Source organism: Chloroflexus sp., from assembly GCF_049970315.1.
GTDB lineage: Bacteria > Chloroflexota > Chloroflexia > Chloroflexales > Chloroflexaceae > Chloroflexus.
This window is the reverse complement of the sequence record NZ_JBMFNE010000005.1, coordinates 65,596-160,725: the sequence shown is the minus strand read 5'-3', so window position 1 is coordinate 160,725 and position 95,130 is coordinate 65,596. Positions and strand designations below refer to the sequence as shown.

Below are 95,130 nucleotides of genomic sequence, written 5' to 3'. Positions count from 1 at the left end.
TAACGCAAAGACGCGAAGAACGCAGAGGGCGCAAAGGGTTTTAACGCAAAGACGCGAAGAACGCAGAGGGCGCAAAGGGTTTTAACGCAAAGACGCGAAGAACGCAGAGGGCGCAAAGAGTTTGGGCATGTTGATCATCCTCCGCGCACCCTGCGGTAAAAACGCCCTCTCTCTCGCCGTCATTGAGGGAGGTGAGACCGGGGGTGAGGGCAACTCCCCACCCACCAGCGGCGTTAAGGGACGGACAGAACATTTGGTTGAGTGCAACTATTGATCGCTGTGCAATGCCTCAAAGTGCAGCTCTACACTCCCCTCTCCCGCGCCAGTGGAAGAGGGGTTGGGGGTGAGGGCGAAACAGTGCCTCTCAAAGCCGTCAACTGTATCTATGCTTATGCGTTCTGTCCGCCCTTAAACCCAGCGGGGAAGATCGTATGGGAAGACATCGGCAAAAGTGTTAATTAACATGCGTTCTGTCCGTCATTGAACCCAGTGGAGAAGAGGTCGGGGATGGGGTCGACGAAAAGCTACAACACGTATTTTTGCGTCGTTTGGGTATCTTTGAGGCTATTCTGCGGTGAGAAGTGGATTCCGCCCTCGTGGGAGATTGCTTCGGGGGTTACGCCCCCTCGCAATGACAACGAAAGTAGTGATACTTTCCCCAAAACCTCTCCGCGCCCTCTACGTCCTTTGCGTTAAGAGTCTCTACGCCTTTGCCCACTTTGCGCCTGTCCTTTCTGTACAGCATACGCTGCCGCAATCAACGCTGCTGCCGCCACTCCCCACGCAACCACAGCCAGCGGCGCAATCGCAGCTTGCTTCAGCGCAATCCCGCTGGCGGCCCATGCCACTACCAACGGCAATACGCCATCACGCCAGCGTCGGGCAAACCACCAACTTAGCCCACCGGCTAGCACCAGTAAGACGATAGTGCTGACAATGCCACCAACCCCCGTATCTTGCCAGCCAAGTTCGTACAGCAACACACCGCCATTGACCAGCGTAGCGACGCAGATCCAGCCAAGATAGAGACTAAACGCCGGTCGTACCAGCCAGCGTTCGCCCTTGGTAATCGTGTCTGAACTACGCAGGTTGAGATAGACTCCGATCAGACCGATCAGGACGGTCGCCATAGCGGGGAAGGAGAGGATGGGGAAGTTGTAGTGCCAAAGGAGCAGCCACGTACTATTACTGGCACAGCTTAGCCAAAACCAGGGCGCAGCTGCGTGCAGGCGCGGGTTACCGGCTTGTCCCGGCAGGGCCTGATAGATGGCGTAGCCGATGAGGCTGATGTAAATCAGACCCCAAATCGCAAACACATACCCTGGCGGTGTAATCAAGAGAGGGTAACGATCTGAGATGGCGGCGGTCGTTTGACCGTTAAGCGGTAAGCTGTTGGCCAGGATGTTGAGGATGACGGTAATGACCAGCGCAAGGATGACGCCGATCTGTTGCAATTGAAATATTGGACGCGCAAGCGATGTAGTCATAAAATCTCCATTATAATGGTGGTACCGGGGCGAAAGCTGTACGTCCGCCTACTGTATTATAGAGGAGCGTTGTCTACTATGCCAGACTGGAACAGCTACCTGAACGAACATCAAGATCGATTTCTCGCTGAATTGGTCGAGTTTCTGCGCATTCCCAGCGTTTCGGCTATCTCGGAGCACGCCGGCGATGTGTTGCGTGCCGCCGAGTGGGTCGCCAATCGTCTCACCGCCGCCGGGATGGAGCACGTTGCCATCCTGCCCACTGGCGGTCACCCGGTGGTCTACGCCGATTGGCTCCATGCTCCCGGCAAGCCGACCGTCTTGATCTACGGCCACTTCGACGTGCAGCCGGTTGATCCGCTCCACTTGTGGACGCACCCACCCTTTGAGCCGCATATCGAGAACGACCGAATTTATGCTCGAGGGGCGAGTGATGATAAGGGGAATATGCTGATCCCGATTCTGGCGGTTGAGGCATTGTTGCGCAGTAACGGTGCGTTGCCGGTTAATGTGAGGTTTTTTCTCGAAGGGCAAGAAGAGATCGGTAGCCCCCAGATTCCAGCCTTTCTCCAACAGGAACGCGAACGCTTCACCTGCGATCTCGTGCTCAGCGCCGATGGCGGTCAGTGGAGCGAAGATCAGCCGCTGATTTTGGTCGGGTTGCGCGGTGGCTGTGGTATCCAGATCGATGTCCGTGCGGCGAAGATGGATCTGCATTCGGGGATGTACGGCGGCGTGGTGCAGAACCCGATCCACGCGCTAGTGCAAATCCTCGACTCGATGCGCTCGGACGACGGTATGATTACGATCCCCGGCTTCTACGATCAGGTACGCCCATTGACGCCAGAAGACCGGGCGCGGATTGCTGCTATTCCATTTGATGAGGAGAAGTTGAAGGAGACGCTTGGTGTGCCGGCACTGTTCGGCGAGGCCGGTTTTACACCACGCGAACGCGAGTGGGTGCGTCCGACGCTAGAAGTGAACGGGATCTGGGGCGGCTTCCAGCAGGAAGGGATTAAGACGGTGTTGCCCGCCGAGGCACATGCCAAGATTACCTGCCGTCTGGTGCCCGATCAGGATCCGCAGGTGATCCTCGAACTGCTGCAAGCGCACATCAAGCGCCATACCCCTCCTGGAGTGACGGTGACGGTCACGCCGCTCGCGTTCCAAGCCTATCCCTACCTCATTCCCGAAGACGATCCGGGCAATATGGCCGTGCGTGAAGTGCTGGTTGAGATGTATGGGCGTGAACCGTATTATGTGCGTAGCGGTGGTTCGATCCCGGTCTGTACGCTCTTTCAGCGCCAATTAGGTGCCTATACCAGCAACTTCGCCTTTGGCCTCGACGACGAGCGGGTGCATTCACCTGACGAATTCTTCCGCCTGAGCAGTTTCCGTAAAGGGCAGATCGCCTACTGTAAGCTTCTCGAACGCTTGGGGCGGTAAGGCGGCGCGCTTGGCTCTTTTCCAGCGGCGGAGGGCAGATGAGGTGGTAGAGTTTACCGCAGCGCTCACTGAGGGTATTGCTTTCCCAAAGGCACATAATGATTGTTGTGTCTTTTGTGTCTCTTTACGGCTATCCCCTATCTCCCTCCACCGGCGGGTGAGGGCAGGGGTGGGGGCGTCCGGCTTTACAAAGTCCGCTGCGTGGGCTGATGGCCCTCATTCCCGGCTCCTCTCCCCCGTGAGGTGAGAGAGGGGGTTGGGGGGTGAGGGTGAACCGGCGTCTCCCAAAGCCATCAATACACATTCGTGTTCATGGGTTCTGTCCGTCCTTGAAGGTAAAGAGTATAACCGCAGCGGTCGCAGAGGATACAATTAAAACTCCCAAAGGCACAATATTATTGTGTGTCTTTTGCGTCTTTTCGTGGCTATTCTAAAATCTCACCTGCGAAGGAGACACCGATGCTCGACTATGCCGCACTCTACCGTCGTGAACGCACGATGCAAGAGATCGTCGGCGATATGACGGTTGCCGACCTACATGCTGAAACTGACGAGATGTACGACTTTTCGTGGCTATTCTAAAATCTCACCTGCGAAGGAGACACCGATGCTCGACTATGCCGCACTCTACCGTCGTGAACGCACGATGCAAGAGATCGTCGGCGATATGACGGTTGCCGACCTACATGCTGAAACTGACGAGATGTACGACACAATTGAACGGCTCATTGCCGATTGTGTTGATGCTGACGTTACCTTCCAGCCGGTCGATCCCAACGCGAATGATCCGTTCGCCAGTGATCCCAGTGCCGTAAACCAGGCATGGACGCTCGGTCACGTGATCGTCCATCTTACCGCCTCGTGCGAGGAATCGGCGTTTCTCGCCGCCGAGATGGCGCGTGGAGTACCGTTCCACGGTCGTTCACGCTACGAAGTTCCGTGGGAGACGGTGACGACGATGGCCCAAGTACGCCAGCGTTTGGCCGAGAGCCGGCGTATGCTGCACGCTTCGTTGCAGATGTGGCCTGATCAACCCCATCTCGACTATCAGGTTGAGCCATGGCCCGGTGCGCCGCCGGTTGATGCGCGTGGTCGTTATGCGTTAGGCCTGGCCCACGCCTATGACCATCTCGGTCAGATTGAAGAGATTGTGCGGCAGGCGCGGGCTGCGCGTGTAGGGTAGCGTGCTGGAGCTAGCGGAGCAGGTGTACGGAATGGCGCACACCTGCTCTGGCTGTGTTACGTGGTCATGGGTCGGGTAGACGCCAAGGTAACGTGCTCAAACACTATTGATTGCCCGCCACACTACCTCATCGCGCATTGGCAACTCGTAGATGCGAGCACCGGTCGCGTCACGGATGGCGTTCGCGAGCGCAGCCGCTCCCGCGGTAATCGGTGGTTCGCCAACACCGCGCGCGCCGAAGGGGCCGTTGGGCGCCGGGTTCTGCACCAGCACCGCCTCGAAGGTAGGGAGATCGGCGGCACGGGGCAAGGTGTAGTCCATAAAGCTGGCAGTCAGAAGTTCACCCCGCTCGTCGTAGCGCAGTGCTTCGTAAAGCCCCCATCCCACGCCTTGCGCCGCGCCACCGTGAATTTGCCCTTCGACCATCAGTGGGTTGAGCGGGAAGCCGACATCTTGAATGGCTACGTACCGGAGCGGCTTCACGCGACCGGTCTCGCGATCAACTTCAACCTGCACAATATGGGCGACGAAACCGGGCGCATTCTCTGCCGGTGCAGTACGTCCCTCACCCACGATCGGCCCCGGCCCGCCGGCGTGTTCTTCAGCCCGCCGTGCTACCTCACCGATGGACAGGGTGCGACCCGGCACCCCACGAATATGCACCAGACCATCGCGTAATTCAAGGTCGTCAATCCGCGCTTCCAACATATCGGCAGCCAATTCCAGAATCTGCCGACGTACCTCACGGGCAGCGACGGCTACTGCTCCGGCCACACTATAAGTAATTTGGCTGCCACCACTCGGCCCGGCAAACGGCCCGCTCCGGGTGTCTCCGGCTACAATCTCGACCTGCTCTGGGGGTACGCCGAGAATCTCAGCGGCCACCAGCACAAAGCTGCTGTTGACGCCGGAAATATCGACCGCGCCGACATGCACCCGTACCGTACCGTCGGTGTCTACTCGACAAACGGCGGCTGCCGGCGACATACCACACGGCCAACCACCAATCGCCAACCCAATCCCACTTCCTGGGGTGCGCTCGCGCCACAACGGATGATTGGCAGCCGCTGCGAGCACCTTTGTCAGCCCCATCGACGGCCAAGGGTCGTTGTTCCCCATCGGATCGCCGGTGGTGGCGGCATTGCGCATCCGCAACTCCAGCGGGTCGAGATCGAGTTTGCGGGCCAGTTCGTCCATTGCCGACTCGATAGCGAACGTGATCTGTGGTGCGCCGGGGGCACGGTACGCGCCGGCTTGTGGCTTGTGGGTCAGTACTTCGATCACATCGATCTGCACGTTCGGACAACGGTAGTAGCCGCCGAGCAGCGTACTCATAATCCCACCCAGTGTAAACGGGTAGACACCGTTGTCGTTCACAATCTCTGCCACAAGTGCGGTTAGCGTACCGTCACGGGTTGCACCGAGCTGAAGCGTGATCGTGCTGGCCGGCGATGGGGTGGTCGTGAGAAAATCCTCGCTGCGGTCAAGCACAATCCGCACTGGACGACCAACAGCCAGTGCAGCGGCGGCGGCCAACGGGTCGAGAATGCCGTACTTGGCTCCAAATCCACCACCAACCGTCATTGGCACGACGGTGACTTGAGCAGGTCGGAGATCCAGCAACCGAGCGACTTCATCGCGTACTCCGAATTGACCTTGGGTACTGGTGTAGATGGTGAGATGCTTACGCACCGGATCAACATCAGCCACAACCGCGTGTGGCTCAAGATAGCCTTGATGTACAATCGATGTGCGGTAGGTTCCGGTCACAACTACTTCAGCTACGGCCAAGGCATGCAGGGCATCACCACGGCTAAACTGCTTGCGCTCGTGAACGTTTGACGCCTTATGATCGGCGTGATCATCACCACGGGACACAGCGGCGTGGGCAGCCGTAAGATCGGTGTCACCCTTGGGAGCGCCCTGCGGCCAGATCACCGGTGCGTCCGGAGCAAGCGCTTCTTCGGGTGTTACCGGGCCGGGCAACGGCTCATAATCGATCTGCAACGCCGCAACACCATCTTCCGCAGCAGCCAAACTGGTTGCCAATACAAGCGCCACCGGTTCACCGCGGTAGCGTACTACACCGTCGGCCAACGTCGTCGTCTGGCGCGACGAAGGCTGGCGGCCACGGGTAGGTAGGTCGGCAGCGGTCAACACGGCTACCACACCGGGGATAGCACGGGCCGCTGCGGTATCGATCTGGGTAATCCGGGCGTGGGCATACGGACTGAGCGCCAGTTTACCGTGCAACATGCCGGGTAAATTTACGTCGCCGGCATAACGTGCGCATCCGGTTATTTTCTCTATGCCGTCAACCGATTTGCGGGCTTTGCCGAGGTAGCGATGCTGGTTCACCTGGGTCATCATCGAACTCCATATATGTTTCCTTCTGCTCTATCGTACCATATGTGCAGATCGGTGATGGAATGGTTTATCTCTACCTGCGCATGCTGGTGGGTGTGGCGAGTTTGCTGCTTGACAGGGGAGGAGTTATCTGGTATTTTTAGGTTAGGCTAAAATAAGTTTTTGGGGTTTAAATATGCCGACACGGTATCTCTCCATCATCGTCTTGCTCCTCACCCTCACCGGTTGTAGCACACCGGTAACAGACGGCCATCTACGCGTCGTCGCGACCACCGGTCCGATCGGTGATATTGTGCAAGCTATTGCCGGTGAGCGAGTGGTCTTACGCACACTCCTCGGTCCCGGCATCGATCCGCATACTTACGTTGCCACTGAGAGTGATCTATTTGCCCTCCAAGAAGCCCAGATCGTGTTTTACAACGGTTTACACCTTGAAGCCGGGTTAGGCCGCATATTCGAGGCGATGAACCGAAGTGGACGCATTCCGACGGTTGCCGTGGCTGAAGCAATTCCTCCTCACCTCCTGCTGTATGCCGACGAGGGGAGAAACGCTTACGATCCACATGTCTGGCACGATCCGCAACGTTGGAGCTACGCTGTTCGGGCGGTGCGTGATGCCTTGATTGCCGTTGATCCGGGGGGTAGTGTCATCTACCACCGGCGAACTGAGCGCTATTTGGCCGATATACAGTCACTCGACGCTGAGTTACGGGCAATGGCAGCGCGGATTCCACCGGAGCGACGTATTCTGGTCACGGCGCACGATGCGTTTCAATATTTTGGGCAAGCTTACGGGTTCCGCGTTGAAGCCGTCCAAGGGATCAGCACGGCTAGTGAAGCAAGTGCTACAGCGATCAGGTCATTAACCGAGCTGGTCGTGACGAACCGTATTCCGGCGATTTTTGTCGAGACGAGTGTTTCACCGCGCACAATTGAGGCAGTGCAGAGTGCGGCACGTGCAGTTGGGCATGAAGTGCGTCTCGGTGGTGCGCTGTTCTCCGATTCGCTCGGCGATCCTGACGGGCCGGCGGGGACGTATGTTGGAATGATGCGCCAGAATATGCAAACGATCGTCTCGGCGCTAGCCGATATGTAGCAGATACACCGCATCGAAGTTATGGAGGGAGTGGTGACGCCCTTAGCAGTTGAGATAGAGGATTTAACCGTTGCCTACGGTGATAAGCCGGTGTTGTGGGATATCGATCTTGCGGTGCCGCGTGGTGTGTTAATGGCGATTGTCGGCCCAAATGGGGCCGGTAAGACAACGCTGCTCAAAGCGACTCTCGGACTAATTAAATCGGCCGCGGGTAGTGTCCGCATTTTTGGCCAACCGTACCAGCGCCAACGTCGTCTCGTTGCCTATGTTCCACAGCGAAGCAGTGTTGATTGGGATTTTCCGACCACTGTGCTTGATGTTGTACTGATGGGGCGGTATGGTCAGCTTGGGTGGCTACGCCGACCTGGTCGCGCCGACCGCGAGATGGCGATGGCCGCGCTCGCGCAGGTTCAGATGGCCGATTTTGCCGGTCGTCAGATCGGCCAGCTCTCCGGTGGACAGCAGCAACGAGTGTTTTTAGCCCGCGCCTTGGCCCAGAATGCCGACATCTATTTCATGGATGAACCGTTTCAAGGGGTTGATGCCGTCACCGAACGGTCGATTATCACCGTGTTACGCCATTTGCGTAGCGCTGGGAAGACGGTGATCGTCGTTCATCATGATCTGCAAACCGTTCCCGAGTATTTTGACTATGTAGCGCTGATCAATGTGCGTAACATCGCCACCGGGCCGGTACGTGAAGTCTTTACCGAAGCGAATCTTCGGGCGACGTATGGTGGGCGGGTAGCGGTTCTTGCGAAGAGTGCGGTGTCGGGTGGTGGGCCTGCGCCAACTCCAATACAGGGAGATTGAAGGTTTGGTATAGCGATGATCGAAATGTTGACCGACTATACGCTCCGCAATGTTACCCTGGGTGCAACCCTCCTCGGCGCGATAAGCGGGTTTCTTGGCTGTTTTGCCGTGCTACGCCGGCAGGCGTTGCTCGGTGATGCGATGTCGCACGCGGCATTGCCCGGTATTGCGCTGGCATTTTTGTTGACGGGACAGCGTGATCCGTTCATCTTGCTGATCGGAGCAGCCATTGCAGCAGCGGTGGCGGCGCTGTGGCTATTGGCGATTGTACGAACGACACCGATCAAGGATGACGCAGCGTTAGCATTTGTGTTAGCGGTCTTTTTCGGCTTTGGCCTGGTGTTGCTGTCATACTTACAGCGTCAGCCGACTACTGCGCAGGCCGGTCTCAAGAGTTTCTTATTCGGCCAAGCGGCTGCCCTCGTTGAACGTGATCTCTGGGCAATGCTGGCGCTCGGTGGGCCGGCATTGGCGTTCATCATCATCTTTTGGCCGCACGTGAAGCTGATCAGCTTTGACCCAGATTTTGCCCGCAGCCTTGGGCTACCGGTGCGTCGGTTTGAGATACTGTTAACCATCGTGATGGTAGCTGCTATTGTTATTGGTTTACAGACGGTCGGAGTAGTGTTGATGAGCGCGATGTTGGTCGCGCCGGCAGTCGCTGCCCGCCAATGGACGAATCGGTTGGAGATAATGGTTGTGTTAGCCGCCGGTTTTGGTGGTTTGGCCGCATTTGTTGGGACGTGGCTCAGTGGATTGGGCGATGGGACGGCAACCGGGCCGGTGATCGTGTTGACAATGAGTGTGATCGCTATCGGTTCGCTTCTGGTTGCGCCGGAGCGTGGAATTGTGTGGCGACGTTGGCGGATGGTGCAGTACCGGCAATCAGGTAGTTCGGCAGGTGAATGATAGTAGAAGATGATGACACCACAACTTGAAGTGCAATTGATTGCCGTAGTGATTGCGGCAACCTGTGCCTTACCCGGCGTGTTTCTGGTTTTACGCCGCATGGCAATGCTAAGTGATGCGATAAGTCATACCGTGCTGCTCGGGATTGTCCTGGGTTATTTGATCAGTAACAACCTCGCCTCACCGTTGCTCTTCGCAGGTGCCGTTGTAATAGGCGTGATCACGGTCTGGCTGGTCGAACTGGTCAGTGGCAGTCAGTTGGTACGAGAAGACGCAGCCATTGGGTTGGTCTTTCCGATGCTCTTTAGCTTGGCGGTACTCCTAATTTCACGTTACGCCGGTACAATCCATCTCGATACCGACAGTGTGTTACTGGGTGAACTAGCATTTGCGCCGTTCGACCGGATCGATCTGCTGGGAATCGATCTGCCACGTGCCCTCGTGATCGGAAGTGGTACGTTGCTGTTGAATGCAGTGCTGCTTATCCTCTTCTATAAAGAGTTGAAATTGGCAACCTTCGATCCGGCGTTTGCGGCAACCCTCGGTTTTGCGCCTCACATTATCCACTATGGTTTGATGACGAGTGTCTCACTGACGGCAGTGGCTGCGTTTGACGCGGTTGGGTCGATTCTGGTGATTGCGTTGATGGTAGCACCGCCGGCGACGGCCTATCTCCTGACCAACCGATTACCGCGGATGATCGGGTTGAGTGTGATACTCGGCGTTGTGGCCGCGATAAGTGGTTATTGGCTGGCACGTTGGCTCGATGTTTCGATTGCCGGGGCGATGGCAACAATGACCGGAATCATCTTTGGCCTCGCATGGTTGTTTGCACCGCAACGGGGGCTGGTGGCGCAGGTCTGGCAACAACGCCGACGCCGTGAGCAATTCGCTTTGCAACTATTGACCCTCCACCTGTTCAACCACGAGGGGTCGGGTAATGAACGGATCGAATGCCATCCCGATCACCTGATCATCGAGCTACGCTGGTCACCGACCTTTGTAAGCACAGTTGTCCGTCGGGCTGAGCAGATTGGATTGATCCGGCGTCAAGGGAGTGTGCTGTTCCTTACCGAACAAGGTCGGCGGTTTGCGCAGAGTGTTGAGGTGTAATGGTTCTGCTATCGCAGAGCGAGCAGCCGTATGCGTCTGACAATAATCTACCCAATCATGCATCTTAGCATACCCTCAACATTCCCTGGCTACCAGGGCTATCTATCACTTTACCGTTCCGTTTCAACTACGCTACAATAGGGCAAAGCATATACTACGCTCGCCAAGGAGGGAGTCGCATGGCGCGCAAGCCAAGTCGGCTCGAATTTGCGGTAATCGGTCTTGGTCGGTTTGGTCGCAGCGTTGCAACCAACTTAATCGACCGCGGCCATACTGTTTTAGGCATTGATCGCGATCCGAACATCGTCCAACAACTTGCCGACCACCTGACGCAGGTCGTGGCGCTTGATTCGACAAACGAAGACGCACTGCGAGCAATCGAAATCACCGCGTTTGATACGGTGGTCGTGGCGATTGGTTCACAATTTGAAGCTAATCTCCTGACGACCGTTGCGCTCAAGACATTAGGTGTCAAGCGGGTTGTTTGCAAAGCGCTGAATGAGCGACAGAAATATATTCTTGAGCGCGTCGGCGCCGACATGGTAGTACTGCCAGAACATGAAGCCGGCGCCCGCTTAGCTTGGCAACTATCGGAACCGCATGTACTTGAGCATCTCAACCTTGGTTCTGGGTTTAGCGTCGCCGAAGTGCGCGTCCCACCTCCACTGATCGGCCAAACCTTAATGCAGAGTGGTTTGCGTCGGCGGTACGGTATCAACGTGTTGGCCGTTAAGCACAACGGTAAGATGATTGTCACCCCGCCCCCCGAATACACCTTCAGTCGGGATGATCGCATATTGATTATCGGAGCCGACTCCAGTATCAGCACATTCTGCGATTTATCATCATGATAGCTCAGCTCGAACGTCGCAACCTGAAACGGTTGCGGCATAAACCGGTCCCACCGCCTTTGCGCTTGGTCGGTGGGTTAGCATTCTTGATCGCCATTGGAACCGGATTGCTGTTGCTCCCCATCAGTGGTACACGTCAACTCACCTTGATGGAGGCACTGTTCACGGCGACATCGGCGTTGAGCGTTACCGGTTTATCGGTCATTACGCCGGTACGCGATCTATCGCTCTGGGGGCAGATTCTGCTCATGCTGCTGATCCAGATCGGTGGTGTCGGTTTTATGGTCGTCGCCGTGATCGTTTTCAGGCTTTTGGGTCGGCGGATCAGTTTTACCGATCGGATCGCGTTAAGCGACTCGTTAGGCTTACTCTCGCCGGCGGCAATCGTGTCCTTGACTCGGCGCGTTCTTATTACGGTCATCACGATTGAGCTGATCGGTGCCTTCTTGCTCTACATACACTGGCGTACCGATCCTCGCCTTTCTGAGGGTCAAGCCTTCTTCTTTGCCCTCTTTCATGCGGTCTCGGCATTCTGCAATGCCGGATTTGACCTGTTCACTGGTACTCCCGGTTTTAACGATGGTATACCGCGGGATAGTGTGACGCTGTTTGTGATGGGGGTCTTGATTTTTCTCGGCGGCTTAGGTATTCCGGTCGTTGCCGATCTGATCGCGTACCCGAATGAGCGGCGGTTGTCGTTGCACACGCGGATCACGCTGCTCGTCGTGAGCATACTGGTGGTCGGTGGTGCTGTTGGCTTATGGCTCAGTGAAGCGTTCGATAAAGATGGAGTGCTTGTTGGGCAGCCGTTGGATCGTCAGATCATAGTGACCGTCTTCCAATCGGTTTCGGCTCGTACCGCCGGATTTGCCGGCATTACTAACTTCGAGCAGTTGACACCGGCCAGCCAACTGCTACTCATTGCGTTGATGTTTATCGGCTGTGCGCCGGCCTCGATGGGTGGTGGGATTACCACCGGTACGTTTGCCGTCCTCTCGATTTCGCTATGGAGTTATGCGCGCGGCCTGCCAACCGCTCAGTTTGGTGGACGCAGTCTGGCGACTGGTATGGTACGGCGGGCGGCAGCCGTGCTCACGATTTCGCTCTTTGTGGTCTTGGCTGCTTCATGGTTACTGGTGACAACGCACGACACAACCCTTGACCGTACCGTGTTTGAGGTTGTATCGGCATTTGCCACATGCGGGCTGACGCTTGGTTTTACCGATGAATTGAACACGTTTGGGCAGTTGGTGATCATCGCTGTTATGTTTTGGGGACGATTAGGCGCCCTCACCATTATCATTGCGTTAGCGCGACAAAGTGCTGCACCGCAAGTCGTGATGTACCCGGAGGAGCAGATTTTGATCGGGTAGAACGTGATCTGGAAGTTGCTATGCGCCACTTATATATCCATATCCCCTTTTGCCATCGGCGCTGTTCGTATTGCGATTTCAACACCTACGCCAACATGGAGCATCGCATTGCGGCGTATGTTGATGCACTCTGTACCGAGTTAGCTATGTTGCGCGAGTCGCTCCCACCGTTACCGAAATCACCGGCAGCAGCGGCATTGCGGCCAAGTATCTTCTTTGGCGGTGGGACGCCGAGTATGCTGACGCCGGCACAGATTGAACGCATTCTGACCGCGGCTACGGCGCTCGTTCCTCTCGAAACGGCCGAGATCTCGCTTGAGGCAAATCCCGGAACGGTGCTAGGCCGCGAGTATCTGCGTGCCATCCGCTCGCTTGGTGTGAATCGGTTGAGTATGGGGGTACAAAGCTTGCACGATCCAACCTTACGGGTGCTAGGACGTATTCACACCGCTGCCGAAGCCAAGGCAAGCTATCTTGATGCCCGTGCAGTCGGTTTTGAGTCGATCAACCTGGATTTCATCTTTGGCTTGCCCGGGCAAGACCTTGCCGATTGGCAAGCCACACTCACCGAAGTCATCTCGTGGGACGTGGATCATCTGGCCCTGTACTCGCTCATTCTCGAAGAGAATACGCCACTCTATGCGCAGGTCACGGCGGGGCGCGTACAGGTGCCCGACGATGATCTCACCGCAGCGATGTACGAATTGGCGATGGACCTTCTTGACAAAGCCGGTTATCGGCACTACGAAATCTCGAACTGGGTACGTCCCCAGCCGGGTGATCGGCCTGATGCACCGCCGCGATTGGCGTGTCATCACAACCTGGCCTACTGGTTCAATAGTGACTATTTGGCCGCCGGCGCCGGCGCTCATGGCCATCTCTTCCCGCAGCGCTACGCCAATATTCGATCCATCGATGGGTACATCGCTGCCGTTCAAGCCGGTCATCGCCCGATTGCCGAGACTATCCCACTGACCCCTGCCGATCTGGCTGCTGAAACGATGATGATGGGCTTGCGGCTCGATATTGGGGTAAGTTTTGAGCACTTTGCCGCCCGTGTCGGCGATGATCTCACCGAGTACTACGGAACCGCCTTGCACGAGCTGATGCAGCACGGGTTGATCGCGATAGATGACCGACGGGTGTGGTTGACGGAGCGAGGACGGATGGTGGGTAATCACGTTTTTGCACACTTTTTGTAGCGGTTGCCTCTTGCCGTCAGTCGTGTTATAATCGCTCACAACGTTCGCGTGCGGCGCCGTAGTGCGTCAGCGAACTTCAGATGCTCATCGAGATGGGCTGAGGGACTGGCCCGATGACGCCCGGCAACCCCCGAAAGGGAAGGTGCCAAATCCAGCGGCAATGAAGAGCATTAGCCGAAAGATGAGAGGAACGAAGTGATGATCGGAGCCTCTCGCTATGCGAGTGGCTCAATTTATTGCGACGCCTATGGAATTCCGCACAGTTTGGTGGGAAAATGAGACGGTTCGCCTGATCGATCAGCGCAAGCTGCCACACATCGTCGAGGTGGTGAATTGCACCGATCTGAGCCTGGTCGCCTATGCTATTCGCAGTATGCAGGTACGGGGCGCACCGGCAATCGGTTGCACGGCTGCGTATGGCATGGCGTTGGCTGCTCGGCAGAGTGCTGCTCATTCGGTTGAGGAGCTACTTGAAGAGCTACGCCAAGCCAAAGCGATCTTCGATGCTCAGCGTCCAACAGCGGTCAATTTGGCCTGGGCGACAAGCCGCATGCTACGGCGGGCTGAAACGGTTGCTCCCGAAGGCATCGCAGCGATCAAAACTGCATTGTTGACTGAGGCCGAGGCGATTTTCGCCGAGGATCTCGCTATGTGCCATGCGATAGGAGAACACGGCGCACCACTCATTCCCCCGCGTGGTCACGTGCTGACCCACTGCAACGCCGGTGGCCTGGCAACTGCCGGGTACGGAACGGCACTTGCCCCCATTCGCACCGCCTTTGCCCAAGGTCGGCCCATTCATGTCTTTGTTGATGAAACGCGCCCCTTCTTGCAAGGCGCCCGGTTGACGGCGTGGGAATTGTTACAGGCCGGTATTCCCCAGACCTTAATCACCGATAATATGGCCGCTTTTATGATGCAACGCGGCCATATCGATTGTATTATCGTTGGTGCTGATCGGATTGCTGCCAACGGTGATGTGGCTAACAAGATCGGTACCTATGGCTTGGCAGTACTCGCCCGTTATCATCAGATACCTTTCTACGTCGCTGCCCCTTATTCCACCATCGATCTTGCCACGGCGAGTGGCGCCGATATTCCTATCGAAGAGCGCGATCCGGCAGAGGTGACTCACATCGCCGGGATTGCCATTGCTCCGCACGGTGTGCCGGCTGCTCATCCGGCGTTTGACGTTACGCCAAACGAATTGGTAACGGCGATCATCACCGAGCGAGGCGTGCTGCATCCTCCGTTCACGGTAGCCTTGTGTCAACTGGCGAGTCAACCATGAATGTGCTGGGGTCGTTTCAGCCGGCCTGCCGGCCACTTCTGCGCGGTGGGTTGCCTCATACGAATCCGATGATCGTGGCGCAGTTAATCTGCCGGTATTTTCCGCAGACACCAGCATGGCCATTACCCTTGCCACGTACCCTTGCCGATACACCATTTGCCTTGGCAGCACAAGGTTTGCCCGGTGTGCAGATCGATCTCGAACGTGACCGATTGGCCGTTGACCACGAGACGCTTGAGCGCGAAGCGGTTCGGGTTGGGTTGGCGTATCTGCGTGGTGATGCGCAATTTGCTGCGTTGTCGGGTCCGGCCGTTGTTGTCCTTGAAGAGCTACTCCGTCAGCTCAATACCGAAGATCGCCATCCATTTTTGCTCAAATACGAGACAATTGGCCCGGTGAGCCTCAGTTTGGCGTTGACCGACAATCATGACCGACCTTTAGCTTACGCGCCAGAGTGGCGTGAACTGTTACTCAATTTGTGTAGCTTGCGGGTGGCATGGCAACACGAGCAAGTGCAAGGGTACGCGGCGTATCGACTGGTCATGATCGATGAGCCGTTTCTCGATGCCATCTTGCACCCGCTGAGCCCGTTAGAGTGGGACGATGGGATCGATTTGCTCAACCGGCTACTCGTCGATCTGCCGGCGCGACGCGGCTTGTTTATCAGTAGTGCCGTGCTCTGGGAGGCAATTTTGCCGCTCCCACTCGATGTTATTGGCTTTCACCCGGCCGATCATTTGCAATCATTGTTGCAGGTTGCCACGCCACTAACGCAATTTTTGGCGGGTGGTGGTTGTTTGGCATGGGGTGTCACGCCGGTTGAAGCTCGCTTACTGGCTAATGTTCATGCGAGCGATTTGTGTGATCGTGTGGTGAGAGCGATGCACGAGGTGGCGACGGCAACTGGACTTGATGTAGCGGTTGTGCAGCAACAATCGTTTCTCTCGTTTACCGGGAGTCTGGCATATGTGAGTCCGGCACAAGCTGAACAAGCGTTACAGCTCTGCGCCGAAACGTCTCGGTTGGTACGACAGACGTTGGGTGTCGGCGAAGAAGAGTAGCTGGTTGTAATATGTTGGTACGCTTTTCCCGCATCTATGTGGGTTAGTCAGAGGAGTGCGCGCTGTGAAGATCGTGGTCACCGGTTCGCTAGCATTTGATTATATTATGGATTTTCCCGGCTATTTCAAAGATTTTATGCTTAGCGACAAAGCACATATTATTTCAGTTAGTTTTTTGGTTGACTCAATGCGTAAAATGCGTGGGGGGGTGGCCGGGAATATTGCGTATAATTTGAGTTTACTTGGTGAACGTTCGCTCATTGTCGGGTCAGCCGGTCATGATTTCGATGCTTACCGCGAGTGGCTCGAGGAGCAAGGGATTGATACAAGCGGAATTACGATTATCGAACACGAGTTTACCTCCTCTTGCTTTATCAATACCGACAAGGCGAATAATCAGATTGTTGCGTTTTATGCCGGTGCAATGGCTCACGATCATCACAATTCGCTCCTCAACCGTGGCCTGACCGTAGATGATCTCGTTCTGATTTCGCCTACCAACCCCGATGCAATGCGTCGGTTTGCCCTTGAATGTCAGCAGATGGGCGTGCCGTATATCTTCGATCCGGGGAAGCAGACGCCGCGGCTTGATGCCGATCTGCTGGAAGTGGGCTTGCGCGGGGCGCAGGTGTTGATCAGCAATGACTACGAATTTGGGATGATGGCGAAGTGCTTGGGGTTGAGCGAAGATGAGCTGATCGGCCGCGCACCGATTACGGTCGTTACACGCGGGGTCGACGGTTCACACATCTTTGTTGATGGTCAATTGGCGGCAGCCATTCCTATTGCACCGGTCGAAGAAGTGCGCGATCCAACCGGTGCCGGTGATGCGTATCTGGCCGGGATCGCCTTTGGTCTGGTGCATCGATTATCGTGGGAGATGACCGGGCGCATTGCCGCGCTGTGTGCTGCATACGCGATTGAAGAGCGTGGGTGCCAAGAGCATCGCTTTACCTTACCCCAATTTGTTGCGCGGTACCGTGCTGCGTTTGGTTGCGATTTGCCGCTCGACATCTTTTCGTTGCGGGAGGCCGCATGAAATGGGGGATTCTGAGCGCCGGACGTATTGCGCGCCGGTTCGCGAGTGCCGTCGCTCGCTCGGCGACCGAACAGGTTGTTGCGATTGCCGCCCGTGATGTCAATCGTGCGGCGGCATGTGCCGCCGAATTCGGGATTCCACGTGCGTATGGTGATTACGTCGCACTGCTCAACGATCCTGAAGTTGAGGCGGTTTACAATGCACTGCCCAATAGTCTCCACGCTCAATGGTCAATTGCGGCTTTGCAGGCCGGTAAACACGTGTTGTGTGAAAAACCACTGGCGACAACGCTGGCCGATGGTTTGGCTATGGTTGCCGCCGCGCAAACGCAGCGCCGATTGTTGATGGAGGCATTTATGTACCGCTTCCATCCGCAAACGCTCACCGTGCAGCGTCTGCTTGCCGAGGGGGTGATCGGTGAGGTCCGACAAGTTCGTGGTCACTTTGCCTTTCTCCTCGATGATGCCACCAATATTCGCCTTGATCCGGTGCTCGGCGGGGGGGCACTCTACGACATCGGTTGCTATCCGCTCAGTTATGCGCGGATGGTCTTCGGTATACGTCCGCAAACGGCGAGTGCGTTGATGGACGGTGCACCGGTTGATATGAGCCTGTGCGGGATGTTGTGGTTTGCAGCCGAGCGTTGTGCGATGGTGTCCTGTAGTTTTCGTACAGCATGGAACCAGCGAGTAGAGATTATCGGCAGTGAGGGTTGGATCCATCTCGAGCGACCGTTCAACCCCACACCTGATTTGGCAACGACGATCATGGTTGCACACGGTGGCCGTCACGTGACGGTTGAGACGATCACCATTCCGCCCGCCGATCATTTTCGGCTCGAGGCAGAAGGTTTTGCCGCTTTAGCTACTGCGGGTGCGCCGGTGCCTTCTATCGGTGCAATGCCACTTACCGAGTCGCTCGATAATTTAGCCGTGATGGAGGCGCTTTTTACCAGTGCGGCAACAGCAACTCCCTCTGAGATTCGTATGCCAGCGTTTGCACCGGAATGGCCGATGCAAACGCTATCTTGACCTGAGCAAAGGAGCATAAGCCTGTATGACGATGAGTTATGACGTGAAAGATTTGAGTCTTGCCGAGCAAGGACGTAAGCGGATTGAATGGGCCGAAAAAGAGATGCCGGTGCTGCGATTGATCCGCGAGCGCTTTGCGCGTGAGCGTCCGCTGGCCGGTTTGCGGATTAGTGCTTGTCTGCACGTGACCACCGAGACGGCCAACCTGATGCGTACACTAGTAGCGGGTGGGGCCGATGTGGTGTTAGTCGCCTCGAATCCGCTGAGCACCCAAGATGATGTAGCCGCAGCGCTGGTGGCTTACGAAGAGATTCCGGTGTTTGCGATCAAGGGTGAGAGCAATGAAGTCTATTACAGCCATATTCGGGCCGCGCTCGATCACAATCCGCAATTGACCATGGACGATGGCGCCGATTTGGTGACCGGCGTGCTCAAGGAGCGGCCCGACTTGATCCCGTATATGGTTGGGAGCACCGAAGAAACCACCACCGGCGTGATCCGCCTCAAGGCCATGGCGAAGCAGGGCGTCTTGCCCTTCCCGGTAATTGCCGTCAATGATAGCGATACCAAGCACATGTTCGACAACCGGTATGGTACCGGTCAGAGCACTCTCGACGGTATCATCAGGGCTACGAATATTCTGCTTGCCGGGAAGACTTTCGTCGTTGCCGGCTATGGCTGGTGTTCGCGTGGCATCGCCGAGCGTGCCCGTGGCTTAGGGGCCAACGTCATTGTGACCGAGATCGATCCGGTGAAGGCGTTGGAAGCGGTTATGGACGGTTTTCGGGTGATGCCGATGGTAGAGGCAGCACGACAGGCCGACTTTATCGTGACTGCGACCGGTAATAAGCACGTGATCGACCAGAATGTGTTCGAGGTGATGAAAGACGGTTGTGTGATCGCCAACAGCGGTCACTTCAACGTCGAGATTAACATTCCAGCCCTCGAAGCACTCAGTGTCGAGAAGCGCCAGCCGCGGGCTTTTGTCGACCAGTATATCTTGCGTGACGGACGGGCGATCAATCTCTTGGGTGAGGGTCGTCTGATCAACTTAGCCAGCGCCGAGGGTCATCCGAGCGCGGTGATGGATATGAGCTTTGCCAATCAGGCTTTGGCGAGCGAGTTTTTACTGCGCAATCATGGGAAGCTGCCGGTTGGCGTACATGCACTCCCTAAGGAGCTGGATCGGGAGATTGCCGCGTTGAAGTTGGCAGCGATGGGGATTACCATCGATACCCTCACCCCTGAGCAAGAAGCGTATCTCAATTCGTGGCAAGAAGGAACGTAAGCAAGCGGAGCGTTGGGGAGACGGAGAAGTGCGCTCTGTTCCCCTATCTTAGAGGAAGAATAGGGGTTACGTATGGCAAACACCTTCATGAATTCGCCGCGTTTCTATTTCACCAGTGAAAGTGTGAGCGAGGGGCATCCCGACAAGATGTGCGATCAGATCAGCGACGCTATTCTCGATGCCTTCCTCAGCCACGATCCCAAAGCGCGGGTCGCCGTCGAAACGGCTACAACCACCGGTTTGATTGTTGTTTTGGGTGAAGTGACCTACGAGCGAGGGTATATCCCGATTGAGGAAATTGTGCGCCGCACGGTCAAAGAGATCGGCTATACCAATGCCGAGTACGGCTTTGATGCCGATACGTGCGGTGTTATGGTCGCCATTCACGGTCAGTCGCCGGATATTGCGATGGGTGTCGATAAGGCGCTCGAGGCAAAGATCGGTGCGATGCAGGATGATGTCGAAGCGGTTGGGGCCGGTGATCAAGGGATGATGTTCGGCTTTGCATGTGATGAGACGCCAGAACTGATGCCGGCGAGTATTGCGCTGGCGCACCGCCTCATCCGCCGGCTCGAGCGGGTACGCAAAGATGGTACATTGCCGTATCTGCGCCCCGATGCTAAATCGCAGGTCACGGTCGAGTATAGCTTTGGCAAGCCGGTGCGCGTCGATACAGTATTGATCAGTAGTCAGCATGCACCTGATGTCACCCAAGAGCAGATCCGGGCCGATCTGATCGAGCATGTGATTAAGACCGAGATTCCGGAGGCGTGGCTCGATACGCAGACCAAAATCTTCATCAATCCGACCGGCCGTTTTGTGATCGGTGGTCCGATGGGCGATAGCGGGTTGACCGGACGCAAGATTATTGTTGATACCTACGGTGGGGTGGCTCGTCACGGCGGCGGGGCATTTAGTGGCAAAGATCCCTCGAAGGTTGATCGCAGCGCTGCGTATGCATGCCGCTGGGTAGCCAAGAACATCGTGGCTGCCGGTCTTGCTCGTCGCGTTGAGCTGCAAGTGAGCTATGCGATCGGCGTCGCTCGGCCACTTTCGCTCAGCGTCGAGACATTCGGAACCGGTACGGTGCCCGATGAAGTCATCCTCAAGGCGATTAACGAGGTGTTCGATCTGCGACCGGGTGCTATCATCCGTGATCTCGATCTGCGTCGCCCGATCTACCGTAAAACTGCGGCGGGTGGGCATTTTGGTCGTACCGACATTGATTTGCCGTGGGAGCGCACGAATCGAGTGGAAGAGCTGCGCCGCGCCGCCGGGTTGTAAAGTCTATCGGTAGGAGTTTGGGCGCGAAGACGCAACGGTGTTACGAACAAGACGCCATTGCGCCTTCGCATTTTTTGTTGATCGGGTTTTCTATGCAAACACAGTCGCGCTGGCAACGATTTGCTCGGACAATCTACGACTATGTGCTGCTGACCGTTGGTGCGTTGCTGAGTGCAACTGCTGTGCGCTTTTTTTTGGTACCGAATCAGGTTGTCACTGGTGGTATCACCGGCGTAGCACAATTGCTCAATACCTTTCTCGGCACACCGGTCGGTGCTGTGGTGTTAATCCTCAACGTACCCCTCTTGATCGCGGGCTGGCGGTATCTCGGAGGGGCTGTGTTCGGTATCCGTACTTTGTATACCGTTGTCGTGATGTCGTTGGCGATTGATGGTCTAGCTCCTTTTGCTCGTCCTATCACCAACGATCCACTTCTGTACAGCCTCTACGGAGGGCTGATCGATGGTCTAGGGATTGGGTTGGTGTTGCGCGCCCGTGGTACGACCGGTGGTAGTGATATTTTGGCTCGTCTCATCGAGCGCCGGTTCGGGATTCAGCCGGGCCGTAGCTTGCTCAGTTTCGACGCACTGGTCTTTACTGCGGCCCTCTTTAGCTATGGGCCGGAGAAGATCCTTTATGCACTGTTGGTAGCGTTTACTGCCAGTCGCGCCATCGATACCGTGCTTGCCGCCGGTAAAGGCGCACGCCAGGCATTGATCATCACCGCCAATCCTGACCCGATCCGGCAGGCGATACTCCATCGCCTCGGTCGAGGGATTACCGAGCTTGAAGGGATCGGTGGTTACTCCGGTGCGAAGCGTGCTGTCCTTCTGTGTGTTGTGGCCCGCACTGAAATCGGTTTTCTCAAGAATGTTGTGACCACCGTTGATCCTGCGGCGTTTGTCATTATCGGCGATGTTGACGAAGTCATCGGTGAAGGATTCCAACGACCGACATGACGTAACAAGGTGCAATCACGCCTTCATCGGTATTTCAAACTGCGGCGCCGGCAGCTCGATGACTTCACCGGGCTGGCCGTCGCTCGGCAGTGGTGCGTGGGCCGGTTCGGCAACTGTGGATACGCTCACCTGCGGCGCCGGCAGCGCGACGACTTCGCCCGGCTGACCGTCACTCGGCAGTTGGGTGTGAGCCGGTGTAGTGGCTAATGGACTCGTGATTTGTTTCTTCAATGGCAATGATCGTGAATTGTACAACGAACAGGGTCGTGCCGCTCGCGTGATAAACGATGGTGAACCTAATCCGCGTAACGACAGAGATTGCATCGTCCGGCCCATAGTTGTCTCCCCATAACAAAAAGTCATGCTGTAATGTTGCGGCAGAAATACCCTACCTGTCCGTACATGCCTGCCACTGCACGGTCTGGATCGCACATCAGGGAGCATCATTGCTAGTTGTCGTCGCCGGACATTGGGGCGCAGCATTGCGCCGAGCAGAGGGAACTTTAGATGAACCCAGCCTATCAAAGTTACCAACCGACACCGCACTACGTGCGGGGGCCATTGCTCTGGCTATCTGTGCAGGGTATCCGAATCGGCGTTATTATAGCAGAAGCAGTTATCGCAGTGTTAGGTCGGCAGCGTTAGGCTCGACTTGCTCGCTCTACCATTGCTGCCAGGGCTGCTGATAGTACTTCCGGTTGACCACCACCGCCTTGAGCGAGATGCACCTGACCGCCACCGCGTCCGCCGAGCACGGTCATACCGGCAGCGAGAATCTCACGGGCGTCGGCGCCGGTATCGGCGGCACAAGCGACGACGATCTGTACACGTTCTGTACCGCCGGCCACAATGGCAATTCCACCTGGTAATTCGGCGATGAAGCTGGCAATGGTGCGCAAGCGCTCAATACCGGCAGTGGGAAGGGTCACTGTAACGATCCGTCGCCCATCGACCGGTGGCGTCTGGGCGTACCATTGTGTTGCCCGCATTGCATCGAGTTCGCGTTGCGTTTGGGTGAGTTCACGCTGCAAAGCCTGTTGCGTCTCTTGTAAGCGAGCAATAGCTTGCGGTAGTTCGGTCCAGCCCACGCTCAACGCTGCCGCTGCCCCGCGCGCTGCCCGATCGCGTTCGTGGAGGGCAGCAATCACCCGCCCACCGCAAACAAACTCCACTCGGATCATCCCGCGCTGGCGCGACCATCCCAAGATTGCAATTGCGCCCACTTCACCGCTGCGTGCCGGATGGGTGCCACCGCAGGCAGAATGGTCGATGTCACCAATGCTGACGACGCGCACCTGTTCGTTCACCGTCGGTGGTTTACGAAGCGGGATGTGGGCCAGTTCGGTCGGTGTCACAAAGCGGGCCTGGATTGGAAGATTTTGCCATATCGCGGTATTAGCCCATGCTTCTGCCGCCCAAACCTGTTCGTCGGTGAGGGTAGAGATTGCCAGATCAATGGTGACAGTGCGCTCGCTCAGATGAAACGAGGTGGTCGGTGCGTTGCACGTAGCAATGAACGCAGCAGTCAAGATATGCTGACCACAGTGCTGTTGCATGTGATCAAACCGACGTGCCCAGTCGATCTGGCCGATAACGCTATTCCCCACCGCCGGTAGTGGCGCATCGCCGCTCAGAATGTGCCACACGACACCATTGTCACTCTGCACATCATGCACCGCCCAGCGTCGGTGGGTGTCGGCATTGGTCAACCAACCGCGGTCGGCAGGTTGCCCACCACCTTCAGGGTAGAACGCACTGCGGTCGAGCGCTAATGCAGGCCGGCCACGATAATCGCCGACGGCGACAACACGGGCCGTAAATTGGGTGAGATAGGAATCATCGTAGTAAAGGCGATTGGTAGGTTCCATAGACGTGTTCTACCTGCACATCTATCAACGATGACGAAAAACTTTCACCGGTTGCCACCGCTCGCCGTCACGCCGCAGCAGGGCAATGAGCTTTCCATCGGAATCGTGAGCGCGAGCACGAGGAGCCGTTGACTCGCCGGCGGGAATTGACATACCGTGCAGAATACGGTGTGTGTTGGCTTCATCGAGTTGCACAAGCGGCCAATCGAGCAGGGCCGTCTCCGGTGGTAGCAGATGCCGCATAACCACTTCCCGATCGGTCAACGCTGCTAGTGGTATTGCGTGTTCAAGTCGAAACGGGCCGGTGAAGGTGCGTTGTAGCGAGGCGAGATGTCCACCACAGCCAAGCGCCGCGCCAATATCACGTGCCAAGGCACGGATATAGGTGCCCTTACTACACTCGACAGCAATCGTCAGATCGGGCAATGCTACGGTAAGCAGATCAAGCCGTTCGATCCGTACCGGTCTGGGCGTTAATGTTACCTCGTTGCCGGCGCGCGCTAACGCATACGCGCGTTGACCATCAATGTGGAGCGCCGAGAAAGCCGGTGGTTGTTGCAGAATATCACCGCGAAAGCGGGTTAACACCACCTCGATAGTCTCCGGCGTGAGGTCGGGAACCGGCTGCGTCACCAGCGGTTCACCATCGGCATCGTCAGTCGTCGTCTGTATACCTAACCGTACCACACCAAGATAACCTTTTCGGGTATCAACCAACTGATCGAGTAGCCGAGTCGCGCTCCCCAAAGCTATCGGCAACACCCCCGTCGCCATTGGGTCGAGCGTACCGGCGTGGCCTACCTTCACTGCCCGTCCGACCAATCGTCGCACGCGGGCCACAACGTCGTGTGAAGTCAGTCCGGCCGGCTTATCGATAATCACAAACCCCGCTAAATCGGTCATCATCTTACCGCAATCTTACCGCAGTACCGACTTGCGCAACACCGGCAGCACAGCATCAACCGCTTCGGCTAAGCTCATCTTGAGCGTTGCCCCGGCTGCTTGTCGATGCCCACCGCCACCCCACTGCTGGGCTACTGCTGCTACATCAATGCCCGGTATCGAACGCAAACTGATCTTCACCGTACCATCGGGTCGTTCACGAAACAACACACAAGCACGCATCCCGGCTACACGCTGGAGACGGCTGACCGTATCATCGGTTGCCGCTTCGTCTGCCTGGGTTACCCGGAGCATCTCTTGCGTAACGACTGTCCAGAAAATGCCATCTTCTTGCTGCAAATTGGCCATCGCCATACCGGTCAGCCGCAGTGTTGCCGGAGGAATAGAGAAGAAGACGGCATTCACCACGAGTTCTTTATCGGCGCCGGCCTCCAATAACGCAGCAGCACGTCGTAACGTTTCCGGTGTCACCGTCGGCGTCTGAAAGCTCTGCGTATCGGTCATCATCCCAAGAAACAGACAGGTGGCAGCATCGGGCGACAGCGGCCATTCCAGCACCGTAAAGAGATCGAACAACACCTCTGCGCATGAAGAGTCGTTGGCTTGAATTAGACTGACCGTGCCACCACCATCGTTTGTCGCATGATGATCGACAATCACCAACGGGCGTGATTGCAACGTTGCGGCGTGTTCATCGTAGATCGCACCGGCGCGCGACAAATGCGCCACATCGACCATCCAGATGAGGTCGCAGTCGGGCAACGGATCACCGGAGCGATAGACGTGTAACTCTGTGAAGCCGGGCAAGGCCGCACAATAATCAATTGGCGCCGAAGAAGCGAGTGCTACCGTCTCTTTACCCAATGCGCGTAACACATGCATCGTGCCGAGCAACGAACCGATCGCATCACCATCAGGGTTAATGTGGCTCAGCAGTAAAATCCGCTGCGCATTTGTCAATACTGCCCGGATGGGTTCGGCAGCCTGGTGGGAGCTTGTGAACATCATCATCCTGCTCTCAAGAACGTGCGCAAAAGCGCACACGGTTTCTTTCCCACGAACGCGATTCTATCTGACGGGTGTAACGTTTCCGTCTGCATCCGAAACTGCTCTGGATGCAAGGTTGAGTGTTGTGGTGTGATCGTCAGGTATGTAACGCAAAGACGCAGAGGCCGCAAAGAGCCCATCAAGGCTTGACGAGAAGCCACGCGCAATGGTCATTAGTCCTTACACCATCTCCTGCTCAGGAAAGCAACGCTCCTGATTCAGAACTCAACCTTTCGCAACTGTTGGTGGTGACCTGCTAAAACCGAACCGTGCGAGCCGGTCACAACAATGCGCGCTCATGAACATCGTGACTACGCACCAATCGATGGTATTCATGAATTCAAGCAAGCGGTTGTGCGTGGCGCTTCAGCCACCACCAATTTCTGCAACGAACGCATATATGCACGACCGTTGGCAACAACCAACGCTTCGCGTCTCCGTTGTTGATTGGCGAGGATTGGCTTCTGTGCAGTGCGAGTAATGCGCAACAAGATACAATTAGCCGTATCGGTTCAGATACCGGAGTGCGCATGTCGATGAATGCGCGTAATTCGGCGGACAAGCGACGATTGCTGTCCGTTCGTGCAACGGGAATCGGTCACTCTGCACGCTCCATCGCGGCAAGGGTTGTGAGCGAAATCCCTAGCAGCTTCACTACATTGCCAGTGCTCATGGGTGTTTTCCATAGGTACAATTATACGTTATCCCACACCATTGTAAATGCCGGATGTCGTCCTCCTTCCTTTTTCTCTTGTTGCGTTCTATACACATCATACACTACTGTTGACAGATGATGACGCGATTGGTACGCTCTCCTGATTTGCACCGACACCGAGGACGTAGTACAATCAAACAAATGTTCGCTACAAAGGAAGTGGATGATGACGAGCCAAGTAGTTGCTTCCGTGCCGATCGTCTACCCAGAAAGTGACGGCATGCTGATAGCGGACAACACTAAGTAGTTTCATGCAATCGTCACCATTCAGGGGAATCTCGATGCGATCTTTCGTGAACGGGCTGATGTCTTCGTTGCCGGCGATCTGCTATGGTATCCGGTTGAAGGTCGCCCTGATATTCGCCGCGCACCTGATGTGATGGTCGTTTTCGGGCGACCAAAGGGTGACCGTGGCTCATACCGTCAGTGGGAAGAAGATAACATTGCGCCGCAGGTGGTGTTTGAGGTGTTGTCACCGAACAACACATTGACCGAAATGGCGGCGAAGTTGGAATTTTACGATATGTACAGTGTCGAAGAGTATTATCTGTACGACCCCGATACCGGTGATATGAGCGGCTGGCAAGCGACGTGAGGGTCGCTTGAGGGTCATTCCTGAACTTGATGGCTGGAATAGCCCGCGTTTAGGTATCACGTTTCGTCGCACTCCCGAAGGTTTTCGCATGTACTGGCCGGATGGTCAGCCGTTTCTGAGTTTCGTTGAACTACAAGCGCGGGCCGAGCAAGAGCGGCAACGGGCCGAACGCTTGGCTGCTAGTTTGCGGTAAGCTGGGCATAAACCCTGACGAGGTTTGAAGCAACAACATCATTGTAGCGTATCGTTGTGGGAGATATGCTACATCGGAGTTGTAACCGTCGCGCAGTGTAACCGAAAAACGGGTAGAATAAGGGTAAGCTAACATTGCGCGAGGAACGTTATGCCGGAATACATTGCAACAATTGGTCTTGAAATCCATGCTCACATTCTAACCGCTTCCAAAATGTTTGACGGTTGTAGTACCGATTACGCCGGTGCGCCGCCGAATACACGGGTCTCGGTGGTAAGTCTTGGTCTACCCGGTGCGCTGCCGGTGCTCAACGCCCGTGCCGTCGAGCTGGCAGCACTCTGCGGTCTGGCGCTGGGTTGTCGGGTAAACGAACACTCGGTCTTTGCCCGCAAGTCATACCCGTATCCCGATTTACCCAAAGGTTTTCAGATAACACAGTACGATGAGCCATTGTGTAGCGATGGCGCGATCGAGATTCGCACTGCTGCCGGCGAAATACGTCGTATCGGGATCGAACGTCTGCATATCGAAGAGGATACCGGTCGCTTGATCCACAGTCCTGACGGTTCATCGTTGATCGACTACAACCGGAGCGGGATGCCACTGATGGAGATCGTGACGCGGCCCGATATTCGCACGCCGGAAGAAGCTCGTCTGACCTTCGAGAAGATTCGCCAGATTTTGGTCTGGATTGGCGCGAACAGCGGTAATCTCGAAGAAGGTGCGTTGCGTTGCGATGCCAATGTGAGTGTACGCCGCGCCGATTCGGATCGGTTTGGCGCTAAAGTAGAGATCAAAAATATCAACTCATTCCGTTTTGTCGAGCGAGCCCTGGCGTATGAGATCGAGCGTCAGATCCGTATCTTGGAAGCCGGTGGCGTTGTCGAGCAGGAAACGCGCGGCTGGCGTGAGGATTTGGGCCGTACCGAGGGTCAGCGTTCGAAAGAATATGCGCACGATTATCGCTACTTTCCCGAACCCGATATTCCGCCGCTGGTGTTGTCACCGGAGTGGATTGCTACCCGTCAAGCCGAATTGCCGGAATTGCCCGATGCACGCCGCACGCGGCTGATGGAATCGTATGGTTTATCTTGGCAAGATGCCGACCTGCTGACCCAAGAACGTGCCATTGCCGATTATTATGAAACGGCTGTCGCCGCTGTGAATCGACCCGATGGGGCAAAAGAAGTCGCAAATTGGGTCCTGAATGAGGGTTTTCGCTTGCTGAACGATCGTGGCGAACCGGCAACGGCATTGATCGAGTGTATGCCGGTTCATCGATTAGCAACCCTGATTGAGTTGGTGCAGCAAGGCACAATTACCCGTGCCGTCGCCAAGCAGCTCTTTGAAGAGGTCTTCACGACCGGCGCCGATCCGGCGGCTTTGGTGACCGAGCGTGGACTGACGCAGATCAGCGATGATGAGGCACTGCTAGAAGCGGTACGCGCAGTGTTGGTCGATGAGAAGGCGGAAAAGGCAATTGCCGAATATCGAAAAGGAAAAAAGACGGCTATTCAGTTTTTGGTCGGTTTGGTGATGCGGGCGACGAAAGGAAAAGCGAACGCCCAACGGGTGCGTGAGCTGTTAGAAGCAGAACTCGGATGACACTGACGGGTGATGAGTCAACGACAATTAACCCGCTGACGCTGATGGAGTCGGCGCGCGAGAAGTATACGCTGGCGCGTGCGCGCCGTGAGATACCCGAGTTGGCATTGCTCAGCATCCACGGCGCGATTGAGGATACGCTACGTGCCCATCTGCTTCGGATCAATTCACCGGCAGCACTAGGCGCGTTCTCCGGTGTGCTGGCCGCGATGCAAGCACTTGACCGCCAGCCACTGAGCGCCGAAGAGGTCGATGCAGTGCAGCGGTTACACCGATTACGCGGCCGAATTGCGCGTGGTGAGCATTTGGCTGTGACCGGCGAAACATTGGCTGCCTATCAGCGTTTGGCGACGATGATCTTGCCGCGTTATGGCGTACAAGCCTTACCCGTGACCGAACCGGATCGGCCACGGTCACGGCCTACCCAGCCCATACGGTTGCAAACGGCGCTTCCCAATGATGAACCGGTGCATGTACGGTTGCGTGATCGCCACGCTGCGTATGACGAAGCACGCCGTGTGCGTGCGCTCGGTGATCAAGCATTTGATGCTGAAGTACGTAAGCCGCTGGTACCGGGTTGGGTTGCACCAACGTTGATCATTGTCAGTATTTTTATCATCGGTTTGGCAATGGCGCTCAGCCTACAAAACCCAACCGCACCGGTTCCACCGCCGTCTGTGCCAATTGCGAATCCTTCATTGGCATCGACTGCGTCGCTGAGTGATATGCCGACGGTAGCGGCAACGGCTGGGCCAGAGGCAACGGTGGTTGGAGAGCCACCTGCAACGGTTGAGCCGTCGCCGGCGGCTGACACATTGGCAGTCGGGCGGATAGCAGTGGTCAGTGATGGCATTCCGGCGCTTAATTTGCGTGCCCAGCCCGGTCTCAGCCCCGATATTCCGGTATTGCTGGTGTTAGAACCCGGCACACAGGTTGAGATCTTGAGTGGGCCGGTCGAACGCGATGGGTGGGTGTGGTGGCAAGTGCGTAGTGCCGGGATCGAGGGTTGGTGTGCAGGTGCTTATCTACAGGTACGACCGTAGCGTGATCTTGTATGCGGTGTGCAAAGAATTTGCTATAATAGAGGCGTGATCGCCGGAGTGGCGAAAAGGCAAACGCTGCGGTCTTAAAAACCGCTGGGGGAAACCCCTTACGGGTTCGAGTCCCGTCTCCGGCACCACGGTAGGGGCACAGCAGCGCTGTGCCTCTATCGGTATCCTTGGGTTGTGTGCTCGCTCTCCAGGTCGGTGGCGAAAAGGCAAACGCTGCGGTCTTAAAAATCGCTAGGGGAAACCCCTTACGGGTTCAAGCACCGTCTCCGGCACCAGTATCAGAAAGCCTTAAAACACCTTTGGGTCGATCCGAACGATTGGCCCGAAGGTGTTTTATGGAATCGCCATCGAACGCGCTGCGTCGAGGTCTAGCGCAGCTTAGTGGCTCCTAAGCGTCGTGATGACTGTGGCACGGAGTGCCAGCTCATTGAGTGCGCCAAAACCTGCGCAATCGCTGGAAAACAATGCCGCACTCACCTAGTCCACCCTACCGAAGCCGGTTTCTCCGATATACTGGGTGATGCCGTTAGCGTGGTGGTTGCATAGGGCTATGCTTAAGTCGCTGCTGGGAAGTACGGCCTACGCATCATCAGCGCCAACTCGGCTAACTCTATCGAGGTCGCTTCTTTTGATCCAGAGATACGCTTATGAAGTGGAGAAGAGTAAGGGTGGGGTACAGTTTACCGCGAAGGGGCGCTGAAGCGCAGAGGATGAACCTGTTCCAAACCCTTTGCGACCCTCTGCGTCCTCAGCGTCTTTGCGTTCCATCCTCTGCGCCCTTTATGGATCCCGGCGTTACCGTCCCTGTCGCTTCTGATCAATCCGTTGCTCGGCGGCAAGCCGTTCGAGGTCGTAGTCGCTGTGGTCGACAAACCGCATCCCGGCAGCCAAGGTCGGATGCACTGCACTAATAGCCTGAAACATCAGTTGCGCAATCCGGCGGTACGACGGATGGCCCTGTCGCGCACTGCGCAGTTCAATCAGATGGTAGGCTTCACGGAGATTCAGCTTGATGCGCCAGCGCACCCGGAAGGCAAACGGAACTGCGTATTGCGCCTCGTGCGGAAACTCGCGTTCGAGGTCGGAGACTAGGTCGGCTGCTTGTTCTAGCGCAGCACGGTAGCGATCGGCAACCCCGATCAACTCTAGCTCCGGTGGGGTCACATAGCCATGGGCCACGGTGAACCGCTGTCGTTCTTGGGTCAGGATCCGATGACGTTGGAGATCGCGGTACGCACCGATGTCGGCGAGGATATCAAACGTGTAGTGCGGCTCCTCAAAGGCGCGACCCGGTCGGTAAAAACGGCTGGCCCGGTCGCCGAGAGCGGCCATGATCAAGGCATGCCGTTCGTCTGCCGATAGTTCCGCCACTCGTTCGCGAATAGTGTCCAGCGGAAGGTCAAGATGCGGATAGAGGATAGACGCGACGAGCTTTGTTTCAGCGTGCGGGTCATACTCGACCAAGCGCACCGTCATCTCTTCATCTTCCGTCGGTGCAAGATTGAGCTGTGCAGCCAACGTTGCCACCTGGTCGCGTGTCGCCGCGAGATATGCGGCATACGCTTTACCACGCTCACTCCTGGCCCGCTTCACAAATGCCGGAATCACATAATCCAGCTCGGTCTGGATCGCCTCGCTCAGCGCACGCGCTTCGGCGAACGGCGCGGCAGCCAGTTTGATGATCACGTACTCAAACGCGCGCCCATTGCCAAACAACCCAACGTTGGTTTGGGTCGCCATCGGCAACAACCCGCGCAACAGATCGAGCGCCTTCGCCTGAATCGCATTGCGGTACGCACGTGGGGTGGTCGCTTCGTCACGGGGGAATGTGGCTTGCAGCCAGGCTTGCACCGGGTCGAGCAATGCGCTATACGTCGCGAAGAGGTTGTCCATCGTCGTCGTATAGCGTTCCGCGAACGGCGATGCCATCAGCACCGGCTCACGCAGATAGGGGTAGCCCGTCGGTCCTGGCAGGTCGAAGCGGACATAGCGCGTCGACTTTTCCAGTGGTGAGATGCCGATCCGACTATCTTCAAGTAGCTTCGCCGCGATATTACTGATTCCTTCGCAGGCGAGATGTGCGCCACCCAACTCGGCTACCGAATCATCACCGTACCCGATCAGGACTCGTTCGTAGAATGCCTCAGCCTGGCGTGTAGCCACGAGTTGGGCAGCCGGACTATCACCAACTGCCGACACAATCGCGGCGAAGCCCGATTCCGGCTCGGTAATGAACTCGTCAAGGAGTAAGCGGCGAAGGCTCTTCGTGCTGCGGCTATAGCGCGCAAAGAGCGCCCCCTTGACCACTTCCGGCAAATTGCGCAAACAGAAGATAGGCCGGTCGACATTGGTGACGAACGGCTGCAGCAGAGCTATCTCTTGCGGTGTAAAGTGTTCGTTGATGTGAGTGAACATAATTGCCTATGCTGTTCGTTTAATTCACGAATATATCATACCGCATCTTGGACAGTACTCTCGACAAGCGGATGGAGGGATTGCTTGCACCGGTGACATGCGGGTAAGGTACGGAGTAAAGGGGGTGGAGAGAATTCTAAACGGAAGACGTAGCAGGCTGTCTGTCGTCACTTTCCCCCGTTTAACATGCCGGTCATAACTCTGTGTTACCATAGAACCAAAGATTAATCGTTACTTTGCGGAGAATGATATGACGACCGTCTATTTGATCCGCCACGGTGAAACTGACTGGAATATGCAGGGGCGGTGGCAGGGGCATATCGATGTACCACTGAACGAAATTGGTTACCGGCAAGCACGGTTGCTGGCCAACCGACTGGCTCGCGATGGGGTGAAGTTTGAGGCTATTTATAGTAGTGATCTTTCACGCGCCTACCAAACTGCGTGGGAGATTGGCGCCGTTTTGAAAGTACCTGTTCAACTCTTGCCGGCATTACGCGAGATCGATACCGGACGTTGGAGTGGGTTGACCACCGATGAGGTGCGGACGCAGTTCCCTGATGAATGGGCACAGATTATGCAGGGTCACGACCTGCCGCGCGGCGGTGGTGAAACGATAGCTGCTTTGCAACGGCGGGTGGTAACGGCAGTCGAGGCGATGGTCGCACAGCATCGTGGTCACACCCTGGCTTTTGTGACCCACGGTGGTTGTATTCGGGCCTTGTTGGCGCACGCTGAGAATCTGACAGGGTCGGTGTTCGGCAATTATCCCCATATCGGCAATACCTCGGTTTCGATCCTCGAAATCGGCTATAAACACTGGCGGGTGAAAATGTTGAATGATATGCGTCATCTCGAAGCAGAGCACGAGCCGAGTCTCGTCTCCACGCCACCTGATGACGCTGAATTGCCTACCGCAGAGCGATGAGCGTGACCACCAACCCGTTTGAATTGTATCGCGTTGAGACGCCAGAGGGCATTACGATTACCTACACGCCCGCCGGGCTGGTTAGTTGCAGTTTGGCAGCCATGGTCGATTATGTCGTGATGCTGGCGTTATTCGTAACCGGTTTGGTAACGATCATTATCGTCGGCCGTGTCGGCCATGAAGATGTTATCGGGGCGTTGTTGGCGTTGTTGGCGTTTGCCATCAATTGGGGGTACTACGTTATCTTCGAGCTGATTTGGAATGGTCAAACGCCGGGTAAGCGGCTGTTGCGACTCCGGGTGATACGCGAGGGGGGGACGTCCGGTTGATGGTACTGCCGTGGTGGTGCGGAATCTTATGCGTGCCATCGATTTCTTACCGTTCGGGTACGGTGTTGGTATGCTGACGATCTTTGTGGATCGTTATCATCGGCGACTCGGTGATCTGACGGCGGGAACGGTGGTGGTGCACGAAGGTCAGCGTATCACGCTGTCTCAGATGCTCCAGCCGATGCACGCATATGTGTCGCCACGTGCCCCTGGTGTGACACCAACCCCTCTGCTGCCCAATGTTGAGCGGTTAACGCCTGCCGATGTCGCGCTGGTCGTTGAGTTCTTGCAGTGCCGCGATGCGCTGTTTGGCGATGCATGTGTGTCACTGGCCCACCAATTCGCGGCTGTGATTCGCCGGCATCTTTCGTTGCCTCCCTCAGAAAGTCATCCTGAACAGTTTCTTAAGCACGTGGTACGTGAATACGAGGTCGCTCAGGCCATGATAGCGCGCCAATCGGGGTGATCAGGCGTCCAAATTTCCAGATTGGGTAAGCGCCGGAACCACATCTCTTGCCGACGAATGAAGGCATGGGTATCGAAACGTAGACGCTCAATGCAACTGGCTAGATCGGTTTGTCCAGCAAAATAGGGGCGAAACTGGATGTAGCCAAGGCTCGACATGGCCGGTAACGACCAATCGTACCCGCCAGCAAGCAACTCGGCAACTTCGTCAACGAGTCCGGCGGCGATCATGCGCTCAATCCGCGCGTCGGCACGGGCATAGAGTTCGGTGCGTGGCCGATGAAGCCAGATCACGCGCGGGCGAAACGGTGGTGGTTGTCGCTCTTGTAAGCGTGAGATCGGTTCACCGCTCACCAAATAGACTTCGAGTGCCCGGATAACCCGTCGCACGTTGGTCGGTGGAATCCGCGCCGCGGCCACCGGGTCAACGGCGGCGAGGCGTGCGTGGAGGGTGGCCGGACCTTCGTGCAGTGCCACCTGTTCAAGCTCGGCGCGTAGCTCAGATTGGGGCGGAACACGCGGTATCTGCCATCCCTCCAACACGGCCGCTAGATATTGACCGGTACCGCCGACGAGCAACGGTACTCGTCCGCGCGCCTGAATATCGGCAATGGCTGCGAGCGCTAAATCTTGAAACTCGGCCAGCGAAAAGGACTGATCGGGATCGCGAATGTCGATTAAATGGTGCGGTGCGAGCGCTTGTTCGGTGGCGCTTGGTTTGGCAGTGCCGATATTCATTTTGCGGTAAATTTGGCGCGAATCGGCAGAGACAATCTCGCCATTGATGCGCTGGGCCCACGCGACCGCTAGTTCAGTTTTGCCGACGGCGGTTGGACCGACAATGGCAATGAGTTTATTCACCTCGTATCCTCACTCTTGCTCGATGATGTTATCATTTCTCTATAACGCATTGCGTTATACAAGATCGACCGGTGTATCATTCTCATGCTACAATACTTCTAGAGCCGTAGCAGCAAGACTACGACTACATATCGGCTCAGGTGTTGATTGAAGACACATATGAGCGAGGCGGGAGGTGTGAATGAACGATCAACGTGGCCACCAATTGAGACTCTCTACTATTACGACCCGTGATGGCCGCACGTTGCGTGTGCGCAGCCTCACCGCTACCGATGCCGATGTACTTGAGCGGATGTTTTACCGCTTATCGCCCGAATCGATCTATCGCCGCTTTTTTATCGCTGCTGAGCATGCCTCACCGGAGCTGGTACGTAAATCGGCGCAGCGTCTTGCTGCGATCAAACCTCATCGTGAAGCGGCGTTGGTTGCATTGGCCGATGAGAACGGGCGTGAGGAGGCCATCGCCGTTGCGCGGTTTGCTCGCTTACCCCATAACCCTAAGGTAGCTGAAGCATCAATATTGGTGCGCGACGATTATCATGGTCTCGGTGTGGGTCGGGCATTGCTCGAATTGTTGCTGGATGAAGCGCGCGCAGCTAATCTCGAACGCTTGATCTTTTTGACCCATGCCGATAATACTGCTATGATCCGCTTGGCGACCGGGCTTGGGCTGCCGTTCCATGGTCGTCATGCCGACGGTTTGTACGAGATTCATCTGTTATTGCAGCCGCAGGCTGTGCCAGAATATAAGTTTATCGGCACTGCACGAGGATAATCGTATGACGATCAGAGTAGGTCGAAGTATTGTCCCGATGGCGCTCACCGGCGCCATCGGTCTGTTAGGTGGGATGGTTGGTCTTGCTTACGCAGTGAGTTGGCGCGTAAGCCCCCCTCCGCGTCGGAGTTATCTCGATAGCTATACGTTTACGCCGTGGGAGCTGGGCCTCCCCTACGAGACGGTCGAGTTTCGCAGTAGCGATGGCTTGCGTTTGGTTGGTTGGTGGCTACCGCGACCGGAAACAAATGCGGTGATTGTGTGTAGCCACGGTCATTCTGGTAGCAAAGACGAGTTGCTCGGTATCGGGAGCTATTGTTGGCGCGCCGGCTACAACGTGCTACTCTTCGATTATCGTGGCCGTGGTGAGTCGGATCCGTGGCCGAAGACTTTGGTCAGTCGTGAAGTTGATGATCTGCTAGTCGCGTTGTCGTATGCTCGTCAGCGTGTGCCTGATGCGTCGATCGGCGTGATCGGTTACTCGATGGGAGCGTCGGTAGCAATTCTGGCCGCCGCTCGTGATCAGTCGGTCAAGGCGCTGGTGGCCGATAGTGCGTTTACCGCCGGCGATGATATTGTCTCTGATAGCATTGCCAAAGTCCTACCTATTCCGGCGGCCTTGCTCGTGCGGTTGGCCGATGCGATTGTTGACCGTCGCCACGGCTACCGCTTTAGCCAGGTCCGTCCAATCGATGTTATTGGTCAGATTGCGCCCCGACCGGTGTTTCTGATCCACGGGACGGACGATTCGGTCGTGCCGGTCAACCATAGCCGCCGGTTGTACGCTGCGGCTCGCGAGCCGCGCATCATATGGGAAGTTTCTGGCGCCGAGCATTGCGGCAGCTATTTCGCAGATCGAGTCGGTTATTGCCGGAGGGTGGTCGAGTTTCTTGATCAGTACCTGCGCAGTGTTGAGGCATAACGGGGATGCGATTTGATATTCTCACCCTCTTTCCGGCGATGTTTCAGGGGCCGCTGACTGAGAGTATTCTCAAGCGAGCGCAGCAGGCCGGTAAGATTACGATCCATCTGCATGATATTCGTGATTGGGCTACCGATCGCCATCGTACCGTTGATGATGCACCCTACGGTGGTGGCGCCGGGATGGTGATGAAGGCCGAGCCGCTGGCCGCGGCGATTCAGGCGGTGCAAGCTGCCGATGAGCCGGGTGGACCGGTCGTCTTGTTGACACCCGATGGCGAACTGTTCAACCAGAGCATTGCTCGTGAGTTAGCTACGTTGCCGCGTTTGATCTTAGTCTGTGGTCATTATGAGGGGATTGACGAGCGTGTGCGTGAGCGGCTGATCGACCGTGAGATCAGTATTGGCGATTATGTATTGACCGGTGGTGAGCTGGCGGCAATGGTGGTCGTCGATGCGGTGGCTCGCTTGGTGCCAGGGGTGATCGATAGCGAGTCGATTGTGGAAGAGAGCCACAGTGATTTCTTGCTCGAATATCCCCACTATACCCGACCGGCAGTCTGGGAGGGTTTGGCAGTGCCATCGATCTTGCTGTCGGGGCATCACGGTGAGATCGCGCGTTGGCGGCGATCCGAGCGGTTACGCCGTACATTGGCCCGCCGGCCCGATCTGCTTGCGCGGGCTGCCGCAGCCGGTGTGTTGACGAAGGCCGACCTGGCGCTGTTGGCCGAGTGGGGATGGCAGCCGCCTGGATCAGGATGGAACACAGATGGGCACGAATAAGATAGGGGCAGGTCTTGTGCCTGCCCCCGATCACGAATAAGATAGGGGCAGGTCTTGTGCCTGCCCCCGATCCCCGGCAGGTCTTGTGCTCACCCAAACCGTAACCGTAAGGGTAGGCCTTGTACCTGCCCAAGTGCCTGCTCAAGTACCCAAGATGGGGCAACCACAAGAGTTGCCCCCGCGGAGGATATGGTCGGGGCAGACCTTGTGCCCACCCAGTGATTATCCGTGTCCAGACCTAGAACAGGTGGGGGATTATACCATCTCGGCGCGGTATTCTTGCCAGAGACGACGTAGTTCATAAGCCGGATCGCGCCAGAATCGGTCAGGTTCAGTGGGTAAAGTTGGTAAAGAGTGCTTGACCGGCAGGTTACCGATTACCTCACGCAACGCTTCCCAACCGGCTTTCGGGCGACCGTCTGCGGTCCACAGGCCCCACGTGCGCGCTACCCAACTACGGTCAAATGGCGGTATCTTCCATTGCTCTTCGGTAGGATCAACCATTCCCGTCAGCCAGACTGCTGCCGCGCCGGCCCGCGCTAATGCCGGTAAAGTGTGCTGGATCGCAGTTGCGACGGCTTCTTCATCGGCCAAAAAGGTTCGTGCCGGTTGGGCAAAGATCTCATCGGTCTGCCAGCCACGGAGCTGAGGACGTGGTGCAGTTGGCCAGCCGAGATCGGCAACCACGACTTGGGCAGCAGCGGTATCGTTGACCTCTTCGGCCAACAGGCCAGCGACAATGGCGTGGAGAAAGCAAGCTACCTCACCGTGGGCCGGTGGACCATCGCCAAGTGGTGGCCACGGTCCAACACTAACTACTACCTCACCACCGGCCATTGCGATGTCATAAGGACGCAAACTGTCTCGACTGCTGAGAGCTGCGGCATCGATTTGACCAAACAAGCGGTTTGCCCCGTGCGCGCGAGCGCGCTCAGCAAGATCGGCCCACCAGGCCGCCATATCTCGGTGATGGATTGGTGGGCGTACCCGCTCCCAGCCGGCAGCGAGCAGCCAGCCGTGAATGGCAGGATGTGTCGCAAAATTGCCGATTACTTCACGCAATAGGTAGCGCTGGGCAGACCGCATTTCCGGCTCGGTATAGAGATCACGAACCGGTTCGCGACGGTAAGAGGCGTTGTCAAGGATGGTTAAAGCCGGCTTGCTTAGCAGCTCGGTTACCGCTTGGGTTGTTAGGGCCTGTGTCGGTATACCGAGTGACCAATCTGGGAGATGGAGTAATGGTCCCAATGTCGCACTAAGCAATGAGACAATGACCTGTAGACCGTTCGCCTGCGCAAGATCAAGACCGCGGTGAAAGCCATCGAGTGCACTAACCGATATCCGTTGTTCACCTGGCTGTACTTCGGCCCAGCGCAGATCAAACCGTACCTGTCGTAGCCCGACTTCACGGGCACGTTGCAGATAGTCGCGTAATGCTCCGTGGTCGTAGCTCGACCAACTTGCGGCCAGTGCTTGGGGACGCGCCGGCATTGGTGGCCATACTGTGGTTCCGATGTCCATAGGCGGTTTGCGTGTATACTACGGTATGGTGCTAATAGGTTTGTCCATTGTCTCGTTGACCAATCAATAACGGCATCTTACCGCTGATAGGTGTTTGATCAGTATAGTATAGCGCAATGTCGTATCGGATTGAAATCGTTGTTCCGTCCGGCTTAGAAACTCTCGCGCGCGCGGAAGCTCAGCGTATTGCCGGTCTCCGGCTCGATCCGCCAACTGCGAGCGGTGTGATCCAAGCGACAATGCGAGGATCGTTATCGGCGTTGTTTGACCTCCGCTGCGTCACATCGGTTTTCGTCGTTCGCACATTTGCGATTCCGCGCCCACGGGCGTTGCTTGGTGATGAACACCTCCGCGCTGTGCTGGCAATGATTACGATGGTCCAACGTCTCCATCCGGCCGGTACGTTCCAAACGCTATTCCTTAGTGCTGCCGGTGCCGATAGCAGCGTGTTACAGCGGTTCAAGCACACGCTTAGCGAACGACTAGGGCTGGCCGTTGGAGCCGAAGATGGCGATCTTCTGCTACGGTTACGCCCAAATGATCGGTCGGGTTGGGATCTGTTGGTACGCCTAACGCCTCGCCCACTCGCGACCCGACCGTGGCGTGTGTGTAATCGTGAAGGTGCGTTGAATGGTCCGGTCGCCCATGCGATGGCACTCCTCAGCCGTCCGCATCCAACCGATCGAGTGCTCAATATTGGCTGTGGTTCAGGCACGTTGCTTATCGAACGGCTGTTGATTGGCCCGGCGGCACAGGCACTCGGTTGCGATACCGATCCGGCTGCGCTGGCGTGCGCGTACCGGAATGTGGCTGCTGCCGGACTTGGGCGTAACGTGTCGTTGTATGACTGGGATGCGCAAGCGCTGCCATTGCCAACCGCGAGTATGGATGTCATTCTGGCCGATTTACCGTTTGGGCATCTGGTTGGCTCCCATGAGACGAATCTAACCCTCTACCCGGCCTTGTTACGTGAGGCAGCGCGGGTTACACGCGCATCCGGCAGAGCCGTGCTGATTAGTCACGAAGTGCGCTTGATGGAACGTACCCTTGCCGAACTACCGGTCTGGTATTGTGAGCAACAACTGCGTGTTGATTTGGGTGGTCTCTACCCGCGCATCTTTGTACTCCGCCGGCGTGATGATTGAGGCAGCAACACGTCTACTTATTGTGGATTACCGGTCTCCGCCACCCAATTCGATGTGGGCTGCCCGTACCTGCTCCAGTCGTTGGCGTAAAGTTGCCAATTGCGCATTGAGGGTATCAACCTCGCGCCGTTCTAACTCCATAATCCGCAATAGTTGTGCCTTTTGCTCCAGTTCGATCCGGTCGGTCGAGCGTTCCAAGCGTTGTTCGATTTCACGGAGCCAACTATCAATTCGTTCGAGCCAAGATGTCAATTGGCGGATATACTGCTCGTCGGTTTCCTGAAGCGCACTCATCCGCTCATCGGCCATCTGACGCAGCTCTTCCAATCGCTCTTGATTCATGAGAAAACGTTCGGTTGAGATACGTTCAATGCGCTTGATCTCGGCGATAATGTCGGGTAGTTTCGCACCGATTTCTTGAATCTGGGTCGGTAACACCTCGGTAAACAAGTCGATTTGTTGACGAATCTCTTCGAGCCGATCGATGCGCGATTTTTGTTCGTCAATCGATGGTTGGAGATCGGCGATGAGTTGTTGAGCTTCGACCGCCATTCGGCGCAGCGATTGTTTTTCGACTTGCAGCTCATCGTTGATCCGCCGCACCTCTTGCAACACGGCGGCATCTGCTTCGCGAAGCCGTTCGAGTTGGAGGGTAAGTTGACGCTGGCGCTCATCAAGTTCTTTGATCTGGGAAGCTAAGCCACCGATTTGACGCTCAAGCTGTTCGATCCGATTAAGCCATCCGGCTAAAAAGTCACGATCCTGCTTCCGCGCCTCGGCGATCTGTTGGATTTGGGATTGCATATCGCGCAGTGGTCGGACGCCCTCTTCAATCTTCACCAACGCCGCCGCTACTTCTCGCCGTAATGCGACCACGTCACGCCGAACGAGTTCGTTCGCCCGCGTCACCTCGTTCGTGTGGCGGTCGAAGAGGCTTTGCACTTGCGCAATCGCCCCTTCATTTTTCCGCACCTGCTCCATTGCCCATTGGTATTTGTTGGTTTGGTCTTTGAGTTGGCGCCGTAATTCATCGATCTGGCTTTGCAAGTAGATTAATTGCGATTGCTCTTGCGCCCGCAATCGCTCTTCTTCATATCGTGCTGTTAGGTCTGAATTTGACATAAATACTCCTTCGTTTGTGTGACTCGGTATGCCTGGTGCTATCCGGTAGTAGTTTGGGCAATCGCGATAGCCTCCGACAAGTAGATTGCACCGGTGTAGAGCGCTTTGCCGATAATAACGCCTTCTATACCGATCTGAGCTAGTTGACGGATATGATCAAGGTTGGCAATGCCACCGCTGGCAATAATGGCTGGACCATCAGGTTTGACTAACTCGGCCAGCGCAGTAAAATTTGGTCCACTCAGTGCCCCATCGCGGCTGATGTCAGTATAGATGAACCGGCGTGCGCCGAGTGCGGCCATCTGCCCGGCGAGATCGGTGGCAGCGATGGTTGAAGTGACCGTCCAGCCGTCGGTTGCGACCATCCCGTTGCGCGCATCGATCCCGATAATGATCCGTTCACCAAAACGTTCGAGCAAGCGGGCGACAAGTTCGGTTTCGACAATGGCTGCCGTACCGATAATCACACGCTCTACACCGAGCGCCAATGCGGCAGCAACATCCTCTTCCCGCCGGAGACCACCGCCGAGTTGGACGGGGATCTGTACTGCTTGGGTAATCGCCAGGACCGCATCAACGTTTTGGGGCCGTCCGGTACGCGCACCATCGAGATCGACCACGTGAATGCGATTGGCGCCCTGTGCTTGCCACTGACGTGCTACGGCTACCGGATCGTCGGCGTATACCGTCATCTGGGCAAAGTCGCCTTGATACAGCCGCACGCAGCGTCCATCTTTTATATCAATGGCCGGAATAATCTCCATACGTTATCCTCTTGCCGGACTAGCATTACTCCATGCGACAAAATTGGCCAGCAAACGCAGGCCGTAGTCACCACTCTTTTCAGGGTGAAACTGGACGGCAGCCAGCCGATCGCGAATGATAACACTCGGGAAGGCTATGCCATACTCGGTACGTGCGGCTACGATTGTTTCTTCGGTAACATCGCAATAGTAAGAATGGACAAAATAGACATCGGCGCCATTAGGAATACCGACAAAGAGCGGGTGATCGCTAAAGTTCGGCATAATACGGAGCTGATTCCAACCGATTTGCGGTATCTTGCCGGCGCTATCGGGTAAACGCCGTACTATGCCACGCACAATATCAAGACAGGGATGTGGCCCGAATTCTTCACTCGCGCTTAAGAGCACTTGCATACCGACACAAATCCCGAGAAACGGCGTGCCTGCCGCTATCACCTCCGGCAACACATCGGCAATCCCCAACTGGTGTAGACTAGCTATGGTATCGGCAGTGGCTCCTACGCCGGGCAAAACAACGGCATGTGCCGAGCGAATGACGTGTGGGTCATCGGTAATAGTCAGTTTGGCACCGACACGTTGCAAAGCACGTACCACATTGGGTAGGTTGCCGGCGCCATAATTAATCACAGCAATCATGCGACTCCTTGATAGCCTGCTTATAAGAATAATGGATGTTGCGTGTGTAACGTGGTAATTATCCGATCAATATTCGGTTCGGGTGCATTCATCTTCCCGAGTGGATCTGGTCCCGGATCCATCCCAAGCATGAGGCGTAGCGTGGCGATGACACTTGCAGCAAGGGCCGGTATGTTATAACCACCCTCAAGCACGAACCCGATCCGTCCGTTGCATAGGGTTTGTGCCCACGTTAGGAGATGCTGAACGAGACGGGCAAATCCGTGGACTGACAGTGCCATCGGTCCAATCGGATCGCTCCAGTGCGCGTCAAATCCGGCCGAAACCAACAATATTTCGGGTTGGAACTGATGGAGGGCCGGGCCGATCACGTGTCGAAAAACGCGATCGTAGCCCTCATCCCCTGTCCCATAAGGGAGAGGAACATTCAGCGTGGTACCGTTTGCTGTATTCGGATCGCCGGTCTCATACAATGCACCGGTGCCGGGATAGAGTGGCGAAGCATGGGTAGAGCAAAAGAGCACCTGTCCATCGCGATAAAAGATGTCTTGGGTGCCATTGCCATGGTGAACGTCGAAGTCAACGATGGCGAGCCGCCGAATGTCGTAGCGGTTGAGCAAGACACGTGCGGCGATGGCGATATTGTTGAAGAGACAGAACCCCATCGAGCGCACATCAGTCGCGTGGTGGCCGGGTGGTCGTACCAGTGCAAACCCATTATGGCAACGGCCTTCGGCAATGGCTTCGACCATAGTAATAGTTGCACCGGCAGCTAACAGCCCTACGTCCCATGAATCGGCAGTTACGTAGGTATCACTATCGATTTGACCGCCGCCGTAGCTAGCCAATTGGCGGACCCGGTGCAGCATATGTGAACTATGCACGGCGAGCAGTTCGGCTTCGGTTGCGGCGCGAATCGGGAGTTGCATAAGGCTGGGTAGTAGTCCAGATGTTTGCAATGCCTGCTGAATCGCTTGCAATCGTCCGGCATGTTCGACATGACCGTGCCATGTATGTAAATCAAACCGCTGATCGGTCACGATAGCTGTCGTCATAGGTATTGTGTGCTAATCGTGCTTGCAGAGCACATTCGTGCGCCATCGGATGAGCCGCAGCACGAGCCGATAAACGTGTTCTCATTGTACCACGTAGGCTGACATTGGCTGATGCCTGGCTCGTCGCCGGGCTTGCTCGGTAAGGCCGTGGTATAATCCTTGAGCACATGTTGGTGCTGCGAACTAATGGTTACGCTGGTTCGACTTGACCGGATGGTAATGTGGAGAGTTCTATGGCGCGTCCGCTCTTGATTTTGGTTGATGGTCACGCACTGGCGTATCGCGCATTCTTTGCGTTGCGCGAGAGCGGCTTGCGCTCGTCGCGAGGTGAACCGACGTATGCCGTCTTTGGGTTTGCTCAAATCTTGTTAACGGCCCTGGCCGAGTACCGGCCCGATTATGTTGCTGTGGCGTTTGATGTTGGGCGAACGTTTCGTGATAACCTATACGCTGCATACAAAGCTGGTCGCGCCGAGACGCCGGAAGAGTTTTATCCGCAATTCGAGCGCATTAAACAGTTGGTGCAGGCGTTGTCAATCCCTATCTATACTGCTGAGGGGTTTGAGGCCGATGATGTAATCGGTACCTTAGCCCGTCAAGCTACCGAGCAGGGTGTTGATACAATTATTCTTACCGGCGATACCGATACGTTGCAACTGGTGAATGAGCATGTCCGGGTGGCACTCGCCAATCCTTATGGCGGCAAGACGAGTACCACACTGTACGATGTCGAACAGGTGCGTAAACGTTACGATGGCCTCGAGCCGACACAGTTGGCTGATCTGCGCGGTCTGAAGGGCGATTCATCCGACAACATCCCCGGTGTGCGCGGGATTGGTGAGAAGGGAGCGATTAACCTCCTCAAGCAGTTCGGTTCTCTCAATAAGCTCCTGGATAACATTGAGGCCGCGCCCAAGCGGTATCAACCTCTCTTGCGTGAACAAGCCGACCAAGCGCGCTCGTCACGGCATTTGGCGACGATTGTCACCGATGCACCGGTGCAGCTCGATCTGGCAAAGTGTCGGCTCGGTGTGTACGATCGGGCGGCAGTAATGGCCTTGCTCCAAGAGCTGGAGTTTGGGGTTAGCTCGAACTTGATCAAAAAGCTGCCGCCGGTCGTGCATGAGGCGACGGTCGCAGCGTTACCTACCGATCTGCCGACTGCACCACAAAGCGCGGCTCAGTTAGCGTTGTTTGCCAACGAGTCGGTATCGCCGACAGCGGTTCCCTTGGTTACGTCGGCACAGATTGTCCGCGATCCGCAAGCCCTGGCCGGGTTGGTGCAGCGGTTGCGGGCTGCGCCGGCATTTGCGTTCGATACCGAATGTACAAGTTTGCACGCTATCGGTAGTCATCTGGTAGGGATTGCGCTGGCCGTCGCCCCTCACGATGCCTACTACATACCGGTTGGTCACGAAGAGGGTGAGCAGTTGCCGCTGGCCGAGGTGGCGGCGGCGCTTGGCCCGCTGTTTGCCGACCCCAACATACCTAAATTTGCCCACAATGCGAAGTTCGATGCCGAGGTATTGGCCGGTGTCGGCATACAGGTGGCCGGTCTGGCGTTTGATACCATGATCGCGGCGGCCATGTTAGGGAAACGACAAGGGTTGAAGGATCTGGCATTCTACGAATTGAAACTGCCCGAACCACCGACCACGATTGAAGATCTGATCGGGCGGGGAAGCAAACAGATCAGCTTCGCTGCGGTACCAATCGAGCAAGCCGCTCCCTACGCCGCCGCCGATGCGCTACACACCTTACTGCTGACCGAAACATTGCGCGAGCAACTGACAACTGACGCCGCTCTACGCGATCTGTACTATCGGGTCGAGCTACCGCTGATCAACGTGCTCACCGATATGGAGTTGACCGGTATCTTGCTCGATCACGAGTATTTGCGCGAGCTAGGTAAACGCTTTGCCCAACGTATCGCCGAGCTTACCGAACAGATTTATACCAAGGCCGGTGGGTCGTTTAATATCAATTCCGGCCAACAACTCAATGAAGTCTTGTTTGAGCGACTGGGGATCAATCCGCGTGACCATGGGCTGAGTAAGCTCAAGAGTGGTGGTTATTCGATCACTGCCGAGGTATTAGAAGAATTAAGCCAACTCTACCCGATTGCCGCCGATATTCTGGCTTACCGTCAGCTTACCAAGCTGAAGAGTACATACATTGACGCTCTACCCCAACTGGTGAATCCACGCACCGGACGCATCCATACCTCGTATAACCAGATCGGCGCCGCAACGGGTCGGTTGTCGTCGAATAATCCTAACCTGCAAAATATTCCGGTGCGCACCGAAGAGGGACGGGAAATCCGGCGCGCATTCGTCGCTGCTCCGGGCCACCGTTTCGTCGCCGCCGATTACTCGCAGATTGAGTTACGAGTGTTGGCCCACATCAGTGGCGATGAAAACCTGATTGCCGCCTTTCAGCAAGGTCTTGATATTCATGCCGCTACGGCCAGCCGGCTGTTTGGCGTAGCACCTGATCAGGTCGATAAAAACCAGCGTCGGGTGGCCAAGACGGTGGTGTTTGGCGTGATCTACGGCATCAGCGCCTTTGGCCTTGCCCAGCGCCTTGGCATCGAGCGCGATCTGGCGCGTCAACTGATTGACAACTTGTTCGAGCAGTTCCCCGGCATTCGCCGCTATATCGATCAAACCCTCGCATTTGGCCGCCAACACGGGTATGTGCAAACGCTGTTTGGCCGGCGGCGAGTGATGGAAGATTTGCGGGCGAGTGGAGTACGACGGGCGGCAGCCGAACGCGAGGCGGTTAACGCACCGATACAGGGCACTGCCGCCGATATTATGAAAATGGCGATGGTCTATGTTCATCGCGCTTTGCGCGAACGCGGTCTACGCACGCGTTTGCTTTTGCAGGTGCATGATGAATTGATCGCCGAAGTGCCGGAGGAAGAGGTACCAGCGGCGGCGCATCTGTTGCGCGAGGTTATGAGTAATACCTACCAATTGGTCGTGCCGCTTGGCGTTAATCTCGAAACCGGGCCTAATTGGGGCGAAATGACCGCATTGTGATCGGGAACAGGGTTTATATTCCGTCTGAATTCAGACGGGGAGGTCGCATGTCTTACGTACAACCAACCTTCTCGGTCGTAGCGCCGGTGTACAACGAAGAGCAGTTGATCGCCGAGTTTTGTCGGCGGGTTATTGCGGTGCTTGAACCACTCGGCGAACCGTTTGAACTGGTGTTAGTGAATGACGGCTGTCGCGATCGCTCACCGGAGATTATGCGCAAGCTGCACGAGCGTGATTCACGGATTAAGGTGATTAATTTTTCGCGCAATTTTGGTCATCAGATCGCGATTACTGCCGGCACCGACTATGCGACCGGTAAAGCGGTGATTGTGATCGATTCGGATTTGCAAGACCCACCTGAAGTGATCCCCGCGCTGATTGCGCGTTGGCGTGAAGGGTATCAGGTCGTCTATGGCGTGCGCGAAGAGCGTGAAGGTGAGACGTGGTTTAAAAAGACAACGGCGGCTATCTTCTATCGCTTGATTGTGCGGATCACCAATGTCAACATCCCGGTCGATACCGGTGATTTTCGCCTGATGGATCGCAAAGTTGTCGACGCTCTCAAGCGCATGCGCGAACATCACCGCTTTATGCGTGGATTGTCAGCGTGGGTCGGTTTTCGCCAGACCGGGGTGCCATATCGTCGCCATGCCCGTGCTGCCGGTACCACCAAATACCCCTTGCGCAAGATGTTGCGTTTTGCCCTCGATGGCATTACCAGCTTCTCGTATTTGCCGCTGCAATTGGCAACCTATCTCGGTTTTGTGGTCGCCGCCATCAGTATGATCTTCCTGCTGGTGGTGTTTATTATGCGGCTAGCAAATCCTGCTGCTGCCGAACCGGCGTTTTATGGGCAAGCGAGCACGCTGGCCAGCGTGCTCTTCCTCGGTGCGGTGCAACTGATTTCGCTCGGCATCATCGGCGAGTATGTCGGTCGTATTTACGATGAAGTGAAAGGTCGTCCACTCTATATTGTTGCTGAAACCCTGGGTATCGCTGAGGGGGATGCAACTTCTGCCACGATAGTACGTACTTCATCTCGAGAACATGAGGTGTCAACACCATCAGGAGCAAACCTGTGAGTCCTTTTTGCAATAGAGAGGAGGAACTATGCGTTTGTCATTGGTTGGTGTTGTCATTGTGCTTATCATCGCCGGCATCGGTTTGAGCACGATGAAATACGTGCAGGTTGATGAAGGACAAGCGGCCATTGAGCTGGTGCAAGGGCGGATTGTTGCTGTGCATGGGCCGGGGCCGATCTTTCGACCTTTTGCGCCGTTTACCGAAATCAGACTAGTCAATATACGACGCCAATCGCGCCAGATTTCGCAAAATGTAGCCAGTAGTGACAAGCAATTGTATGACATTGACATTCAGGTCGATTTTCGGCGCTTACCGACCGAGCAGGCCTTACGTGCGGCCTATTCCGAGATTGGCGTTGATGATACCCAGCTTAACGCCTTTCTCGATGGTTTCATTAACGATGCGCTAAAAAGCGCTAGCACACAATTTACCCTCGATGAGGCACTCTCGGATCGCGGTGCTTTTGCCGAACGTATCCGCCGCTTTCTCACCACGCCACCCGGTGATGGTCAGCGTGCTCCGGTCGATCAGCTTTATATCACGATTGAAGCGGTGAAGGTGCTCGATATTAAAGTTGGTGAGACCTACGCGCAATTGCTGGCCGAAAAGGCGAATCTGGAAGTGCAGATTGAAACAGAGCAGAAGCGCCGGCAGCAGATCGAAGCGCAACAGGCCAACAACCTCTTCCAAGCCGAGCAAGAGGCATTGGTTGCGCTGACCCGCGAGAAGGGTATCACAGCGGCAGCGCTTGAGGCTGCCAACCGCGAAGCGCAAGTGCGGGCAATTGAAGGGCGTTACTGGCGCGAGAATCCTGAACTGTTCGAGTTGCGCAAACGTGAGTTGCTCGTGCAGATGCTGTCGCAAGGTAATATCTGGTTTGTCGACCCTAATACTAACCTGACGATCTTGCTGAACAACCAAGCGCTCGATGGTCAAGCGTTGGTGATCCCGCAGCCCGGCCAGCAGTCGGTGCCGACGCAGCCGCAACAAGCACCGGAGAATCCCTAATCCTGATGACCAGCGCGTGATAGTTTGAATGAAATGCGAAGACGCAATCCGTTGAATCTCGGATTGCGTCTTCATTATGCATGCGTCAGGGCTATCGCGACTCCAGACGAAGCTTCTGACTACCATTATTACACCATCGGTTTCCAGTAAGCTGATCACCGGCAGTCGGTGTCCCTGCACCGATTGTGGTGTTGGAGGATCGTACCCCACGTCGATTTGATCACTTACTGGCGGTTTCAGTGCGTGATACGATACCGACAACGATGCCTTGCAGCAGGATCATGGTCGCCATTCGGCGTTCGAGATCGACGTGAATATCCCAACCGATGAGGAGAAAGAAGGGGCTTCAACGATAGTGATGAATGAATAACGAACTTCTAGGTGTATACTGCCCTCGCTATGTAAGGTGAAAGTTGAGCATTTCGCGGTCTAGCTGATGATATGCCAAACGCATCTGAAAAATAGTCCCGTCAGGTTGAAGAATGACTCGGTCCGACGGGACTATGCGGAATTCCGCTACCATCACGCCACGTGTCGGGCCAGCGCTTGCCGCAAGACTTGATACGGTTGGGCACCGACGAGGCGTTCCACCACCCGACCGCCTTTGAAGATGTAGAGCGCCGGGATGCCGGTAATGCCAAACCGTTGCGCCGTGTACGGATTTTCGTCCACGTTAAGTTTGGCTACCACAGCTTTACCGGCAAACTCGTGGGCCAATCGCTCAACCGCCGGGGCCACCGCACGGCACGGCCCACACCACGGTGCCCAGAAGTCAACTAGTACCGGTTGTTGGCTCTGCCCGATAACCTGATCGAAGGTGGCATCACGGAGGACAACCGGCCCGGTAGCGGTTTGGGCTTGACCGGTGGGTTGCTGATGCGAGCCATTGCTCGGTGTACGACCATTGCTCGTCGCTGCCTTAGCTAACGGTACGCTCGGCCCGCTCGGTAACGGCGGCTGTGGACCCTCGCCACAGAGGAAGTGCAGCCACGCCTGCAATGCTGTCGCTGAAGCAGCGCCGGCGGTACGCGCTAGGATCGCTCCATTCCTAATAAATACCAGCCCCGGCAGATCGGAAATGCTATATTTCTGTACCAGAGCCGGATTATCGTCAACATCGATACGGGCAATGAGTGCCTTGCCGGCGAATTGCTGGGCCAACCGGTCGAGCGTTGTATCGAGCTGGCGACATGTTGCACAATCGCGTCGCTCGAAGACCAGCAGTACCGGCAATCCCGCCTGCAACACGCGGTCGATGCTCTGTTCACCGGTGCGGATGGGAGTTGAGAAGACCATAGATGACCTCGCTTCAACGGTTCGTATTGGCCTATGTTGCTACGATTACTCTACTCCGACCGTGTTAGTTGGACGGTAACGCTGTGTTAGCGCAGCGTTATAGCAACGGTCGTTTCGTGCAACTGTGCAGCACGGATTTTTATCGGACTATGATGACGGTTACCAATGAGCGATGTACGACTACAGATAGTGCATTGGCCTCGCCTCAGGGGGTTATCGTATGGCTATCCCTTCGTCGCAACTCGTTGCTGCTCACCATAGTTGCCGTACTAGAGTCTGGCATGCACACGCTCTTGGCGCTTTGCTCTGGTGGTAAGCGATGGACTCGTTGGCGGCGGTTCGTCTACCGAGATGTGGAGGGAAGCTCCTCTTGCTGCGCATGTTATTTGCAAAAAATGTGCAAATGCGCTATACTAAATTCGGTTCGCGGCGACGGTGCCGCTTGGGTCATTGTCGCCGCGGCGTCGAGCGTGCGCCCGGCGAATCTCTGTGGAGGGAAATATGCACGATCACTTTCGTCGGCGCATCGAAGTACTTACAGCACGGCTTAACAATCTACGTCCCGGTCTTGAGCGGGCACGTCAATCGATTACCCGCCTTGAAAATGATACCGTTCCGGCCGGTGCGACGGCGTTAGCCCGAGCCGCTCAGTTGTCGGCAGCACGGGCGATGGCAGCGACGCTAGCAGAACGCGAACGCCATTTACTCGTTGCGATCCGATCCTTACACGCTGAATTGACCGATCAGCAGTTGACCGAACACGAATAGGGGCTGGCAAACCGCCAGCCCCATCGCATCAGCAGATGCGCAATGCTCTAGCCATCTTCTCCGCTACGGATGCAAACCTATAAACGTTAGTCCCGTCGTTTCGGCAAAACCACACATCAAGTTCATACACTGCACCGCACTTCCTGCAGCGCCCTTCATGAGGTTGTCAATCGCACAAATACTGACAATGCGCCCCGTGGTTGGCTCGTAGGCAAAACCAACATCGGCATAGTTGGTCCCAGCAAGGATTTTCGGTTCAGGGTAACGGTAGATGCCTTGTCGCTCCTTCACAATGCGCACAAACGGCTGTTCACGGGCAAAACTGCGGTACGCCAGCCACAAATCCTTCTCGGTCAAATCACGAGCCGCAAACGCATGCACCGTCGCCAATGCGCCGCGCACCAGCTCAATCGCCGTGATCGACATGTGAACATTACGGAGGCCGGTAACTTGCTCGACTTCAGCGAGGTGGCGATGACCGACCGGCGCGAACGAACGGACTGCGCCGGAACGTTCGGGGTGGTGGCTGGCTTCGCTCACGGTTGCCCCGCCCTCCGATGAGCCAACTTTGATATCGGCAATGATCGGACGATGCGGGTCAATTAGTCCAGCCTGTACGAGTGGGAGCAGCGCGAGGTTGGTCGCGGTCGCATTGCAACCAACGCCGCTGGCATAGCGTGCATTGGTCAGTGCCACCCGATTAACTTCAGGCAGACCGTAGACGAAGCGTTCGAGCCACACCGGAGCCGGATGCGGCTGGCCGTACCATTGCTGATAAACTGCCGGGTCGCGTAAACGGAAGTCAGCCGAGCAATCAATGATACGCTCGGCCAAGCCGGCGTAGCGTTCGATGACTTGCGCCGCTTCACCGTGCGGCAGAGCTAAGAAGAGGAGATCGCACGGTTGTAACGTGTCGGGATGGACGAATTGCAGATTGGTGCGTCCGCGTAAGTTGGGATGCACCTGATAGAGGTATCGTCCGGCGTTGCGGGCGCTGGTCGCCTGGATAATCGTTACGTGTGGGTGATCGAGCAGCAGGCGTAATAATTCGCCACCGACATAACCGCTCGCACCGACAATACTAACCCGTAAAGTCATAGATGCCTCGTCCATAAGGTTGGGTGTCGGTAAGGTCGAAAGGTAGCCGGCAAGCGTCGTAGGGTCTGCCCGACGCTCGCCGTCCGTTGATCGTTACACCGACCTTACGACCGGCGACCCCGACCTACCTCCACCACGTAATCGATAATCCGCGCCGGAATGTCTACCCCGGTTGTATCAATGCTGTTGCGAAACTCCATCGTATAATTAACTTCGTTGACCAACAACTCACCCTCTGGTGTTTCGAGAATATCGATGGCAACCACGCCACCACCGACCGCGTGGGCAGCGCGCACACTCAGATCGGCCAGTTCTGGCGTGACCGGGCAGTTGGTAGCAACACCACCACGAGCCGTGTTGGTGATCCAGTGTGGACTGGTGCGATAAATCGCTGCGATACATTCGTCGCCGATCACGAAGCTGCGGATGTCGCGGCCCGGCTTGTTGATGTATTGCTGAATGTAGAAGATGGAGTGCTGGTAGTTCCCCAATACATCCCGATGTTCGAGTATCGCCTCGGCGGCGTCGCGATCGTTGATCTTGCTTACCATCCGTCCCCACGACCCGATCACCGGCTTGAGCACTACCGGATAACCGAGCTGCTCAATCGCTTCGAGGGCGCTTTCCGGCGTGAAAGCGAGCAGACAGCGCGGCGTAGGTACACCGGCGTGAATCAGGGCTTGCGTGGTCAAGAACTTGTCGCCGCAGGTGAGGGCCACGTGGTAGGTATTAACCGTTGGCACGCCGGCGTCGTTGAGAATCTTGAGCATATACAGCGCTCGACTGTGTTGAATTGCACGTTCGAGCACCACATCAAATGGATAGCTGGTTTGGTGCAGGTCGAAGATCTGCTCGCGGTCATCGATTTTGACATAATCAAGACCACGACGTTCTAATTCTTGAAACAGCAGCTTTTCTTCGGCGCGGATGCGCGAACAGAGGACGGCAATGCGCATAATCGGCTCTCCTATTCTCCCCAATCCTCTTCAACCTCAGGCGCGAGGGCGAGGGTGGGTGGGTTGAGACTCACAACTTCCAATTCAGCACCGCAATCCGGGCAGGCAATAATTTCGTTTTCCAGCGTGCCTTCTGGTAGAGTAATCTCAGCGGCGCATTCGGGGCATTCGGCGCGCATAACAGGTACTCCTCAGGTATTGGCAATACAGCTCTTGCAGATGCCTCATGCGGCAGGGATCGTCCCTGCCGCGTAGACATTTCCTATTCTCCCCAATCCTCTTCAACCTCAGGCGCGAGGGCGAGGGTGGGTGGGTTGAGGCTAACGACCTCCAATTCAGCGCCACAATCGGGGCAGGCGATGATCTCGCTCTCTAGGGTGTTGGCTGGCAGCATAATCGGCGCGACGCATTCAGGACATTCGGCATGCATAGGTAGTTTCTCCTTTCAGGCTTGTGTTGCTATCTGTTCAAGAATGGCTTCAGTGACTTCACGTGTTGTCGCATCACCGCCAACATCCGGTGTGCGAATTCCTTCGCTAGCGACGGCGTCCATCGCGCGGCGTAACCGTTCGGCGGCGCGAGGCCGCCCAATCCACTCGAGCAGCATCACCACACAGTTGAGGGCTGCGGTTGGGTTGGCAATCCCCCGCCCAGCAATATCAGGCGCTGCACCATGCACCGGTTCAAATAGTGCATGGCCATGACCGAGATTACTACTGGCCGCCACGCCTAAACCGCCGCCGTGAATGCAGGCAATATCCGACAGAATATCACCGAACATGTTAGTGGTAACGATCACGTCAAACCGTTGCGGTTGGGCGGCGAGTTGCATTGCCGCCACATCAACCAACCGTTCCTCGAAGGTTAACTCTGGGAAGTCGGCAGCGGCCTCTAGTGCTGCGGTGCGGAAGAGGCCGTCACTAACCCGCAGCACATTAGCTTTATGAACAATCGTGATCTTGCCGGGATGGCCGGCGGCTTGGCGGGTGCGCGCCAGTTCGCAGGCGGTACGGACAATCCGGGCCGAAGCGGCGCGCGTAATCACTCGCTCGGCAATTGCAGTGTTACCGTCGTCTTCGAGCCGTTCACGCCCACTGTACAAATCTTCGGTATTCTCGCGTACCACAACCAGATCAACGCCGGGGCCAATGGTTGGCCTAATGTTGGCGTAGAGATCGAGGGTGCGGCGCAATTCGACAATCGGACTACGGTATCCGGGTACCGGGTAGCTTGGTGAGGCAACTGCGCCGAAGAGAATAGCAGTCGCCTCACGGGCTGCTGCGAGTGTTTCGGCGGGAAGGGCGACGCCGGTGCGCTGGAAGACGCCCCACCCCGCCTCGACTTCACAGAGGGTGAGGTCTGGTGCCAACACGCGTAACACCGCCGTTGCCGCAGCCATTACTTCAGGACCGATCCCATCACCGGGAATGACACAGATCCGCATTACGCCACCTCACCGGGAAAGCGACCGTATTGGCGATAGAAGGGAACAATCCCGCCGGCGGCCCATACTTCACGCAAAAACAGTGGTGGTGGTGGTAGATTGATCACCCGCCCATCGGCTGTAGTAATCCGTCCCTGTTCGAGATCGAGTTCGACTTCGTCACCATCGGCCAGTTCAGCGGTCAGATCGGCGGTAAAGCAGGGAATACCGAGATTGAGCGCATTGCGGAAGAAGATCCGCGCAAAGAGTGGCGCAATAATCGCACCAATGCCAACCATACGGAGTGCCAACGGCGCATACTCACGTGAACTACCACAGCCAAAGTTCTTCCCGGCGACGATGATGTCACCCGGGCGCACGTTCGGTGCGAAATCAGGTCGGTGTTCAACAAACGGGTAGCGGCGTAGTTCACTTTCATCTTTCAACATATACGGCGCATACCGGCCGGGCACAATCTGATCGGTATTGATGTCGGGGCCAAAGAGCCAGACGCGAGCCATAGCAATGCCTCTCTTTCTGCACTGAGCGTTACTGCGATACGACCGGCTGGTCATCCATCACCGCGCGCGGATCGGTCAGATAGCCGGTAAGCGCCGTCGCGGCGGCGACTGCCGGCGAAGCTAAATAGATCTGCGCTTCGGGACTGCCCATACGGCCACGGAAATTGCGATTACCGGTGAACAGACAGACCTCACCGGGGGCAAGTACGCCCATATGACGGCCAATGCATGCGCCACAACCCGGTGTGCCGATGGTCGCACCGGCGGCGAGGAGAGTGGCAAGGGTACCATCAGCGGCGGCGCGATGCAGCGCCTGGGCGCTGGCCGGCACAACGATCATCCGCACGCCGGGAGCGATACGTCGGCCGGCCAGAATCTGGGCTGCCACTGCCATATCTTCGTAATGGCCGTTGGTGCAAGTGCCGAGGTAGACCACATCAACGGCGACGCGCCCCAGATCACTGAGGTTCGCAACATTGTCAACATAGTGCGGTGCCGAGACTTGTGGCTCTAGTTGCTCAAGATCGATCTCAACCACCTCTTGGTACTGAGCGTCAGCATCGACGGTTGGCACGAGTGGCCCGTGCAGTTCAAGCCCGGTCGGTGGGATAATACCGGCCTTAGCGCCCATCTCAATTGAGAGCGTCGCCAGCGTCATCCGCTCCATCACGCTCAGGTTCTCAACCCCGTGCCACTCGATGGCAGCATATGTTGCTCCATCGGCGCGGAGCAGACGGGCAGCGCGGAGCGCCAAATCTTTCGGCCCCACCCCAAACCCAAACTCACCGCGTGCTCGCACCACGATGGTCTCCGGCACACGCAACCACGTCTTTCCGGTAGCCAATGCAAGCGCGATGTCGGTGCTGCCCATACCGGTACCAAACGCTCCGACACAGCCATACGCCGTACTGTGGCTATCGCTCCCCAAAATTAACATGCCCGGCTGGGCCAACCCCTCTTCCACCAACACCGGGTGCGAAATACCGCGCCCGACATCAAACAGATTGGGAATACCCTGTGCGCGCACCCAGCGCCGCACTTCTTGCTGTTTTTCTGCGGTCTGTACACTGGCAGCCGGGGCGACGTGATCGATCACAACTGCAATGCGCTGAGGGTCCCACACCCGCTCAGCGCCCAGTTCGTTGTGGAGAATGCGGATAATGCCGGGTGCCAAGCTATCGTGGACCATCACTAGATCAACATTCGCCGTCACCACATCGCCGGCGCGCACCGCTCGCCCGGCAACACGGCTTAAGATTTGTTCGCTCATTGTTGGCATCGTTGTATCCTCGTGTTATATTGATGGCCGCAGTCTGTGCGGCCTTACCAGGATTACTCGGCGTAGCTATAGAGAATCTCGTCGATCATTGCGCCATCAAGGTCGTGTTCGTCGCCGAGGGCCTTGATGCGGGCGGCGGCGGCGCGGGCTTGCGCTTCGCTAAGGGTGATACCCAATTCGCGGGCGCGTTCGGCGACGGCGTGCCAACCGACCAGCCGGTGGGCAATCGCGATGGTGCGCTGGCGACCGAACAGGTTCGGATCGAGCACTTCGTAGCTGCGTGGATCGGCCAGCACGGCTTTTGTGTGCATTCCAGCCTTGTGGTGAAAAGCGGTCGGGCTGGTAATACACTGGTTGAACGGGATTTCGATGCCGAGCATAGTTGCCACCGTCTCGTCGATCTTCGGCAACAGATCGAGACGATACCGTCGAACACGATTCGGATCGACGCTCGCAATTCGTGCAATCATCCCGCTCAGACTGGCAATACCGTTGCGTTCACCAATCCCAAGTACCGTCACATCGAGGTGGGTTGCACCGGCTTCGTAAGCGCAAAAGGTATTGGCGACCGCGCAGCCACTATCGTTGTGGCCGTGAAATTCGATGTCGCATGTGACTTCAGCACGCACAGCGCTAACCACTTCGTAGACTTGACGCGGCGTAGCGATGCCAACGGTATCGGCAAGACCGATTCGTTGGACGCCCATCGTCTCGACCGCGCGGTAAATGCGGATCAAGTCGGCAAGGTCGGTGCGGAAACTATCTTCACACGAAAAGCGCACCTCAACGTCGTGGTCGCGCAGGTACGTGATCACCTGTTGCGCTTCAGCCAAAATCTCATTCAGGCTGCGTCCATGACTTACTGTGCGTAGTGGTTCGGACGTAGCGAAGAGCAGATTCGCCCCTTGTGCACCGTGTTCGACGGCGAGGCGTGCATCGGTCATGTGACAGCGGATATGGGTGAGGATACGGGCGCGGAGACCGTGACGGGCAATGGTGGCGAGATCACGCGCACTTTGCGGCGAAGCTGCCGGAGAGGTGAGTTCGATATACTCAACGCCGAATGCGTCGAGCATTTCTGCGATAGCAAGCCGTTGGGCGGACGTAAAGCGGGCGCTGGCGAACTGTTCGCCTTCGCGCAGGGTGGTATCGACGAAAAACAGACGCTCAGGCAGTGACATACGGTGACACCTCTCTCACTTGACATGAGCCAAAAAGTTCAGGCCGGCAATAGCGTGGCGTATAGGCAACTGGGCTGGTTGTGGCTATCCGTTTCATATATACCTCCGTTGCACAAACAACTGACCCGGCGCACCGTATGGTCTGGTGAGCCGGGTCTTGTCTCTTCCACGCAGCAGACAAGCAGAGCTAACCAGACCTTTCGTCCGGCTTCTTCGCGCGCTTGATCTGCTTGGTGGATGCGTGTTCGTTTCTCATAGTGTGACGAATATACCAGAAGTCGAGTTTTGTGTCAAATGGGGATTCGGTATGTGAAGTCTATGCTGCTCCTCCGCAGATACACAGACGCAAAGCGGGCAAAGGCGCAGAGGATGGTAAACGCAAAGACGCAAAGGACGCAAAGACGCAAAGGACGCAAAGACGCAAAGACGCAGAGGGCACAAAGGGGTTTGGGGGAAGAGTTACTAGAAGCCACAAGAGAGTACTATTGTACGTTTGTGCCTTTTGCGATTTTTTGTGGCTATTTCTATGTGTTCTCTGCGTTCTCGGTGGCACAGGTTTTGCCCCCACCCCTTACCCCTCCTCCAGCGGGGGAGAAGCATCTTACACCTCCCTCCAGCGGGGGAGGCTAGGAGGGGGGGTATTTCTCCAAAACGCCATGCTCGTAACACACTTACGGATTCGGCGTTGTTTCCGTCCCTGCCGGCGCGATGTTTTGCGGTATGGTAGTGATAGAATTGCTGACCAAAAGGCTAGCAACCATGATGATAAAGACGAGCGAGATAAGAGCTGACAATGACCAGCCCTGTATCGGCGGCGTTGGAAATGCTTGACGACCCTGATTCATAGCGTTCTCTTTCTCTAGGTTAATCGCGGAAGGCGCAAACAGCAGCGTCAGGTCGATCTGATAGACCTATGAGCAGTATATCCCATTCTATCTCGATAACAAGGGATATATTCCGAATGCCAATGGTGCAGTTTTTCGTAAGCGGCTTTAATCTGTGTGAGACATTCCTCTCTCGTAAGTAGGTACGAAACGTGGTATAACGGTGATACACACATGCATCGTCCGCCGTTTGTTGCGCTGATCCTGCGCGTAAAGGAACAACAGCGATGAGCCTTGCCACGGTCTACCATCTGATCGACCAGCTCAACATCCCAGTGGATGGAATTATCAGTCGCACGATTTACCAAGATGCAACGATCAAAGCGGTTCTCTTCGGCTTTGCTGCCGGACAAGAGTTATCAGAGCATACCGCTGCGATACCGGCCATTATGCATATCCTGCAAGGTGAAGCGCGTATCACACTCGGCGAAGAGGTTGTTGAGGCAGTGCCTAACACGTGGGTGCATATGCCGGCGCGGTTGCCACATAGCCTACAAGCGCGAACGCCGGTCGTGATGTTATTGCTGCTCCTTAAAGGTTCACGCGAATAAGCGACGATTGCCTAGTGTTGGACGGAGAAAGGCCGCATGCACCAAAACAAACATCTGATCCGTACACCGCAACCGGTGCGGATACGGCCAATTGCATTGCCGGTTGAACACGGTGGTTGGGGGTTTTTAGCAGCACCGATTGTGCTTGGATTGTGGTTGGCGCCCTCGATGGCAGGGTTCTGGTTGAGTCTGGCCGGCTTCGGTGCCTTCCTGACGCGCCAGCCGCTCAAGATCGCATTCGGCGATTACCGACGCAGAAAACGCTATCCACGCACCGTTATTGCCGAGCGGTTCGTGGTGGGCTATAGTACGATTGCGTTCATCGGTCTTGGTTTGGCAATCGTCAATGCAGCGGCACCCTTTTGGTTGCCGATTGCACTCGCTGCTCCATTTGCGATAAGCCAATTATTCTTCGATCTACGAAAGGAGAGTCGGGCGCTTGCGGCCGAATTGTGCGGTGCTGTGGCGATTAGTGCGTTGGTGGCAGCGATTATGATGGCAGATGGTTGGTCATTCCCACCGGCGATGCTGGCGTGGTTACTCCTTGCAATGCAAGCCGCAACCGCGATCATCTATGTCCGTGTTCGCCTACGCTTAGCGCGTAACGAACCGGTGGGTCGTGCGCCGGTATTGCTCTGGCACGGAATAGCAGTGCTCATAGCCGGTGGTCTCGTGGTATTGGATTGGGTTGGTTGGCCGGTGCTTCTCATCTTTATCCTTCTTACCCTACGCTGCTGGATCGGTCTCTTACCACGCAGCCTGACCACACCGACACCATTGGTGGGGATGCAAGAATTAGGTGCAAGTCTTCTCACCGTCATCGGAATCGGTTTCAGTATCGGTTTCTAACACATTATTAGCACCCCGTTGACCGCTGGCTAATATCGTTCCATCATAATACCAAAGTAGAAGACAACGGAGCAGTGTGTCTGCTCACATTGAGGTGTGGTATGAACGAGTTAGGACGGTGGTTAATCGGTACCGGTGTGGTCTTGATTGTCATCGGTCTCGTTGTACTGGCCGCCGGTCGGTTGCCATGGCTAGGTCGCCTACCCGGCGATATCCTGATCGAGCGGGATAATCTAACCATCTTTATTCCGTTGGGCACCATGCTGGTGGTGAGTTTGGTCTTGACCGTCATCGCCAACGTGATCGCACGCTGGTGGCGTTGATCGTCGGAAAGGATGGGACGTATGATCGATCGCGAGATGGTGCAACAGATTCGGTCCGAATTGGGTGAATTGCAGCCGCCGGTTCTCTCGTTATACGTAGCGGTCAATCCGGCCAACCCTGAGAATGCCGGACGAGCGTGGGCGTTGCGGGCGCGTAACGCGGTAAAGGCGTTGGCGGCTCCGGCCGATATTGAACAGGCAGTACTGGCAGCGCTCGATGCGGAGATGGTGCCCGAAGCACGCACGTTAGCGCTCTTCGCGGCGGCGCCGGTGGCCGAAGCCAGGAGTTCGACGGTGACGATTACCCGTTTGCCGTTGCATATCGACCTACCGTTGCTTGATTTGACCAACGGTCGGGTCGAGGCACGCTGGGGTGAGCCATATATTGCACCAATTGTATATGCGCTCGACCAGTATGAGCGCACCGCCATTGTCTGGTTGCGTGGCGAGGGTTGGCGCTTCTTTGAGGTGTTCCTTGGCGAAATCGTTGAGTATACCGATGTGTTCCGCAATGTCGAGAGCGAGCTGTGGCGTGAAGTTAGCGAGTTCGATCCACACCGTTTGCGTGAACGGTTGCGTACACAGGCGATGGGGAATCGCGACCGCTTTGCGCGTCGGATGGAAAATATCGCCACTCGCTATCTGCAACGGCTCGCTGAACTGACCGAACGGGCTATGACTCATTTCGGTCTGCGCCGTTTGGTATTGCTCGGTCGTGAAGAGGCGACCAAGCAGTTTGCCGATCTCTTGCCGCGCACCATCCGTCAGATGGTGATTGCTCATGTGGCAGATTTACCCCATCCTGATGCGTCGCTTGCCCATGTTCTTGCCAAAGTCGGGCCGATCCTCGAGCAGGTAGAACAGGCGCACGAGCAAGAGTTGCTCGACCAGATCACGCGCCAACCCGGTGTATGGGGTATCGATCCCACGTTGTCGATGTTGCAAGAGGGACGGCTGAGCGTATTGGTAGCACCATGGCATCTTAATACCGACGTCTGGATGACCGACGATGGCCTGCTGGCCGGTAGTCGTGAGCAAGCGATGCTGTTGCATGCTGCTGGTGAACCGCAATCGGTGCCGTTACGAGATGTACTGATCGATATCTGTGCAGCATACGCTACGCGACTCGAGTTTGCCGCCGGACCGGCAGAGGAGCGGTTACTACGTGATCTGAACGGTTTGGCCGGTCTGTTGCGTTGGTGATAGTTTCGCGCTATTGACTGCTCTCGCAGAGGCGGCGTCACACGCCGTCTCTGAATCCGATACATAATTTCAATTCATCGTTGTCGAACTACTATGGAATTCAAAGATTATTACGCTATCTTAGGCGTCAGCCCGGATGCTGATGAACAGGCTATCAAACAAGCCTACCGTAAATTGGCGCGGCAGTACCATCCTGATGTCAATCCGGGCGATAAGAAAGCCGAAGAGCGTTTCAAAGAGATCAACGAGGCGTATCAAGCCTTGAGTGATCCGGAACGACGCCGCAAGTACGACGAGTTGCGTGCGTACTATCAACGCTGGCAGCGTAGCGGCGGTCGCGGTGAGTTTAACTGGAGTCAGTGGCAGGCTTCGCCTGGCCAACAGGTCTATACCTACAACGTCTCTCCCGAAGACCTGGAAGACTTATTTGGCGCCGATAGCCCGTTCTCCGACTTCTTCAGTTCGATCTTCGGTCAGCCACAATTCCGCCGGCCAAGCCGTCCGGCACGCGGACGCGATCTCGAAGTGCCGGTGACCGTCTCTCTCGAAGAGGCGTTCTCCGGTACAACGCGCTCGCTCCAGGTCGGTGACCGTCGGATCGAGGCCCGGATTCCGCGTGGCGTGCGTACCGGTACGCGGGTGCGGTTGAGCGGGCAAGGTGCTCCCGGTATTGCCGGTGGCGCGTCGGGTGACCTGTATCTGGTTGTCGAAGTCGAACCACATCCGCAATTTGAGCGCGACGGCGATGATCTGATGACGACTATCGAGGTCGATGCCTTTACTGCCGCAGTAGGTGGCGAGGTGCGTGTGCCAACAATTGATGGTACGGTAACCCTGAAGATTCCACCACGTACCCAAGCTGATAAGGTCTTCCGATTGCGTGGGAAGGGGATGCCGCGGTTAGAAAATCCGACAGAACGCGGCGATCTGTTTGTGCGGGTGAAATTGGTTTTGCCTGAGCCATTGAGCGATGCGGAATTGAATACGTTGCGCGAATTGGTGCGAAACCGCAGAACGGTTGGGCGGTAGGCTTACGGCTGTAAGCCGCCTTGTAATGGTAACGAAGAGGTTTTCTATGTCGGAACGAACCGGTCGTGGTCGGAGAATGGTGTTATTCTTCGAACTATTCTTGCTGCTGGTTATTGCCGGTGCGTTCGTATGGACAGCACTGGTGAATGATCGGCGAGAAACCGTGGCGGTTGCGCCATCGCCAACACCGGTGACGTTCACCATGCCCACGATTATTCCAATGACCGCGACCGATCTGGAAGCTCAGATCGCCGCCGTCTATCGTGAGGCTGGGCCGAGTGTGGTAAATATCACCAGTCGCTCGATCAGCTACGACTTTTTCTTTAATCCGGTGCCCCGCCAGGGTAGTGGCTCAGGCTTTTTCTACGATACCGCAGGCCATATTGTCACCAACTATCACGTGGTGGCCGATGCCGATGAATTGCAAGTAACACTCGCCGATGGACGTACTGTGTCGGCCAAGATTGTCGGCAGTGACCCATCGAACGATCTGGCCGTGATTAAAGTCGCTTCACCGGTCGATGAGATTCGGCCACTGCCGATCGGTGACTCGACGCAGGTGTATGTCGGTCAATTTGTCCTCGCCATCGGTAATCCGTTTGGTCTTGAACGTACCCTCACCTTTGGAATTGTCAGTGCGCTTGGACGGGTCATCGAGAGTCCGAACCAGCGCTTCATCGGCGAGGTCATCCAATCGGACGTGGCCATTAACCCCGGTAATTCGGGTGGACCACTCCTCGATTTGACAGGCCGTGTAATCGGGGTTAATTCGGCCATTCTCAGTCCCAGTGGGGCCAATGCTGGCATCGGCTTTGCTATCTCGGCGCGAACAGTGCAGCGCGTAGTACCGGTGTTGATCCGGGAAGGGCGCTATCCGCACCCATCGTTGGGAGTGCGCGTGATCGAACTGACGCCGCAACGTGCTGCGCTGTTTGAGCGGGCCGGTATGAATTTGCCAATCAAAGAGGGGTTACTCATTGCCGAATTGGTCGAAGGTGGTCCGGCTGCCCGAGCCGGTTTGCGGGGGCCGCAGCAGGTAGTGCGAGTCGGAAACTGGATGTTGCCGGTTGGGGGTGACGTGATCGTGGCAATCAACGGTCGCTCGATCACGAGCAGCCAGGAGCTATTGGTCTATCTCGAAACCGAAACCCAAGTGGGTGAAACGGTGCAAGTAACCGTTATTCGTAATGGTCGTGAGCAGATTGTCCCGGTGACGCTAGCCGAATTGTCGTCGTAAACACACAAGGAGCCGACGCCTATGTTAGTGCGACGGATGAGTTTAGAGGAATTAGCACGTGCTACCGGGTTGCCAGTGCCGGTGTTGCAGTATTTGGCCGATGTGGGGTACATCCATCCTTTTCCTCAGTTGCCGGCGGCTGAGTTCGATGAACTTCGCCGGATCAGACGCTTGATCGACGATCTCGGTGTAGCGACCGATACCGTTGATCTGATCTTACATATGCGCCGGCGTATGCTGGCGATGCAACGCGAAATCGCTCGACTGCGCGCCGAATTGGCGTACCGAAGAGCTTTTGATGGCGTGAATACATGGGTTGACGCGGACTGGTACGAGTAACGCGCACTCGTTTCTATTGGAGGAGGTCTATAACGATGTATCGAATCGATTTTCGCCCGTTTGATTATCTCACCGCCGAACTAGCGGCGTTATGGTGGTTTTATTTGTCGCAGGGTCTGGCGCTCATTGCGCTTGGTGTGGCTGTGATCATTTGGCCTGAGTTGTTGGCCTATTTAGCAGCGATTTTCTTCATAGCCATTGGGGTAGTCTTACTTGTACTTGGTTGGCGTGTGCGACAGGTTAAACGCCGTTATGAACTCTTTAAACAATCATTTCTCCTCGAACCGTAAAGCAAAGGAATTGAACAATGAGCGATGCTTCGTACATTCGTATTTTACGCAGCCGGTGGCCGTATGCTCAGTTCGATACTCGGCCGTGGTCGCCGCCAATTAACGTTTGCGAAACCGAGCACGAAATGGTGCTGGTGATCGAATTAGCCGGTGTGGATCCGGCAACGTTGCAGATTGAAGCATACCCAGAACTGGTCCGGATCGCCGGAGCACGCCAACTGGCGCTACCGGCAGGCCTGCGCCGCTTGCACCGCATGGAGATTGCTGCCGGTGTGTTCCAGATTGAAGTGCCGTTTGAGCGACCCATCGATCCTGATCGCACAAGTGCCCGTTCAATCCATGGGCTACTGGAAATCCGACTACCGTTTGCCGGACGTTCACGGCGGCAGGTTGTTATTCCGGTAGCGGAGGGAGAATAACTGTGAGTGAAGCGAACGTTGTCCAACGGCCAGTAACGCCAGATATTCCTGAACTATTGCCGATTCTGCCGATCAATAATGCAGTGCTCTTCCCAGGTATGTTTTTGCCACTGGTCGTCAGTGGCGACGCATGGGTACGTCTGGTCGATGAAGCAGCACTGTCAACGAAGATGATCGGTGTGTTTCGTCGCGTGCAGGCCGGCGAGGAGTTTGAACCGTCAATGTTAGCGTCCACCGGTACGGCGGCAATGATCGTGCGCATGATGCGTTTGCCGCAGGGTGGGGTTCAACTGCTTTTGCAAGGGCAGGCGCGGATCAAGGTACAACACTGGGTGTCGATTAAGCCCTATCCGCAGGCGCGGGTGAGCATCTCCCATGATCCGCACGAAACATCACTGGAGACATCGGGCTTGGCGCGGGCAGCACTGGCCGGTTTTCAGCAAATTGTCGAGCTGAGTCCTAATCTGCCCGATGAATTAGCCATTGCAGCCGCTAATGCGCCCCATCCCGGCATGCTGGCCGACCTCATTGCGGCCAATCTGAACCTGAGTCTCGACGATCAGCAGGCCGTGCTCGACATCCTCGATGTCACCGAGCGGTTGCAGCACGTGTTGCGGCTGCTCGAACGTGAGCGTGAAATCTTGATGATCGGGCGGAAAGCTCAGGAAGAGGTCTCGAAGAATCAGCGTGAATATGTCTTGCGCCAGCAACTTGAAGCGATTAAGCGTGAATTGGGTGAGACCGATGATCATGCTGCCGAAATCGCCGAGCTGCGACGGCGGTTGGAGGAGGCCAATCTGCCGGCAGAAGCTCGCCAAGAGGCCGAGCGCGAGCTATCGCGGCTTGAGCGTATGCCACCCGGTGCGGCCGAGTATACGGTAGCGCGTACCTATCTCGATTGGATCCTCGATTTGCCGTGGCACGCTAGTACCGAAGACAATCTCGATATTACACAGGCGCGGCAGGTCCTCGACGAGGATCATTACGATCTAGCGCGGATCAAAGAGCGAATTATTGAATACCTTGCCGTGCGAAAACTTCGCCAAGAAGCGGGTGCCGGTGGCGAAACCCGCGGACCGATCCTCTGTTTCGTCGGTCCACCCGGTGTCGGTAAGACGAGTCTGGGGGCGTCCATTGCCCGCGCATTGGGGCGTAAATTTGTGCGTGTCGCCTTGGGTGGCGTGCGCGATGAAGCCGAAATCCGTGGTCATCGCCGTACCTACATCGGTGCCTTACCCGGACGGATTATTCAGGGCCTCAGCCGCGCCGGTAGCAACAACCCGGTCTTGCTCCTCGATGAAGTTGATAAACTGAGTATCGGTTTTCAGGGCGACCCGGCGGCAGCGCTGCTCGAAGTGCTTGACCCGGAACAGAACGTCGCTTTCGTCGATCGTTACCTTGATGTACCGTTTGATCTCAGCAAGGTACTCTTTGTATGCACAGCTAACCGTGCCGACACCATCCCGCCAGCGCTGCTTGACCGCATGGAGCTGTTGGAGTTGGCCGGCTACACCGAGCAAGAGAAACTGGAGATCGCACGACGCTACCTGATCCCACGTCAGCGCAACGAACAGGGATTAGCCGAACGCGGTCCAGAATTGACGACGGCTGCGTTACAACGGCTGATCCGCGAGTACACGCACGAAGCCGGGGTACGCGATCTCGAACGGCGTATCGGAGCGGTTTATCGCAAGATGGCTACTCGGTTGGCCGAAGGCAAAGAGATACCGGCGCAAGTTGATGCGGACGATCTCGATGATCTGCTTGGCCCACCGCGTTTTCGCAGTGAGACACTGCTCGGCGAGAATGAGGTTGGTGTTGTCACCGGCCTCGCATGGACACCCACCGGCGGCGATGTGCTCTTCGTTGAGGTAAGCGTAATTCCGGGGAGCGGCCAACTGATCCTTACCGGTCAGTTGGGTGATGTGATGAAAGAATCGGCACGGGCTGCCCTCACTTACGCCCGTTCGCGTGCTACTGAGCTAGGTATCGAAGCCGAGATCTTCCAGCAGAGCGATATTCACATTCACGTGCCTGCCGGCGCCGTTCCCAAAGACGGCCCTTCAGCCGGTATCACGATGGCGAGTGCGCTCATTTCGGCGCTGACGAAACGTGAAGTGGATAAGCGCATTGCGATGACCGGTGAGGTTACGTTACGCGGCAAAATCTTGCCGATTGGCGGGGTGAAAGAGAAGCTCCTGGCAGCGCAGCGGGCCGGTGTGCGTAAAGTCTTGTTACCGAAAGAGAATGAGATCGATCTGCGCGAGGTGCCCGCTGAAGCGAAAGAACAACTGGAGATTGTGCTCGTCAAGCACATGGACGAAGTGCTGCGTGAGTTGGGTCTCGTTGCTGCGCCGGTGAGTGAGTAGGACACCGGCGCAAGCTATGCGATGGTGAACTTACCGCACATGGCCTTGCTCGCCTTGAGCAATTGCTTCGGGAACTGCATCCTCTCACAATGCCAAACAGAACCGTCTTCCTACGGGACACCAGAAAGAGCGACTCTGCTCCCCATTACCCTTGGCGTGCTGGAAATGGATATTGATAAGGTGTGGTATGCTTCGCTGCCGCCTGCCTTTCTCATGTAATGAACAAAGGTTTACGCAATGACGTATCATTGCAGTCAATCCAAATCACTCCACGCTCGTGCGCTCATCCTTGCCTTCTGTATCGTTCTTACCGGTTGTGCAGCAACAGCGAATATTCCGACACCCTCACCCGTGTTCGACCGCCTACCGACCGTCACTCCCGAACTGCCGGCAGCACCGGAGCCAACGGCGCGCATTATCCGCTTGGGTGAAACCCCCTTACCAACCCCCTCAATGACCGCGGTGCCCACGCCGCTCATCACCGATAGTGGTGTGCTCACCGTGAGCATGGCGCAGCTCGGTCTCAGCGCCGAACCCTACGCTATACTCGGTGATCCCAATGCCCCGGTGACCATCGTCGAATTCACCGACTTCGGTTGCGCCTTCTGTCGCCGTTATCACCAGCTCACCTTTTCCGCTTTGGTGACCGAATTCGTTGAGACCGGAAAGGTCTTCTACGTTGTCAAGCACTTGCCGGTTACCAGTCCACAAGGCGAGTGGGCTGCGCTGGCGGCGATCTGCGCCGGCGAGCAGGGTAGCTACTGGGAGATGCACAATGCCCTCTTTGCTAACAGCGAGGCGTGGCAAGGCGACGCGGCCAGCGCACAGCGCCGCATTGACGCCATCGCTGCCGAGCTTGACCTCGATACGGCAGCGTTGCGGGCCTGCGCCGAACGCGCCGAGACCAAAGCCGTCATTGCCCACCACGTGAGCGAAGCGCATGCCCTGCGCATTTTTGGTACGCCGGTCTTCTTCATCAACAACCGGCTGCTGGCCGGTGCGCAGCCGATTGAGGTTTGGCGGCAAGTGTTGGTAGCAATGCTTCAGTAGGGTCACAGCGGTGCTGTGCCCTTGCGGTAACGTGACGGATACCGGCCTGTCGGTGCGGTTCCCCTACGTGTGATGAGGCACGGTGTAGGCGCGGTGAGGCACGGCTGCCATCGTGGTGGATTGGTGAGACGGGGCACACCCCCACCGGGAATGAACCGGCAACCGGGTACCGCGGCAGTAGGGGCACCGTAGGGGCAGAGTATTGCTTGATGGTGTACAATATTCTCCGATTACTAGAGTTACCAATGAGTGTATGTCCTATGCCCGACTCATCGTCTGAACCCACAATGCGCCTCTTTATCGCGCTTGATTTGCCGGACGAGGTGCGCCGTGAGCTGCGCGATGTACAGATGCGCCTAAGCATGCATAGCCGGGCTGTCCGTTGGAGTGACCCGGTCGGCATGCATCTGACACTCCACTTTCTGGGTGAGACGCCGGAACGGCTGGTCGAACCGTTGCTCGCCGGAATGCGCGCTATCACCGCGCCCACTTTGCGCCTCAGCCTTGACCGGCTGGGGTGTTTTCCACCAACCGGCTCGTTGCGCGTCGTTTGGGTTGGTCTCAGCGGTGATCTGGCCGGTTTAGCGACCCTCTACCAGTCCCTTGCCGGGGTTATTCAGTCGGTTGGATTGCCTACCGATCCGCGTCCGTTTACCCCTCACATCACCCTTGCCCGTTCCCGTCCCGAAGCAACACCGGCTGAATTGCGCGCGCTCCGCGCGGCGTTGCCCACAGTGTCGCTACAACCACTCGCTTGGCAGAGCGAGCGCCCCATCCTTTTCCGCAGCCAACTGACACCGCGCGGTGCCATCTATACGCCGTTGGGCTAGGTTGCGTGATTTGTACTTATTCGTTGGGTGACTTGCGCTAGTCACCAGCCATGGCAACCAATATTATGCACGTAGTGCTGAAAGGAGGTTGTCATGGCTCTCCGTGTTGGTGTGTATTGCCGTGCTCGGCGTATCGTCAGCGTTCGCGCAGTCGCTCGTTGTACGTGCCGTGCTCTTCTATTCGCCCACTTGCCCGCATTGCCACACTGTGCTCGATGAGGTGTTGCCGCCATTGCAGGCCCGCTATGGCAGCCAGTTGCACATTCTCACGATTGATGTGTCGACTCCTGCTGGTCAGTCGTTGTACAGCGCAGCGTTGCAAACCTTTGCTGTCGCTGCGTACCGGCAAGGCGTACCGGCCCTGTTCTTTGGTCAAACCCATCTGGTTGGGAGCGATGAGATTCCTACCCGGCTGCCCGGTTTGATCGAGCAAGCCCTAGCCGCCGGCGGAAATGCATGGCCGGCCATCCCCGGTATCGAGCCGTTGACGGCGACGTTTGAGTCTGGCGCTGCGCCGGTTGCACCATCGGCATCGTCGCCATTCAGCCGCGATCCGTTTGCCAATACGCTCGCGCTGCTGGTGCTGACCGGCATGGCGATTGCGTTCTTTGTCGCTGTTACGCGCCTGCGCTGGCCCTTTGACCGTCCGTTGCCCGTCACCCGCTCGCGCTGGATCCCGGCGTTGGCGGCGGTAGGAGTAGTCTTGGCCGGCTATCTGGCCTTCGTCGAATTGAACCAGCAGCGTGCAGTCTGTGGGCCGGTCGGCGATTGCAATACCGTTCACCAAAGCCCGTATGCCCGCTTGTTCGGCGTTCCGGTGGGCTTGATAGGTTTGGCTGGTTATCTTGCGATCATCGTGGCATGACTGCTCGATCGCTTTTCGCTCCTTCGCCTTGCCCGTCAAGCGTTAGTCGTGATGGCGCTGGCCGGTACGCTCTTCTCGCTCTATCTCACCTTCCTTGAGCCGTTTGTGATTGGGGCGACGTGCATATGGTGTCTCCTTTCAGCCATCACGATAACAGCGCTGCTTTGGGTGAATGCGCCACCTGCACCGCAGCACGTTGCCCGTGGCCGCCGGTCATTATCCCTATCATGGGGCACCATACCGTGATGGAGCGTGCCATATCGTTGTAGTAAAGACGCAGCGTATCGTGTCTCTACGGTGGCCCCTACCACCTCTTCCATTGCATGCCGGCTCCCTACGCTTTGGTGAGAGGTGGTAACAGGGTAAGTTAGTTTGTTGCACCTCACGATATGGGACCATCTTCTTTCTCCAGAAGTGCGCAAATGAATCCAACGTTCTGTTCCTGCCCCAATTGCACTGCGCAATCGTAGCTGATAGGCGTCACGTTCCCGCCTTCCAGAGCATCCACTGTTCTCGGAGTGTCGCCGTTATCGGTCGGACTTGCCACGAGGAGGCCAGATGCAATTGCCAACCGTTCGCAATGGCACGCTGCGGTGTGGCCCCAATCATGCACAGCATCATACTCCAGGCACGTCTAGGTTCGATCTCTGAGTCTCAGCCGTAGGTTGAGCACCGGCGGCTCGGTAGGGAGAAGCGATCCGCGGTACCGCGGTGTATACCAAGACATTTCATCGTGGCTTCGCGCTGGGTGCACCATGCCCCACCGCTTGTGTCGCTCATCGTCCGTGCGTAATGGCTGCGGTGATTGCGGTCCGTTCGCGCGACCGGCATCAATCGCCCTTCGTTCCTATCGGTGCAGCGTTGTGATAGTAACACTGCGCAGCGTCGTTGCTTTTCCAGGACATATGAGTGATTTGTTGAGGATACGTATTCCACGAATACGTGCCGACGAGAGTCTAGCCCCCACGATACCCCACCACATTTGTTAGTTGAACTATGTAACCTCAAACCAATATGTTGCATCTTATGGGCAAAAGGTCAAAATATCTTTGACAAAGAGGAGGTTGCTCAATCATGAGTCAGTTGATCGGTCGTTTGACGGGATTGCGGACGCTCGGCGAGCGGTATGTGCCGACCTACTTTTTAGCGGCACTTGGCAACGGTGGTATGGCTGTTACCTTCTTCATCTGGCTAAACTTTCTCGTTCCTCATCCGAAGACGCCCATTGTGACGTTTGACAGCATTGTCGCCCTTTGGGCGAAATCGGATCTGATCGGGCAAGCACTCTTGCTATTAGCGATGGTTGGGGTTGCACTCTTCGCTATCCGCCACTTCCAGTCGCTCATCTGGAATCTGAGCGAATTTGCTCATTTCCGCCGCAGCAGTGCCTATTTGCAACTGCGCGAAACCAACGGCGCAGTGACCCTGATGGCGTTGCCGCTCACGTTGGCAATGACGATTAACGTGCTGTTTGTCAGCGGTGCGGTCTTTGTGCCTGGTCTGTGGAATGTCGTCGAGTATCTCTTCCCCTTCGCAATGACGGCATTTTTTGCAGTGGGTGTGCTCGCGCTGCGCATGTTTGCCGATATCTTTGGCCGCGCTGTGGCCAATGGCCATTTCGACTGCGCGCGCAATAACCACTTGACGCAGATGCAGGCAGCGTTCGCCTTCGCGATGGTCGGCGTTGGCTTAGCTGCCCCGGCAGCGATGAGCAACGTAAAACTCACAATTGGCCTGTCAATCCTTGGTGCGATCTTCTACATCACAGCGGCGGTCGTGGTGGCAGTCGTGATGCTCATGTTGGGAGTGCGTGCCATGCTGACCACCGGCTTAGCCGTCGAGGCAGGGACGAGTCTGTGGCTGCCGATCCCACTGCTTACACTCATCGGCATCGCAATATTGCGCATCAGTCACGGTCTCCACAACGGCTTCGAGCTACATATCGATGCACCGCATCGTCTGCTGATCACCGCCTTCTTCTTCGCTCTGCAACTGTTCGTGGGGTTGTTCGGTTGGTCAGTGTTACGGCGAGTGGGCTATTTCCGTACCTACCTCAACGGTCCGTCGCGTAGCCCAGCGACGTATGGCCTGATCTGCCCGGCAGTTGGCCTGTTCGTGTTCGGCATGTTCTTCCTGCACGTTGGTCTGGTGCAGAATGGCTTGATCGAGAAGTTCTCACCGATCTATTTCGTCTTGCTGGCGGCTCTAGCTGTCGTGCAGGCACTCGGCATCGTAACGATGTTCCGCCTCGATCGCCGCCTCTTGGCTGCACCCGCCAAAGCTCTGGTCGAAGCCGAGAGTGTGGCCTAAATGGCCTCTATGCGGTGAGGGCTCCCCCTCTCCCCTAGGGATATGAACGTCATCCCTCTTATCGGAAGGGGGCAGCTTGCCGCACCCCACCTACGCTGGTACAGACCGACTTCTCTCCACGGGAAAACGGATTGAAGCAGGTCATTGCGGACCTTCCACCCCCTCTCCCCATCGGGAGAGGGGGTGGAATGAGGGTTCTACAGCGTCACGCTAAACGCCGCATTAATCCCCGGAATAGCCGCGACTTGTTCCATGACCTGCGGCGGCGCCGGCTCATCAAGGGTCAAAATCATCACCGCCTGCTCACGAGGGGCACGCCGGCCAACATACATACCCGAAATATTGACATCCGCTGTGCCGAGCAATTGTCCGACCTTCCCGATCATACCCGGCTGGTCGTGATGATAGGTTATCAAGAGTGATCCCCGCGGTACAAAATCGACGAAGTAACCATCCATTTGCACAATGTGCGGTTCGCCGCGTAGAACGGTACCGCTAAACGTGCGGGTCCGCTCACTCGTCTGCACATGCAGCGTGATCAAGCCGGCATAGTTTTCTGCTTCGGGGCTGACGCGCTCGGTCATGCGCAAACCGCGCTCGCGGGCAATGATCGGTGCATTTACCGGTGTGATCCGCTCAATGCTGCTCACGGCTAACAAACCTTGTAACACGGCCAACCGAACCGGCTGTGTATCCATCTCGGCCAGTTCGCCACCCAATTCGAGATCGTAACTGCGCACCGGTTCCTTCACCAGATGCATGACCAGCGTACCGAGCAATCGGCCTAGATTCAGATACGGTTGCAATACGTTCCATGCCTCTGGAGCCACAAACGGCGCATTCACGGCGTAGCGTGGCGTCCCACCGGTGAGCGCTGTTACCACACCGGCAGCCATCTCGGTGCCGGCACTGAGTTGCGCTTCTTTCGTTGATGCCCCAATGTGCGGCACGGTGATGACCTTTGGATGCCCGATTAGCGGGCTATCGGCGGGCGGCGGCTCTTGCGCATACACGTCGAGCGCTGCTCCGGCCAGATGACCACTATCGAGTGCTTCGACCAGTGCGATCTCGTCAACAATCCCACCCCGACTCGCATTGATTAAGTACGAGCCACGCTTCATCTGCATGATCCGCTCGCGGTCGAAGAGGTTGCGCGTGCTTTCGATTAACGGAACGTGTAAGGAGACAACATCACTGCGCTGCACCAGCTCATCGAGCGTTACCAATGTGACCCCCAACTGTTCGGCGCGGTCGAACGAGACAACCGGGTCGTAAGCGATCACTTCCATCTCCATCGCCCGTGCCCGGCGTGCTACTTCCGAACCGATTCGCCCCAACCCAACGAGGCCAAGCATCTTGTTCCGCACTTCCCAGCCGATAAAATCGTTCCGTGCCCAACGCCCGCTTTGCACTGAGGCATGCGCCTGCGGAATACGACGGGCGAGACAAAGCAGCAAGCCAATGGTCAATTCGGCAACGGCGACGTTGTTCGATGCCGGCGCATTAACAACGACGATACCACGCCGCGTAGCCGCTTCCACGTCGATGTTATCGACACCGGTGCCGGCTCGTCCGATCACCCGTAGCCGCTCACCGGCAGCAATCACCTCGGCGGTAACTTTGGTTGCCGAACGTACCACCAGGGCGTCGTATTCACCGATAATCGATAACAACGTTGGTTTGTCGAGATCGAGCCGTACATCAACGGTGCCTGCTTGGCGTAAGACATCTAGACCTTCGGTGGCGATCTTTTCGGTGACAAGAATGCGGTTCATAGTTCCCTCTTTGCTACTGATACAGAACAATTGACATTTTGAGTTCCTATGGCGGTGTCAACCCAACATCTGCCTTGCTATGTTAGTCACCGGTCACTGCCTATATCTGCGCCGAATCATCTCCATCGGTAAGCCGCTGCTCGACCGCCTCACAGATAGCATGCAAGATGAGGGTATGTACTTCCTGAATTCGGGCAGTGTTGTAGCTCGGTACGACTAGCGCATGATCGGCGAGTGTGCGTGCTGTGCCCCCATCTTTACCGAGGAGCGCGATACTGATCACACCTTTTGTGCGCGCAACTTGCAGGACATTGAGAATATTGGCTGAATTGCCACTGGTACTGAAGACTACAAGGACATCACCCGCTTTACCAAGAGCAGCCAATTGGCGAGCAAAGATTTCATCGTAGCCAAAATCGTTGGCAATACAGGTCAAAGCACCGATATCGGCGTTAAGACAAATCGCCGGTAAAGGCCGGCGATTGTGACGGTAGCGTCCGATCAATTCTTCGGCCAAGTGCAACGCATCGGCGGCACTGCCTCCATTACCGGCAGTGTAGAGCGTGTGACCGGCCAGCAGCGCATCTGCCGCTAGGGCCGTAATCTCATCAATCGCCGGCCCAAGCGCAGCGCTGGCTCGCAAGACCTCGATAGCTTCATCAAGTTGCTGTTGAAAAGTCATAGGCGCTCCAACATAGAAACTTCGCGCCTATTATAATCGGTGGTGTTACGTGGGAGGGTAGGGTTGTCATGAGAGCGTTTAACGTCTGGCGAGGGGAAGTGGCAATTGCGGCGTGTGCCCCATCAGCGTCCCACTCCCACCAGGCGAAAGCGGGACTGGAGATGAGGGCAAACAACCTCTCCATTAACTAAGCGCTATGTAGCGATGACGATCGTACTGTTAAACGAGGAGCTGTTAAAGCGGGTAAACAGCCTCTCCATTAACTAAGCGCTGTGTAGTGCCGATTACCGAGTTGGCGATATCGCTCGATTATCTCGTTGTATGGTTCAATCAACCAACACCGAAAGTCGATCTGCTGGCCTTTTTCGGCAATAGTTTGCACAACCTTCGCGACCGTGTTCACCCATCCCTGAGCGTCTCCCAAAACTCCCACTCGGTTTGGCTGGCAACAGCCAGTACATGTTCTAGCCGCTAGCTCAGTTCGATCAGAAGCGGGTAGTGTAAGGTCTGATCGAACGCCTGCGTCACCTCCTTTTGTTTTTGGGTGAGCAAGGCTCGAATTAACGGATTTTGCAAAAGCCACTCAACGGGAGGTAGTTTACCGTTCCTGTGTAGTTCATCCTTATACTTTTGCGGGATCAACGGATTCTGTAAGAGCCACTCAAAGCGCTGGTGAAGCAGTTGATCAACCTGGAGGCGCATCCACTGTCACCTGCTCAATTTTGGCTTACCATTCCCGGCGTAGCCCTACACGCAGCTCGCGTAGCTCGTGGCGCATCCGCCACAGTTCATCTGTGCTTCTTGATCAATCGGTCGCGCGCAGAGTTCGCGTGCCGCATAAAAAATACGCTCAATCTTGGTCCATTGATCGATCTGACGCGCTGTAATCAATCAGTTCACATTTTGGCTGATCTGTTTAGTCCGATGGACGAGAGCGGCAGTGGCGATGATGTGTGCTGCTGCCACTACCATCGTAGTCAGTAATGCCACTGCAGCGACGCATGCTAGGAAATGCGATCAATTTTCACAATCTGCCCCTTCACATTCACCAGAATTGGGAGTTGACCATTGCTCATTAATAGTGGCTTTGCGTAGCGATAGTAAACGCTGACCTTCTGGCGAAAAGACCACTGTGTAAGTGGCCTTGCTTACATTGAATTCGACCGCTTATACGAGCATCACGCTGTCGTTGCCGATACCTATGCTCGCGAGGCGGTGGTTGAGATTGTCTTTGAGCGATCTGTTGAAATAGGTGGTTAAAATTGTCTTTGAGCGATCTGTTGTGATGGGTGGCGAGTACCTCTGACAAGTGGATAATCTCGTCAAAACTGGCTGTGCCAAACGGCCATTGGACCATGGGGGCGGACGCATTATTGTGGTGAGTAAGGTTCATGTCTCAACACCTTATGGATGAGATCATTGCTGTACTCAATATATCCAGAGCATGGAACTATAGTATAACCAAATGTATTGTATTGGAAGGTCGTTATCAATATATAGTAATAGAGTACATAATGAAATCACATGTTTCCCGATGGGTCTATTCATCGCCAAATCTTTATCCAGAGCCGCATGGCAATCCATAGACCGTGAATGTGGTAGGGAGGCGTGTCATACGGCTGTGGCGCAGATGAACCGGGTAACACGGCGGGAAATTGCACTGCCGCGCGACGTGACAAGAACGCCGGTCGTTTAGTCGTCGGCCGCCTTGATGGCCAATCCTGCCGCGACGCTCGTGAACACATCCATCTCTTGCAGTTTCTCGGCACCGAATTTCTCGCTGAGCATCCGCACAAAGCGTGGTACTCGCGAACTACCGCCGGTCCGTAGCACCACATCGATCTGCTCAGGTCGCAATCCGGCTGCCTTCAAAGCTCGATCAATACAGGCTTCAACCGCACGCACGTCGGGGCCGATCAGCCGCTCGAAGTCCCAGCGCGGGATCTCGTCGCGCACTATTGTTTCGCCCATATCGAGCATGAACGTTGCTCGTTCGGCTTGCGAGAGCGCCACCTTCGTTCGTTCTACCGCCTCGTACATCGGCAGGCCGTAATTCTTCCGCACCAGTGTGCGTAGCGCCTGCAATTCGTGCGGACGGTCGCTGATAGCGACTGCTTCATCAATGATTGCCAGATATTTAGGCTGAGTCAGGTCAATTATTGATTGCCACTCGCTCAGGTGTTCGAGTACGTGGTTGGGGAACGGCAATCGCCGTGGCCCTAACGTTGCCCCTTCCCCAAAATGACGCAGCAATCGCCCCATCACAATCCGGCGGTCAAGCAGATCGCCACCAACCGGTACGCCGTCGGTGACTAAAAAGGTCGGCCGTCCGTGCTCGTCGAGTTCCATAATGGTAATGTCGAGCGTACCGCCGCCAAAGTCAAACACCAGTGCCCGTTGCGCGCGCCGGTTGGTGCGCGCATACGACAGCGCTGCCGCAGTCGGCTCTTCCAGAAAGCTGAACGACCGGATACCGGCTAGTCGGCAGGCCGCTTGCATCCGCTGGAACGCCAGTGCATCACTCGCCGGATCGGTCGCGTAATGTACCGGTCGCCCGATCACCAGATGGCTAATCGGCCGGCCAAGCTGTTGCTCGATACGCTCGACAATCATACGCAAGACGAGCGCAATCAACTCTTCTAATGTGTAGTAGACGCCAAAGACATTGGTCTTTTGAAAACTGCGGTCGCGCAGGCTACTCTTCAGCGACTGAAACAGTCGGCCCGGCGCATTGGCATCCACTTTCACGTACAGCGCTTGCGTCACCGTGCCGCTTTCCGCAAATGTTAGTTCGGCGTCACCGATATACTTCCAGACGTACTCAATTTCGCGACCGACATTGCCTTCGCTGAAGCGATTAATTGCTTCACGACCGATAAACGGCACACCTTCGCGGGTAATGAAAAGAGCCGAACGGAGAATTGCCGGTTGTGTATTGATCGGATCAAGATCGATCAGGCGCAGTGTTTCGCCGTCGTACACAGCAGCGCTGGAATTGGTCGTGCCGAAGTCAAGCCCGACGCGCATGCCAATACCTCCTTTTAATAGCTGAAATACTAGCCTAGCGCCGATCGGCAATTCTGTCAATCGGACGGAAGACTGATACGCATTGATACAGGTCGGGCAGCGCTCGGCATGGGTGGAACCGCTGGCGCGTATGCATCCTGTTATAATGAAAGCGCTTGTCTCATCGTGCGAGGACGTTGTGCAAAAACGGTTCTTATTCCGTCTTCTACTATTGGGCTGGTTGCTAGCCTTCACGGCATGTGCAGCATCACCGGCGAGCGTACCGTCGGCTCAAGCAGGCCGAACGGTGTTGCGTCTGTGGCATGCGTGGCCGGCAACGGAAGGACGTGTGCTACAAACGCTTGTCGAACAGTTTAACCAAGCCCATCCGCAGTGGCAAATTATCGTCCAAGCTCGTCCGGCAGTGTCGCTACCTTCCGATCTGGTGATGGCCGTGCAAGAAGGTGGTGGCCCGCATTTGGCAATCGTCCAAAGCCATACCCTTGGCACTTTGGTCGATGCCGGGGTTGTTCGCCCGCTCGATGATGTGATCGCAGCTGGCGAATTGTCTAGCCTGTTACCTACTGCCGTCGGGTCGGCCCAAGTCACCGTTGACGGTCAACCAACACTCGTTGGCGTACCTATCAGCTTCGATACATTGGCTCTCTACTACAACCGTGCTAACGTCTTGCAACCACCAACTACTATCGAAGAGCTGTTGCAGACCGGGCGAGCTTTGACCGATCGCAATCGGGTGCCACCGGTTTGGGGATTGGCCTACAATCTGTCATTAGATCGCACGATTGGTTATCTCTACGCATTCGGTGGGCGTATTTTTGATGAAGATGGCACGTTAGTGCTTGGCGATAGTGGGCGGGAAGGCACAGAGCGTTGGCTGGCATGGCTCGGTCAGTTATACCGCGATGAACAGTTGTTAGCCACACTCGATGGTGTGGTGGTTGATCGAGTGCTCCAATCACGTGACGCAATTATGGCGATCGATTGGGCGCATGCCCAGGCTGAATATCGCGCAATTTGGAACGATCAACTAGGTGTCTTGCCTTTACCACGGTTAGGTGCAACCGATCGCCTTCCGCAACCTTACGTGCAAGCCGATGTCATTGTAATGAACGCCCGGCTTACCGATCAGGCCGAACAAACTGCCGCTCAAGCGTTTATGCGTTTTATGATTGAGCCATCTAGCCAACGGGTGCTGCTGGCTGTCAATCGCCAGCCTACCCAACTTGCGCTTCAGCTTAGTGATACCGATCTCGATGATCAAATACAGTTGGCTGCGGCACGAGCGTTTCGTGCCCAAGCTCAGCACGGTCTGCCGATACCATCTGATCGACTGACCAACGAACTCGTCTGGACAACTCTGGCCGATATGCATCTCAGTGCGGTGCGTGGGTTACTTACCCCTGAACAGGCAGTCTCACAGGCCACCGAAATCTTGCATAGTCGCTTCACTCCCTAGTTGACCAAATGTGCAAAACCTCTTACAATATCAGCGGATTCTGCAAGTGTCTGTAACAAGGAAGCGACACAAAACGGCAAACCTAGTTGCCGTGCGTGCAAAGATGTAGTAGAATAATCGGCGTGTAGGCCGTCTAGATGTTAGTTCTGCACTAGTCGGTGTCAAGGCCCACACGATTTCGTTCCTTTCCCGAACTGGCTGACGGCCTCTAAGGAGGATATGAATGGCAAGCAGAACCGAAGAGATGGTGCGGCACCTGAAGGCCCTGTCGATGAACACACCCGATATTGAGGCCTCCGCCGTGGTTAGCGTCGATGGCCTCATCATGGCTTCGGCGCTGCCGGCAGATGTCGAAGAGGATCGTGTCTCGGCGATGAGCGCAGCAATGCTCTCGCTCGGTGAGCGAATTGCCAGCGAGTTAAAACGCGGGCAGCTCGATCAGGTCTTTGTGCGTGGTGAAGATGGGTACGTAATCCTAATGGCTATCGGTGAGGAAGCGGTATTAACCGCGCTGGCGCAAAGCCGGGCCAAACTTGGTTTGGTGTTCCTCGATATGCGGCGCACGGCGAACGAGCTGGTCAATCTCGTCTAGCTACTGCTCGCTCAGCCAGCCCGGGAACAATGCTCGTGCAGCCCGCTTATCGGCGGGCTGTTTGTGTCTCGCTCTGGGCTACTATCTCTAGTCGTAACCGACTCAGAACGCGACAGACCACAACGCACATTCACCTCCTCTCGTATTCCTATGGAGAGGGGGTGAACAGTGCAGGGGTTGGTTGCAATGTCCCGTATCATCGCAGCGGGGTAGTACCTTGTACCTAATCATTTGTAAACAGGCTTCCCAAGTTAATACCACCTCCACTGCTCGAACCACTCGATGTTGGCAAGTACTGGGCAATCTTCTTCGCTAAATTCATCGCCGGCATTGTCTGCAACCAGACTCGCCCTGGCCCGCGGAGAGTTGTCAAGAACAGCCCTTCACCACCGAACAGAATATTCTTAAATCCACGCACCATTTCAATGTCTAATTGCACTGTTGGCTCGTACATTGCGACATGGCCGGTATCGACTTTCAGCATCTGATTGGCTTCGAGCGTGTATTCGATGATCTCTCCATCAAGCTCGACAAACGCTAGTCCCGGCCCGGTCAATTTCTGCATGATAAAGCCTTCCCCACCAAACAACCCAGCACCGAGCTTACGTCGGAAGTGAATGTCGAGCGAAACGCTCCGCTCGGCACACATAAAGGCATCTTTCTGACAGATCATAACTTGCCCCGGTGCAAGGTTGAGTGGCACAATCTTGCCCGGAAACTCTGCCGAAAAGCCGATGATCCCCGGTCCACCTTGTGGTGTAAAGTTAACCATAAAGATCGACTCGCCGGAGAACATGCGCTTGAACGCTCCACCAAGCCCGCCTTCCATATTGGTCTGCATCTGGACGTTTGCACTCATCCAGCTCATCCCACCGCGCTCGGAAAAGACCGTCTGACCAGGTGGTACCTCAAGCACTACTGCCTGCATAGTTGTTCCGATGATCTTAAAGCGGAGACCACTAGCTCCCACGCCCGTACCAACAACCGGCGGTTCGGGGAGATCGAGTCGTTCACCTGGACGATTATCGTAGACGTCGGCCATACTGCTGGCTTCACCCGATGGTGGGACGAGCGGCGGTGGTGCGCTTTGCACTGGCGTCGATAGGCGAAAGCCACAGTTGGTACAAAAGCGCGCACCGGCGGTAATTGATGCGCCACAATTCGGACAGTTCATTTACCAACCTCCTAGCGAAAAACGGTGACCGATCGGCCTCGATACATGTACGTAGTCCGGGGGAAGCATGTTTCAGCTTTTGCTCAACGTTTGCAAGAATTCGGCATTCGATTTTGTCTTCGCCATCCGGGTCAGCATCAGCTCAGTGCCTTCATTTTCACCGAGCATACTCACCATACGGCGCAACGTCCACACTTGGCGGAGCGTCTCGGGGTTGAGTAAGAGATCCTCACGGCGCGTGCCAGAACGTTGAATGTCAATCGCCGGGAAGATCCGTTTTTCGGCCAACTTCCGGTCGAGGTGTAGCTCCATGTTACCGGTGCCCTTAAACTCTTCGTAAATGACGTCATCCATCCGTGAACCGGTATCGATGAGACAGGTGGCGATGATCGTGAGCGATCCGCCGTTTTCGATGTTGCGTGCGGCGCCAAAAAAGCGTTTGGGCGGGTAGAGCGCAATTGGGTCGATACCACCGGATAGTGTGCGCCCACTCGGGGGCATTGCAACGTTGTAGGCACGGGCTAACCGGGTGATGGAGTCCATCAGAATCACGACATCATGACCAATCTCAACGAGCCGCTTCGCCCGTTCAAGCGTCATTTCGGCGACTTTCGTGTGGTTTTCGACCGGCTCATCAAAGGTCGAAGAAATCACCTCACCTCGTACCGAACGCCGCATATCGGTGACCTCTTCAGGTCGTTCACCGATTAACAATACCATCAAATGGATGTCAGGATAGTTGGTCGTAATGCCGTTGGCGATTGCCTTCAACAGCATTGTTTTGCCGGCTTTCGGTGGTGAAACGATGAGGCCACGCTGGCCGCGTCCGATGGGCGCAATCAGATCGACTAATCGAGTGTGTAAAAGGTTGGGTTCGGTTTCTAACTTGATCTGTTCGTTGGGAAAAATCGGTGTGAGCTGATCAAACAGCGGCCGTTTACGTGCCGTTTCGGGGTCTTGGTCATTTATCTTTTCCACACGTAACAGTGAGTAGTAGCGCTCGTTTTCCTTGGGTGGGCGAATCTGTCCCCAGATCCGATCACCACTCCGTAAGGCAAAGCGGCGAATCTGTGATTGGGAAACGTAGACATCCTCTGGGCTGGGTAGCATCCGATTGCCGCGCAAAAAACCGAACCCTTCCGGCATAATGTCTAAGATCCCGTCGCTGTAAATTGTTTCCGTGTCTGTCGTTGGTGCGACGGTTGCCATCTGGACCTGGAGTAACTTGTCGATTAATTCACGTTTTTTCAGCGAGCTAACACCTGAGATGTCATATTTTCGTGCTATCTCGCGCAAATCTGCGAGGGTTTTACTTTCTAATTCAGCTACCGTCATCACGACTCATGCTCCTTAGAACAACAAGAATAGACTGGGGGAATGATACTAAATCCATACACACCATCCATAGCTGTGGATCAAGCGTGATGAAGAAAGGCAATAAATGCTGTGAAGGTTGGAACTTGCATAAAAGTGAGAACCAAGATGTAAAAGCGACGCCGATTCGGCGATGTTTATGGGGAAAATATCGCAACACCAAAAGCGCGGGTGTTACAGAGCGCTACGATCAGCTTATATTCGGGATACAGTCCTAGTATAACATAAATGTCAAGATCATCGCAAGTAGGGCTGCACGGCGTGCAGCCCACCCGGCGTGCCGCTCCCGGCGCACCACCCCCGGCGCACCGTCCCACCCGGCGTGCCGCTCCCGGCGCCCCACCCGGCACACCGTCCCACCCGGCGTGCCGCTCCCGGCGCACCATCCCCGGCACACCGTCCCACCCGGCGTGCCGCTCCCGGCGCACCACCCCCGGCACACCGTCCCACCTGGCGTGCCGCCTACCCGGCGTGCCGCTCCCGGCGCACCACCCCCGGCGTGCCGCCTACCCGGCGTGCCGCTCCCGGCACACCGTCCCACCCGGCGCCCCACCCGGCGCCCCACCCGGCACACCGTCCCACCCGGCGTCCCACCCGGCGTGCCGCCTACCCGGCGTGCCGCTCCCGGCGCACCACCCCCGGTGTACCGCCCCACCCGGCGTGCCGCCTACCCGGCGCACCACCCCCGGCGCACCACCCCCGGTGTACCGCCCCACCCGGCGTGCCGCCTACCCGGCGCACCACCCCCGGCGCACCGTCCCACCTGGCGTGTCGTCCCACCCGATGCACAACCCTTTATCCTTGCTAATAACCTCCCCAACGAATCAACCTTGACCCCTATCCGCGTCTTTACAAGCGGAGCGTAGTCATTGTAAGAAACCTGCTGTCATTTCGAGCAGAGCGAGAAATCTTAGCCTTGCGAGCGGGGCGTACACACTTCCATCCCCCACGGCCAGATTTCTCGGACGCTGGCGTGCCCTCGAAATGACAATGAGGCCGCGTAATGGACAGCGCGAGTGGGGCGCGCAAGCTTGTCATTCTGAATCAAAATTGGATCAGCGAAAAGACGTTGTGATCGCGCAACCGCTCGCGCCCTTTGAGAAATGTCAACTCAATCACAAAGGCTAATTCCGTAACATTCCCACCTGCCATCTTGATCAGATCGCAAGCCGCCGCAATGGTGCCGCCCGTCGCCAGTAAATCATCGATCACTAGTACATTTGCACCTGGTTGCAATGCATCACGATGAATCTCAAGTCGGTTTGTGCCGTACTCCAACTGATACTCGATCTGATAGGTCGCTGCCGGTAGTTTGCCCGGCTTGCGGATCGGCACAAGTCCTACCCCGAGTCGGTACGCTAATGGTGCGCTGAAGATAAACCCACGTGACTCGATTCCCACCACCGCATCGATTTGCCGATCACGGTACCGTTCGTGCAGTCGGTCGATTACCTCGCTAAACGCCGGGCCGTTACCGATCAGCGTTGTTATATCCTTGAATTGAATACCGGGAATCGGAAAGTCTGGGATATTCCTAATCAGACTGGCTAAATCCTGCTGTGCCATACGCCCTCCGTGCAAGCCTGTTGCCGATACACTCGCTATTATAGAGAACTTCTGAAGCAGTGCATGAGATTCATTGTGTCATCGGTAACAATTCACGCTATCCTTCCGTCTTGCATAGTACAATATATTGGCATCTAATTCGTATCTGCTCCGAACCCACTATGAATGCCATTGAATGTCATCGCCTGACCCGCCAGTTCGATCAGCTTGTTGCTGTTGCCGATCTCGATCTGAGTATTCCGGCAGGTACCATTTTTGGTTTCCTTGATCCGAACGGTGCCGGCAAAACCACTACCGTGCGTATGTTGTGTGCCCTGATTGCCCCTTCGCGTGGGCAGGCTCGCGTGGCTGGGTTCGATGTGCAAACCCAAGCAGCAGCCGTTCGTGCAGTAACCGGTATCTTGACCGAGACTCCCGGTCTGTACGATACGTTGAGTGCGCAGGAGAATTTGCGCTTTTTTGCCCGTCTGTACGGCCTCTCGGCAGCACAAGCTGCCGAACGTGTCGCCTATTATCTGCGTTTGTTTGAGTTATGGGATCGCCGGAATGATCCGGTCGGTGGCTTTTCAAAGGGGATGCGGCAAAAGTTGGCAATTGCTCGAGCATTACTCCACGATCCGTCGGTTGTCTTTCTCGATGAACCGACGTCAGGTCTCGACCCGGCAGCCGCACGATCGGTACGCGATCTGATCAAGACGTTACGTGCCGGGGGACGTACCATCTTTCTTACCACCCACAATCTTGCCGAGGCTGATGAGTTGTGCGATTTAATCGGCATCTTTCGTACCCGCTTGATCTCGCTTGATACTCCGGCTAATCTGCGTAATCGTCTGTTTGGAAACAGTGTTCGAGTAGTGCTGTCCGGCCTAGCCGAGCCGTTCGTACCGGTGGTGCGTCGTTTGCCATTCGTTGTCGATGTTACAGCCGGTGAGCGGGAGCTGTTGGTGCGTCTTCCTGATCCCGATCAGCATAACCCGGAATTAGTGCGTACCATGGTCGCTGCCGGTGCCGATATTTGTTATCTGGAGCCGTTTACGCCTTCGCTTGAGACGATCTATCTCGAGTTGATGCAGGACACGGTAACACCTGCTGCCTGATCGTTATGCTGTGGCACTCTCGTGCGTTGCCCCCGTATCGCGCGGGGCTGGGCAACGACAGGAGTTGTACCTATCTCCTATCGGTTATCTGTGAGTTACTTATGCTGAATTGGGAGCGTATTTCCATCATTATCGCCAAGGAATGGCTCGAACTGCGCCGCTCACGTGGTTTGTTGCTGAGCACCTTCTTACCGCCGACGATCCTGCCGCTCTTTGCCCTTGCGCTCATCTTTGCTATGGGTCTGGTGAGTGACCCCGATACTGCTGAGATACCTGCTGCTGCCGTCGATCCGACGTTGACCAATCTTCGTCTCGAAGCGTTAGCACAGGTGATTTTCGGAAGACAGTTTTCAACCCTCTTTCTGCTCCTGCCGATGGTTATCCCAAATGTGCTCGCTTCGTACAGCGTCGTGGGTGAAAAGAATCGTCGTACCCTTGAGCCGTTGCTCGCCACCCCTATTTCGGTTTCCGAGCTGCTGTTGGGGAAGGTGTTAGCGACAATCCTCCCCGGTATTAGTCTTACGTGGTTGTGCGCCTTGATCTTCGCTGTCGGCTTGGGTTTCGTAGCCGTCGACCCAATCGTGCCGGGATCAGTCCTCAATCTGGGCTGGATCGTACTGCTTTTGCTGGCTAGCCCGTTATTAGCTCTTATCTCGGTGGCCCTTACGGTGATGGTTTCGTCACGGGTAAGTGATCCACGCAGTGCGCAGCAGATTGCTGCGGTCTTGATTGTGCCGGTGATGCTGCTCTTCGTCGGACAGATGCTCGGTTTCTTCGTACTGAATCCGTTGGTGTCGATGGTCTTTTCGGCTGTATTGTTACCGGTGGCCGTTGTGTTACTCTGGATAGCGACTCACGTCTTTCAACGCGAGACCATTCTTACCCGTTGGCGCTGAAAATGGTTGCGCCAAGGGGGTATAATTGACCAAAATGGTCATTGAGGGTGGTTTTATGGATAATTCAACCCTACCGATGTATGAGGTGTTGACATCGCAGCCGCCCGATCTGATCGGTGCAGTTCGTGAGACGATCCCATCGATCGGGATGTTGATTGATGCGTTGGAGCAGCAATCCGACCCAGCAGTTCGGCTAAGTCTCCTCCGCCAGATCGGGGCTGAATGGCATGCATGTGGTGGTCTTGCCGAGGTATTGACCGAATTAGGGTTACATTTGGCCGCACGGCTACCGATGTCGCAAGGGGTTGTGGTCAGTGAATTACTGCTGGCGTTTGGCGCTGCTCAGGAAGAACAACGCACGCGCGAGTGGGAAGCTCGGCTCGTAGCGCGGGCTGCCGAGCTAGACGGTCTACACCGCATTATCTCTGCTGCCAATTCCACCCTTGATCTCGATACCTCCTTGCAGACGGTAGTAGAGACGGTCGCACAGGTAATGAATGTTGAGGTCTGTTCGATTTATCTCTACGATAAGCATCGTGATGATCTCGTGTTGCGCGCAACACACGGCCTCAATCGGGCAGCCGTAGGCCAGGTTGTGGCACGTTTGGGCGAAGGGGTTACCGGGTGGGCCGCCCAATTGGGGTATCCGGTGGCCGTGAGCGATGTTTATCAAGACCCACGCTATCATCGTGAGCCGCAGTTGGGTGAAGAGATTTTTCGCTCGATGCTTGCCGTCCCGATTGTGCTCTTTTCGGCAGAACGCTTTCAGTTTAGTGCCGATAAGTTGCAGGGCGTTATTACCGTTCAAACGATTGCACCTCGCGACTTCACCCAAGAAGAGATTTCATTTGTCGAGATGGCTGCCGGCGAGTTGGCCTTCTTTATTGCCAATGCGCAACTGTACCAGCAGACCGATGAGCGTCTCCATCAAAAATTGCGTGAGTTGACGACCCTCCAACAGGTATCGAAATCGATTGCCGAGCAGATCGGTTTGCACGATGTTCTGAACCTGATCGTCGAAAAGGCCGTCGATCTGTCGAAAGTGGATCGGGCGGCGATCTTTCAGGTCGGTGAAGACGGCAATTTGAAGCTGGTTGCCAGTTATGGCGGTGAAGGAGATGGCGTGCGCGATTTGATCATTCAAACCGTGCGTGATGGTCGGCCACTGGCCGTGATGAATGCGTATCAAGACGCACGCTTTCCGCAGTTGCCAGAGGTAGCACGGCGCGAAGGTTTTCACTCGCTCTTCTGTATGCCGCTCCGCGCCCGTGGCCGTACTATTGGCGGCATCTGTCTCTACCAAGGCGAGCCACACCTGTTTGATTACGAGCAGGTGCGCTTACTCAATACGTTTGCCGATGAAGCGGCAATTGCAATCGAAAATGCTCGCCTGTACGAAGAGAGCCTCCGTGCATTGCGCGTCAAATCGGCTCTGCTTCAAGAGATGCATCATCGTGTGCGCAATAATCTCCAGACTATCGCCGCTTTGTTGGCAATGCAATTGCGTCGCCTCGATCCGGCTAGTCCGGGCGCCAAGGCATTGCGTGAGAGCGCTGCACGGATTCAGGCGATTGCCGCCATCCATAATCTGCTGTCGCGCGATGATATTGGCGTAACGACTGTCAGTGCCGTTGCGCGACAAGTGATCGAGAGTGTGCAAAGTACGCTCTTCGAGAGCGATATTCGCGTTGAATTCACCATTCTCGGCGATGAGGTGCGAATCGGCTCGCGCGATGCTACTGTCCTGGCACTTGTTATTAACGAGTTGGTGGATAATGCACTGACCCACGGTTTGGCCGCGGAAGGTGGGCGCATCGAGGTGGAAGCGGTGCTTGAGCAAGGTTGGGTTGTTCTCGAGTTGCGCGATGATGGCCCTCGTCATCCACCGCCACCGCCGCGGCCAAGTAGTGGTTTGGGCTTGCAGATCATTGAAACGTTGGTAACCGGCGATTTAGGTGGCACCTTTAGCCTCAGTCGTGATGAGGAAGCCGGTTGGATGCGCGCACGGGTTCGTTTCCCCCAACGGATTATCGAAGAGGACCGGCTGGAAGTGTAGCGTTTCTGTTGTCGTATCATGGGCAACAGGAGTATCATGTGCCCGTGTTCATCGTGGAGGCTCTGTGGATACAACGGTGTGGGCGTGGATTGGGTTCCACGCAATGGTGTTTTTGGTTTTAGCCCTTGATTTGGGAGTGTTTCATCGCCGTTCGCATCGCGTGTCGGTGCGTGAGGCCGGTATTTGGACGCTGGTATGGATTACGTTATCGTTGGCGTTTAACGGTTTGATCTGGCTCTGGCGTGGGCCTGAAGATGCGCTCAATTTTCTTACCGGTTATTTAGTCGAGTATTCGCTAAGTGTTGATAATATTTTTGTCTTTGTTTTGCTGTTTAGCTATTTTCGCGTTCCGCCACAATATCAACATCGAGTACTCTTCTGGGGAATTCTAGGTGCGCTGCTCATGCGCGGTACGATGATCCTGCTCGGTGCAGCCCTCGTTGAACGGTTTGAGTGGATTCTCTACCTGTTCGGTGCGTTTCTCCTTGTGACTGGGGTGCGTCTCATTTTCCAAGACGACGACCCCGACGTCGATCCACAACGCAATCTACTCGTCGCCATTGCGCGTCGGTTGCTGCCTATCACCCCGGAGATGCAAGGCGACCGGTTTTTTGTCCGTGACTCGGGACGCTTTAGCGCTACCCCCCTTTTCTTAGTGCTGCTGATCGTCGAAAGTACCGACCTCATCTTCGCCGTTGACTCGATCCCGGCAATTTTTGGGATCACGCACGATCCCTTTATTGTCTATACGTCAAATATCTGTGCAATCCTTGGCCTGCGCTCACTCTACTTCTTGCTCGCCGGCGTGATGGAGTCATTCTATTATCTGCGTTACGGCCTGGCGATTATCCTTTCGTTTATTGGAGTCAAGATGCTAACGCCGTTGGTCACCGGTTGGTTCTTAGGAGGTCATGGTCTTCATATTCCGAATACTGTCTCGCTGGCCGTTATTGCTTTGACACTGATCACAGCAATCGCTGCATCGATTATTCGTTCACGACGATTAATGACTGCGACCGACTCATATTGAAGGAGCTGTTTCATGCCGGATTTTCCTACCGAAGGCTCACCACCCTTTATCAATCGGATGCTAACGATTGCCGAGTGGCGTAACTACGTGGCGAACTACGATTTTGGCCGTCTAACACCTAGCCGGCTGGTGCTCCACCACACCTATCGCCCTGACGAGACGACGTGGCGCGGCTTGATCACCATGCGCGGGATTCAGAAGTTTTATGCCGGCAAGGGTTGGACCGCCGGCCCACATATCTTTGCCGCGCCTGACGGGATTTGGTTGGCGACGCCGATGTCGCAGATCGGTATTCATGCCGGTACCGGTAATGGCTCGCTGGCGCAGGGCTGGTATTCGATCGGCTTGGAGATGGTGGGTTATTTCGATAAGGTGTTGCCATCCGGGAAGGTCTGGGAGCATTCGGTAGCGGTGATGGGTGAACTTTCGCGGCGGCTCAAGATTCCGCCGCGGCAATTGATCTCATTCCATCGCGATTACACTAATCAAAAAAGCTGTCCCGGCTGGGCCGTTACCAAAGAATGGGTCTGGTCACAGGTAGAGGCATATCTCAACAATACTACCCCGCCACCACCACCACTACCTGGTCCAATCGGTGATCCGTCCCCCGACGAGGAGCGCTTGATCGAAGCTTTGCTGGAAGAGGGGTACAAGCCGAAAACGAATGGTCAGGGCTACAATGCCGATTGGGCGTTTCATCAGTATGCCCTCGAGCATCAAATCGGCATGCCAATGGGACCAAGCGTGCGGATAACATTCGAGGGTAAGGTCTACAATTACCAGCCATTCGCCCGCGATACGCTCTACTGTGAAGTCCCTAATTGGGGTGATGTGAAGACGCTCAGTGATCTGCTTGGTGGAAGTATCCCACCGAGTGGGTTAGGTCGTGTCTTACTCGAAGCAACATATCAGACCGGTGGCTCACCGTTCCGCCCCGACTGGGCCTTTCACCAATATGCGGTTATTAACCGGTTGGGGCCACCTGTTGGCAAAAGCGCTCAAATTACCGTTGATGGCAAGCAGTATGCGTATCAAGCCTTTGCCGTCGATACACTGTACAACCTTGTGCCGAATTGGCAAGATGTGCGCCGGTTAAGCCAGCTCACGGCTACCGATCCGGCAGCCGTCAAGTTGCGCGATGCATTGCTCACCGAGACGTACAAGCAAGCCGGTACGACGTATCGTCCCGATTGGGCCTTTCACCAACTGGCCCGTCAGTGGGCGATCGGTGTGCCATTGGCCAATAGTTATCAGATCACTATTGAAAAGACAACCTACGCGCTGCAACCATTTGCGCTCGATGTGCTTTACAACGTGGTGCCAAAATGGAGTGAGGTGAAACGTCTCAGTGAATTGGCACGCCGGCATGGGATGCCGATCCTTGGTGTAGCTATGGCTGCGCCGGTTGTGGAGATACCGAGACATGCTTTAACCCCACCAAGTGATAGTGATTTTACCATTACACAGATCACACCACCGGCGCAAGCCTTCGGTGAGCGTAACGGTGAGCGAGTCAGTATGATCGTTCTCCACGCTATTCCCGGCCCTGTCGAAGAGATAATTGCGGCCATGACCGACTTCAACGCGCGGTTTGCTACTCATTATCTGATCGGGCTTGATGGTCGTATCTACCGGCTTGTCGATGAGGCAAAGGCGGCATGGCACGCCGGGTTCGTCAGCGGCAATACCCGTTACAATCTTAACCGGATCAGTGTGGGTATTTCATTGGAGCGCCCGTCCGGCTGGCCGGCAGCACGCGATGCAGGTAATACCGATGCGCAGGTACGTGCGTTGCGTTGGTTGCTACGTCAGCTCGATGCGCGCTACCATCTCGATCCCGATTCTATTGTGCTCTGGTCGAGTTTAGCCGGCAGTGATGAAGAAGCGCTGGCCGGTTTGCCACTCGGTGCGTTACGCGAGGCGTTGATGGGCTGAAATCATCCTAATCTTCGTACCTTTGCGCCCTTTGCGCCCTTTGCGCCCTTTGCGCCCTTTGCGTCTTTGCGTTAACATATTTGCATAACCTATGTCGACCATCTTTCATCGTGCTTCCATCAACAATCTGCGCTACCGGTTCATCCTTTGGCTGAGCGTAGTCGCGCTTAAGACAATCATTGACGGTGGTGGTCGGATCACGTTACAAGGCAATAATAGTCGGCTCATCGACCACTACACCACCGGTTTTACCGGAGTGAGCCGGCTAGAAGTGCGCAACCTCACCATCACCGGTGGCCGGGCCAGTGGCGGTGGCACCGACGAATCTGCCGTTGATGGTAGTGGTGGTGCGATTCGGAGTTATTTTGCTGCCGCCAATCCTTCCTTCACGCCGACCTTAGTCATTGATCGGGTCATCTTCCGCGATAATCAAACGACGCTCACTTCGGTGCCGGCAGGCCGCGATGCTTACGATTACGGTGGCGGCGCGATCTATAGTCGCGGCGGGGCCGTGATCATTGCCAATAGTCGGTTTGAAGGCAATCACGCCCACAACGGCGCCGGTGGTGCTATTCATCTGCTCCAGAGTAGCTTGACGGTGGAAGATAGCTTCTTTATCGGGAATAGTGCGATTGGCGCACAGCCACAGGATAGCTTTGGCGGCGCGATTTCGGCTGATGGCTTGGGCGGCGCTAACCGCCGTTTGCGGGTGGTGCGTTGCCTCTTTCAAGAGAACCAAGCCCACAATTCTGGCGGCGCTATTCATATCAACATGTACGAAGATAGCAGTGGTCTGGAGGTCATCGATAGCTCGTTCGTCAAGAATGCGGTGATCGGCGGTAGTCGCGGCCAAGGCGGTGCGATCGGCGGCGGCGGATCAGCCAATGGCTCCGGCACTGGCAACCCTAGCGTGTTGATCAGTGGCAGCCTGTTTCACGCCAACCGCGCCCGCCGCACGCCGGGGGCTGATGGCAATCCGCGGGAAGATGGCTCTGGCGGCGCAGTGGCGTTTCCCCAACAAGTTGCCCTGCGGATCGTCAATACAACTTTTGTGGCGAATCGGGCAGAAGGTAGCGGGTTCAATGCGAATGGTGGTGCATTATACGTGATCAACAGTCGGCCTGCGCCATTTGTTATCGAGACAAGTACCTTCGCCGAGAACTATGCCGGTTGGGTTGGAGGGGCAATCAGCCATTCCGGTAACGGCAGCGTGAGCAACAGCCTGTTTGTCAATAACACAGCCGGCAATGGTGGCAATGGCTGGAACATTCAGCAACACTGTTCGCGCGAGCTAACCCACGATGGTCGCAGTTTGCAGTACCCGCCGCGCTTGACCGGTGCGAATTTCTGGAATGATGTCACCTGTTTTGCCGGTAAGAGCGCGCCTAACCAAACCAATGATCCGCAGTTTCGCGATCCCATGCTGCGTGCGCTGACCAACAACGGCGGGCCAACCCAGACGATGGCGATTCCCGCCGATAGCCCGGCCCGCGATTCCGGCGCTGCCTGTCCGGCCACCGACCAACGCGGCGTCGCTCGCCCGCAACTCAATGCCTGCGATCTAGGGGCATTTGAATTGCAAGTGCCGTTGATTGCCACGCCGCCGATGGTAGCGCGTAACCAACCGTCGCCGGCGCTGCTGCTCTACGGGGTTGATTTTACTGCAGCGACCCAAGTCTTAGTGAACGACCAGCCCCGTTCCACTGTCTTCATCAATAGCCAGACCTTGCGTGTCGCACTGGTAGCGAGTGATGTTGCCAATCTCGGCACGCTCACCATCAGCCTGAGTGGGCCGGGTAGCGTTGTGGGAACGACGCAGGTACGAGTCGTCGAAACGGTCTTTATGGTCTACACACCGTTAATATCCAGGTAGAGCAGCGAAGCTGCTGAGATGGAAATTCTACCCCACGAATCGCGCTCTTTCCCCGAACGTTCACCTTAATTTAACATCATCTTAATATTTCAATGATATGTTCTTAACCCGTCCCTTGTATCGTATCCCTGCAAGCGTCGTTCTTTGCATGTCGGTAAGAGTGTTACACCACGATGTGTTCGTAGCCGGGCAGACGTTCTGCCTGGTATGGTACGCTTGCAGTTCGCAGATTGTATTGGTAAGGAGAAAGAACACGTATGGTAAATGGTACGAAACGGCGGGTCTATGGCCTTATGCTCATGGCGCTGATCATTCCAATGATCGCAGCATGTGGTGGACAACCGGCGGCGCAGCCAACGGCGGCCCCGGCCGCCCAGGCAACAACGGCACCGGCTCCGACGGCAACGCCGGCCGCCCAGGCAACAACAGCACCGGCTCCAACGGCAACGCCGGCCTCTGAGCTGGCTACGCTCAGTGGTGATATTCTGATCGACGGGTCGTCAACGGTCTATCCGGTGACGGCAGCAGCAGCGGAGGAGTTTTCCCAGAAAGCGCCGAATGTGCGAGTGAGCGTGGGGATTTCAGGCACTGGTGGTGGGTTTAAGAAGTTCTGCAACGGTGAGACGGACATCTCGAACGCTTCACGACCGATCCGGGAAGAGGAGCAGGCGATCTGTGCACAGAACGGGATCGAATTCATCGAGCTACCGGTGGCGTATGACGGGTTGTCGGTGGTGGTGAACCCGCAGAACGACTGGGCGACCTGTTTGACGGTGGCCGAGTTGAAGAAGATGTGGGAGCCGGACGCGCAGGGGAAGGTGACGAACTGGAACCAGGTTCGAGACGGCTTCCCGAACCGGCCGCTGGTGTTGCTAGGTGCCGGTACTGACTCGGGGACGTTCGACTACTTCACCGAAGCGATTGTGGGCAAGGCGAAGGCGAGCCGGGGCGATTATCAGGCGACCGAAGACGACAACGTGACGATTACCGGGGTAGGCGGAGACTTGAACGCACTCGGTTACTTGGGCTACGCTTACGTCGTAGAGAACCCGGGCAAGATCAAGCCAATCGCGATTGACGGCGGCAAGGGCTGTGTGGAGCCGAGCTTCGAGACGATTGCCAACGGCACCTACATTCCACTGTCACGGCCGTTGTTCATCTACGTGCGCAAGGAGGCGGCGGAGCGGCCAGAGGTGCAGGCGTTCATCAATTTCTACCTGAGTGAGGAGTTCACACCGCTGATCCAAACCCCGCAAGTCGGCTATGTCGCGCTGTCGCAGGAGCTCTACCGGGCGATTGCCAAGCGCTTCAACGACCGTGTCTTGGGGACGTTAGTAAAGCCCGGTGAGGAAGTTGGCTTGACCCTAGATCGGTACTTGGGCAAGTAGTTTTCTCGGTATGTGCAGTATGAGCAAGAGCTTTTGCTCTTGCTCATACTGTCTCTCTATGGTAGGCTAGAAGCGGGCACAGCTTGATCGTAAAGGAGAGATGTTCGTGGCTGTTACCGATCTCCGTAAACCAATCAATCCCTTGCGCGTGTTTGGCGAGCGTCTTATTCAGGTTGCTCTCTTAGGTGCTGCTACTGTTTCAATTCTGACGACAGCAGGTATTGTCTTCTCTCTAGTATTTGAAACGATTGCTTTCTTCAGCGAAGTTTCAATTGTTGAATTCTTAACTGAAACTGAATGGACACCACTTTTTTCAATTAAGAAATATGGGATTTGGCCACTGCTATCGGCAACAATATTGACCTCAGCCATCGCAATGTTAGTGGCAGTCCCGCTCGGCCTGATCGCAGCTATTTTCCTGAGTGAATTTGCATCTGATCGTATTCGGCGCACGGTCAAGCCACTGCTTGAGATTCTGGCTGGTATTCCCACCGTCGTGTATGGTTATTTTGCCTTAACTGTGGTTACACCGTTTCTCAAGAACTTTATTCCAACGCTGAGTATTTTCAATTCATTAAGTGCCGGTTTGGTAATGGGGGTGATGCTCATTCCGTTCGTTGCCTCACTCAGCGAAGACGCTTTGTCGGCGGTACCGAACTCGTTGCGTGAAGCAGCGTATGGGTTGGGTTCCACTCGGTTCGAAGTAGCCACGCTCGTCGTTGCACCGGCAGCGATTTCAGGTATTGTAGCATCAATTGTGCTTGCTTTCTCGCGTGCCGTTGGTGAGACAATGATCGTGGCAATTGCCGCCGGTCAGAACCCACGACTCACCTTTGATCCCACCGTACCGGTTATGACAATGACGTCATACATTGTGCAAGTGAGTCTCGGCGATACACCTTACGGCTCCTTGAGCTACTACACACTCTACGCTGTTGGGTTTACCCTTTTCCTCTTTACCTTCGTGTTAAATATCTTCAGCTTCTGGATGGTACGTAAGTTCCGGGAGGTTTACGATTAATGTCTGCCCAAGAACAAATCGGAGTGAAGACCCAATCGGTTGAGAGAGTCACGGATCGGGGTAGTGGTAACCTGAAGTGGCGTCACTTCAAAGGCACCATATTAACCATTCTAGGATGGTTTAGTATTGTTTTCGGTTTGGGTATACTCGTTGTACTCATCCTCGACGTTATTAACAAGGCAACGGGCATCTTCACCAGCGGTACAAACTGGCTGACGTGGGAATTTTTTAACAATTTCGACTCGCGGTTTCCGGAACGAGCCGGTGCTAAGGCTGCTATCGTCGGTACCCTGTACACGATCTCTCTTACGATCCTCTTTGCATTTCCCCTTGGTGTTGCGGCGGCCATCTACCTCGAAGAATATGCACGCGATAATTGGTTTAGTAAGTTAGTCGAGATCAATATCAGTAACCTTGCCGCAGTCCCCTCCATTATTTACGGTTTACTCGGTCTGCAAGTCTTTGCTCGCTGGCTATTCCTCGGCCGTA

Annotated in this window: 86 protein-coding genes, 1 tRNA gene, 2 pseudogenes and 1 riboswitch (1 of these 90 only partly in view); of the genes and pseudogenes, 58 read left to right on the top strand and 31 right to left on the bottom strand. The window is 56.0% G+C overall.

Annotated features, from left to right (window positions below):
- Positions 1-692 precede the first annotated feature (692 nt).
- Positions 693-1,487 carry a TspO/MBR family protein gene (locus tag ACP5OT_RS05690; RefSeq protein WP_424675561.1) on the bottom strand — a complete coding sequence of 265 codons (795 nt, stop codon included), beginning with the start codon at positions 1,485-1,487 and terminating at the stop codon, positions 693-695.
- 78 nt (positions 1,488-1,565) lie between these two features.
- Here ACP5OT_RS05690 and ACP5OT_RS05685 point away from each other — a divergent pair, with 78 nt between their 5' ends.
- The 3 genes from ACP5OT_RS05685 (at position 1,566) to ACP5OT_RS05675 (ending at position 4,116) form a co-directional block, all read left to right on the top strand.
- On the top strand, positions 1,566-2,933 hold the full coding sequence (locus tag ACP5OT_RS05685) for a dipeptidase (RefSeq protein ID WP_424675560.1): 1,368 nt from the start codon (positions 1,566-1,568) through the stop codon (positions 2,931-2,933).
- A gap of 459 nt (positions 2,934-3,392) precedes the next feature.
- Positions 3,393-3,515, top strand: a complete 123-nt coding sequence (locus ACP5OT_RS05680; RefSeq protein WP_428131595.1) for a hypothetical protein — start codon at positions 3,393-3,395, stop codon at positions 3,513-3,515.
- Positions 3,516-3,540: 25 nt separating this feature from the next.
- Positions 3,541-4,116: a DinB family protein gene (locus tag ACP5OT_RS05675; RefSeq protein ID WP_424675559.1), complete on the top strand. Its 576-nt coding sequence runs from the start codon at positions 3,541-3,543 to the stop codon at positions 4,114-4,116.
- A 96-nt stretch (positions 4,117-4,212) separates the two neighbouring features.
- Here the strand turns inward: ACP5OT_RS05675 and ACP5OT_RS05670 are convergent, their stop codons facing one another.
- A complete protein-coding gene (locus ACP5OT_RS05670) occupies positions 4,213-6,483 on the bottom strand; it encodes a xanthine dehydrogenase family protein molybdopterin-binding subunit (RefSeq protein ID WP_424675565.1) in 2,271 nt (756 codons plus the stop codon).
- Between the two features lie 175 nt (positions 6,484-6,658).
- On the opposite strand from ACP5OT_RS05670, the gene ACP5OT_RS05665 reads away from it, so the two are divergent.
- The 14 genes from ACP5OT_RS05665 (at position 6,659) to ACP5OT_RS05600 (ending at position 21,793) form a co-directional block, all read left to right on the top strand.
- Entirely contained in the window at positions 6,659-7,579 is a 921-nt protein-coding gene (locus ACP5OT_RS05665; protein ID WP_424675558.1) for a metal ABC transporter solute-binding protein, Zn/Mn family, read from the top strand.
- A 21-nt stretch (positions 7,580-7,600) separates the two neighbouring features.
- Positions 7,601-8,392 (top strand): metal ABC transporter ATP-binding protein, encoded by a 792-nt coding sequence (locus ACP5OT_RS05660; RefSeq protein ID WP_428112266.1) that lies wholly within the window; start codon positions 7,601-7,603, stop codon positions 8,390-8,392.
- Between the two features lie 15 nt (positions 8,393-8,407).
- Positions 8,408-9,301, top strand: a complete 894-nt coding sequence (locus ACP5OT_RS05655; RefSeq protein ID WP_424675556.1) for a metal ABC transporter permease — start codon at positions 8,408-8,410, stop codon at positions 9,299-9,301.
- A 12-nt stretch (positions 9,302-9,313) separates the two neighbouring features.
- On the top strand, positions 9,314-10,414 hold the full coding sequence (locus tag ACP5OT_RS05650; protein WP_428131629.1) for a metal ABC transporter permease: 1,101 nt from the start codon (positions 9,314-9,316) through the stop codon (positions 10,412-10,414).
- A gap of 179 nt (positions 10,415-10,593) precedes the next feature.
- Entirely contained in the window at positions 10,594-11,265 is a 672-nt protein-coding gene (locus ACP5OT_RS05645) for a potassium channel family protein (RefSeq protein WP_428112269.1), read from the top strand.
- Positions 11,262-12,638, top strand: coding sequence for a TrkH family potassium uptake protein (locus ACP5OT_RS05640; protein WP_424675555.1), 1,377 nt, complete (start codon positions 11,262-11,264; stop codon positions 12,636-12,638). Before ACP5OT_RS05645 ends, ACP5OT_RS05640 begins: the two co-directional genes overlap by 4 nt.
- A gap of 20 nt (positions 12,639-12,658) precedes the next feature.
- Entirely contained in the window at positions 12,659-13,840 is a 1,182-nt protein-coding gene (gene hemW / locus ACP5OT_RS05635) for a radical SAM family heme chaperone HemW (protein ID WP_424675554.1), read from the top strand.
- 81 nt (positions 13,841-13,921) lie between these two features.
- A riboswitch (SAM riboswitch) is annotated at positions 13,922-14,028 on the top strand.
- 59 nt (positions 14,029-14,087) lie between these two features.
- A complete protein-coding gene (gene mtnA, locus ACP5OT_RS05630; protein WP_424675563.1) occupies positions 14,088-15,131 on the top strand; it encodes an S-methyl-5-thioribose-1-phosphate isomerase in 1,044 nt (347 codons plus the stop codon).
- The gene (locus ACP5OT_RS05625; protein ID WP_428131591.1) at positions 15,107-16,192 is read left to right on the top strand and encodes a hypothetical protein; all 1,086 of its coding nucleotides are present in this window, start codon (positions 15,107-15,109) and stop codon (positions 16,190-16,192) included. Before mtnA ends, ACP5OT_RS05625 begins: the two co-directional genes overlap by 25 nt.
- A gap of 64 nt (positions 16,193-16,256) precedes the next feature.
- On the top strand, positions 16,257-17,231 hold the full coding sequence (locus ACP5OT_RS05620; RefSeq protein WP_424675552.1) for a carbohydrate kinase family protein: 975 nt from the start codon (positions 16,257-16,259) through the stop codon (positions 17,229-17,231).
- On the top strand, positions 17,228-18,262 hold the full coding sequence (locus ACP5OT_RS05615; protein WP_428112270.1) for a Gfo/Idh/MocA family protein: 1,035 nt from the start codon (positions 17,228-17,230) through the stop codon (positions 18,260-18,262). The genes ACP5OT_RS05620 and ACP5OT_RS05615 overlap by 4 nt, the downstream gene beginning before the upstream one ends.
- A gap of 25 nt (positions 18,263-18,287) precedes the next feature.
- Entirely contained in the window at positions 18,288-19,550 is a 1,263-nt protein-coding gene (gene ahcY / locus ACP5OT_RS05610; protein ID WP_424675550.1) for an adenosylhomocysteinase, read from the top strand.
- Between the two features lie 72 nt (positions 19,551-19,622).
- On the top strand, positions 19,623-20,834 hold the full coding sequence (gene metK / locus ACP5OT_RS05605) for a methionine adenosyltransferase (protein WP_015942249.1): 1,212 nt from the start codon (positions 19,623-19,625) through the stop codon (positions 20,832-20,834).
- 92 nt (positions 20,835-20,926) lie between these two features.
- Positions 20,927-21,793 (top strand): YitT family protein, encoded by an 867-nt coding sequence (locus ACP5OT_RS05600; RefSeq protein ID WP_424675549.1) that lies wholly within the window; start codon positions 20,927-20,929, stop codon positions 21,791-21,793.
- A gap of 15 nt (positions 21,794-21,808) precedes the next feature.
- On the opposite strand, the gene ACP5OT_RS05595 is transcribed toward ACP5OT_RS05600, so the two are convergent.
- Positions 21,809-22,129 carry a hypothetical protein gene (locus ACP5OT_RS05595; protein ID WP_424675548.1) on the bottom strand — a complete coding sequence of 107 codons (321 nt, stop codon included), beginning with the start codon at positions 22,127-22,129 and terminating at the stop codon, positions 21,809-21,811.
- A gap of 171 nt (positions 22,130-22,300) precedes the next feature.
- On the opposite strand from ACP5OT_RS05595, the gene ACP5OT_RS05590 reads away from it, so the two are divergent.
- Entirely contained in the window at positions 22,301-22,438 is a 138-nt protein-coding gene (locus tag ACP5OT_RS05590; RefSeq protein WP_424675547.1) for a hypothetical protein, read from the top strand.
- Here ACP5OT_RS05590 and ACP5OT_RS05585 read toward each other — a convergent pair.
- Genes ACP5OT_RS05585 through ACP5OT_RS05575 form a run of 3 tightly spaced genes read right to left on the bottom strand, consistent with a single transcriptional unit; the run spans position 22,435 to position 25,572 of the window.
- Positions 22,435-23,661 carry an alanyl-tRNA editing protein gene (locus tag ACP5OT_RS05585; RefSeq protein WP_424675546.1) on the bottom strand — a complete coding sequence of 409 codons (1,227 nt, stop codon included), beginning with the start codon at positions 23,659-23,661 and terminating at the stop codon, positions 22,435-22,437. The genes ACP5OT_RS05590 and ACP5OT_RS05585 overlap by 4 nt on opposite strands.
- 24 nt (positions 23,662-23,685) lie before the next feature.
- Entirely contained in the window at positions 23,686-24,564 is an 879-nt protein-coding gene (truB, locus tag ACP5OT_RS05580; protein ID WP_428131589.1) for a tRNA pseudouridine(55) synthase TruB, read from the bottom strand.
- Between the two features lie 15 nt (positions 24,565-24,579).
- Positions 24,580-25,572, bottom strand: coding sequence for a DHH family phosphoesterase (locus tag ACP5OT_RS05575; RefSeq protein ID WP_428131587.1), 993 nt, complete (start codon positions 25,570-25,572; stop codon positions 24,580-24,582).
- 920 nt (positions 25,573-26,492) lie between these two features.
- Between ACP5OT_RS05575 and ACP5OT_RS05570 the strand changes: the two are divergent.
- The 4 genes and pseudogenes from ACP5OT_RS05570 (at position 26,493) to ACP5OT_RS05555 (ending at position 29,899) form a co-directional block, all read left to right on the top strand.
- Positions 26,493-27,142: pseudogene (locus ACP5OT_RS05570) on the top strand (Uma2 family endonuclease).
- A 122-nt stretch (positions 27,143-27,264) separates the two neighbouring features.
- The gene (gene gatB, locus ACP5OT_RS05565; RefSeq protein WP_424675543.1) at positions 27,265-28,719 is read left to right on the top strand and encodes an Asp-tRNA(Asn)/Glu-tRNA(Gln) amidotransferase subunit GatB; all 1,455 of its coding nucleotides are present in this window, start codon (positions 27,265-27,267) and stop codon (positions 28,717-28,719) included.
- The gene (locus tag ACP5OT_RS05560; protein WP_424675542.1) at positions 28,716-29,762 is read left to right on the top strand and encodes an SH3 domain-containing protein; all 1,047 of its coding nucleotides are present in this window, start codon (positions 28,716-28,718) and stop codon (positions 29,760-29,762) included. Before gatB ends, ACP5OT_RS05560 begins: the two co-directional genes overlap by 4 nt.
- 51 nt (positions 29,763-29,813) lie before the next feature.
- Positions 29,814-29,899, top strand: a tRNA-Leu gene (locus ACP5OT_RS05555).
- A 667-nt stretch (positions 29,900-30,566) separates the two neighbouring features.
- Here the strand turns inward: ACP5OT_RS05555 and ACP5OT_RS05550 are convergent.
- Positions 30,567-32,186, bottom strand: a complete 1,620-nt coding sequence (locus ACP5OT_RS05550) for an FAD-dependent thymidylate synthase (RefSeq protein ID WP_424675541.1) — start codon at positions 32,184-32,186, stop codon at positions 30,567-30,569.
- Positions 32,187-32,436: 250 nt separating this feature from the next.
- Here ACP5OT_RS05550 and ACP5OT_RS05545 point away from each other — a divergent pair, with 250 nt between their 5' ends.
- From ACP5OT_RS05545 to ACP5OT_RS05535, 3 genes are read left to right on the top strand one after another with little or no spacing between them, the layout of a single operon-like run.
- On the top strand, positions 32,437-33,114 hold the full coding sequence (locus ACP5OT_RS05545) for a histidine phosphatase family protein (RefSeq protein WP_424675540.1): 678 nt from the start codon (positions 32,437-32,439) through the stop codon (positions 33,112-33,114).
- Positions 33,115-33,116: 2 nt separating this feature from the next.
- A complete protein-coding gene (locus ACP5OT_RS05540) occupies positions 33,117-33,443 on the top strand; it encodes an RDD family protein (RefSeq protein WP_428131584.1) in 327 nt (108 codons plus the stop codon).
- Positions 33,444-33,471: 28 nt separating this feature from the next.
- Positions 33,472-33,909: a hypothetical protein gene (locus ACP5OT_RS05535; RefSeq protein WP_424675538.1), complete on the top strand. Its 438-nt coding sequence runs from the start codon at positions 33,472-33,474 to the stop codon at positions 33,907-33,909.
- Here the strand turns inward: ACP5OT_RS05535 and miaA are convergent.
- Positions 33,879-34,769, bottom strand: coding sequence for a tRNA (adenosine(37)-N6)-dimethylallyltransferase MiaA (gene miaA / locus ACP5OT_RS05530; protein ID WP_424675537.1), 891 nt, complete (start codon positions 34,767-34,769; stop codon positions 33,879-33,881). The genes ACP5OT_RS05535 and miaA overlap by 31 nt on opposite strands.
- 181 nt (positions 34,770-34,950) lie before the next feature.
- Between miaA and ACP5OT_RS05525 the strand changes: the two genes are divergently transcribed.
- The 3 genes from ACP5OT_RS05525 to trmD are packed head-to-tail and all read left to right on the top strand — an operon-like array spanning position 34,951 to position 37,248.
- Positions 34,951-35,544, top strand: coding sequence for a GNAT family N-acetyltransferase (locus ACP5OT_RS05525; protein ID WP_428131582.1), 594 nt, complete (start codon positions 34,951-34,953; stop codon positions 35,542-35,544).
- A 4-nt stretch (positions 35,545-35,548) separates the two neighbouring features.
- Positions 35,549-36,466: an alpha/beta hydrolase gene (locus ACP5OT_RS05520; RefSeq protein WP_424675535.1), complete on the top strand. Its 918-nt coding sequence runs from the start codon at positions 35,549-35,551 to the stop codon at positions 36,464-36,466.
- A gap of 5 nt (positions 36,467-36,471) precedes the next feature.
- Positions 36,472-37,248 (top strand): tRNA (guanosine(37)-N1)-methyltransferase TrmD, encoded by a 777-nt coding sequence (gene trmD / locus ACP5OT_RS05515; protein ID WP_424675534.1) that lies wholly within the window; start codon positions 36,472-36,474, stop codon positions 37,246-37,248.
- A 255-nt stretch (positions 37,249-37,503) separates the two neighbouring features.
- On the opposite strand, the gene ACP5OT_RS05510 is transcribed toward trmD, so the two are convergent.
- Positions 37,504-38,769, bottom strand: a complete 1,266-nt coding sequence (locus tag ACP5OT_RS05510) for a hypothetical protein (protein WP_424675533.1) — start codon at positions 38,767-38,769, stop codon at positions 37,504-37,506.
- Between the two features lie 116 nt (positions 38,770-38,885).
- Here ACP5OT_RS05510 and ACP5OT_RS05505 point away from each other — a divergent pair, with 116 nt between their 5' ends.
- The gene (locus ACP5OT_RS05505; RefSeq protein WP_424675532.1) at positions 38,886-39,914 is read left to right on the top strand and encodes a methyltransferase domain-containing protein; all 1,029 of its coding nucleotides are present in this window, start codon (positions 38,886-38,888) and stop codon (positions 39,912-39,914) included.
- A 27-nt stretch (positions 39,915-39,941) separates the two neighbouring features.
- Here the strand turns inward: ACP5OT_RS05505 and ACP5OT_RS05500 are convergent, their stop codons facing one another.
- Genes ACP5OT_RS05500 through ACP5OT_RS05485 form a run of 4 tightly spaced genes read right to left on the bottom strand, consistent with a single transcriptional unit; the run spans position 39,942 to position 43,494 of the window.
- Positions 39,942-41,036, bottom strand: coding sequence for a hypothetical protein (locus ACP5OT_RS05500; RefSeq protein WP_428131579.1), 1,095 nt, complete (start codon positions 41,034-41,036; stop codon positions 39,942-39,944).
- A 38-nt stretch (positions 41,037-41,074) separates the two neighbouring features.
- Complete coding sequence (hisA, locus tag ACP5OT_RS05495; protein WP_424675530.1) at positions 41,075-41,800, bottom strand: 1-(5-phosphoribosyl)-5-[(5-phosphoribosylamino)methylideneamino]imidazole-4-carboxamide isomerase; 726 nt, start codon at positions 41,798-41,800, stop codon at positions 41,075-41,077.
- A gap of 3 nt (positions 41,801-41,803) precedes the next feature.
- Complete coding sequence (hisH, locus tag ACP5OT_RS05490; RefSeq protein WP_424675529.1) at positions 41,804-42,439, bottom strand: imidazole glycerol phosphate synthase subunit HisH; 636 nt, start codon at positions 42,437-42,439, stop codon at positions 41,804-41,806.
- Between the two features lie 20 nt (positions 42,440-42,459).
- Positions 42,460-43,494: a histone deacetylase family protein gene (locus ACP5OT_RS05485; RefSeq protein ID WP_424675528.1), complete on the bottom strand. Its 1,035-nt coding sequence runs from the start codon at positions 43,492-43,494 to the stop codon at positions 42,460-42,462.
- Positions 43,495-43,727: 233 nt separating this feature from the next.
- On the opposite strand from ACP5OT_RS05485, the gene polA reads away from it, so the two are divergent.
- From polA to ACP5OT_RS05470, 3 genes are read left to right on the top strand one after another with little or no spacing between them, the layout of a single operon-like run.
- Complete coding sequence (gene polA / locus ACP5OT_RS05480) at positions 43,728-46,538, top strand: DNA polymerase I (protein ID WP_424675527.1); 2,811 nt, start codon at positions 43,728-43,730, stop codon at positions 46,536-46,538.
- Between the two features lie 47 nt (positions 46,539-46,585).
- Positions 46,586-47,620 (top strand): glycosyltransferase family 2 protein, encoded by a 1,035-nt coding sequence (locus ACP5OT_RS05475; protein WP_428131576.1) that lies wholly within the window; start codon positions 46,586-46,588, stop codon positions 47,618-47,620.
- Positions 47,621-47,648: 28 nt separating this feature from the next.
- Positions 47,649-48,629 (top strand): SPFH domain-containing protein, encoded by a 981-nt coding sequence (locus tag ACP5OT_RS05470; RefSeq protein WP_424675525.1) that lies wholly within the window; start codon positions 47,649-47,651, stop codon positions 48,627-48,629.
- Positions 48,630-49,151: 522 nt separating this feature from the next.
- Here the strand turns inward: ACP5OT_RS05470 and trxA are convergent.
- Positions 49,152-49,925 carry a thioredoxin gene (gene trxA, locus ACP5OT_RS05465; protein ID WP_424675524.1) on the bottom strand — a complete coding sequence of 258 codons (774 nt, stop codon included), beginning with the start codon at positions 49,923-49,925 and terminating at the stop codon, positions 49,152-49,154.
- Positions 49,926-50,426: 501 nt separating this feature from the next.
- Between trxA and ACP5OT_RS05460 the strand changes: the two genes are divergently transcribed.
- The gene (locus tag ACP5OT_RS05460; RefSeq protein ID WP_424675523.1) at positions 50,427-50,693 is read left to right on the top strand and encodes a hypothetical protein; all 267 of its coding nucleotides are present in this window, start codon (positions 50,427-50,429) and stop codon (positions 50,691-50,693) included.
- Positions 50,694-50,756: 63 nt separating this feature from the next.
- Here the strand turns inward: ACP5OT_RS05460 and argC are convergent, their stop codons facing one another.
- The 9 genes from argC to ACP5OT_RS05415 all read right to left on the bottom strand — a co-directional run bounded on the left by argC (position 50,757) and on the right by ACP5OT_RS05415 (position 57,996).
- On the bottom strand, positions 50,757-51,791 hold the full coding sequence (gene argC, locus ACP5OT_RS05455) for an N-acetyl-gamma-glutamyl-phosphate reductase (RefSeq protein ID WP_428131573.1): 1,035 nt from the start codon (positions 51,789-51,791) through the stop codon (positions 50,757-50,759).
- 104 nt (positions 51,792-51,895) lie between these two features.
- Positions 51,896-52,747 carry a lysine biosynthesis protein LysX gene (lysX, locus tag ACP5OT_RS05450; protein ID WP_015942281.1) on the bottom strand — a complete coding sequence of 284 codons (852 nt, stop codon included), beginning with the start codon at positions 52,745-52,747 and terminating at the stop codon, positions 51,896-51,898.
- Positions 52,748-52,758: 11 nt separating this feature from the next.
- Positions 52,759-52,926, bottom strand: coding sequence for a lysine biosynthesis protein LysW (gene lysW, locus ACP5OT_RS05445; protein WP_015942282.1), 168 nt, complete (start codon positions 52,924-52,926; stop codon positions 52,759-52,761).
- A gap of 83 nt (positions 52,927-53,009) precedes the next feature.
- A complete protein-coding gene (lysW, locus tag ACP5OT_RS05440; protein ID WP_428131570.1) occupies positions 53,010-53,177 on the bottom strand; it encodes a lysine biosynthesis protein LysW in 168 nt (55 codons plus the stop codon).
- Positions 53,178-53,192: 15 nt separating this feature from the next.
- Complete coding sequence (locus ACP5OT_RS05435) at positions 53,193-54,191, bottom strand: isocitrate/isopropylmalate dehydrogenase family protein (RefSeq protein ID WP_424676693.1); 999 nt, start codon at positions 54,189-54,191, stop codon at positions 53,193-53,195.
- A complete protein-coding gene (locus ACP5OT_RS05430) occupies positions 54,191-54,691 on the bottom strand; it encodes a homoaconitate hydratase (RefSeq protein ID WP_424676692.1) in 501 nt (166 codons plus the stop codon). The genes ACP5OT_RS05435 and ACP5OT_RS05430 overlap by 1 nt, the downstream gene beginning before the upstream one ends.
- Positions 54,692-54,719: 28 nt before the next feature.
- Positions 54,720-55,970, bottom strand: a complete 1,251-nt coding sequence (locus ACP5OT_RS05425; RefSeq protein ID WP_424676691.1) for a 3-isopropylmalate dehydratase large subunit — start codon at positions 55,968-55,970, stop codon at positions 54,720-54,722.
- Between the two features lie 53 nt (positions 55,971-56,023).
- Positions 56,024-57,151 (bottom strand): homocitrate synthase, encoded by a 1,128-nt coding sequence (lysS, locus tag ACP5OT_RS05420; RefSeq protein WP_424676690.1) that lies wholly within the window; start codon positions 57,149-57,151, stop codon positions 56,024-56,026.
- A 671-nt stretch (positions 57,152-57,822) separates the two neighbouring features.
- Positions 57,823-57,996 carry a hypothetical protein gene (locus ACP5OT_RS05415; protein ID WP_428112285.1) on the bottom strand — a complete coding sequence of 58 codons (174 nt, stop codon included), beginning with the start codon at positions 57,994-57,996 and terminating at the stop codon, positions 57,823-57,825.
- Positions 57,997-58,262: 266 nt separating this feature from the next.
- Here ACP5OT_RS05415 and ACP5OT_RS05410 point away from each other — a divergent pair, with 266 nt between their 5' ends.
- The 13 genes and pseudogenes from ACP5OT_RS05410 (at position 58,263) to ACP5OT_RS05350 (ending at position 69,635) form a co-directional block, all read left to right on the top strand.
- Positions 58,263-58,586, top strand: a complete 324-nt coding sequence (locus tag ACP5OT_RS05410; RefSeq protein WP_428112287.1) for a cupin domain-containing protein — start codon at positions 58,263-58,265, stop codon at positions 58,584-58,586.
- A 36-nt stretch (positions 58,587-58,622) separates the two neighbouring features.
- On the top strand, positions 58,623-59,435 hold the full coding sequence (locus ACP5OT_RS05405) for a YwiC-like family protein (protein ID WP_428131567.1): 813 nt from the start codon (positions 58,623-58,625) through the stop codon (positions 59,433-59,435).
- A gap of 101 nt (positions 59,436-59,536) precedes the next feature.
- Positions 59,537-59,758 (top strand): DUF2905 domain-containing protein, encoded by a 222-nt coding sequence (locus ACP5OT_RS05400; RefSeq protein WP_424676687.1) that lies wholly within the window; start codon positions 59,537-59,539, stop codon positions 59,756-59,758.
- Positions 59,759-59,779: 21 nt separating this feature from the next.
- The gene (locus ACP5OT_RS05395) at positions 59,780-60,961 is read left to right on the top strand and encodes a VLRF1 family aeRF1-type release factor (protein ID WP_428131565.1); all 1,182 of its coding nucleotides are present in this window, start codon (positions 59,780-59,782) and stop codon (positions 60,959-60,961) included.
- A 93-nt stretch (positions 60,962-61,054) separates the two neighbouring features.
- Positions 61,055-61,990, top strand: coding sequence for a DnaJ C-terminal domain-containing protein (locus ACP5OT_RS05390; protein WP_424676685.1), 936 nt, complete (start codon positions 61,055-61,057; stop codon positions 61,988-61,990).
- A 46-nt stretch (positions 61,991-62,036) separates the two neighbouring features.
- Positions 62,037-63,227, top strand: coding sequence for a S1C family serine protease (locus ACP5OT_RS05385; protein ID WP_424676684.1), 1,191 nt, complete (start codon positions 62,037-62,039; stop codon positions 63,225-63,227).
- Positions 63,228-63,248: 21 nt separating this feature from the next.
- Entirely contained in the window at positions 63,249-63,566 is a 318-nt protein-coding gene (locus tag ACP5OT_RS05380) for a chaperone modulator CbpM (protein WP_428131562.1), read from the top strand.
- Between the two features lie 35 nt (positions 63,567-63,601).
- A complete protein-coding gene (locus tag ACP5OT_RS05375) occupies positions 63,602-63,856 on the top strand; it encodes a hypothetical protein (protein ID WP_428131560.1) in 255 nt (84 codons plus the stop codon).
- A 17-nt stretch (positions 63,857-63,873) separates the two neighbouring features.
- Positions 63,874-64,275, top strand: coding sequence for an Hsp20/alpha crystallin family protein (locus tag ACP5OT_RS05370; protein ID WP_424676681.1), 402 nt, complete (start codon positions 63,874-63,876; stop codon positions 64,273-64,275).
- 2 nt (positions 64,276-64,277) lie between these two features.
- Positions 64,278-66,644 (top strand): endopeptidase La, encoded by a 2,367-nt coding sequence (gene lon / locus ACP5OT_RS05365; protein WP_424676680.1) that lies wholly within the window; start codon positions 64,278-64,280, stop codon positions 66,642-66,644.
- Positions 66,645-66,881: 237 nt separating this feature from the next.
- A complete protein-coding gene (locus ACP5OT_RS05360) occupies positions 66,882-67,694 on the top strand; it encodes a DsbA family protein (RefSeq protein ID WP_424676679.1) in 813 nt (270 codons plus the stop codon).
- A gap of 260 nt (positions 67,695-67,954) precedes the next feature.
- Positions 67,955-68,524, top strand: coding sequence for an RNA 2',3'-cyclic phosphodiesterase (gene thpR, locus ACP5OT_RS05355; RefSeq protein WP_424676678.1), 570 nt, complete (start codon positions 67,955-67,957; stop codon positions 68,522-68,524).
- A gap of 592 nt (positions 68,525-69,116) precedes the next feature.
- A pseudogene (locus tag ACP5OT_RS05350) lies at positions 69,117-69,635 on the top strand (vitamin K epoxide reductase family protein).
- Positions 69,636-69,869: 234 nt separating this feature from the next.
- Here the strand turns inward: ACP5OT_RS05350 and ACP5OT_RS05345 are convergent.
- Positions 69,870-70,010, bottom strand: coding sequence for a hypothetical protein (locus ACP5OT_RS05345; protein ID WP_428131557.1), 141 nt, complete (start codon positions 70,008-70,010; stop codon positions 69,870-69,872).
- 453 nt (positions 70,011-70,463) lie between these two features.
- On the opposite strand from ACP5OT_RS05345, the gene ACP5OT_RS05340 reads away from it, so the two are divergent.
- Entirely contained in the window at positions 70,464-71,699 is a 1,236-nt protein-coding gene (locus ACP5OT_RS05340; RefSeq protein WP_428131555.1) for a TsoY family (seleno)protein, read from the top strand.
- 197 nt (positions 71,700-71,896) lie between these two features.
- Here the strand turns inward: ACP5OT_RS05340 and serA are convergent, their stop codons facing one another.
- From serA to ACP5OT_RS05325, 3 genes are all read right to left on the bottom strand, one after another.
- On the bottom strand, positions 71,897-73,474 hold the full coding sequence (serA, locus tag ACP5OT_RS05335) for a phosphoglycerate dehydrogenase (protein WP_424676676.1): 1,578 nt from the start codon (positions 73,472-73,474) through the stop codon (positions 71,897-71,899).
- Positions 73,475-73,574: 100 nt separating this feature from the next.
- Positions 73,575-74,156, bottom strand: coding sequence for a D-sedoheptulose-7-phosphate isomerase (locus tag ACP5OT_RS05330; RefSeq protein WP_424676675.1), 582 nt, complete (start codon positions 74,154-74,156; stop codon positions 73,575-73,577).
- A gap of 1,692 nt (positions 74,157-75,848) precedes the next feature.
- Positions 75,849-77,183, bottom strand: a complete 1,335-nt coding sequence (locus tag ACP5OT_RS05325) for an Hsp70 family protein (RefSeq protein ID WP_424676674.1) — start codon at positions 77,181-77,183, stop codon at positions 75,849-75,851.
- A 178-nt stretch (positions 77,184-77,361) separates the two neighbouring features.
- Here ACP5OT_RS05325 and ACP5OT_RS05320 point away from each other — a divergent pair, with 178 nt between their 5' ends.
- Both ACP5OT_RS05320 and ACP5OT_RS05315 read left to right on the top strand, forming a co-directional pair.
- Entirely contained in the window at positions 77,362-78,639 is a 1,278-nt protein-coding gene (locus tag ACP5OT_RS05320) for a sugar ABC transporter substrate-binding protein (RefSeq protein WP_428112298.1), read from the top strand.
- 223 nt (positions 78,640-78,862) lie between these two features.
- Entirely contained in the window at positions 78,863-79,231 is a 369-nt protein-coding gene (locus ACP5OT_RS05315) for a roadblock/LC7 domain-containing protein (RefSeq protein WP_322487898.1), read from the top strand.
- A 223-nt stretch (positions 79,232-79,454) separates the two neighbouring features.
- On the opposite strand, the gene ACP5OT_RS05310 is transcribed toward ACP5OT_RS05315, so the two are convergent.
- From ACP5OT_RS05310 to ACP5OT_RS05295, 4 genes are all read right to left on the bottom strand, one after another.
- Positions 79,455-80,405 (bottom strand): TIGR00266 family protein, encoded by a 951-nt coding sequence (locus tag ACP5OT_RS05310; RefSeq protein ID WP_424676672.1) that lies wholly within the window; start codon positions 80,403-80,405, stop codon positions 79,455-79,457.
- A 72-nt stretch (positions 80,406-80,477) separates the two neighbouring features.
- A complete protein-coding gene (gene rho / locus ACP5OT_RS05305; RefSeq protein WP_428112301.1) occupies positions 80,478-81,740 on the bottom strand; it encodes a transcription termination factor Rho in 1,263 nt (420 codons plus the stop codon).
- A 253-nt stretch (positions 81,741-81,993) separates the two neighbouring features.
- On the bottom strand, positions 81,994-82,434 hold the full coding sequence (locus ACP5OT_RS05300; protein WP_428131551.1) for a hypothetical protein: 441 nt from the start codon (positions 82,432-82,434) through the stop codon (positions 81,994-81,996).
- 389 nt (positions 82,435-82,823) lie between these two features.
- Positions 82,824-83,345 (bottom strand): adenine phosphoribosyltransferase, encoded by a 522-nt coding sequence (locus tag ACP5OT_RS05295; RefSeq protein ID WP_424674424.1) that lies wholly within the window; start codon positions 83,343-83,345, stop codon positions 82,824-82,826.
- Between the two features lie 161 nt (positions 83,346-83,506).
- On the opposite strand from ACP5OT_RS05295, the gene ACP5OT_RS05290 reads away from it, so the two are divergent.
- From ACP5OT_RS05290 to pstA, 9 genes are all read left to right on the top strand, one after another.
- On the top strand, positions 83,507-84,442 hold the full coding sequence (locus tag ACP5OT_RS05290) for an ABC transporter ATP-binding protein (RefSeq protein WP_428131549.1): 936 nt from the start codon (positions 83,507-83,509) through the stop codon (positions 84,440-84,442).
- Between the two features lie 101 nt (positions 84,443-84,543).
- Positions 84,544-85,338 (top strand): ABC transporter permease subunit, encoded by a 795-nt coding sequence (locus ACP5OT_RS05285; RefSeq protein WP_424674422.1) that lies wholly within the window; start codon positions 84,544-84,546, stop codon positions 85,336-85,338.
- Positions 85,339-85,393: 55 nt separating this feature from the next.
- Entirely contained in the window at positions 85,394-87,394 is a 2,001-nt protein-coding gene (locus ACP5OT_RS05280; RefSeq protein WP_424674421.1) for a GAF domain-containing protein, read from the top strand.
- A gap of 64 nt (positions 87,395-87,458) precedes the next feature.
- Positions 87,459-88,424, top strand: a complete 966-nt coding sequence (locus ACP5OT_RS05275) for a TerC family protein (protein WP_428113438.1) — start codon at positions 87,459-87,461, stop codon at positions 88,422-88,424.
- 12 nt (positions 88,425-88,436) lie between these two features.
- Positions 88,437-90,359 (top strand): peptidoglycan recognition protein family protein, encoded by a 1,923-nt coding sequence (locus ACP5OT_RS05270; RefSeq protein ID WP_424674419.1) that lies wholly within the window; start codon positions 88,437-88,439, stop codon positions 90,357-90,359.
- A 91-nt stretch (positions 90,360-90,450) separates the two neighbouring features.
- Positions 90,451-92,232, top strand: a complete 1,782-nt coding sequence (locus tag ACP5OT_RS05265; RefSeq protein WP_428131546.1) for a choice-of-anchor Q domain-containing protein — start codon at positions 90,451-90,453, stop codon at positions 92,230-92,232.
- 257 nt (positions 92,233-92,489) lie between these two features.
- Positions 92,490-93,620, top strand: coding sequence for a PstS family phosphate ABC transporter substrate-binding protein (locus ACP5OT_RS05260; protein ID WP_428131543.1), 1,131 nt, complete (start codon positions 92,490-92,492; stop codon positions 93,618-93,620).
- Between the two features lie 106 nt (positions 93,621-93,726).
- On the top strand, positions 93,727-94,641 hold the full coding sequence (gene pstC / locus ACP5OT_RS05255; RefSeq protein ID WP_428131540.1) for a PstC family ABC transporter permease: 915 nt from the start codon (positions 93,727-93,729) through the stop codon (positions 94,639-94,641).
- Positions 94,641-95,130, top strand: the 5' portion of a protein-coding gene (gene pstA, locus ACP5OT_RS05250; protein ID WP_428131538.1) for a phosphate ABC transporter permease PstA. Its footprint extends 446 nt past the window's final position; the window shows 490 of its 936 coding nt (coding positions 1-490); its start codon is at positions 94,641-94,643; its stop codon lies beyond the right edge, outside the window. Before pstC ends, pstA begins: the two co-directional genes overlap by 1 nt.

What these genes read in the sequence shown, in the direction of transcription:
- ACP5OT_RS05690 (WP_424675561.1), bottom strand. Translation starts at nt 1,487, where the DNA reads ATGACTACATCGCTTGCGCGTCCAATATTTCAATTGCAACAGATCGGC.
- ACP5OT_RS05685 (WP_424675560.1), top strand. Translation starts at nt 1,566, where the DNA reads ATGCCAGACTGGAACAGCTACCTGAACGAACATCAAGATCGATTTCTC.
- ACP5OT_RS05680 (WP_428131595.1), top strand. Translation starts at nt 3,393, where the DNA reads ATGCTCGACTATGCCGCACTCTACCGTCGTGAACGCACGATGCAAGAG.
- ACP5OT_RS05675 (WP_424675559.1), top strand. Translation starts at nt 3,541, where the DNA reads ATGCTCGACTATGCCGCACTCTACCGTCGTGAACGCACGATGCAAGAG.
- ACP5OT_RS05670 (WP_424675565.1), bottom strand. Translation starts at nt 6,483, where the DNA reads ATGACCCAGGTGAACCAGCATCGCTACCTCGGCAAAGCCCGCAAATCG.
- ACP5OT_RS05665 (WP_424675558.1), top strand. Translation starts at nt 6,659, where the DNA reads ATGCCGACACGGTATCTCTCCATCATCGTCTTGCTCCTCACCCTCACC.
- ACP5OT_RS05660 (WP_428112266.1), top strand. Translation starts at nt 7,601, where the DNA reads ATGGAGGGAGTGGTGACGCCCTTAGCAGTTGAGATAGAGGATTTAACC.
- ACP5OT_RS05655 (WP_424675556.1), top strand. Translation starts at nt 8,408, where the DNA reads ATGATCGAAATGTTGACCGACTATACGCTCCGCAATGTTACCCTGGGT.
- ACP5OT_RS05650 (WP_428131629.1), top strand. Translation starts at nt 9,314, where the DNA reads ATGACACCACAACTTGAAGTGCAATTGATTGCCGTAGTGATTGCGGCA.
- ACP5OT_RS05645 (WP_428112269.1), top strand. Translation starts at nt 10,594, where the DNA reads ATGGCGCGCAAGCCAAGTCGGCTCGAATTTGCGGTAATCGGTCTTGGT.
- ACP5OT_RS05640 (WP_424675555.1), top strand. Translation starts at nt 11,262, where the DNA reads ATGATAGCTCAGCTCGAACGTCGCAACCTGAAACGGTTGCGGCATAAA.
- hemW (WP_424675554.1), top strand. Translation starts at nt 12,659, where the DNA reads ATGCGCCACTTATATATCCATATCCCCTTTTGCCATCGGCGCTGTTCG.
- mtnA (WP_424675563.1), top strand. Translation starts at nt 14,088, where the DNA reads ATGGAATTCCGCACAGTTTGGTGGGAAAATGAGACGGTTCGCCTGATC.
- ACP5OT_RS05615 (WP_428112270.1), top strand. Translation starts at nt 17,228, where the DNA reads ATGAAATGGGGGATTCTGAGCGCCGGACGTATTGCGCGCCGGTTCGCG.
- ahcY (WP_424675550.1), top strand. Translation starts at nt 18,288, where the DNA reads ATGACGATGAGTTATGACGTGAAAGATTTGAGTCTTGCCGAGCAAGGA.
- metK (WP_015942249.1), top strand. Translation starts at nt 19,623, where the DNA reads ATGGCAAACACCTTCATGAATTCGCCGCGTTTCTATTTCACCAGTGAA.
- ACP5OT_RS05600 (WP_424675549.1), top strand. Translation starts at nt 20,927, where the DNA reads ATGCAAACACAGTCGCGCTGGCAACGATTTGCTCGGACAATCTACGAC.
- ACP5OT_RS05595 (WP_424675548.1), bottom strand. Translation starts at nt 22,129, where the DNA reads ATGGGCCGGACGATGCAATCTCTGTCGTTACGCGGATTAGGTTCACCA.
- ACP5OT_RS05590 (WP_424675547.1), top strand. Translation starts at nt 22,301, where the DNA reads ATGAACCCAGCCTATCAAAGTTACCAACCGACACCGCACTACGTGCGG.
- ACP5OT_RS05585 (WP_424675546.1), bottom strand. Translation starts at nt 23,661, where the DNA reads ATGGAACCTACCAATCGCCTTTACTACGATGATTCCTATCTCACCCAA.
- truB (WP_428131589.1), bottom strand. Translation starts at nt 24,564, where the DNA reads ATGACCGATTTAGCGGGGTTTGTGATTATCGATAAGCCGGCCGGACTG.
- ACP5OT_RS05575 (WP_428131587.1), bottom strand. Translation starts at nt 25,572, where the DNA reads ATGATGTTCACAAGCTCCCACCAGGCTGCCGAACCCATCCGGGCAGTA.
- gatB (WP_424675543.1), top strand. Translation starts at nt 27,265, where the DNA reads ATGCCGGAATACATTGCAACAATTGGTCTTGAAATCCATGCTCACATT.
- ACP5OT_RS05560 (WP_424675542.1), top strand. Translation starts at nt 28,716, where the DNA reads ATGACACTGACGGGTGATGAGTCAACGACAATTAACCCGCTGACGCTG.
- ACP5OT_RS05550 (WP_424675541.1), bottom strand. Translation starts at nt 32,186, where the DNA reads ATGTTCACTCACATCAACGAACACTTTACACCGCAAGAGATAGCTCTG.
- ACP5OT_RS05545 (WP_424675540.1), top strand. Translation starts at nt 32,437, where the DNA reads ATGACGACCGTCTATTTGATCCGCCACGGTGAAACTGACTGGAATATG.
- ACP5OT_RS05535 (WP_424675538.1), top strand. Translation starts at nt 33,472, where the DNA reads ATGCGTGCCATCGATTTCTTACCGTTCGGGTACGGTGTTGGTATGCTG.
- ACP5OT_RS05525 (WP_428131582.1), top strand. Translation starts at nt 34,951, where the DNA reads ATGAACGATCAACGTGGCCACCAATTGAGACTCTCTACTATTACGACC.
- ACP5OT_RS05520 (WP_424675535.1), top strand. Translation starts at nt 35,549, where the DNA reads ATGACGATCAGAGTAGGTCGAAGTATTGTCCCGATGGCGCTCACCGGC.
- trmD (WP_424675534.1), top strand. Translation starts at nt 36,472, where the DNA reads ATGCGATTTGATATTCTCACCCTCTTTCCGGCGATGTTTCAGGGGCCG.
- ACP5OT_RS05510 (WP_424675533.1), bottom strand. Translation starts at nt 38,769, where the DNA reads ATGGACATCGGAACCACAGTATGGCCACCAATGCCGGCGCGTCCCCAA.
- ACP5OT_RS05505 (WP_424675532.1), top strand. Translation starts at nt 38,886, where the DNA reads ATGTCGTATCGGATTGAAATCGTTGTTCCGTCCGGCTTAGAAACTCTC.
- ACP5OT_RS05500 (WP_428131579.1), bottom strand. Translation starts at nt 41,036, where the DNA reads ATGTCAAATTCAGACCTAACAGCACGATATGAAGAAGAGCGATTGCGG.
- hisA (WP_424675530.1), bottom strand. Translation starts at nt 41,800, where the DNA reads ATGGAGATTATTCCGGCCATTGATATAAAAGATGGACGCTGCGTGCGG.
- hisH (WP_424675529.1), bottom strand. Translation starts at nt 42,439, where the DNA reads ATGATTGCTGTGATTAATTATGGCGCCGGCAACCTACCCAATGTGGTA.
- ACP5OT_RS05485 (WP_424675528.1), bottom strand. Translation starts at nt 43,494, where the DNA reads ATGACGACAGCTATCGTGACCGATCAGCGGTTTGATTTACATACATGG.
- polA (WP_424675527.1), top strand. Translation starts at nt 43,728, where the DNA reads ATGGCGCGTCCGCTCTTGATTTTGGTTGATGGTCACGCACTGGCGTAT.
- ACP5OT_RS05475 (WP_428131576.1), top strand. Translation starts at nt 46,586, where the DNA reads ATGTCTTACGTACAACCAACCTTCTCGGTCGTAGCGCCGGTGTACAAC.
- ACP5OT_RS05470 (WP_424675525.1), top strand. Translation starts at nt 47,649, where the DNA reads ATGCGTTTGTCATTGGTTGGTGTTGTCATTGTGCTTATCATCGCCGGC.
- trxA (WP_424675524.1), bottom strand. Translation starts at nt 49,925, where the DNA reads ATGGTCTTCTCAACTCCCATCCGCACCGGTGAACAGAGCATCGACCGC.
- ACP5OT_RS05460 (WP_424675523.1), top strand. Translation starts at nt 50,427, where the DNA reads ATGCACGATCACTTTCGTCGGCGCATCGAAGTACTTACAGCACGGCTT.
- argC (WP_428131573.1), bottom strand. Translation starts at nt 51,791, where the DNA reads ATGACTTTACGGGTTAGTATTGTCGGTGCGAGCGGTTATGTCGGTGGC.
- lysX (WP_015942281.1), bottom strand. Translation starts at nt 52,747, where the DNA reads ATGCGCATTGCCGTCCTCTGTTCGCGCATCCGCGCCGAAGAAAAGCTG.
- lysW (WP_015942282.1), bottom strand. Translation starts at nt 52,926, where the DNA reads ATGCGCGCCGAATGCCCCGAATGCGCCGCTGAGATTACTCTACCAGAA.
- lysW (WP_428131570.1), bottom strand. Translation starts at nt 53,177, where the DNA reads ATGCATGCCGAATGTCCTGAATGCGTCGCGCCGATTATGCTGCCAGCC.
- ACP5OT_RS05435 (WP_424676693.1), bottom strand. Translation starts at nt 54,191, where the DNA reads ATGCGGATCTGTGTCATTCCCGGTGATGGGATCGGTCCTGAAGTAATG.
- ACP5OT_RS05430 (WP_424676692.1), bottom strand. Translation starts at nt 54,691, where the DNA reads ATGGCTCGCGTCTGGCTCTTTGGCCCCGACATCAATACCGATCAGATT.
- ACP5OT_RS05425 (WP_424676691.1), bottom strand. Translation starts at nt 55,970, where the DNA reads ATGCCAACAATGAGCGAACAAATCTTAAGCCGTGTTGCCGGGCGAGCG.
- lysS (WP_424676690.1), bottom strand. Translation starts at nt 57,151, where the DNA reads ATGTCACTGCCTGAGCGTCTGTTTTTCGTCGATACCACCCTGCGCGAA.
- ACP5OT_RS05415 (WP_428112285.1), bottom strand. Translation starts at nt 57,996, where the DNA reads ATGAATCAGGGTCGTCAAGCATTTCCAACGCCGCCGATACAGGGCTGG.
- ACP5OT_RS05410 (WP_428112287.1), top strand. Translation starts at nt 58,263, where the DNA reads ATGAGCCTTGCCACGGTCTACCATCTGATCGACCAGCTCAACATCCCA.
- ACP5OT_RS05405 (WP_428131567.1), top strand. Translation starts at nt 58,623, where the DNA reads ATGCACCAAAACAAACATCTGATCCGTACACCGCAACCGGTGCGGATA.
- ACP5OT_RS05400 (WP_424676687.1), top strand. Translation starts at nt 59,537, where the DNA reads ATGAACGAGTTAGGACGGTGGTTAATCGGTACCGGTGTGGTCTTGATT.
- ACP5OT_RS05395 (WP_428131565.1), top strand. Translation starts at nt 59,780, where the DNA reads ATGATCGATCGCGAGATGGTGCAACAGATTCGGTCCGAATTGGGTGAA.
- ACP5OT_RS05390 (WP_424676685.1), top strand. Translation starts at nt 61,055, where the DNA reads ATGGAATTCAAAGATTATTACGCTATCTTAGGCGTCAGCCCGGATGCT.
- ACP5OT_RS05385 (WP_424676684.1), top strand. Translation starts at nt 62,037, where the DNA reads ATGTCGGAACGAACCGGTCGTGGTCGGAGAATGGTGTTATTCTTCGAA.
- ACP5OT_RS05380 (WP_428131562.1), top strand. Translation starts at nt 63,249, where the DNA reads ATGTTAGTGCGACGGATGAGTTTAGAGGAATTAGCACGTGCTACCGGG.
- ACP5OT_RS05375 (WP_428131560.1), top strand. Translation starts at nt 63,602, where the DNA reads ATGTATCGAATCGATTTTCGCCCGTTTGATTATCTCACCGCCGAACTA.
- ACP5OT_RS05370 (WP_424676681.1), top strand. Translation starts at nt 63,874, where the DNA reads ATGAGCGATGCTTCGTACATTCGTATTTTACGCAGCCGGTGGCCGTAT.
- ACP5OT_RS05360 (WP_424676679.1), top strand. Translation starts at nt 66,882, where the DNA reads ATGACGTATCATTGCAGTCAATCCAAATCACTCCACGCTCGTGCGCTC.
- thpR (WP_424676678.1), top strand. Translation starts at nt 67,955, where the DNA reads ATGCCCGACTCATCGTCTGAACCCACAATGCGCCTCTTTATCGCGCTT.
- ACP5OT_RS05345 (WP_428131557.1), bottom strand. Translation starts at nt 70,010, where the DNA reads ATGATGCTGTGCATGATTGGGGCCACACCGCAGCGTGCCATTGCGAAC.
- ACP5OT_RS05340 (WP_428131555.1), top strand. Translation starts at nt 70,464, where the DNA reads ATGAGTCAGTTGATCGGTCGTTTGACGGGATTGCGGACGCTCGGCGAG.
- serA (WP_424676676.1), bottom strand. Translation starts at nt 73,474, where the DNA reads ATGAACCGCATTCTTGTCACCGAAAAGATCGCCACCGAAGGTCTAGAT.
- ACP5OT_RS05330 (WP_424676675.1), bottom strand. Translation starts at nt 74,156, where the DNA reads ATGACTTTTCAACAGCAACTTGATGAAGCTATCGAGGTCTTGCGAGCC.
- ACP5OT_RS05325 (WP_424676674.1), bottom strand. Translation starts at nt 77,183, where the DNA reads ATGCGCGTCGGGCTTGACTTCGGCACGACCAATTCCAGCGCTGCTGTG.
- ACP5OT_RS05315 (WP_322487898.1), top strand. Translation starts at nt 78,863, where the DNA reads ATGGCAAGCAGAACCGAAGAGATGGTGCGGCACCTGAAGGCCCTGTCG.
- ACP5OT_RS05310 (WP_424676672.1), bottom strand. Translation starts at nt 80,405, where the DNA reads ATGAACTGTCCGAATTGTGGCGCATCAATTACCGCCGGTGCGCGCTTT.
- rho (WP_428112301.1), bottom strand. Translation starts at nt 81,740, where the DNA reads ATGACGGTAGCTGAATTAGAAAGTAAAACCCTCGCAGATTTGCGCGAG.
- ACP5OT_RS05295 (WP_424674424.1), bottom strand. Translation starts at nt 83,345, where the DNA reads ATGGCACAGCAGGATTTAGCCAGTCTGATTAGGAATATCCCAGACTTT.
- ACP5OT_RS05290 (WP_428131549.1), top strand. Translation starts at nt 83,507, where the DNA reads ATGAATGCCATTGAATGTCATCGCCTGACCCGCCAGTTCGATCAGCTT.
- ACP5OT_RS05285 (WP_424674422.1), top strand. Translation starts at nt 84,544, where the DNA reads ATGCTGAATTGGGAGCGTATTTCCATCATTATCGCCAAGGAATGGCTC.
- ACP5OT_RS05280 (WP_424674421.1), top strand. Translation starts at nt 85,394, where the DNA reads ATGGATAATTCAACCCTACCGATGTATGAGGTGTTGACATCGCAGCCG.
- ACP5OT_RS05270 (WP_424674419.1), top strand. Translation starts at nt 88,437, where the DNA reads ATGCCGGATTTTCCTACCGAAGGCTCACCACCCTTTATCAATCGGATG.
- ACP5OT_RS05265 (WP_428131546.1), top strand. Translation starts at nt 90,451, where the DNA reads ATGTCGACCATCTTTCATCGTGCTTCCATCAACAATCTGCGCTACCGG.
- ACP5OT_RS05260 (WP_428131543.1), top strand. Translation starts at nt 92,490, where the DNA reads ATGGTAAATGGTACGAAACGGCGGGTCTATGGCCTTATGCTCATGGCG.